The organism is Streptomyces sp. GL_140, assembly GCF_057834465.1.
Genome location: NZ_CM174404.1, coordinates 4,903,114 through 5,014,076, shown reverse-complemented (window position 1 = coordinate 5,014,076; position 110,963 = coordinate 4,903,114). Strand labels below are relative to the sequence as shown.

At 71.0% G+C, this 110,963-nt stretch carries 109 protein-coding genes and 1 pseudogene (2 of these 110 only partly in view); 39 read left to right on the top strand and 71 right to left on the bottom strand.

The window, feature by feature from the left end; genetic code table 11:
* Together AC3IYJ_RS23320 and AC3IYJ_RS23315 are read left to right on the top strand one after the other, a co-directional pair.
* On the top strand, nt 1-79 hold the 3' end of the coding sequence (locus AC3IYJ_RS23320; RefSeq protein ID WP_489396717.1) for a SulP family inorganic anion transporter. The gene continues 1,349 nt to the left of window position 1, outside the view; the window shows 79 of its 1,428 coding nt (coding positions 1,350-1,428); its start codon lies beyond the left edge, outside the window; its stop codon occupies nt 77-79.
* An 18-nt stretch (nt 80-97) separates the two neighbouring features.
* Nucleotides 98-1,348, top strand: coding sequence for an APC family permease (locus AC3IYJ_RS23315; protein ID WP_489396716.1), 1,251 nt, complete (start codon nt 98-100; stop codon nt 1,346-1,348).
* Here the strand turns inward: AC3IYJ_RS23315 and AC3IYJ_RS23310 are convergent.
* From AC3IYJ_RS23310 to AC3IYJ_RS23245, 14 genes are all read right to left on the bottom strand, one after another.
* Nucleotides 1,332-1,865 carry an SMI1/KNR4 family protein gene (locus tag AC3IYJ_RS23310; RefSeq protein WP_489396715.1) on the bottom strand — a complete coding sequence of 178 codons (534 nt, stop codon included), beginning with the start codon at nt 1,863-1,865 and terminating at the stop codon, nt 1,332-1,334. The two genes, AC3IYJ_RS23315 and AC3IYJ_RS23310, sit on opposite strands and share 17 nt — an antisense overlap.
* Before the next feature lie 75 nt (nt 1,866-1,940).
* Entirely contained in the window at nt 1,941-2,930 is a 990-nt protein-coding gene (locus AC3IYJ_RS23305) for a glycosyltransferase family 2 protein (protein WP_489396714.1), read from the bottom strand.
* A 141-nt stretch (nt 2,931-3,071) separates the two neighbouring features.
* Nucleotides 3,072-3,464, bottom strand: a complete 393-nt coding sequence (locus AC3IYJ_RS23300; RefSeq protein WP_489396713.1) for a YccF domain-containing protein — start codon at nt 3,462-3,464, stop codon at nt 3,072-3,074.
* Nucleotides 3,461-4,324, bottom strand: a complete 864-nt coding sequence (gene htpX, locus AC3IYJ_RS23295) for a zinc metalloprotease HtpX (RefSeq protein WP_489396712.1) — start codon at nt 4,322-4,324, stop codon at nt 3,461-3,463. Before htpX ends, AC3IYJ_RS23300 begins: the two co-directional genes overlap by 4 nt.
* Nucleotides 4,325-4,639: 315 nt before the next feature.
* Nucleotides 4,640-6,229, bottom strand: a complete 1,590-nt coding sequence (locus AC3IYJ_RS23290) for an NADH-quinone oxidoreductase subunit N (protein ID WP_489396711.1) — start codon at nt 6,227-6,229, stop codon at nt 4,640-4,642.
* Nucleotides 6,226-7,794: a complex I subunit 4 family protein gene (locus tag AC3IYJ_RS23285; protein ID WP_489402898.1), complete on the bottom strand. Its 1,569-nt coding sequence runs from the start codon at nt 7,792-7,794 to the stop codon at nt 6,226-6,228. Before AC3IYJ_RS23285 ends, AC3IYJ_RS23290 begins: the two co-directional genes overlap by 4 nt.
* A gap of 38 nt (nt 7,795-7,832) precedes the next feature.
* On the bottom strand, nt 7,833-9,872 hold the full coding sequence (locus tag AC3IYJ_RS23280) for an NADH-quinone oxidoreductase subunit 5 family protein (protein ID WP_489396710.1): 2,040 nt from the start codon (nt 9,870-9,872) through the stop codon (nt 7,833-7,835).
* On the bottom strand, nt 9,869-10,222 hold the full coding sequence (gene nuoK, locus AC3IYJ_RS23275; RefSeq protein ID WP_489396709.1) for an NADH-quinone oxidoreductase subunit NuoK: 354 nt from the start codon (nt 10,220-10,222) through the stop codon (nt 9,869-9,871). Before nuoK (AC3IYJ_RS23275) ends, AC3IYJ_RS23280 begins: the two co-directional genes overlap by 4 nt.
* Nucleotides 10,222-10,875, bottom strand: a complete 654-nt coding sequence (locus AC3IYJ_RS23270) for an NADH-quinone oxidoreductase subunit J family protein (protein WP_489396708.1) — start codon at nt 10,873-10,875, stop codon at nt 10,222-10,224. The genes nuoK (AC3IYJ_RS23275) and AC3IYJ_RS23270 overlap by 1 nt, the downstream gene beginning before the upstream one ends.
* Complete coding sequence (locus AC3IYJ_RS23265) at nt 10,872-11,465, bottom strand: NuoI/complex I 23 kDa subunit family protein (RefSeq protein ID WP_489396707.1); 594 nt, start codon at nt 11,463-11,465, stop codon at nt 10,872-10,874. The genes AC3IYJ_RS23270 and AC3IYJ_RS23265 overlap by 4 nt, the downstream gene beginning before the upstream one ends.
* On the bottom strand, nt 11,466-12,434 hold the full coding sequence (locus AC3IYJ_RS23260) for a complex I subunit 1/NuoH family protein (protein WP_489396706.1): 969 nt from the start codon (nt 12,432-12,434) through the stop codon (nt 11,466-11,468).
* Entirely contained in the window at nt 12,431-13,771 is a 1,341-nt protein-coding gene (locus tag AC3IYJ_RS23255) for an NADH-quinone oxidoreductase subunit C (RefSeq protein ID WP_489396705.1), read from the bottom strand. Before AC3IYJ_RS23255 ends, AC3IYJ_RS23260 begins: the two co-directional genes overlap by 4 nt.
* A complete protein-coding gene (locus tag AC3IYJ_RS23250) occupies nt 13,768-14,355 on the bottom strand; it encodes an NADH-quinone oxidoreductase subunit B (RefSeq protein WP_489396704.1) in 588 nt (195 codons plus the stop codon). The genes AC3IYJ_RS23255 and AC3IYJ_RS23250 overlap by 4 nt, the downstream gene beginning before the upstream one ends.
* A 71-nt stretch (nt 14,356-14,426) precedes the next feature.
* On the bottom strand, nt 14,427-14,834 hold the full coding sequence (locus tag AC3IYJ_RS23245) for an NADH-quinone oxidoreductase subunit A (protein ID WP_489396703.1): 408 nt from the start codon (nt 14,832-14,834) through the stop codon (nt 14,427-14,429).
* Nucleotides 14,835-14,990: 156 nt separating this feature from the next.
* Between AC3IYJ_RS23245 and AC3IYJ_RS23240 the strand changes: the two genes are divergently transcribed.
* From AC3IYJ_RS23240 to AC3IYJ_RS23205, 8 genes are all read left to right on the top strand, one after another.
* Entirely contained in the window at nt 14,991-16,169 is a 1,179-nt protein-coding gene (locus AC3IYJ_RS23240; RefSeq protein ID WP_489396702.1) for a sensor histidine kinase, read from the top strand.
* A gap of 313 nt (nt 16,170-16,482) precedes the next feature.
* On the top strand, nt 16,483-17,787 hold the full coding sequence (locus tag AC3IYJ_RS23235) for a sensor histidine kinase (RefSeq protein ID WP_489402897.1): 1,305 nt from the start codon (nt 16,483-16,485) through the stop codon (nt 17,785-17,787).
* 308 nt (nt 17,788-18,095) lie between these two features.
* Nucleotides 18,096-18,755 (top strand): response regulator transcription factor, encoded by a 660-nt coding sequence (locus AC3IYJ_RS23230; protein ID WP_308313410.1) that lies wholly within the window; start codon nt 18,096-18,098, stop codon nt 18,753-18,755.
* Nucleotides 18,756-18,899: 144 nt separating this feature from the next.
* A complete protein-coding gene (locus AC3IYJ_RS23225) occupies nt 18,900-20,945 on the top strand; it encodes a 2-oxoacid:acceptor oxidoreductase subunit alpha (RefSeq protein ID WP_489396701.1) in 2,046 nt (681 codons plus the stop codon).
* Nucleotides 20,938-22,005 carry a 2-oxoacid:ferredoxin oxidoreductase subunit beta gene (locus AC3IYJ_RS23220; RefSeq protein ID WP_489396700.1) on the top strand — a complete coding sequence of 356 codons (1,068 nt, stop codon included), beginning with the start codon at nt 20,938-20,940 and terminating at the stop codon, nt 22,003-22,005. Before AC3IYJ_RS23225 ends, AC3IYJ_RS23220 begins: the two co-directional genes overlap by 8 nt.
* Nucleotides 22,006-22,201: 196 nt before the next feature.
* Nucleotides 22,202-23,062, top strand: a complete 861-nt coding sequence (locus tag AC3IYJ_RS23215) for an SDR family oxidoreductase (protein ID WP_489396699.1) — start codon at nt 22,202-22,204, stop codon at nt 23,060-23,062.
* Nucleotides 23,063-23,218: 156 nt separating this feature from the next.
* Nucleotides 23,219-24,208 (top strand): EamA family transporter RarD, encoded by a 990-nt coding sequence (gene rarD / locus AC3IYJ_RS23210; protein ID WP_489396698.1) that lies wholly within the window; start codon nt 23,219-23,221, stop codon nt 24,206-24,208.
* Nucleotides 24,209-24,247: 39 nt separating this feature from the next.
* Entirely contained in the window at nt 24,248-24,646 is a 399-nt protein-coding gene (locus AC3IYJ_RS23205; protein WP_489396697.1) for a hypothetical protein, read from the top strand.
* 48 nt (nt 24,647-24,694) lie between these two features.
* On the opposite strand, the gene AC3IYJ_RS23200 is transcribed toward AC3IYJ_RS23205, so the two are convergent.
* Nucleotides 24,695-26,275, bottom strand: coding sequence for an IS1182 family transposase (locus AC3IYJ_RS23200; RefSeq protein WP_489396696.1), 1,581 nt, complete (start codon nt 26,273-26,275; stop codon nt 24,695-24,697).
* Nucleotides 26,276-26,395: 120 nt separating this feature from the next.
* Here AC3IYJ_RS23200 and AC3IYJ_RS23195 point away from each other — a divergent pair, with 120 nt between their 5' ends.
* Nucleotides 26,396-26,866, top strand: coding sequence for a hypothetical protein (locus AC3IYJ_RS23195; protein ID WP_489396695.1), 471 nt, complete (start codon nt 26,396-26,398; stop codon nt 26,864-26,866).
* Between the two features lie 40 nt (nt 26,867-26,906).
* On the opposite strand, the gene AC3IYJ_RS23190 is transcribed toward AC3IYJ_RS23195, so the two are convergent.
* Nucleotides 26,907-27,491 (bottom strand): DUF6193 family natural product biosynthesis protein, encoded by a 585-nt coding sequence (locus tag AC3IYJ_RS23190; RefSeq protein WP_489396694.1) that lies wholly within the window; start codon nt 27,489-27,491, stop codon nt 26,907-26,909.
* A 202-nt stretch (nt 27,492-27,693) separates the two neighbouring features.
* Between AC3IYJ_RS23190 and AC3IYJ_RS23185 the strand changes: the two genes are divergently transcribed.
* Nucleotides 27,694-29,034 carry a M28 family metallopeptidase gene (locus tag AC3IYJ_RS23185; protein ID WP_489396693.1) on the top strand — a complete coding sequence of 447 codons (1,341 nt, stop codon included), beginning with the start codon at nt 27,694-27,696 and terminating at the stop codon, nt 29,032-29,034.
* Nucleotides 29,035-29,109: 75 nt separating this feature from the next.
* Here AC3IYJ_RS23185 and AC3IYJ_RS23180 read toward each other — a convergent pair whose 3' ends face one another.
* From AC3IYJ_RS23180 to AC3IYJ_RS23165, 4 genes are all read right to left on the bottom strand, one after another.
* Nucleotides 29,110-29,526: a hypothetical protein gene (locus AC3IYJ_RS23180; RefSeq protein WP_489396692.1), complete on the bottom strand. Its 417-nt coding sequence runs from the start codon at nt 29,524-29,526 to the stop codon at nt 29,110-29,112.
* Complete coding sequence (locus tag AC3IYJ_RS23175) at nt 29,523-29,726, bottom strand: ribbon-helix-helix domain-containing protein (RefSeq protein WP_239516343.1); 204 nt, start codon at nt 29,724-29,726, stop codon at nt 29,523-29,525. Before AC3IYJ_RS23175 ends, AC3IYJ_RS23180 begins: the two co-directional genes overlap by 4 nt.
* A 103-nt stretch (nt 29,727-29,829) precedes the next feature.
* Nucleotides 29,830-31,092, bottom strand: coding sequence for a LolA family protein (locus AC3IYJ_RS23170; protein WP_489396691.1), 1,263 nt, complete (start codon nt 31,090-31,092; stop codon nt 29,830-29,832).
* A gap of 277 nt (nt 31,093-31,369) precedes the next feature.
* Nucleotides 31,370-32,380, bottom strand: a complete 1,011-nt coding sequence (locus AC3IYJ_RS23165; protein WP_489396690.1) for a polyprenyl synthetase family protein — start codon at nt 32,378-32,380, stop codon at nt 31,370-31,372.
* Nucleotides 32,381-32,570: 190 nt separating this feature from the next.
* Here AC3IYJ_RS23165 and AC3IYJ_RS23160 point away from each other — a divergent pair, with 190 nt between their 5' ends.
* Both AC3IYJ_RS23160 and AC3IYJ_RS23155 read left to right on the top strand, forming a co-directional pair.
* Nucleotides 32,571-34,088 (top strand): peptide MFS transporter, encoded by a 1,518-nt coding sequence (locus tag AC3IYJ_RS23160; protein WP_489396689.1) that lies wholly within the window; start codon nt 32,571-32,573, stop codon nt 34,086-34,088.
* Between the two features lie 31 nt (nt 34,089-34,119).
* Nucleotides 34,120-36,123 carry a CocE/NonD family hydrolase gene (locus AC3IYJ_RS23155; RefSeq protein ID WP_489396688.1) on the top strand — a complete coding sequence of 668 codons (2,004 nt, stop codon included), beginning with the start codon at nt 34,120-34,122 and terminating at the stop codon, nt 36,121-36,123.
* A 48-nt stretch (nt 36,124-36,171) separates the two neighbouring features.
* Here AC3IYJ_RS23155 and AC3IYJ_RS23150 read toward each other — a convergent pair whose 3' ends face one another.
* The gene (locus tag AC3IYJ_RS23150) at nt 36,172-36,366 is read right to left on the bottom strand and encodes a DUF397 domain-containing protein (RefSeq protein ID WP_489396687.1); all 195 of its coding nucleotides are present in this window, start codon (nt 36,364-36,366) and stop codon (nt 36,172-36,174) included.
* On the bottom strand, nt 36,363-37,199 hold the full coding sequence (locus AC3IYJ_RS23145) for a helix-turn-helix domain-containing protein (RefSeq protein WP_489396686.1): 837 nt from the start codon (nt 37,197-37,199) through the stop codon (nt 36,363-36,365). The genes AC3IYJ_RS23150 and AC3IYJ_RS23145 overlap by 4 nt, the downstream gene beginning before the upstream one ends.
* Nucleotides 37,200-37,305: 106 nt before the next feature.
* On the opposite strand from AC3IYJ_RS23145, the gene AC3IYJ_RS23140 reads away from it, so the two are divergent.
* Genes AC3IYJ_RS23140 through AC3IYJ_RS23130 form a run of 3 tightly spaced genes read left to right on the top strand, consistent with a single transcriptional unit; the run spans nt 37,306 to nt 38,041 of the window.
* Nucleotides 37,306-37,545, top strand: coding sequence for a hypothetical protein (locus AC3IYJ_RS23140; RefSeq protein WP_489396685.1), 240 nt, complete (start codon nt 37,306-37,308; stop codon nt 37,543-37,545).
* Nucleotides 37,542-37,706 carry a hypothetical protein gene (locus AC3IYJ_RS23135; RefSeq protein ID WP_489396684.1) on the top strand — a complete coding sequence of 55 codons (165 nt, stop codon included), beginning with the start codon at nt 37,542-37,544 and terminating at the stop codon, nt 37,704-37,706. Before AC3IYJ_RS23140 ends, AC3IYJ_RS23135 begins: the two co-directional genes overlap by 4 nt.
* Nucleotides 37,703-38,041 (top strand): hypothetical protein, encoded by a 339-nt coding sequence (locus tag AC3IYJ_RS23130; protein ID WP_489396683.1) that lies wholly within the window; start codon nt 37,703-37,705, stop codon nt 38,039-38,041. Before AC3IYJ_RS23135 ends, AC3IYJ_RS23130 begins: the two co-directional genes overlap by 4 nt.
* Before the next feature lie 8 nt (nt 38,042-38,049).
* On the opposite strand, the gene AC3IYJ_RS23125 is transcribed toward AC3IYJ_RS23130, so the two are convergent.
* Nucleotides 38,050-38,856, bottom strand: a complete 807-nt coding sequence (locus AC3IYJ_RS23125; RefSeq protein WP_489396682.1) for an HAD family hydrolase — start codon at nt 38,854-38,856, stop codon at nt 38,050-38,052.
* Between the two features lie 139 nt (nt 38,857-38,995).
* Here AC3IYJ_RS23125 and fahA point away from each other — a divergent pair, with 139 nt between their 5' ends.
* The 3 genes and pseudogenes from fahA (at nt 38,996) to AC3IYJ_RS23110 (ending at nt 41,464) form a co-directional block, all read left to right on the top strand.
* Entirely contained in the window at nt 38,996-40,219 is a 1,224-nt protein-coding gene (gene fahA / locus AC3IYJ_RS23120) for a fumarylacetoacetase (RefSeq protein WP_489396681.1), read from the top strand.
* Between the two features lie 57 nt (nt 40,220-40,276).
* A pseudogene (locus AC3IYJ_RS23115) lies at nt 40,277-40,603 on the top strand (UTRA domain-containing protein); the annotation flags it as partial.
* 255 nt (nt 40,604-40,858) lie between these two features.
* Entirely contained in the window at nt 40,859-41,464 is a 606-nt protein-coding gene (locus tag AC3IYJ_RS23110) for a hypothetical protein (RefSeq protein WP_489396680.1), read from the top strand.
* A gap of 68 nt (nt 41,465-41,532) precedes the next feature.
* On the opposite strand, the gene nuoN is transcribed toward AC3IYJ_RS23110, so the two are convergent.
* Genes nuoN through AC3IYJ_RS23040 form a run of 14 tightly spaced genes read right to left on the bottom strand, consistent with a single transcriptional unit; the run spans nt 41,533 to nt 57,409 of the window.
* Nucleotides 41,533-43,182 carry an NADH-quinone oxidoreductase subunit NuoN gene (nuoN, locus tag AC3IYJ_RS23105; protein WP_489402896.1) on the bottom strand — a complete coding sequence of 550 codons (1,650 nt, stop codon included), beginning with the start codon at nt 43,180-43,182 and terminating at the stop codon, nt 41,533-41,535.
* Nucleotides 43,183-43,187: 5 nt separating this feature from the next.
* Entirely contained in the window at nt 43,188-44,780 is a 1,593-nt protein-coding gene (locus AC3IYJ_RS23100; RefSeq protein WP_489396679.1) for an NADH-quinone oxidoreductase subunit M, read from the bottom strand.
* A gap of 1 nt (nt 44,781) precedes the next feature.
* Nucleotides 44,782-46,701 (bottom strand): NADH-quinone oxidoreductase subunit L, encoded by a 1,920-nt coding sequence (gene nuoL, locus AC3IYJ_RS23095; RefSeq protein WP_489396678.1) that lies wholly within the window; start codon nt 46,699-46,701, stop codon nt 44,782-44,784.
* Between the two features lie 12 nt (nt 46,702-46,713).
* Complete coding sequence (nuoK, locus tag AC3IYJ_RS23090; RefSeq protein WP_215025182.1) at nt 46,714-47,013, bottom strand: NADH-quinone oxidoreductase subunit NuoK; 300 nt, start codon at nt 47,011-47,013, stop codon at nt 46,714-46,716.
* Nucleotides 47,010-47,822: an NADH-quinone oxidoreductase subunit J gene (locus AC3IYJ_RS23085; protein WP_489396677.1), complete on the bottom strand. Its 813-nt coding sequence runs from the start codon at nt 47,820-47,822 to the stop codon at nt 47,010-47,012. Before AC3IYJ_RS23085 ends, nuoK (AC3IYJ_RS23090) begins: the two co-directional genes overlap by 4 nt.
* Nucleotides 47,819-48,433 (bottom strand): NADH-quinone oxidoreductase subunit NuoI, encoded by a 615-nt coding sequence (gene nuoI, locus AC3IYJ_RS23080; protein WP_489396676.1) that lies wholly within the window; start codon nt 48,431-48,433, stop codon nt 47,819-47,821. The genes AC3IYJ_RS23085 and nuoI overlap by 4 nt, the downstream gene beginning before the upstream one ends.
* The gene (nuoH, locus tag AC3IYJ_RS23075; RefSeq protein ID WP_489396675.1) at nt 48,426-49,796 is read right to left on the bottom strand and encodes an NADH-quinone oxidoreductase subunit NuoH; all 1,371 of its coding nucleotides are present in this window, start codon (nt 49,794-49,796) and stop codon (nt 48,426-48,428) included. The genes nuoI and nuoH overlap by 8 nt, the downstream gene beginning before the upstream one ends.
* Entirely contained in the window at nt 49,793-52,324 is a 2,532-nt protein-coding gene (locus AC3IYJ_RS23070; protein ID WP_489396674.1) for an NADH-quinone oxidoreductase subunit G, read from the bottom strand. Before AC3IYJ_RS23070 ends, nuoH begins: the two co-directional genes overlap by 4 nt.
* Nucleotides 52,321-53,670 carry an NADH-quinone oxidoreductase subunit NuoF gene (gene nuoF, locus AC3IYJ_RS23065; RefSeq protein ID WP_330298006.1) on the bottom strand — a complete coding sequence of 450 codons (1,350 nt, stop codon included), beginning with the start codon at nt 53,668-53,670 and terminating at the stop codon, nt 52,321-52,323. The genes AC3IYJ_RS23070 and nuoF overlap by 4 nt, the downstream gene beginning before the upstream one ends.
* On the bottom strand, nt 53,670-54,419 hold the full coding sequence (nuoE, locus tag AC3IYJ_RS23060; protein WP_489396673.1) for an NADH-quinone oxidoreductase subunit NuoE: 750 nt from the start codon (nt 54,417-54,419) through the stop codon (nt 53,670-53,672). The genes nuoF and nuoE overlap by 1 nt, the downstream gene beginning before the upstream one ends.
* The gene (locus AC3IYJ_RS23055) at nt 54,416-55,738 is read right to left on the bottom strand and encodes an NADH-quinone oxidoreductase subunit D (RefSeq protein WP_489396672.1); all 1,323 of its coding nucleotides are present in this window, start codon (nt 55,736-55,738) and stop codon (nt 54,416-54,418) included. The genes nuoE and AC3IYJ_RS23055 overlap by 4 nt, the downstream gene beginning before the upstream one ends.
* Nucleotides 55,738-56,466, bottom strand: a complete 729-nt coding sequence (locus tag AC3IYJ_RS23050; RefSeq protein ID WP_489402895.1) for an NADH-quinone oxidoreductase subunit C — start codon at nt 56,464-56,466, stop codon at nt 55,738-55,740. The genes AC3IYJ_RS23055 and AC3IYJ_RS23050 overlap by 1 nt, the downstream gene beginning before the upstream one ends.
* A 14-nt stretch (nt 56,467-56,480) precedes the next feature.
* Complete coding sequence (locus AC3IYJ_RS23045) at nt 56,481-57,035, bottom strand: NuoB/complex I 20 kDa subunit family protein (protein WP_329380917.1); 555 nt, start codon at nt 57,033-57,035, stop codon at nt 56,481-56,483.
* Between the two features lie 14 nt (nt 57,036-57,049).
* On the bottom strand, nt 57,050-57,409 hold the full coding sequence (locus tag AC3IYJ_RS23040; RefSeq protein WP_008738438.1) for an NADH-quinone oxidoreductase subunit A: 360 nt from the start codon (nt 57,407-57,409) through the stop codon (nt 57,050-57,052).
* Nucleotides 57,410-58,192: 783 nt separating this feature from the next.
* Here AC3IYJ_RS23040 and AC3IYJ_RS23035 point away from each other — a divergent pair.
* Nucleotides 58,193-59,038: a C40 family peptidase gene (locus AC3IYJ_RS23035; RefSeq protein WP_489396671.1), complete on the top strand. Its 846-nt coding sequence runs from the start codon at nt 58,193-58,195 to the stop codon at nt 59,036-59,038.
* 160 nt (nt 59,039-59,198) lie between these two features.
* Here the strand turns inward: AC3IYJ_RS23035 and AC3IYJ_RS23030 are convergent, their stop codons facing one another.
* Together AC3IYJ_RS23030 and AC3IYJ_RS23025 are read right to left on the bottom strand one after the other, a co-directional pair.
* Nucleotides 59,199-60,191: a hypothetical protein gene (locus AC3IYJ_RS23030; RefSeq protein ID WP_489396670.1), complete on the bottom strand. Its 993-nt coding sequence runs from the start codon at nt 60,189-60,191 to the stop codon at nt 59,199-59,201.
* A 2-nt stretch (nt 60,192-60,193) separates the two neighbouring features.
* On the bottom strand, nt 60,194-60,601 hold the full coding sequence (locus tag AC3IYJ_RS23025; protein ID WP_489396669.1) for a peptidase inhibitor family I36 protein: 408 nt from the start codon (nt 60,599-60,601) through the stop codon (nt 60,194-60,196).
* 263 nt (nt 60,602-60,864) lie between these two features.
* On the opposite strand from AC3IYJ_RS23025, the gene AC3IYJ_RS23020 reads away from it, so the two are divergent.
* Both AC3IYJ_RS23020 and AC3IYJ_RS23015 read left to right on the top strand, forming a co-directional pair.
* Nucleotides 60,865-61,335 (top strand): hypothetical protein, encoded by a 471-nt coding sequence (locus tag AC3IYJ_RS23020; RefSeq protein WP_489396668.1) that lies wholly within the window; start codon nt 60,865-60,867, stop codon nt 61,333-61,335.
* Nucleotides 61,336-61,509: 174 nt separating this feature from the next.
* A complete protein-coding gene (locus AC3IYJ_RS23015; protein WP_489396667.1) occupies nt 61,510-61,848 on the top strand; it encodes a hypothetical protein in 339 nt (112 codons plus the stop codon).
* A 38-nt stretch (nt 61,849-61,886) separates the two neighbouring features.
* On the opposite strand, the gene AC3IYJ_RS23010 is transcribed toward AC3IYJ_RS23015, so the two are convergent.
* Complete coding sequence (locus AC3IYJ_RS23010) at nt 61,887-63,170, bottom strand: geranylgeranyl reductase family protein (RefSeq protein WP_489396666.1); 1,284 nt, start codon at nt 63,168-63,170, stop codon at nt 61,887-61,889.
* 59 nt (nt 63,171-63,229) lie between these two features.
* Here AC3IYJ_RS23010 and AC3IYJ_RS23005 point away from each other — a divergent pair, with 59 nt between their 5' ends.
* The gene (locus AC3IYJ_RS23005) at nt 63,230-63,799 is read left to right on the top strand and encodes a GNAT family N-acetyltransferase (RefSeq protein WP_489396665.1); all 570 of its coding nucleotides are present in this window, start codon (nt 63,230-63,232) and stop codon (nt 63,797-63,799) included.
* A 41-nt stretch (nt 63,800-63,840) separates the two neighbouring features.
* On the opposite strand, the gene AC3IYJ_RS23000 is transcribed toward AC3IYJ_RS23005, so the two are convergent.
* The 7 genes from AC3IYJ_RS23000 to AC3IYJ_RS22970 form a co-directional block, all read right to left on the bottom strand.
* Nucleotides 63,841-64,752: a glutaminase gene (locus AC3IYJ_RS23000; protein WP_489396664.1), complete on the bottom strand. Its 912-nt coding sequence runs from the start codon at nt 64,750-64,752 to the stop codon at nt 63,841-63,843.
* Between the two features lie 6 nt (nt 64,753-64,758).
* Nucleotides 64,759-65,451: a demethylmenaquinone methyltransferase gene (locus AC3IYJ_RS22995; protein WP_489396663.1), complete on the bottom strand. Its 693-nt coding sequence runs from the start codon at nt 65,449-65,451 to the stop codon at nt 64,759-64,761.
* Between the two features lie 117 nt (nt 65,452-65,568).
* Nucleotides 65,569-66,213: an imidazolonepropionase-like domain-containing protein gene (locus AC3IYJ_RS22990; RefSeq protein ID WP_489396662.1), complete on the bottom strand. Its 645-nt coding sequence runs from the start codon at nt 66,211-66,213 to the stop codon at nt 65,569-65,571.
* Nucleotides 66,214-66,220: 7 nt separating this feature from the next.
* On the bottom strand, nt 66,221-67,420 hold the full coding sequence (gene mqnC, locus AC3IYJ_RS22985; RefSeq protein ID WP_489396661.1) for a cyclic dehypoxanthinyl futalosine synthase: 1,200 nt from the start codon (nt 67,418-67,420) through the stop codon (nt 66,221-66,223).
* Nucleotides 67,421-67,528: 108 nt separating this feature from the next.
* Nucleotides 67,529-68,278 carry a prepilin peptidase gene (locus tag AC3IYJ_RS22980; RefSeq protein ID WP_489396660.1) on the bottom strand — a complete coding sequence of 250 codons (750 nt, stop codon included), beginning with the start codon at nt 68,276-68,278 and terminating at the stop codon, nt 67,529-67,531.
* A 139-nt stretch (nt 68,279-68,417) separates the two neighbouring features.
* Nucleotides 68,418-69,035, bottom strand: a complete 618-nt coding sequence (locus AC3IYJ_RS22975; protein ID WP_489396659.1) for an MBL fold metallo-hydrolase — start codon at nt 69,033-69,035, stop codon at nt 68,418-68,420.
* A gap of 170 nt (nt 69,036-69,205) precedes the next feature.
* Entirely contained in the window at nt 69,206-70,069 is an 864-nt protein-coding gene (locus AC3IYJ_RS22970; RefSeq protein WP_489396658.1) for a menaquinone biosynthetic enzyme MqnA/MqnD family protein, read from the bottom strand.
* Nucleotides 70,070-70,306: 237 nt separating this feature from the next.
* Between AC3IYJ_RS22970 and AC3IYJ_RS22965 the strand changes: the two genes are divergently transcribed.
* Entirely contained in the window at nt 70,307-70,510 is a 204-nt protein-coding gene (locus AC3IYJ_RS22965) for a cold-shock protein (protein ID WP_112451444.1), read from the top strand.
* A gap of 257 nt (nt 70,511-70,767) precedes the next feature.
* Here the strand turns inward: AC3IYJ_RS22965 and AC3IYJ_RS22960 are convergent, their stop codons facing one another.
* Nucleotides 70,768-72,456, bottom strand: a complete 1,689-nt coding sequence (locus tag AC3IYJ_RS22960; RefSeq protein WP_489396657.1) for a lytic transglycosylase domain-containing protein — start codon at nt 72,454-72,456, stop codon at nt 70,768-70,770.
* A 298-nt stretch (nt 72,457-72,754) separates the two neighbouring features.
* Here AC3IYJ_RS22960 and AC3IYJ_RS22955 point away from each other — a divergent pair, with 298 nt between their 5' ends.
* A complete protein-coding gene (locus AC3IYJ_RS22955; protein WP_489396656.1) occupies nt 72,755-73,555 on the top strand; it encodes a thioredoxin domain-containing protein in 801 nt (266 codons plus the stop codon).
* On the opposite strand, the gene AC3IYJ_RS22950 is transcribed toward AC3IYJ_RS22955, so the two are convergent.
* From AC3IYJ_RS22950 to AC3IYJ_RS22940, 3 genes are all read right to left on the bottom strand, one after another.
* A complete protein-coding gene (locus AC3IYJ_RS22950) occupies nt 73,548-74,174 on the bottom strand; it encodes a biliverdin-producing heme oxygenase (protein WP_489396655.1) in 627 nt (208 codons plus the stop codon). The genes AC3IYJ_RS22955 and AC3IYJ_RS22950 overlap by 8 nt on opposite strands.
* On the bottom strand, nt 74,171-75,319 hold the full coding sequence (locus tag AC3IYJ_RS22945) for a polyprenyl synthetase family protein (protein ID WP_489396654.1): 1,149 nt from the start codon (nt 75,317-75,319) through the stop codon (nt 74,171-74,173). The genes AC3IYJ_RS22950 and AC3IYJ_RS22945 overlap by 4 nt, the downstream gene beginning before the upstream one ends.
* Before the next feature lie 200 nt (nt 75,320-75,519).
* Nucleotides 75,520-76,311, bottom strand: coding sequence for an MBL fold metallo-hydrolase (locus AC3IYJ_RS22940; protein ID WP_489396653.1), 792 nt, complete (start codon nt 76,309-76,311; stop codon nt 75,520-75,522).
* A gap of 157 nt (nt 76,312-76,468) precedes the next feature.
* Between AC3IYJ_RS22940 and AC3IYJ_RS22935 the strand changes: the two genes are divergently transcribed.
* Complete coding sequence (locus AC3IYJ_RS22935; RefSeq protein WP_489396652.1) at nt 76,469-77,146, top strand: TetR/AcrR family transcriptional regulator; 678 nt, start codon at nt 76,469-76,471, stop codon at nt 77,144-77,146.
* A 34-nt stretch (nt 77,147-77,180) separates the two neighbouring features.
* Here AC3IYJ_RS22935 and AC3IYJ_RS22930 read toward each other — a convergent pair whose 3' ends face one another.
* On the bottom strand, nt 77,181-77,588 hold the full coding sequence (locus tag AC3IYJ_RS22930) for an ATP-binding protein (RefSeq protein ID WP_489402894.1): 408 nt from the start codon (nt 77,586-77,588) through the stop codon (nt 77,181-77,183).
* A 139-nt stretch (nt 77,589-77,727) separates the two neighbouring features.
* On the opposite strand from AC3IYJ_RS22930, the gene AC3IYJ_RS22925 reads away from it, so the two are divergent.
* Together AC3IYJ_RS22925 and AC3IYJ_RS22920 are read left to right on the top strand one after the other, a co-directional pair.
* The gene (locus AC3IYJ_RS22925) at nt 77,728-78,600 is read left to right on the top strand and encodes a helix-turn-helix domain-containing protein (RefSeq protein WP_489396651.1); all 873 of its coding nucleotides are present in this window, start codon (nt 77,728-77,730) and stop codon (nt 78,598-78,600) included.
* Nucleotides 78,597-78,842: a DUF397 domain-containing protein gene (locus tag AC3IYJ_RS22920; RefSeq protein ID WP_489396650.1), complete on the top strand. Its 246-nt coding sequence runs from the start codon at nt 78,597-78,599 to the stop codon at nt 78,840-78,842. The genes AC3IYJ_RS22925 and AC3IYJ_RS22920 overlap by 4 nt, the downstream gene beginning before the upstream one ends.
* A gap of 47 nt (nt 78,843-78,889) precedes the next feature.
* Here AC3IYJ_RS22920 and AC3IYJ_RS22915 read toward each other — a convergent pair whose 3' ends face one another.
* Together AC3IYJ_RS22915 and AC3IYJ_RS22910 are read right to left on the bottom strand one after the other, a co-directional pair.
* Entirely contained in the window at nt 78,890-79,399 is a 510-nt protein-coding gene (locus tag AC3IYJ_RS22915; RefSeq protein ID WP_489396649.1) for a hypothetical protein, read from the bottom strand.
* A 1,423-nt stretch (nt 79,400-80,822) separates the two neighbouring features.
* Nucleotides 80,823-82,643, bottom strand: coding sequence for an AMP-dependent synthetase/ligase (locus AC3IYJ_RS22910; RefSeq protein WP_489396648.1), 1,821 nt, complete (start codon nt 82,641-82,643; stop codon nt 80,823-80,825).
* Nucleotides 82,644-82,761: 118 nt separating this feature from the next.
* Between AC3IYJ_RS22910 and AC3IYJ_RS22905 the strand changes: the two genes are divergently transcribed.
* Nucleotides 82,762-83,790 (top strand): AraC family transcriptional regulator, encoded by a 1,029-nt coding sequence (locus AC3IYJ_RS22905; protein WP_489396647.1) that lies wholly within the window; start codon nt 82,762-82,764, stop codon nt 83,788-83,790.
* Between the two features lie 106 nt (nt 83,791-83,896).
* Complete coding sequence (locus AC3IYJ_RS22900) at nt 83,897-85,087, top strand: lipase family protein (RefSeq protein WP_489396646.1); 1,191 nt, start codon at nt 83,897-83,899, stop codon at nt 85,085-85,087.
* Nucleotides 85,088-85,132: 45 nt separating this feature from the next.
* On the opposite strand, the gene AC3IYJ_RS22895 is transcribed toward AC3IYJ_RS22900, so the two are convergent.
* From AC3IYJ_RS22895 to AC3IYJ_RS22885, 3 genes are all read right to left on the bottom strand, one after another.
* Nucleotides 85,133-86,770, bottom strand: a complete 1,638-nt coding sequence (locus tag AC3IYJ_RS22895) for an alpha/beta hydrolase (RefSeq protein WP_489396645.1) — start codon at nt 86,768-86,770, stop codon at nt 85,133-85,135.
* A 53-nt stretch (nt 86,771-86,823) separates the two neighbouring features.
* Nucleotides 86,824-87,303: an NEW3 domain-containing protein gene (locus AC3IYJ_RS22890; RefSeq protein WP_489396644.1), complete on the bottom strand. Its 480-nt coding sequence runs from the start codon at nt 87,301-87,303 to the stop codon at nt 86,824-86,826.
* A 187-nt stretch (nt 87,304-87,490) separates the two neighbouring features.
* Complete coding sequence (locus AC3IYJ_RS22885) at nt 87,491-89,398, bottom strand: AMP-dependent synthetase/ligase (RefSeq protein WP_489396643.1); 1,908 nt, start codon at nt 89,396-89,398, stop codon at nt 87,491-87,493.
* Between the two features lie 163 nt (nt 89,399-89,561).
* On the opposite strand from AC3IYJ_RS22885, the gene AC3IYJ_RS22880 reads away from it, so the two are divergent.
* Nucleotides 89,562-90,158, top strand: a complete 597-nt coding sequence (locus AC3IYJ_RS22880; RefSeq protein WP_489396642.1) for a DinB family protein — start codon at nt 89,562-89,564, stop codon at nt 90,156-90,158.
* A gap of 31 nt (nt 90,159-90,189) precedes the next feature.
* Here the strand turns inward: AC3IYJ_RS22880 and AC3IYJ_RS22875 are convergent, their stop codons facing one another.
* On the bottom strand, nt 90,190-90,906 hold the full coding sequence (locus AC3IYJ_RS22875; protein WP_489396641.1) for a TetR/AcrR family transcriptional regulator: 717 nt from the start codon (nt 90,904-90,906) through the stop codon (nt 90,190-90,192).
* Between the two features lie 172 nt (nt 90,907-91,078).
* Between AC3IYJ_RS22875 and AC3IYJ_RS22870 the strand changes: the two genes are divergently transcribed.
* Nucleotides 91,079-92,707 carry a CocE/NonD family hydrolase gene (locus AC3IYJ_RS22870; protein ID WP_489402893.1) on the top strand — a complete coding sequence of 543 codons (1,629 nt, stop codon included), beginning with the start codon at nt 91,079-91,081 and terminating at the stop codon, nt 92,705-92,707.
* Nucleotides 92,708-94,006: 1,299 nt separating this feature from the next.
* Here the strand turns inward: AC3IYJ_RS22870 and AC3IYJ_RS22865 are convergent.
* Nucleotides 94,007-94,939 (bottom strand): LysR family transcriptional regulator, encoded by a 933-nt coding sequence (locus AC3IYJ_RS22865; protein WP_489396640.1) that lies wholly within the window; start codon nt 94,937-94,939, stop codon nt 94,007-94,009.
* A gap of 138 nt (nt 94,940-95,077) precedes the next feature.
* Here AC3IYJ_RS22865 and AC3IYJ_RS22860 point away from each other — a divergent pair, with 138 nt between their 5' ends.
* Complete coding sequence (locus AC3IYJ_RS22860; protein ID WP_489396639.1) at nt 95,078-96,346, top strand: MFS transporter; 1,269 nt, start codon at nt 95,078-95,080, stop codon at nt 96,344-96,346.
* A gap of 52 nt (nt 96,347-96,398) precedes the next feature.
* Here AC3IYJ_RS22860 and AC3IYJ_RS22855 read toward each other — a convergent pair whose 3' ends face one another.
* The 5 genes from AC3IYJ_RS22855 to AC3IYJ_RS22835 all read right to left on the bottom strand — a co-directional run bounded on the left by AC3IYJ_RS22855 (nt 96,399) and on the right by AC3IYJ_RS22835 (nt 101,545).
* Nucleotides 96,399-97,043: a DUF6461 domain-containing protein gene (locus tag AC3IYJ_RS22855; RefSeq protein ID WP_489396638.1), complete on the bottom strand. Its 645-nt coding sequence runs from the start codon at nt 97,041-97,043 to the stop codon at nt 96,399-96,401.
* Nucleotides 97,044-97,109: 66 nt separating this feature from the next.
* On the bottom strand, nt 97,110-98,591 hold the full coding sequence (locus tag AC3IYJ_RS22850; RefSeq protein ID WP_489396637.1) for a serine/threonine-protein kinase: 1,482 nt from the start codon (nt 98,589-98,591) through the stop codon (nt 97,110-97,112).
* Nucleotides 98,592-98,775: 184 nt separating this feature from the next.
* Nucleotides 98,776-100,155: a dicarboxylate/amino acid:cation symporter gene (locus AC3IYJ_RS22845; RefSeq protein ID WP_489396636.1), complete on the bottom strand. Its 1,380-nt coding sequence runs from the start codon at nt 100,153-100,155 to the stop codon at nt 98,776-98,778.
* A 433-nt stretch (nt 100,156-100,588) separates the two neighbouring features.
* Nucleotides 100,589-100,936 (bottom strand): DUF4229 domain-containing protein, encoded by a 348-nt coding sequence (locus AC3IYJ_RS22840; RefSeq protein ID WP_489396635.1) that lies wholly within the window; start codon nt 100,934-100,936, stop codon nt 100,589-100,591.
* 84 nt (nt 100,937-101,020) lie between these two features.
* Entirely contained in the window at nt 101,021-101,545 is a 525-nt protein-coding gene (locus AC3IYJ_RS22835; RefSeq protein WP_489396634.1) for a GNAT family N-acetyltransferase, read from the bottom strand.
* A gap of 101 nt (nt 101,546-101,646) precedes the next feature.
* Here AC3IYJ_RS22835 and AC3IYJ_RS22830 point away from each other — a divergent pair, with 101 nt between their 5' ends.
* A complete protein-coding gene (locus AC3IYJ_RS22830; RefSeq protein WP_489396633.1) occupies nt 101,647-102,885 on the top strand; it encodes an IS30 family transposase in 1,239 nt (412 codons plus the stop codon).
* A gap of 99 nt (nt 102,886-102,984) precedes the next feature.
* On the opposite strand, the gene mqnE is transcribed toward AC3IYJ_RS22830, so the two are convergent.
* Both mqnE and AC3IYJ_RS22820 read right to left on the bottom strand, forming a co-directional pair.
* Nucleotides 102,985-104,148, bottom strand: a complete 1,164-nt coding sequence (mqnE, locus tag AC3IYJ_RS22825; RefSeq protein ID WP_384650069.1) for an aminofutalosine synthase MqnE — start codon at nt 104,146-104,148, stop codon at nt 102,985-102,987.
* 58 nt (nt 104,149-104,206) lie between these two features.
* Nucleotides 104,207-104,662 (bottom strand): Lrp/AsnC family transcriptional regulator, encoded by a 456-nt coding sequence (locus tag AC3IYJ_RS22820; RefSeq protein ID WP_330297958.1) that lies wholly within the window; start codon nt 104,660-104,662, stop codon nt 104,207-104,209.
* A gap of 130 nt (nt 104,663-104,792) precedes the next feature.
* Between AC3IYJ_RS22820 and AC3IYJ_RS22815 the strand changes: the two genes are divergently transcribed.
* Nucleotides 104,793-104,927: a hypothetical protein gene (locus AC3IYJ_RS22815; protein WP_266785800.1), complete on the top strand. Its 135-nt coding sequence runs from the start codon at nt 104,793-104,795 to the stop codon at nt 104,925-104,927.
* Here AC3IYJ_RS22815 and AC3IYJ_RS22810 read toward each other — a convergent pair.
* Complete coding sequence (locus AC3IYJ_RS22810) at nt 104,924-105,643, bottom strand: UbiX family flavin prenyltransferase (protein ID WP_489396632.1); 720 nt, start codon at nt 105,641-105,643, stop codon at nt 104,924-104,926. The two genes, AC3IYJ_RS22815 and AC3IYJ_RS22810, sit on opposite strands and share 4 nt — an antisense overlap.
* A 100-nt stretch (nt 105,644-105,743) precedes the next feature.
* On the opposite strand from AC3IYJ_RS22810, the gene AC3IYJ_RS22805 reads away from it, so the two are divergent.
* A complete protein-coding gene (locus AC3IYJ_RS22805; RefSeq protein ID WP_489396631.1) occupies nt 105,744-106,391 on the top strand; it encodes a rhomboid family intramembrane serine protease in 648 nt (215 codons plus the stop codon).
* 9 nt (nt 106,392-106,400) lie between these two features.
* Here AC3IYJ_RS22805 and AC3IYJ_RS22800 read toward each other — a convergent pair whose 3' ends face one another.
* The 4 genes from AC3IYJ_RS22800 to AC3IYJ_RS22785 form a co-directional block, all read right to left on the bottom strand.
* A complete protein-coding gene (locus AC3IYJ_RS22800; RefSeq protein WP_489396630.1) occupies nt 106,401-106,985 on the bottom strand; it encodes a Uma2 family endonuclease in 585 nt (194 codons plus the stop codon).
* Nucleotides 106,986-107,063: 78 nt separating this feature from the next.
* The gene (gene mqnP / locus AC3IYJ_RS22795) at nt 107,064-107,990 is read right to left on the bottom strand and encodes a menaquinone biosynthesis prenyltransferase MqnP (RefSeq protein ID WP_489396629.1); all 927 of its coding nucleotides are present in this window, start codon (nt 107,988-107,990) and stop codon (nt 107,064-107,066) included.
* A complete protein-coding gene (locus AC3IYJ_RS22790) occupies nt 107,987-108,457 on the bottom strand; it encodes a hypothetical protein (RefSeq protein WP_489396628.1) in 471 nt (156 codons plus the stop codon). Before AC3IYJ_RS22790 ends, mqnP begins: the two co-directional genes overlap by 4 nt.
* A complete protein-coding gene (locus AC3IYJ_RS22785; RefSeq protein WP_489396627.1) occupies nt 108,454-109,911 on the bottom strand; it encodes a menaquinone biosynthesis decarboxylase in 1,458 nt (485 codons plus the stop codon). The genes AC3IYJ_RS22790 and AC3IYJ_RS22785 overlap by 4 nt, the downstream gene beginning before the upstream one ends.
* Before the next feature lie 129 nt (nt 109,912-110,040).
* Between AC3IYJ_RS22785 and AC3IYJ_RS22780 the strand changes: the two genes are divergently transcribed.
* Both AC3IYJ_RS22780 and AC3IYJ_RS22775 read left to right on the top strand, forming a co-directional pair.
* Complete coding sequence (locus tag AC3IYJ_RS22780; RefSeq protein WP_489396626.1) at nt 110,041-110,343, top strand: PLD nuclease N-terminal domain-containing protein; 303 nt, start codon at nt 110,041-110,043, stop codon at nt 110,341-110,343.
* An 85-nt stretch (nt 110,344-110,428) separates the two neighbouring features.
* On the top strand, nt 110,429-110,963 hold the 5' portion of the coding sequence (locus AC3IYJ_RS22775; protein WP_489396625.1) for a hypothetical protein. 11 nt of this gene lie beyond the right edge of the window; only the first 535 of its 546 coding nucleotides appear in the window; it begins with the start codon at nt 110,429-110,431; the stop codon falls past the right edge of the window.

The following is a 110,963-nucleotide window of genomic DNA, read 5'->3' as shown; positions in this document are numbered from 1 at the left end:
CGACCACGCCTGCCTCACGGCGCTCGACGGCTGGGAACGGGCCCGCACCCCGCTCCCCGGCCGGGAAGGCGTCATCTAGCCCGGCTACCCTCCGGCCGTGAACACGGAATTGAAGCGCACGCTGGGAGTCTTCGACGCGGTCGTCGTCGGGCTCGGCGCGATGGTCGGGGCGGGGATCTTCGCGGCGCTCGCCCCGGCGGCGCGCGCGGCCGGCGGGGCGCTGCTCGCGGCCCTCGCGCTGGCGGCTCTGGTGGCCTACTGCAACGCGCACTCCTCGGCGCGGCTGGCGGCCCGCTACCCGTCCTCGGGCGGCACCTACGTGTACGGGCGCGAGCGGCTCGGGCCCTTCTGGGGATATCTGGCGGGCTGGGGCTTCGTCGTCGGCAAGACGGCCTCCTGCGCGGCGATGGCCCTCACGGTCGGGGCCTATGTGTGGCCCGGCCAGGAGCGGGCGGTGGCCGTGGCGGCGGTGGTGGCACTGACCGCCGCGGGCTACGGCGGGGTGCAGAAGTCGGCCCGGATCGCCCGGGTGATCGTGGCGGCCGTACTGGCCGTGCTGGCCGGGGTCGTGGCGATCTGCCTGACCTCGGGCGCGGCCGACGCGGCCCGGCTCGGCGGCGGCGACTGGAGCGGCGGGGAGCACGGCGTCCTCGGCCTGCTCCAGGGCGCCGGGCTGCTGTTCTTCGCCTTCGCGGGCTACGCCCGGATCACCACCCTGGGCGAGGAGGTGCGCGATCCGGAGCGCACGATCCCGCGGGCGGTGCCCCTCGCCCTGGGGATCGCCCTGCTCGTGTACGCCGCGGTCACGGTGGCGGCGCTGTCGGTGCTCGGCCCCGACGGACTGGCACGCTCGGCGGCTCCGATGGCCGACGCCGTGCGGGCGGCCGGGTGGCCCGGACTGACTCCCGTCGTCCGGGCGGGTGCGGCCCTGGCGGCGCTGGGCTCGCTGCTGGCCCTCGTGCTCGGGGTGTCGCGGACCGGCCTGGCGATGGCCCGGGACGGCCATCTCCCGCGCGCGCTGGCCGCCGTACATCCCCGGCACCAGGTGCCGCACCACGCCGAGCTGGCGGTGGGCGCGGTGGTGGCGGTGCTCGCGGCCACCACCGATCTGCGGGGCGCGATCGGCTTCTCCTCCTTCGGAGTGCTGGCCTACTATGCGATCGCGAACGCTTCCGCGTGGACTCTCGATTCAGCTGTCAAGGGCCGGGCCGTGGCAGCGGCGGGGCTGTCCGGCTGTGTGGTGCTGGCCTGCGCGTTGCCCGCCGCGTCGGCGCTGACGGGGGCCGCGGTGCTGGCGCTGGGCGCGGTGGCCTACGGGGTGCGGCGGCGACTCACACCCGGGATCTGAACTCGGCCCAGGGGGTCAGTTCCAGGTCCCACTCCTCCCCCGCGCCCGAGTCGTCGCTGAACCAGGCGGTGCCGTCGAGCCAGCCGCGCAGCCAGTCGGCGAGGCCGGCCGCATCGACGAACCAGGTGAGATCGGGCTCCCCCGAGCTCGGGTCGAACAGCAGGACTTGGGCGGAATCGGAGCGGCAGTCCACGCAGGCCTGCATGTGGCAGCCGAAGTCGGCTATCGGCAGCACGCCCTCCGGCCAGCGCCAGGCGGAGGTGCGCATCGAGGCGTACGAGGCGACGCTCTGCTCCAGCGGCAGCAGGCCGGACTCGGGGCCGAACCCGCCGTTCGCGACGCAGGTGTAGAGCGCGGCCAGCAGCGGCGGCAGGGCGAAGCCGAGTATGTCCTCGGCCCGGCGCAGCCCCTCGGCGTCCAGGGGCGCCGGGAGCGGTCCCTCGGGCCCTTGGTACTCCTGCCGGGAGCCGTGCGCACGTCCGGCGACTTGCTTCAGCAACTGCTCGGTCTCGTCCATGCACTCATGGTGACCGGCCCCACTGACAATCGCCCCGACCTGCGGGTTTCACCCGCTCCTACCCGCTCTGGGCGGCTATCTGCCGTTCTCCGGCTCCGCAGGGGTCCCGCTCGCCGAGTCGTACCCGACGAAGAAGGTGGGCCGGCGCTGCACGGCCGTGTAGATGCGGCCGATGTACTCGCCGAGCAGGCCGACGCAGATCAGCTGCACGGCCCCGAGGAAGAGCATCATGATGAACAGCGAGGTCCAGCCGGGAACGGTCTTGCCGCCCAGGTAGATGGCCAGGGTGGCGCCCACCATCAGCAGGCAGCCGAAGAAGCTGGCCACGCCCAGCCAGGTCGCCAGGCGCAGCGGCGCGGCGGAGAAGTTGATGATGCTGTCGAGGCCGAGCCTGATCATCTTGCTCAACGGGTACTTGGTCTCGCCCGCCACCCGCTCCTCGCGCTGGTAGGCGACCTGTCCGCTCGGGAAGCCGAGCCACGGCACCAGCAGGCGGTACACCTGGTGCTGGTCGGGCATGGACTTGACCGCTTCGACCGCGGCGCGGCTCAGCAGCCGGAAGTCGCCCGCCTGGGCGGGGACCTGCTTGCCGACCAGGCGGCGCACCAGCCAGTAGTAGGCGCCGGCCGAGCGCCGTTTGAAGCCGGTGTCGGTGCTCCGGTCGTCGCGGACCCCGTAGACGATGTCGAGGTGGTCCCGGCGGGCCAGGCCGAGCATCTCCGGGATCTTCTCGGGCGGGTCCTGGAGGTCCGCGTCGAGGCTGGCCACGTAGGCCCCGACCGCGCTGTGGAGGCCCGCGGTGAGGGCGGCCTGGTGGCCGGAGTTCCCGCGCAGCCGCACGATGCGCAGCTCGGGCCACTTCACCTGGAACTCCGCCAGGAGCTCGGCAGTGCGGTCCTTGCTGCCGTCGTCGACGGCGACGACCTCGTAGCCGATGTCCATGCCGTCGAGTGCCGGGCGCAGCCTTGCCACCAGGGCGGGCAGCGCGTCCTCCTCGTTGTACATCGGCACGACGACCGAAAGGGTCGTCGTGACCGACGGGTTCGTGGAGGGCTCAGTCGACATCGGTTCTTCCCTGCCCGTTGTTCGTGCCGCGCGTTCGTGTCGCGGGTCCGCAACGCGGAACTTTAATACGAGCGGGGCGAACCGCCCCGAGCGTTCCGCGGCCGACGCGGGGCTTCACCGGTTTCCCGGGCTCCGGCGGGCTCAGCGCGAGGCGAACGGCGCGTCCGTCGGGACGATCTCGCGGCCCAGCGGGAGCAGGGACAGCGGGACCATCTTGAAGTTCGCGATGCCGAACGGGATTCCGATGATCGTGACGCACAGCGCGATGCCGGTGACGATGTGCCCGAGCGCCAGCCACCAGCCGGCCAGGATCAGCCACAGGACGTTTCCGATGCAGGACGCGGTGCCCGAGTCGTGCCGCTCGACGGTCGTGTACCCGAAGGGCCACAGGGCGTAGACCGCGATCCGGAAGGAGGCGATGCCGAAGGGGATGCCGATGATCGTGATGCAGAGGATCACGCCGGCCAGGCAGTAGCCGAGGAACAGCCAGATGCCGCTGAGTACGAGCCAGATGAGGTTGAGGATGGTCTTCACTGACTTCGGCCTGCCATCTGTTCGAGCCGGGCGATGCGCTCGGCCATCGGAGGGTGTGTGGAAAACATTTTGGACAATCCCTCACCTGGGCGGAAGGGGTTGGCGATCATCATGTGGCTCGCCGTCTCCAGCCTCGGCTCCGGCGGCAGCGGGAGCTGCTTGGTGCCCGCGTCCAGCTTGCGCAGGGCGCTGGCGAGGGCGAGGGGGTCGCCGGTGAGCTGGGCTCCGGAGGCGTCCGCCTCGTACTCGCGGGAGCGGCTGATGGCCAGCTGGATCACGGACGCGGCCAGTGGGCCCAGGATCATGATCAGCAGCATGCCGAAGAGCCCGGGGCCCTCGTCGTCGTTGGAGCGGCCGATGGGGATCAGCCAGGCGAAGTTGACCAGGAACATGATCACGGACGCGAGGGCGCCCGCGACGGACGAGATGAGGATGTCCCGGTTGTAGACGTGGCTCAGCTCGTGGCCGATGACCCCGCGCAGTTCGCGTTCGTCAAGGATCCGCAGGATCCCCTCGGTGCAGCAGACCGCGGCGTTGCGCGGGTTGCGGCCGGTGGCGAAGGCGTTGGGCGCCTCGGTCGGCGAGATGTAGAGCCGGGGCATGGGCTGGCGCGCGGACGTCGACAGCTCGCGCACCATGCGGTAGAGCTCGGGTGCCTCGAACTCGCTCACGGGGCGGGCGCGCATCGCGCGTAGAGCCAGCTTGTCGCTGTTCCAGTACGCGTACGCGTTGGTCCCGAGGGCGACGAGGACGGCGACGATCAGGCCGCCCCGCCCGAAGAAGCTTCCGATGACGATGATGAGTGCCGACAGACCGCCGAGGAGTACGGCGGTCTTCAGCCCGTTGTGCCGGCGGTGCACGGTACGCCCTCCAAGTGGTACGGCAGGGGCCCCCGGTCGAGGATCTGTCTGGTCGAGGATCTTTCTGTCTGAGGGCCCACGGTCCAGTGGAACCTCCCTTCCTGGTCAACGCCAGGTGAGGACGGCAGGTTCCCGGACCGCGCCCGGCCCGTGCGCCCCAGGAGCCCCCGGCGCGCACGGTCCCCGAGGCCGCTGCGGACGTTGGGCCGTACGGGTGGCGGCATGTGGGTGACGGCCGCGGCGGACGGGCCGGACCGTGGCGGGGGCGTGGCGGGGGCGGTGGCGGGGGGCAGTGGCGGGGGCGGTGGCCGGGGGCTACAGCGGGAAGAGGCTGCCCGTCGCGAAGCGCAGCACCAGTTGCGGGGCGCCCGAGAGGATCAGGGCGGCCGCGGCGGTGAGCACGATGGCCGCGGTGACCGGCCACGGGGTCCTGGAACCCGTACGGGGCCTCGCGCCCTCTCCGGCGTCCGGGGACTTGGTCTCACCCTCCGGGGTGCGGAAGAGCAGGGCCGTCCAGCGCAGGTAGTAGTACAGCGCGACGACCACGTTGACGGCCATGACCACGGCGAGCCAGCCCAGCCCCGCGTCGACGGCCGACCGGAAGACGGTGACCTTCGCGAACAGCCCGATGATGCCCGGCGGCAGACCGGCGAGGCAGAGCAGGAAGAAGGCCAGCGCGAGGGCGGCGAGCGGGCGCTCGGCGTACAGGCCCCGGTAGTCGGCGAGCCGGTGCAGGGGCTTCGTACGGGCCACCAGGGCGGCCACTGCGAAGGCGCCGAGGTTCACGGCCGCGTACATGAGGGCGTAGGCGACGGTGGAGCCGATCTGGTCGCGCCCGGCGTAGGCGGCGGCCGCGACCGGGACCAGCAGGTAGCCGGCCTGGCCGACCGAGGACCAGGCGAGCAGCCGTACGGCGCCGTTCGGGCGCTCCGCGGACTGGCGCAGCGCGGCGGCGTTGCCCAGCGTCATGGTGAGCGCGGCGAGGACGGCGAGGGCGGGGCCCCAGACGTCGGAGTACGCGGGGAACGCGATCACGGTGACGAGGATGAGGCCGGTGAAGCCGACGGCCTTGCCGATGACCGAGAGGTACCCGGCGACGGGCAGCGGAGCGCCGACGTAGGTGTCCGGGACCCAGAAGTGGAAGGGGACGGCGGCGGTCTTGAAGGCGAAGCCGACGAGGGTGAGCGCGACGCCGGCCATGGCGAGGGTGTCGAGCTGCCCGGGAACGTGTTCGAGCCCGTCGGCGACCTGGTCGAGGTGGAGGGAGCCGGTGGCGGCGTAGACGAAGCTGACGCCCATCAGCGACACGGCGGTGGCGGTGACGGAGGACAGGAAGAACTTGAGGGCGGCCTCGGAGGAGAGCCGGTCGCCGCGGCGCATGCCGACGAGGGCGAAGGCGGGCAGCGAGGCGACTTCGAGGGCGACGATCAGGGTGGCGAGGTCGCGGGAGGCGGGCAGCAGGGCCGCGCCGGCGGCGGAGGAGAGCAGCAGGAACCAGTACTCGCCGGCCGGCATGCGGGCTTCGCGGACGGTGGTCAGCGACAGCAGGGCGGTGACCAGGGCGCCGCCCAGGACGAGGAACTGGACGACCAGCGCGAAGTGGTCGGCGGCGTAGCTGCACGAGGCGGCGTCGGCCGTGCCGGGTCCGGTCAGGCAGAAGGTCGTGCGGTCGCCCGCGCGCAGGGGCAGCAGGGTGGCGGTCGCGGCGGCCAGTCCGGCCACGGAGAGCCAGCCGAGCAGCGGCTTGCGGCGCTCGGGTACGAAGAGGTCGGCGACCAGGACGACCAGGCCGACGGCCGCGGTGACGACCACGGGCGCGATGGCGAGCCAGTCGACGGACTGGACCAGGCCGGGGGCGTCGGCCGCGGCGGTGGCGGCGCTGGTGATGGGGTGAAGGACCGTCATGAGTTCCCTCCCGCGAGGAGCTTCTGGACGGCCGGGTCGGTGAGGCCGAGGAGGACCGCGGGCCAAAGGCCGGCGAGGACGGTGAGGGCGACGAGCGGGGTCCAGGCGGCGAACTCGTAGTGCTGGATGTCGCTGAGGGCCGCCGGGGCGGTGCCTTCGGCGCGGACGGCCTTCGGGTCGCCCATGCACACGCGCCGTACGACGATCAGAAGATAGGCGGCGGTGAGCAGGGTGCCGAACCCGCCGATGGCCATGTACGTGAGGAACGCGGGCCGGGGCAGCCCCTCGGCCGGGTCGAACGCGCCGAACAGGGCCAGCATCTCGCCCCAGAACCCGGCCAGGCCGGGCAGGCCCAGGGAGGCCACGGCGGCGAAGGCGAGGAAGGCGCCGAAGCGGGGGGCGCGGCCGTAGAGGGCAGCGCCGGTGGCTCCGGCGAGGGTGTCGAGGTCGGCGGTGCCGTAGCGGTCCTTCAGGGCGCCGACCAGAAAGAAGAGCAGGCCGGTGATCAGGCCGTGGGCGATGTTCGCGAACAGCGCGCCGTTGACTCCGGTCGGGGTCATGGAGGCGATGCCGAGCAGCACGAAGCCCATGTGGCCGACGGAGGAGTAGGCGATGAGGCGCTTGAGGTCGCCCTTGTTGCCCTTGCGGGCGAGCGCCAGGCAGGCCAGGGACCCGTAGACGATGCCCACGGCGGCGAAGGCGCCCAGGTAGGGGGCGAAGGTGGCCATGCCGTCGGGGGTGACCGGCAGCAGGATCCGGACGAACCCGTACGTGCCCATCTTCAGCAGGACGCCCGCGAGGAGGACGGACCCGACGGTGGGGGCGGCGGTGTGGGCGTCCGGCAGCCAGCTGTGCAGCGGCCACATCGGGGTCTTCACCGCGAGGCCGATCCCGATGGCCAGGACGGCCAGGACCTGGGTGGTGTGGGTAAGTCCGCGGCCGTTGTCAGAGGCCAGTGCCACCATGTCGAAAGTGCCGCTGTTCAGTCCGATCAGCAGCAGACCGAGCAGCATGACGACGGAGCCGAGGAGGGTGTAGAGGATGAACTTCCAGGCCGCGGCCTGACGCTGGGCACCGCCCCAGCGGGCGATGAGGAAGTACATCGGGATGAGGACCATCTCGAAGGCGAGGAAGAACAGCAGCAGGTCGAGGACGGCGAAGGTGGCGAGGGTGCCGGACTCCAGGACCAGGAGCAGGGCGACGAAGCCCTTCGCGGAGGGGCCCGCGGGGAGCTTGAAGTAGCTGTAGAGCGCGCACAGGAAGAACAGCAGTGCGGTCATCAGGAGGAGGGGGAGCGAGATGCCGTCGATGCCGAGGTGGATCCGGACGTTCAGCGCCTGGATCCAGCTGATGTCGGTCGTCGCCTGGAAGCGGGACGGGGCGTCGTGGTCGAAGCCGACGGCCAGGGCGATCGCCGCGGCGAGGATGGCTCCGGTGACGGTCACGGCGTGGCGCAGCACGGCCTGTTCGGGGCTCTTGCCCTTGAGACCGGGCGGTGCGGGCAGCAGGGCGGCGACGGCGCCCACGAGCGGTCCGGCCACGACGAACGCCAGAAGGAACTGCATCACGGACGGGCTGATATCAATCACGGCTGACTCACGGCTCACGATCCGGCGTTGACGTTGGCGAGGACGGCGGTGGCGATCGCCAGGACCACGGCACCGGCGAGCAGGGCGCTCAGGTAGCTCTGCACGTTGCCGGTCTGGGCCCGGCGTACGAGGCCGCCGAGCAGCCGGGGGCCGATGCCCGCGCCGCGGACGTAACTGTCCACCACCTCGCGGTCGAGGAAGCGTACGAGGCTCGCGGCGGCCCGGACGGGGCGCACGAACAGCCGGTCGTAGACGGCGTCGAGGTGGAAGCCGGCGGCGGCGTGCCGGTGCAGCGGACCGAGCAGCGCGCGGCCGGGGTCGGCGGCGGGGACGGTCGCGACGACCGGGTGGTCGTGGGTGACCTGGTCGACCTCGGGGCTCTCGGCGGCCGATTCGGCGGCGGCGACGGACGCGGGCACTCCGGCGGCGACGGCGGCACCGGAGGCTCCGGCCGGGGCACCCGCCGATGCTGCGGACAGGGCAGCCCTGGCCTCGGCCCGCTGCCACAGGGCGTAGGTGAGGACCACGCCCACGGCGGCCGCGCCGGTGCCGAGGACCGAGGTCGTCAGCGACGGGGTGAGCTCACGGCCTTCGAAGAAGTCGGCGAGCGGGCCGGCCAGCAGGCCGAAGCCGACGGACGGGATCGCCAGCAGCCACAGCACGCCGGTCATGGCGACGGGCTCCTTGCCGTGGTCGGGGGCGGCCGCGCCCCGGCCGCGGAAGGCCATCAGCCACAGCCGGGTGGCGTAGGCGGCGGTGAGCAGGGCGGTCAGCACGCCGGAGACGAGGACCACCCAGCCGGCCGCGCTCGGTGCGAGCTCCGAGTGGCCGCCGGCGGTGTGCTCGGCGGCGACGAGGACGGCTTCCTTGGAGAAGAAGCCGGCGAAGGGCGGGATGGCGGCGAGCGCGAGCAGCGCGATCGTCATCGTCCAGAAGGCGTCGGGGATGCGCTTGGCCAGGCCGTCCATACGGGACATGGCGGCGAGGGAGTTCGTACCGGCGGCGTGGATGATCACGCCGGCCCCGAGGAACAGGAGCGCCTTGAAGGCGCCGTGGGACAGGAGGTGGAAGACGGCGGCCGAGCGGTCGCCGACGGCCAGGGCCCCGGTCATGTAGCCGAGCTGGCCGATCGTGGAGTAGGCGAGGACCCGCTTGATGTCGTCCTGCGCCAGGGCGGCGAGGGCCGAGCCGACCATCGTCACGGCCGCCATGACGGCCATGACCACCAGCGCGGCCCGGGAGGCCGCGAAGACGGGGAGGAGACGGGCGATGAAGTAGATGCCGGCCGCGACCATCGTCGCGGCGTGGATCAGTGCGGAGACCGGGGTGGGGCCCGCCATGGCGTCCGGGAGCCAGGTGTGCAGCGGGAACTGCGCGGACTTGCCCGCGACTCCGGCCAGCAGGAGCAGCGCGATCAGCGTCGGGTGGTCGAGCCCGCCCGCGGCGACGGCGCCCAGGATCTTCGTGATCCGGAAGGACCCGGCGTCGGCGGCGAGCGCGAACAGGCCGATGAGGAAGGGGACGTCGCCGAGCTTGGTGACGAGGAAGGCCTTCAGGGAGGCGGAGCGGGCCGCCTCGGTCTCCCAGTAGTGCCCGACCAGGAAGTACGAGCAGATGCCCATGATCTCCCAGCCGACCAGCAGCACCATCAGGTCGCCGGAGTAGACGACGAGCAGCATGGCGGAGGTGAACAGTGAGACCAGAGCGGCGTAGGACGGGTAGCGCGGGTCCTCGCGCAGGTACGCCATCGAGTAGATCTGTACGCAGGTGGCGACGGCCCCGACCAGGACGGCCACCAGCACGGCGAAGCCGTCGAGGTGGAGCGAGAGCTCGATCGGGACCGAGCCCGTCGGGGTCAGCTCGGTCGCCGTGTCGATCGCCCTGCCGCCACCCTGGCGGAAGGCCACGAGGACGGCCAGGACGGCGGCGCCCAGCGTCGGCAGGACGGCGAGCGGCCTGACGAAGCCGGGGGCGGTGCGGCCGAGCAGCAGTCCCGCGAGCGCGCCCAGGAAGGGCAGCAGGGGGACGAGTACGGCAAGGGTCGGCGTGTTCACGCGGCGGCTCCCGTCGCACGGCTGTCGGTGCTGTCCGGCTCGTGGCCCTCGGCGGTGTCGCGCAGCCTGTCGACGTCCGCGGTGCCCCGGTTGCGGTACACCATCAGCACGATCGCGAGGCCGATGCCGATCTCGGCGGCGGCGATGGCGATGGTGAAGAGGGTGAGGGCCTGGCCCGCGTGCAGGGTGTCGCGCAGCCAGACGTCGAAGGCCACCAGGTTGAGGTTGACGGCGTTGAGCATCAGCTCGACGGACATCAGGACCAGGATGGCGTTGCGGCGGGCGAGCACTCCGTACAGGCCCGTGGCGAAGAGGAGGGCCGCCAGTACGGCGGGGTAGGCGAGGTGCATCAGCGCTTCCCCTTCTTGTCCGTCGTGCCGGTGGCGCCCGGCACTTCGCCGATGGCACCGGCGGCGCCGGCGGCGTGGGCCTCGTCGGCCGCGTCGGTCTTGCGGGAGAGCACGATGGCGCCGATCAGGGCTGCGAGGAGGAGGACCGAGAGCGCCTCGAAGGGCAGTACCCAGTGCCGGAAGAGGATCTCGCCGGTCACCTTGGTGGAGCCCTGGGCGGGGCCGTCGAGGTCGATCCAGGTGGTGCGGAAGGCGTCGACGACCACCCAGACGAGTGCGACGGCCGCGGTGGCGGCGACGCCGAGCGCGACCGGGCGGTTGCCGGAGTCGGCGTCCGGCGAGCGGCCGATGGGCGCCTTGGTGAGCATCAGCCCGAAGAGGAGGAGGACGACCACGGAACCGAGGTAGATCAGCACCTGGACCCAGGCGATGAACTCCGCGGTCAGCAGCAGGTACTCGACGGCGACCCCGCCGAGCGCGACGACCAGCCACAGGGCGGCGTGCACGAGCTGCTTGGTGGTGACCGTGACGAGGGCCGCGCCGAGGGTGGCGAGGCCGACGAGGACGAAGGCGATCTCGACGCCGGTCGGGGAGAGGAATCCGCTGCCGGTGCCGGCGCCCTGCGCGGCGGCCGAGAGGTGGGCGGTGATCATCGGGCGGTGCCTCCCGCCGGGTCCTCGGGGGCGGGGGCCGGGGCGGCAGCGGCGGCGGCCGCTGCCGCGGCGACCTCGGCCTTCTCCACGGCCTTGCGGGCGGCGGCGATCTCCTTGGGCTCCTCGGCGGCCGGGTCCAGGGCGGGCGGGGCCGGCACGGTCCACATCCACTCGCGCAGCTTGTCGCGCTCGTGGGTCAGCTCGTGGATGTCCGTCTCCGCGTACTCGAACTCCGGCGACCAGAAGAGCGCGTCGAAGGGGCACACCTCGATGCAGATGCCGCAGTACATGCAGAGGGAGAAGTCGATGGCGAAGCGGTCGAGGACGTTGCGGCTGCGCTCACGCCCGCCGGGGGCGGCGGCCGGGACCGTCTCCTTGTGGGAGTCGATGTAGATGCACCAGTCGGGGCACTCGCGCGCGCAGAGCATGCAGACCGTGCAGTTCTCCTCGAACAGGCCGATGACCCCGCGCGAGCGCGGCGGGAGTTCGGGCTGGACCTCGGGGTACTGGGCGGTGTGCGAACGCTTCGTCATCGTGCGCAGCGTGACGGCCAGGCCCTTGGCGAGGCCTGATCCGGGGATGGGGGGCATTTACTGGATCGCCACCTTCACGATGCCGGTGAGCGCGATCTGGGCGAGCGCGAGCGGGATGAGTACGGTCCAGGCGAGCTTCTGGAGCTGGTCCTCGCGGAGCCGGGGGTAGCTCACGCGGAGCCAGATCACCACGAAGGAGAGCGCGGCGATCTTGAGCAGGGTCCAGACCCAGCCGGAGCCGTCGCCGCCGAAGGGGCCGTGCCAGCCGCCGAGGAAGAGGACGGTGGTCAGGGCGGCGAGGACCACGATGCCGGCGTACTCGGCGAGCAGGAACAGCGCGAAGCGCAGGCCCGTGTACTCGGTGTACGCGCCGAAGATGATCTCGGAGTCGGCGACGGGCATGTCGAAGGGCGGCCGCTGGAGTTCGGCGAGGCCGGCGGTGAAGAAGACGAGCCCGCCGACGACCTGCCAGGGCAGCCACCACCACTCGAAGGCCTCGATGATCCCGGGCAGGGAGACCGTACCGGCGGCCATGGCGACCGAGGCGGCGGCGAGCAGCATGGGGAGCTCGTAGGCGAGCAGCTGCGCGGCGGTGCGAAGGCCTCCGAGGAGGGAGAACTTGTTCGCGGAGGCCCACCCGGCCATGAGCGAGCCGAGCACTCCGACGCCCATGACGGCGAGCGCGAAGAAGAGCCCGGCGTCGATGACCTGGCCGACGGCGCCCTCGCCGGGGCCGATCGGGATGGCGAGGAGGACCAGGAGGTACGGGAGCAGGGCGACGGCGGGGGCGAGCTGGAAGACGCGGCGGTCGGCGTTGGCCGGGACGATGTCTTCCTTCTGTACGAACTTCACCCCGTCGGCGACGAGCTGGGCCCAGCCGTGGAACCCACCGGCGTACATGGGGCCGAGGCGGCCCTGCATGTGGGCCATCACCTTGTGCTCGGTCTGCCCGACGACGAGCGGGAGCACGAGGAACACGGCGAAGACGATGAGCAGCCGAAGGCCGACGTCGAGGACGTCGTTCACGCGGTGCCTCCGGTGGGGTCTGTGGTCGGGTCGCCGTCGGTCTCGGCCGGGCCGATGGGATCGGCCGGGCCGATGGGATCGGCGGTTTCGGTCGGGGTGGCGGGAACTGCCGGAGCGGCCGGGTCGGCGGGCTCGGCCGGAGCAGCCGGAGCGGCGGGGCCAGCCGGAGCGCCAGTGTCGGCCGGTTCAGCCGAAGCAGCCGGTTCGGCCGGAGCGGCGGGAGCGGCCGGGGTCGCCTGGGCGGTCGGCGGGGTGTCGAAGGCGGGCTTCGGGTCGTGCCAGGGCGCGTCCGTGCTCCGAGGACCGGGCCGCACGGGCGGCTCCGGTGCGGAACCGGCCGCGTCGGCGGCGTCGGCCGCCTGGCTCGCCGAGCCGTCGGAGGCGGAGCGGGTACGCCGGGGCGGGCGCGCGGCGGCGGGCGCCGGAGCGGGGGCCTCGACATCGGCCGGGGTCGGGGCCGAGGTCGGAGCGGCAGCGTCCGTAGGAGCCGGAGTTGCCTGGCTGGCCGAGCCCTCGGAGGCCGAGCGGCTGCGCCGAACCGGGCGCGCCGCGTCGGCCGGGCCGGTGGCCGGGGCCGTGGTCGGGTCCGTCGGAGTGGCGGCGGGAGCCGCCTGGCTCGCCGAGCCTTCGCCGACCGAGCGGGTGCGGCGCACCGGGGCGCCCTCGCGCGGGGCGCGGACCGGGCGGTCGCCGGCGGCACCGGCTGCGGCGGCACCGGCCGCGCGCGGAGTGCGGGCGGGGCGGGCGGGGGCCGGCGGAAGCTGGCCCTTCATCGGGCCCCAGTCGTTGGGGTCCGGTACGCCCGGCGGGAGCATCTGGCGGCGCTTGGGAGCATCGGGGTCATGGGCCTCGCCCGGCTCCTTGGCACCCGGCCAGGCCTTGGCCACGCGCGCCGCGAGGACGAAGTCCTTGCGCAGGGGGTGGCCTTCGAAGTTCTCGGGGAGCAGGAGCGGGACCAGGTTCGGGTGGTCGGTGAAGACGATGCCGAACATCTCGAAGGTCTCGCGCTCGTGCCATTCCGTGCCCGCGTAGATCGCGACGGCCGAGGGCAGGGAGGGCGCGGAGTGGGGGACGGTGGTCCGCAGCAGGAGGCGGCGTACGCGGTGGTTCTCCAGGGAGACCACGTGGGCGCAGACCCGGAAGCCCGTGCCCGGCTCGTCGACCGCGCTCAGCCAGTCGAAGTACGTGCAGCCCAGCTTGTCGCGGGCGATCTCCAGCGCGGGGATCCAGCTCGCGGTGGGGACGTCGACCGTGAGGAGGGAGTGGGCGTACGAGCCGACGGCTTCGGCGCCGAAGATCGTTCCCGCCGCGTCCGGGAGGGAGTCGTAGAGGTTCACGCGCCCGCCCCCGGGGTGGGCGGCGGGGTGACCAGGCCGCTGGTGAGCTGTGCGGGCGTCGGCGCGGCGGTGGTCGCGTAGCGCTCCGCCAGCGATTCGCGGGCGATCTTCTCCTGGAGCTTGAGGATGCCCTGGAGCAGCGCCTCGGGGCGGGGCGGGCAGCCGGGGACGTAGACGTCGACGGGGATGATCTGGTCGACGCCCTTGGTCACCGAGTACGAGTCCCAGTACGGTCCGCCGCAGTTGGAGCAGGCGCCGAAGGAGATGACGTACTTCGGCTCGGGCATCTGCTCGTAGAGCCGCTTGACGGCCGGGGCCATCTTGTCCGTCACCGTGCCCGAGACGATCATGAGGTCCGCCTGGCGCGGGCCGGGCGCGAAGGGGATGACGCCGAGCCGGATGAAGTCGTGACGGGCCATCGACGCGGCGATGAACTCGATCGCGCAGCAGGCGAGGCCGAAGTTGAAGACCCACAGGCTGTAGCGGCGGCCCCAGTTGAGGACCACCTTCATGGGCTCGGGCGCGAGGCGGGAGAGGACTCCCAGCTTCTTCGTCTCCGGGAGGGCCGTCGGCATCGGGAGCATCTGCGGCTGCTGCTGTTCCGGTGTCCCAGCCGGTGTCCCAGCCGGTGTCGCGGCCGGTGTCGCGGCCGGTGTCACAGCCATTCGAGGACGCCCTTCTTGTACGCGTAGAGCAGGCCGACGGCCAGGAAGCCGAGGAAGACGAACATCTCCACCAGCGTCGTGGCGCCGTAACCGGCGGCGGCGAAGACCGTCGCCCACGGGAAGAGGAAGATCGAGTCGACGGCGAAGATGACATAGAGGAACGCGTAGACGTAGTAGCGGACCTGGGTGTGCGCCCAGCCCTCGCCCACCGGGTCCACGCCGCATTCGTACGTCAGCAGCTTCTCGCGGGTCGGGACGACGGGGCGCAGGAGGCGGCCGGCGCCGAAGGCCACCGCCACGAACAGCACGCCGAGCGCGGCCAGGAGGCCGACGACCGAATACGTCCGGAAGTAGTCCGCAGCGAGCACGGATACGGTCGATACCGTTGGTTCGGGCACGTCCGTTCCTCGTTCCTCGGCCACTGTCGACGATCAGGTTGATCTGGTACGGACGGGAGTCTAGGGCCTGGGCCCCACAGGGTGGGGTTATCCCCCGTTTACCTTGGCCCGGCTGCCCCATGGCAACGGGCGCTCCCACTTGGCAGTCTGTGGCACATGACCGCCAACGATCACACCCCCGACGGCGACCGGCTCCCTCCCGTGCGCGCGGCCTTCGATGCCGTGACGTGGAAGGAAATCGCCTACTTGCTGACCAATTTCCCCATGGCCCTCATCGGGTTTGTTTACACGGTCGTCATGGTGTCGGTGGCGGGCGGCCTGTCCGTGACCGCGATCGGGCTTCCCCTCTTCGCATGTGGTCTGTTCGTGTCTCGCCAGCTGGGACGGGTGGAACGGATACGGGCCCGCGCGCTCCTGGGCGTACGGGTCGACGAGCCGACGCCGATGCCCGGACCGAGCCGCTCCGGCGGCTTCTTCCCCTGGCTGTGGGCGAGCCTGAAGGACGCGGTGGCGTGGCGGACCGTGCTGTTCGAGCTGGTGCGGCTGCCGTGGGCGGTGCTCACCTTCAGCGTGGCGCTGACCGGGCTGTTCGTGCTGTGGCCGGTGCTGCCGTGGGTGACGCGGGGCCTCGCGAACGTGGACCGGGCGATGGTACGGGGCCTGCTGTCGCCGTCCGACGAACTGGAGCGGCGGATCGCGGAGCTGGAGTCCGACCGGGGGGTCGTGGTGGACACCGCGGCCGCCGACCTGCGGCGCATCGAGCGGGACCTCCACGACGGGGCGCAGGCGCGGCTGGTGGCGCTGGCGATGGGGCTGGGCCTGGCCAAGGAGAAGCTGCTGGAGGACCCCGAGGGGGCGGCGGCGATGGTCGACGAGGCGCACGGCGAGGTGAAGCTGGCGCTCCAGGAGCTCCGCGACCTGGCGCGGGGCATCCACCCGGCGGTGCTCACCGACCGGGGGCTGGACGCGGCGCTGTCCTCGGTGGCCTCGCGGTGCCTGGTTCCCGTGAAGGTGTCGGTGGACCTGCCGGCGCGGCCGGCGGAGGCGATCGAGGGGATCGCGTACTTCGTGGTGTCGGAGCTGCTGCAGAACGTCAGCAAGCACGCGGGTCCGCAGGCGCGGGTGGCGTCGGTGGAGGTGTGGCGGTCGGACCGGCGGCTGCTGATCCGGGTGTCCGACGACGGGCGGGGCGGAGCGTCTGCCCTGGCCGGGTCGGGACTGGCGGGGCTGGCGGAGCGGCTGGGCGCGGTGGACGGGGTGCTGGTGGTGGAGTCCCCGGAGGGGGCGGGGACGGTGGTCTCGGCGGAGCTGCCGTGGCGGGAGCGGGTCGCCTAGCGGCCGGGCCGTCTCCGGCCGGGCCGTCTCCGGCTGCGGCGCCGGTTCGCTTCCGGCTGCGGCGCCGTGGCCGCGCCTCAAACGCCGGCGGGGCTGGATTGAGTGCGGCACCGTGAGCCCCTGCCGGCCCGAGCAGGGCTTGATTGGGCACCGCACCATGCCGCCTGCAGGCTCGGGTGGGGTTGGTGGGGGGCTGTGGGGCGGGTAGGGGGGTTAACCCCCCTACGTGGAGGCCTACCTGCCGGATGGTTCGGGGGTGGGGGAGCGCGGGAGGGTTGGGGGACAACGCGGAATGGAAGGGCGGGTCGGGAACATGGGCGGCAGTGCGCGGAGCGGGAGTGGGATCGGGCGGGTGCTGCGGGCGCCCGTCGAGGGGCGGATGTGGCGGGAGTTCGGGTACCTGTTGGTCGGGCTGCCGCTCAGCACCCTGTACTTCTCGCTCGCGATCACCGGCGTCAGCCTCGGCGCCGGACTGCTCGTCACCTTCCTCGGGGTCCCGGTCCTGGCCGGTGTGCTCGCCATGTGCCGCGGGTTCGGGCGCCTGGAGCGGGCCCGGGTCCGCGGGATGCTGCGCCAGGACATCGCCGAGCCCGCGCCGATCCGGGCGAAGAAGAGCGGGGTGCTGGCCGGCATGGGGGCGCTGCTCAAGAGCGGGAGCGCCTGGCGGCACGTGCTGTACTCCGTGATCCACTTCCCGTGGGCGGTGTTCGGCTTCTGTGTCGCCCTCGTTTTCTGGACCTACGGGTGGGCCATGCTGCTCTATCCGCTGTGGTTCTGGGTGTTCCCCGCCTTCACCGATCAGCCGGGACTGCAGCTGGTCCAGAACGGGGACAGCTACTCCTTCTACCTGGACTCGCCCGTGCTGATCGCGGCGACGTCCCTCGTGGGGCTCGGGTTCACGCTCGCCACCCCCTGGGTGGTCCGCGCCCTGACCACCGTCGACCGCGTGCTCGTCGCCGGGCTGCTCGGACCGTCCCGGCTCGATCATCGCGTCACCGAGCTGGAGTCCGATCGCGGCGTGGTCGTGGACACCGCCGCCGCCGACCTGCGGCGCATCGAGCGGGACCTGCACGACGGGGCGCAGGCCCGGCTGGTGGCGCTGGCCATGGACCTGGGGCTCGCGAAGGAGAAGCTGACCGAGGACCCGCGGGCCGCCGCCCTGATGGTGGACGAGGCCCACGGCGAGGTGAAGGTCGCCCTGCAGGAGCTTCGGGACCTGGCCCGCGGGATCCACCCGGCCGTGCTGACCGACCGGGGGCTGGACGCGGCGCTGTCTTCGGTGGCCTCGCGGTGCGCCGTGCCGGTGCGGGTGGCCGTGGAGCTGCCCTCGCGTCCCGCGGCGGCGATCGAGGGGATCGCGTACTTCACCGTCTCGGAGCTGCTGCAGAACGTCAGCAAGCACGCGCAGGCCCGTACGGCCAGTGTCGACGTGTGGAAGTCGGGCGACCGGCTGCTGATCCAGGTCTCCGACGACGGCCGGGGCGGGGCGGACGCCCTGGCCGGGTCGGGGCTGGCGGGGCTGGGCGAGCGGCTCGACGCCGTGGACGGGGTGCTGGTCGTGGACTCCCCCGAGGGAACGGGCACCACCGTGACGGCCGAGCTGCCCTGGCGCTCCTGAGGACCTGAGCCACAGATGCTTCGAGATCCCGGCCTCCTCCCGAGGAGGCCGGGATCTCCTCGTGGGTCCCGGAACACGCCCGGGCCACCGGCCCCGCACCCCCATTCGGCCCCCTCCGACGGGGGCCAAGGGCCTGACTTTCGGGCCCGCTCCCCGGAGCGCCCCCTTCCACCTCCGAAAACACCGTTCCCACGCCCACGCGTTGATCGCACTCAGGCTTGATCGCGGCACGAGACTGGGATGCTTGGCTGTGTCAGGGGAAAAAGGGCACGAGTGGACGCGGGAGCTTCGAAGTCGTGGAAAACAGGGTGCGGGTGGTCATCGCCGAGGATTCAGTGCTGCTGCGTGAGGGCCTGACGCGGTTGCTGACCGACCGGGGGCATGACGTCGTCGCGGGCGTCGGGGACGCGGAAGCCCTGATCAAGACGGTGGCGGAGCTGGCGGCCGAGAACGCGCTGCCGGACGTGGTGGTGGCGGACGTACGGATGCCGCCGACCCACACCGACGAGGGCGTACGGGCCGCGGTGCGGCTGCGGCGCGACCACCCCGGCATAGGTGTGCTCGTGCTGTCGCAGTACGTGGAGGAGCAGTACGCCACCGAACTGCTGGCCGGTTCCAGCACCGGGGTGGGGTATCTGCTCAAGGACCGGGTGGCGGACGTTCGGGAATTCCTGGACGCCGTGGTGCGCGTGGCCCGGGGCGGTACCGCCCTGGACCCGGAGGTCGTGGCGCAGCTGCTCGGCCGCAGCCGCAAGCAGGACGTGCTGGCGGGGCTGACCCCGCGGGAGCGCGAGGTGCTGGGGCTGATGGCCGAGGGGCGGACGAATTCCGCGGTGGCCAAGCAGCTCGTGGTGAGCGACGGCGCGGTGGAGAAGCACGTCAGCAACATCTTCATGAAGCTCGGCCTGTCACCGAGTGACGGGGATCACCGGCGTGTGCTGGCCGTCCTCACCTATCTAAGGTCTTGATCAACTGACACCCTGTCAGCTAAGGCCGGATTCGGACCGACCGCCGAGAGGGCGGTCCAGATAATGAGCGCCCCTGGGAAGCAATCCCTACCGACGTAGGGTTGCCCTTGGGCAGTGCTCACGCCTCGAAGGAGGTCCAGTTCAGTGACCAGCCAGGTCAGTAGCCCAGCCGAGCATTCCGACGGGGCCGAAAACGCGGTCGTCGGCGAGCAGCGGACGCCCCCGGGCCCGAACAGCGGCGATCCGAGCAGTGGCGATCCGAGCAGTGGCGATCCGAGCAGTGGCGGCCCCGGGGCCACCGAGAGCCCCGCGGCCGCCAAGAGCAGCCCCGGCGGCGGCAAGGAAGTACGCCGTCTCGATCGGGTGATCATCCGCTTCGCGGGTGACTCGGGTGACGGCATGCAGCTCACCGGTGACCGCTTCACCTCGGAGACGGCGTCCTTCGGGAACGACCTCTCGACGCTGCCGAACTTCCCCGCCGAGATCCGGGCGCCCGCCGGCACCCTCCCGGGTGTGTCGAGCTTCCAGCTGCACTTCGCCGATCACGACATCCTGACGCCGGGCGACGCCCCGAACGTCCTGGTGGCGATGAATCCGGCGGCTCTGAAGGCGAACATCGGGGACGTGCCGCGCGGCGCGGAGCTCATCATCAACACCGATGAGTTCACCAAGCGCCCGATGGCCAAGGTCGGCTACGAGACCTCCCCGCTGGAAGACGGGTCCCTGGACGCCTACAACATCCACCCGGTGCCGCTGACCACGCTGACCATCGAGGCGCTGAAGGATTTCGGGCTCCCCCGCAAGGAGGCCGAGCGCAGCAAGAACATGTTCGCGCTGGGCCTGCTGTCCTGGATGTACCACCGGCCCACCGAGGGCACCGAGAGCTTCCTGCGGCAGAAGTTCGCGAAGAAGCCGCAGATCGCCGAGGCGAACGTGGCCGCTTTCCGGGCCGGCTGGAACTTCGGCGAGACCACCGAGGACTTCGCCGTCTCCTACGAGGTGGCCCCGGCCACCCGGGCCTTCCCGACGGGCACCTACCGCAACATCTCCGGGAACCTGGCCCTGTCCTACGGCCTGATCGCGGCCGGGCGCCAGGCCGACCTGCCGCTCTACCTGGGCTCGTACCCGATCACCCCGGCCTCGGACATCCTGCACGAGCTGAGCAAGCACAAGAACTTCGGCGTGCGCACCTTCCAGGCCGAGGACGAGATCGCCGGCATCGGCGCGGCCCTGGGCGCGGCCTTCGGCGGCGCGCTCGCCGTGACCACCACCTCCGGTCCGGGCGTGGCCCTGAAATCCGAGACGATCGGGCTGGCGGTCTCCCTGGAGCTGCCGCTGCTGATCGTGGACATCCAGCGCGGCGGCCCGTCCACTGGTCTGCCGACCAAGACGGAGCAGGCCGACCTGCTCCAGGCCATGTACGGGCGCAACGGCGAGGCCCCGGTCCCGATCGTGGCCCCGCGCACCCCGGCGGACTGCTTCGACGCCGCGCTCGACGCGGCCCGGATCGCGCTGACCTACCGGACGCCGGTGTTCCTGCTCTCCGACGGGTACCTCGCCAACGGCTCCGAGCCGTGGCGGATCCCGGACGTGGCGGACCTGCCGGACCTGACGGTGCAGTTCGCCTCCGGCCCGAACCACGAGCTCGCGGACGGCACCGAGGTGTTCTGGCCGTACAAGCGCGATCCGCACACCCTGGCCCGCCCCTGGGCGGTCCCGGGCACCCCGGGGCTGGAGCACCGGATCGGCGGCATCGAGAAGCAGGACGGCACGGGCAACATCTCGTACGACCCGGCCAACCACGACTTCATGGTGCGCACCCGCCAGGCCAAGATCGACGGCATCGAGGTCCCCGACCTGGAGGTCGACGACCCGGACGGGGCGAATACCCTGGTCATCGGCTGGGGCTCGACGTACGGGCCGATCACGGCCGCCGTACGCCGGCTGCGGCTGGCCGGCGTCCCCATCGCACAGGCCCATCTGCGCCACCTCAACCCCTTCCCGAGGAATCTGGGAGAGGTTCTGGAGCGTTACGACAAGGTAGTGGTGCCGGAGATGAATCTCGGGCAGCTCGCGACCCTCCTGAGGGCGAAGTACCTGGTCGACGCAAGGTCGTACAACCAGGTCAACGGCATGCCGTTCAAGGCCGAGCAGCTCGCCACGCATCTCAAGGAGGCCATCAATGACTGAGGTGACCGACACCCCGAACCTGCTCTCGCTGGTGCCCAAGGCGGCCGCCAAGCAGTCGATGAAGGACTTCAAGTCGGACCAGGAGGTCCGTTGGTGTCCCGGCTGCGGCGACTACGCGGTGCTCGCCGCGGTGCAGGGCTTCATGCCCGAGCTGGGGCTGGCGAAGGAGAACATCGTCTTCGTCTCGGGCATCGGCTGCTCCTCGCGCTTCCCGTACTACATGAACACCTACGGGATGCACTCGATCCACGGCCGCGCCCCGGCCATCGCGACCGGTCTGGCCACCTCGCGCCGCGACCTGTCGGTCTGGGTGGTCACCGGTGACGGGGACGCGCTCTCCATCGGCGGAAACCACCTGATCCACGCCCTTCGGCGGAACGTCAACCTCAAGATCCTGCTGTTCAACAACCGGATCTACGGGCTGACCAAGGGGCAGTACTCCCCCACCTCCGAGGTCGGCAAGATCACCAAGTCCACGCCGATGGGTTCGCTCGACGCGCCCTTCAACCCGGTCTCGCTGGCGATCGGCGCGGAGGCCTCCTTCGTGGCCCGTACGGTCGACTCCGACCGCAAACACCTGACCGAAGTGCTGCGGGCGGCCGCGGACCACCAGGGCACGGCGCTGGTGGAGATCTACCAGAACTGCAACATCTTCAACGACGGCGCCTTCGAGGTCCTCAAGGACCGCGACCAGGCCCAGGAGGCCGTGATCCGGCTGGAGCACGGGCAGCCGATCCGCTTCGGCGTGGACAACGCCAAGGGCGTGGTGCGCAACGTGGCCACGGGTGACCTGGAGGTCGTGACGGTGACCCCGGAGAACGAGGCGCGGATCCTGGTCCACGACTCCTCCTCCGCGTCCCCGACGAACGCGTTCGCGCTGTCCCGCCTGGCCGACCCCGACACGCTGCACCGGACGCCCATCGGGGTGTTCCGCAACGTGGAGCGGCCCGTCTACGACACGCTCATGGCCGAGCAGCTGGAGACGGCCGTGGACCGCAGCGGCAAGGGCGACCTGGGCTCGCTGCTGAGCGGGAACGACACCTGGACCGTCGTCGGCTGAGCCTTCACAGCGGCTCCCGCGCGGACACGACGAAGCCCGGACCCCCTCCTCGGGGGGCCGGGCTTCGTCATGTCCGCGGGTCCATTCCCTTCCGGGACGGGCCCCTCTCGACGCAGGACTTTCTTAAAGTTAGCGCTTACCGTAGGGTGGTGCATATGAGCGGCCGCACCCCGAGGCCCCTACGAAGGAGATCCCCATGAGCATCGTCGTCACCGGAGCCACCGGAGCCCTCGGCCGCCTCGTCGTCGCCGACCTGCTGACCCGCGTGCCCGCCGACCGGGTCGCCGTCGTGGTCCGCGACGCCGCCAAGGCCGCCGACCTCGCCGGGCTCGGTGTCGAGCTGCGCATCGCCGACTACGACGACGCCGCGAGCCTGGCCGGAGCCTTCAGGGCCGGCGACCGGGTCCTGCTGATCTCCGGCAACGAGATCGGCCGCCGCGTGGCGCAGCACACCGCCGTGATCAAGGCCGCGGTCGAGGCCGGGGTGGCGCAGCTCGCCTACACCGGGATCCTGGGCGGACCCGAGGCCGACTTCGAGCTGGCCGCGGAGCACCGGGTCACCGAGCAGGCGATCCTCGACTCCGGGCTCCCGTACACCTTCCTGCGCAACGGCTGGTACCACGAGAACTACACCCGCAGCCTCTCCTCCCACCTGGAGCAGGGCGCCCTGGTGGGCAGCGCGGGCGAGGGCCGCGTCGCCTCCGCGGCCCGCGCCGACTACGCGGCCGCCGCGGCCGTGGTGCTGACCGGCGAGGGCCACCTGAACCGGGCCTACGAGCTCTCCGGGGACGCGGCGTGGACCCTGGCGGAGTACGCCGCCGAGCTGTCGGCGCAGGCGGGGCGCGAGATCGCGTACACCGAGCTGCCGGCCGAGGAGCACCAGAAGGTGCTGATCGGCGCCGGGCTCCCCGAGGGCTTCGCCGCGGTGTTCGTCGACGTGGACGCGGCCATCCGGCGCGGCCGGCTGGGTTCCACCGGCGGCGACCTGGCCCGGCTCATCGGCCGGCCGACGACCCCGCTGACCGAGGCGATCGCGGGGGCGCTGGCCGCCGCGTGACGGCCGGGTGAGGGTCGCGCGACGACAGGGCCCGCGCGGCCGGGGGCCCGGGGCTCCAGGGGCGGGTGTCATGAGCATCTCGCTGAGACGGTGATGACATCTCGCCGCTGCGGCGCTACCTTCATCAGGTTGGCTTGAAGTGGCTCTGGAGGACCCGTGAAGGCAGAGAACGACCAGCGCGCGGGTTTGCTCTACGGATTCGGCGCATACGGAATGTGGGGCATCGTGCCCCTGTTCTGGCCGCTCCTGCAGCCCGCCGGAGCCATCGAGATCCTCGCCCACCGCATGGTGTGGTCCCTGGCCGTGGTCGGGCTGGCCCTGCTCGTCCTGCGGCGCTGGGGGTGGATCGCGGAGCTGCTGCGCCAGCCGCGCAAGCTCGCGCTCCTCACCGCGGCCGCCGCCCTGGTCACCGTGAACTGGGGCGTCTACATCTGGTCGGTCAACAACGGCGCCGTGGTCGAGGCGAGCCTGGGCTACTTCATCAACCCCCTGGTCACCATCGCCCTGGGCGTACTGGTCCTCGGCGAGCGGCTGCGCCGCGCGCAGTGGGCGGCGGTCTCGATCGCCGTCACCGCCGTGCTGGTCCTCGCCGTCGGGTACGGACGGCCGCCCTGGATCTCGCTGATCCTGGCCTCCTCCTTCGCCCTGTACGGGCTGATCAAGAAGAAGCTCGACATGGGCGGCCTGGAGTCACTGACCGCCGAGACCGTGATCATGTTCCTGCCCGCCCTCGGCTACCTGCTGTGGCTCGGCGCGCGGGGCGAATCCACCTTCACCGCCCAGGGCCCGGGGCACGCCGCCCTGCTCGCCTCGGCCGGGCTGGTCACCGCGATACCGCTGGTCTGCTTCGGCGCGGCCGCGATCAGGGTCCCGCTCTCCACCCTGGGGCTGCTCCAGTACATGGCCCCTGTCTTCCAGTTCGGGCTGGGCGTCCTGTACTTCCACGAGGCCATGCCGCCCGCGCGCTGGGCCGGTTTCTCCCTGGTCTGGGCCGCCCTGTCGATCCTCACCTGGGACGCCCTGCGCACCGCCCGCCGCTCCCACACGGCCCGCCTCGAGGCCGCTTCCGCCGCAGCCGCAGCCGCAGCCACCCACGAGCCCGCGCCCCCGTCCCCGACCGCTTCCCCGGCCCGCGAGCCCGCGTAGCCCCCGCGGAGCCTGTCGCCCCCCTGACACCATGTCCTCATGCACATCATCCCCGGCCTCGGCGTCGACCAGGTCAAGGTCGGCGACCACCGTGACGCCGTCGAGGCCCGCATCGGGCCGGCGCTCCACGGTCGGCGCCCCGGCGGCGAGCGTGCCGTGTACGACACCTCGCCGTCTCTCGTCGTCACGTACCAGGAGGACGACACGGTCGAGATCGTGGAGCTCGACCACGCCGGCCCGAGGGGTTTCGCCCCGGTCCGCTACGCCGGGGTCCAGCTGACCTGCCGGTTCCTCGACGAGGTCGTCGCCGACCTGCACGCACTCGGATACCCCAGCACCCCCTCCGGCACCGGCCACGAATTCCTTGCCGGCTTCGCCGTGTGGTCCAAGGGACGCGGAGGAGGGCCGTCCGGAAGCGACGGCCTAGAAGGTTGCTGAAGATCTTGTTGTGGGGCTGTCCGGCCGTGGGCCGGGCGGCCCCTTTCGCTATGTGGTGGCTGGGGCGAGACGCCAGGTGTGGCCGGTCCGGGTGAGTCCGAGGTTGATCAGTCGGCGGAGGTTGAGGACGGCGGCGCGGTGGTGGAGCCAGATGCTGTTGGCGATGACGCCCCGGTGCGGGACTCGTCGGTTGCCTTTGCCGACGAGCCAGGCGATGGCGCGTTCGACCGGTGGCCGCCATCGGCGGTATTCGTTCTGCCAGGCCGGGTCGGTGGCCGCCTGTGCTCGGGCCGCGGCCAGCAGCTCGTGCTGGGGATGGACGTTCACGGTGCGTCCGGTCTTGGAGGCTGTGCAGCGTTCCCGCAGGGGGCAGTCGGTGCAGCCGCGCTTGAACTGGGCGGTGCGGGCGCCGTCCGCTTTGACCCGCCCGAGGTTGGCGGTGTGTCCCGCGGGGCAGGTCGCGGTGCCGGCCGCCTGGTCGATGTGGAAGTCGTCGATGGTGAAGCCGCCGGGGACGGCCCGCCGCATCGGCGGCGGCTTGATCACCAGAGTGTGGCCGGCGGCCTGCAGCTGCTCGCGCAGTTCACCGGTGCCGTAGGCGCAATCGCCGAGCACGGTTAACCCGTCGTTTTCCCCCTCCAGCAGATCGGCGGCGACGGAGGCCTCGTGATTGCCGGGACCATAGCCGCCGGTCAGGGCGACCGCGGTGAACAGCCCGGTCTCCGGCTCGAAGGACACATGCCCTTTGAAGCCGTCCTGGTGGCGGGTGCGGTTCTTGTGGATGTGACGGGCGTCGGGATCGACGGTCGATACGATCCGGTCCGGCGCTGTGCGCTTCGCGATGCGCCAGCGGCCGTCGCGGCCGTCGGAATCCTCGGCAGGCTCGACGTCCTGGCCAGCGACCAGGGCCAGCAGGCCCACCGCGTTCGCTGCCTTCTCGCCCAGTTCCTCCTCGGGCAGGTGCCCGAGGAGGTTGAAGGCGTCGGTCACCAGCGCGTCGACCAGCGCGGCGCGGGCCGCCTCATCGTTCCAGGCGATCTTCGGCTTGCCCGGATCGGTGTAGTCGTGCGCCGAGCACCACGCCGCGGCCGTCTCCTGGCCGCCGGGGACCTCGCGGATCACCCGGCGGATCGCGGAGATGATCTGGGTGACGGTGTCCTGGGTGGCCACCGCGTCATCGAGCACGGTGGAGTCCAGCGCCCGTCGCTGCTTTCCCTTGAGTACGCCGGTCGCGGCCACGACCTCTTTGACCGTGGTGAAGATCCGCATCGGATCGGCCGAAGTACGCAGACGGCGCCGAAAGTACGTCAGCAGCGACGGATCGAAGGCCATGTCATACAGGCCAAGCCCGCAGGCGGCCTTCCACCGCAGGTCACACCGCAGTTCCTGAACGGCCTCAAAGTCCGACAACCCCTGCAGACTCTGCAGCACCACCGTCGCGGCCAGCACCTGCGGCGGCAGACTCGGACGGCCGTTGGACGAGGGATACATGTCGGCGAAGGTCCCCGCCGGGAACAGTGCCTCGCGATGCTCGGCCAAGAATGCGAACACACTCCCCGCCGGGATCAACTCCCGGCAGGTCTCCCACACATCCGGCCCGACCGTCTCCCCGGCCCATTCCCCCTGCATGCCTACAAGACTGGCCCCGACTCGACCGAGCCGGGGCCAGAACCCGAGATTTTCAGCAACCTTCTAGTCGAGTCATTCCGAAGCGCCATGCTCATGCCATGTGTGTCATAGTCGGACATTGTGTGGACAACGCTTGCGCCGCTCATCGGCGTCCTGCTCGGCGGGTTGATGTCGATGCTGGCCCAGCGCTCGGCAGGACGCGCCCTGGAACGCGGCGAGGCGCGCCGCAGTGTTCGTGAACTTGCCGAGGCGCGCCGCAGCGAGCGTCTCACGCACCTCATCGAATTTCTGTCTGCGGTGCAGGAAGCTGAACGAATCGCGGTGGACCGGCATCACCACAACCTGGCTGACGAGCAGTGGCAGGCCCGGGCAAAGCAGGTCCTGGACAAGGTGTGGGTGACGCAGAAGACGATCCACATGCTGTGCACGTCTGAGGTCAGCCAAGCGGCACGTAGCCTCGCCTGGGCAGTACAGGAAGTGATCAGGAAGGGCCCCGAAGACCCGGGAGAGCCACAGGATGAGCAGGTCTGGGCGCACATCCGTCCGAGCCGACAGGCATTCCTTGATCTCGTGCGCGACCAGCTGAGTTGAAACCCCGGGGAGGGTCGTCCAGTGACGGCCCAGCGCCGGCCTAGCGGCGGTCCGGCGGGCCCTTCGGCCCGTCCCACGGCAGGCCCGTCGCCGCGAGCAGGGTGCCGGGGGACAGGTGGGCCCGTACGAGGGCCAGCGCCCCGGCGGCGGTGGACGCCGCCTCGTCCACCGGCGGGTTCCCGCCCAGGACCCGGAACCCGCCGTCGGCCAGCGGCATGACGAACGGGGCCACCTTGCGGTAGATGCGCTCGGTGGTGCTGCTGAAGTGCAGGTTGTAGTGGCTGGTGTGCGGATAGAACCGGCTCAGCACCGGATCCGCGGCGGCCGCCTCCAGTAGGGCGACGGTGCCGGCGCGGCCGACCCCCGGCCCGTAGAAGGCCAGGTAGCCCTCCCAGGTCAGGCGCAGGCTCAGCCAGCGCGCCTCCACCTCGGCGGCGGGGCCCCGGCGCCGGGCCTCCGCCATGTCCGGGAGCTCCGGCCGCGGGGGCCGTGGCCGGGGCCGCGCGGGCGTGCGCACAGGCCCGGGCGGTTCGCCCCCGTCCGGCTCGTCCGGCTCGTCGGGCTCACCCGTCCCGTCCATCTCGTGCATCCCGTCCATCCCGTGCGTCCCGCCCGCCTCTCGCATGCCGCCAGTTTGCCGAATTCCGTCCGAAAGATGATCGGACGCATACGCAAAGTTCAGATTCCGAACAGGGTTGACCGGATTGTGCACTTGACGGGCCGTCACGCTCTCACCGAACATCAGGCAGCACCGACGCACCATGCTCACCTGCCGTTCCCCGCACGTTTCCGCACACATACCCAGTACGGAATCCCGGAGCCCCCACATGAGCCTGTCAGTCCCCCGACGCCTTTCCGTCGTCGCCGCGGTCGCGGTCGCCGGTCTGTTCGCCGCCACCGCCCCCGCCGCGCTCGCCGCGACCACCGGGGCCCATGCCACCGCCACGGCCTCCGCCACCGCCGCGCCGACCCCGCCCGACATACCCGTCGCCAACGTCAAGGCGCACCTGGCGCAGCTCCAGTCCATAGCCACCGCCAACGGCGGCAACCGCGCCCACGGCAAGGCCGGCTACAAGGCCTCGGTGGACTATGTGAAGGCCAAGCTGGACGCGGCCGGTTTCACGACCACCCTGCAGACCTTCACTTCCAGCGGCGCGACCGGCTACAACCTGATCGCCGACTGGCCGGGCGGCGACCCCAACTCGGTCCTGATGTCCGGCTCGCACCTGGACTCGGTGAACGCGGGTCCCGGCATCAACGACAACGGGTCCGGCTCGGCCGCCATCCTGGAGACGGCGCTGGCCGTCTCCCGCGCCCAGCTCCAGCCGACGAAGCACCTGCGCTTCGGCTGGTGGGGCGCGGAGGAGCTGGGCATGATCGGCTCGAAGTACTACGTGAACAACCTGCCGGCCGCCGAGAAGTCGAAGATCTCCGGCTACCTCAACTTCGACATGATCGGCTCGCCGAACCCGGGCTACTTCGTCTACGACGACGACCCGACCATCGAGCAGACCTTCAAGAACTACTACGCGGGCCTCGGCATCCCGACCGAGATCGAGACCGAGGGCGACGGCCGCTCCGACCACGCGCCGTTCAAGAGCGCGGGCATCCCGGTCGGCGGCCTCTTCTCCGGCGCCGACTACACCAAGACGGCCGCCCAGGCGCAGAAGTGGGGCGGCACCTCCGGCCAGGCCTTCGACGCCTGCTACCACGCCTCGTGCGACACGTCGGCGAACATCAACGACACCGCCCTGGACCGCAATTCGGACGCCATCGCCTACGCGGTCTGGAACCTCGGGGCGGCCACCCCGGTCCCGCCCGGCCCGTCCTTCGAGAACACGGCGGACGTCAACATCCCGGACTCCCCCGGAGCCGCGGTGAATTCGCCGATCACGGTCTCGGGGGTCACGGGCAACGCCCCGGCCACCACCAAGGTCGACGTGAACATCGTCCACACCTACCGCGGTGACCTGGTGGTCGACCTGGTCGCCCCGGACGGCACGGTCTACAACCTCCACAACCGCAGTGGCGGCAGCGCCGACAACCTCGTCCAGACGTACACGGTCAACGCGTCGAGCGAGGTGGCCAACGGGGTGTGGAAGCTCCAGGTCAAGGACGCTGCGGCGCAGGACACCGGCTACATCAACAGCTGGAAGATCACCTTCTAGAACCCGCCGCGCGATCCGGTCCTCCAGGGCTCCGGCGTGATCCGACCCGATCACGCCGGGGCCCTTCCGGGCGCCCTACGAGTCCTGCGCGAGGCCCCCTAGCGAGGCCGACAAGGGCTCCTGGATGCGGGCCCGCAGTTCTTCGGCGACCGCCGCGACATCGGCGTGCCCCAGCTTCGCGGCCTCCACCAGATCGCCCAGCTCCTCGGGCGACGGCAGCTGCTTGGCCCCGGCCACGCGCAGGTACGAGCGGGTCGCGGCGGCGGCGTAGAACTCGTTCATCGGGGATTCCAGCGCCGGGCACACCGCGAGGGTGTGCAAAAACGCGGCGGCCCGCCACGCGGTGTCCGGGGCGGGCTGTTCGGGGACCAGGACGAGGTCGTTCTGGTGACGTGCGACGGCGGCGGCCACTCCGGAGGGATCCCACACGGCGGGATCGGACGGGAGGTGGTGGGCCAGAGCCGTCCAGGCCCATTCCATGGTGATCTTCAATGCCCGAACCGCTCCTGGAAGTAGCCCCAGTGGTCGGCGAACTCCTCGATCCCGGACAGGAAGTTCTTCCGGTCCTCGTCGAGCTCGCGTTCCGTGACTTCGGTGATCAGCGCGGTGACCGTCGTGCCCAGGGCCGCCGCGCGCGCCTTCAGGCGTTCGTGGAACTCTTCTTCCAGGCGGATGGTGACGTGTCTCGACATGCGTTTCACGGTACAGCGGGGCCGCTGTACACAGGGCCGGAACGGCAGAAGGGTGGGCAGGGACACAGTCCCCGCCCACCCTTCGGCACTTCGCGCGCTACGCCTACTTGTTGGCGTCGGCCGCCTTCACCAGCGCGTCCTTGGTGACCGCGCCGATGTAGACCTTGCCGTCGTCCGTGATCAGCGCGTTGACCACGCGGGTCTTGAAGACGCGGCCCTCGCCGAACTTCCCGGAGACCTTGTCCCCGAGGGCGTCGAGGAACTGCTTGGCCTCCTTCGGGGCGTCCTTGTCCTTGGCCTTGTTCTCCAGCTCGGTCAGACCCTTGGTCTGGCCGGTGTCGATGCGGGCGATGGAGGTCCAGCCCTCGCCGAGCACCTTCGTCTCGCCCTTGCCTCCCTCGGCTCCGCCCAGCAGGCCGTCGAGGCCGGGGACGGCGCCCAGGGCGCCCAGCCCCTTGTCGTGGCCGTCCTTGCCGTCCTTGCCCTCGCCCTTGGCGTGGTCACCGGCGCCGCCCTCGTTCACCTTGGCGCCCTTGGGCGGGGTGAAGGCGAAGGTGTCGGCGGCGGGCTTGGCGAAGTCCACCTTGGTGAAGCCGGCGTCCAGGATCGGCTTGCCGCCGTCGGTGGAGAGCACCTGCACCCGCAGCGGCACGCCGTTCTTCGCGTCCACCGCGATCTTCACCGAGGAGATGGTGGAGCCGGAGGCCTTCGGCTTCAGGACCAGCTGGTAGGCGTCGCGCCCGGCCACCTGGGCCGTGTCGCCGACCCCGATGTCCGTGGTCGGTCCGGCGGCCTTGAGGACCTCCTGGGCGACCTCCTGCGGGGACGCGGCGAGCCGGTCGCCGGTCTTGCGCTCGGAGCTCTTGTCTCCCTTGCCGCCCTTGCCCGCCTCGGCCGGGGCCTTCTCGTGGAAGGCCTCGTTGGACTTGGAGTCGTATCCCCACACGTCGTCGCCGTTGTGGACGAGCGTGTACTCGTCCTTGCCGTCGACGAAGGTGAGCTTCTGCTGGTCCGGACCGTCGGCGGCCACCCGGAAGGTGTGGGTGCCGTTGGCGAGCTGCGCGATCTTGTCCTGCGGGTCGGCGGAGCCCCCCGTGACGCCCGAGCCGCCGCCGAGGCCGCCGAGCAGCCCGGACGTCAGCGACGGCAGCCCCAGGTCGGTGCTGATCTTGGCGCTGCCGGACAGCTGCTCGACGTCCGAGGCGGCGATCTTCTCGATGAGCTGCTGGGCAGTCACCTTCGGAAGGTCGGGGCCACCGGAGTTCGCGAAGGCCGGAACCATCGCGATCGTGCCGGCGACCACTCCGAACACCGCGACCGGTACGGCGTACCGAGCGGCCTTGCGGGTCTTTGCGTTCGTTGCCATGTCTGTCTGCCCTACCTCTGTGTGTACGGCGGCGACCTATCCGTCTTGCATGCAGTCGACATGCACGACCACTTCCACCCCGTGCCGCCACTCTCACCCGATCTGGTGGGGATGTGCCTCTATCTGACCAAAGCGGGGGGCTCAATGCGTCAGCCCCGGGAGCCAACTGCGCGTACGCCCCAGGGATGACAGAGCGAGGGCCCGGCGTCCCCTACCCGTAGGGGACGCCGGGCCCTCGCCCAGGTCCTTCGGCCGAATCCGACGCGGCCGTCGCGCGTCAGCCCGCGCGGTGCACCACGGCGTCGCACAGCTCCACCAGGGCCGACTTCGCGAAGCACTCGGGCAGCGGGGCCAGCATGGCCCGCGCCTCCTCCGCGTACTGGACGGTGTCCCTGCGGGCCTGCTCCAGGGCCGGGTGGACCCGCAGCCGCGCCAGCGCCTCGGCGTGCAGGGTGTCGTCCGTGAGATCGCCGTCCAGGAGCTTTACGAGGTCCAGGTCGTCCGGGTTGCCGTCGCGGGCGGCCATCTCGCGCAGCCGCAGCACGGGCAGCGTCGGGATGCCCTCGCGCAGGTCGGTGCCCGGGGTCTTGCCGGACTCGTGCGAGTCGGAGGCGATGTCGAGGACGTCGTCGGCCAGCTGGAAGGCGAGGCCGAGGCGCTCCCCGTACTGGGTGAGGATGTCGACGACCATCTCGTCGGCGCCGGACATCAGCGCGCCGAAGCGGCAGGAGACGGCGACCAGCGAGCTGGTCTTGCCGGCCATGACGTCCAGGTAGTGGTCGACGGGGTCGCGGCCGTCGCGCGGACCGGCCGTCTCCAGGATCTGGCCCGTCACCAGCCGCTCGAAGGCCTCGGCCTGGATCCGTACGGCCTCGGGCCCGAGGTCCGCCAGGATGTGCGAGGCGCGGGCGAAGAGGAAATCACCCGTCAGGACGGCCACGGAGTTGCCCCAGCGGGCGTTGGCGCTGTCCACGCCGCGGCGCACGTCCGCCTCGTCCATGACGTCGTCGTGGTAGAGCGTCGCGAGGTGGGTGAGCTCCACGACGACGGCGGAGGGCACGATTCCGGGCGAGTAGGGATCGCCGAATCGGGAGGCGAGCATCACCAGGAGCGGCCTGAACCGCTTGCCTCCGGCGCGCACGAGGTGCTGTGCGGCCTCGGTAATGAAGGGGACTTCGCTCTTGGTGGCTTCCAGCAGACCCGCCTCGACGGCGGCCAGTCCGGCCTGGACATCGGTCTCAAGAGCCTGGTCCCGCACGCTCAGTCCGAACGGCCCGACGACGGTCACGAGGGGTACTCCTGTCTGCTGACGATCACGTTGACGATCACATGGATTGTCGATGTGTCGCTGCCATCACTCAAGCCAGCGTATCCGGTCTGTTTTCGATCACCCAGGGCGCCTGCCCGGCCACCGCACGCGCACCGCCCGATCCACCCCGGTATGTTCTTGAGAAGCCGAAACAACCGGAGAATGCGTTTTGTCCAGAACTGCGACCGAAATAGACGAGCTTCCGGACCCGGAGGCCGACCAGCCGCCGCCCGGCGACGACCACGCCTTCCTCGGACACCCCCGGGGCCTCGCCACGCTCTCCGGACTGGAGGTCTGGGAGCGCTTCTCGTTCCTGGGCATGCAGGCCATCCTCGTCCTCTACTTCGCGGACACGGTGGCCAACGGCGGCCTGGGGATGAACCCCGCCACCGCGGCCTCCGTCTCGGCGGCCTACGGGACCATGGTCTACCTCGTCTCCGTCGCCGGTGGATGGCTCGCCGACCGGATCCTCGGTTCCTACCGCGCCGTGCTGTGGGGCGGCATCCTGATCGCCTGCGGCCACTACGCCATGGCCGTGCCGACCGCCGCCATGACCTGGGTGGGCCTCGGCCTGATCAGCGCCGGCACGGGCCTGCTCAAGCCGAACGTGGCCAGCATGGTCGGCAAGCTCTACGCGACGGACGACCAGCGGCGCGACGCCGGCTTCGCTCTCTATTACATGGGCATCAACATCGGCGCCTTCGCCGGCCCGCTGATCACCGCCTGGCTCGGCGACCACAAGGGCTGGCACTGGGGCTTCTCCGCCGCCGCCATCGGCATGACCGCGGGCCTGATCCAGTACGTCGCCGGCCGCCGCCACCTGGCCGGGCGCAAGCACTCCGCGGAGTTCGCGCTGGCCCCCGACGCGATGCGATCGGCCGTGTGGAAGATCGTCGGCGGGATCCTGGCATTCGCCGTGCTCGCCACTCTTCTGGCGGTACTCGGCTGGTTGACGATGGGCCGTTTCGTCGACCTGCTGACCCTGATCTCGGTGATCGCGCCGATCGTCTACTTCGCGGTGATGTTCCGCAGCGACCGGGTGACGTCCGAGGAGCGGGGGCGACTGCGCCCGTACGTGGTGCTCTTCCTGGCCTCGGTCGCCTTCAACTTCATCCTCTTCCAGGCGTACTCGACGATGATGCTGCTCGCCTCGACGAACGCCCGCACCGAGATCCTCGGGTTCACCTTCCCGGCGGGCTGGTACGCCTCCGCGCTCGGCGCGTTCGAAGTGCTCCTCGCCCCCGTGGTGGCCGCGCTGTGGGTCAGGATGGGCCCCCGCCAGCCGCACTCCTCCAACAAGATCGCCATCGGCGTGATCCTGGGCGGCCTCTCCTTCCTGCTGATGGTCATCCCGACCTCGGGGCACGGCGGGGACGCGTACAAGATGGCCGCCTGGTGGATCATCGGCTCCTACCTGCTGCTCGGACTCGGCGACGTCCTGCTGGAGACCTCGGGCATGTCGGCCACCACCAAGCTCGCCCCGAAGGCCTTCGCCAGCCAGACGATGGCGCTGTGGTTCCTCTCGCTGGCCCTGGCCAACGGCATCCAGGCGCAGGTGGTCAAGGTCTACGGGCACGTCTCCAACCCCGTCTACTTCGGCGTCAACGGCGCCATCGCCGTGGCCGTGGGCCTGGCCGTGATCGCCGCCGCGCCCTGGCTCAAGCGCACGATGCACCCCGTCCACTGACCGTCCCGAGGCGATTGGCGAGACATCCCCGATGATCATCCGTACCGATTTCCCCTACGGGACCACCCACGAGGACGTCCGGATCCCCATGCGGGACGGCACCGAGCTGTACGCCCGCATCTGGCGCCCGGTGACCGACGAGCCAGTACCGGCCCTGCTGGAGTACCTCCCGTACCGCCTCACCGACTGGACGGCCCCGCGCGACTGGCAGCGCCACCCCTGGTACGCGGGCCACGGCTACGCCTCCGTACGGGTCGACGTGCGCGGCCACGGGTGCAGCGGCGGCGACCCGGGCGACGAGTACGACGCCCGGGAGCTCGCCGACGGGGTCACAGTGGTGGAGTGGCTCGCCGCACAACCCTGGTGCACGGGCTCGGTGGGGATGTTCGGGATCTCCTGGGGCGGCTTCAACAGCCTCCAGATCGCAGCGCTGGCCCCCCAGGCGCTCAAGGCGGTGGTCACCGTCTGCTCCACGGACGACCGCTTCGACAACGACGTGCACTACATGGGCGGCTCGCTGCTCGCCGTGGACATGCACGCCTGGGCGGCGACCATGCTCGCCTTCACGGCCCGCCCGCCGGACCCGCTCTACGCGGGCGAAGGCTGGCGCAACCAGTGGCTCTCGCGCCTCGGCGCGGTCGAACCCCTCCTCCACACCTGGCTCTCCCACCAGACCCGCGACGAGTACTGGCGCCACGGCTCGGTGTGCGAGGACTACGGCGCGATCGGCGCGGCCGTCCTCGCGGTGGGCGGCTGGCACGACCCCTACCGCGACACCGTGCTGCGCCTGGTCTCCGCCCTGCCCGCCGACCGGGTGCGCGGCCTGATCGGCCCCTGGTCGCACCAGTACCCGGACCGGGGGCTGCCGCCGGGACCCGCCATCGGCTTCCTCCAGGAGACCCTGCGCTGGTGGGACCACTGGCTCAAGGACAAAAACACCGGCGTCATGGCCGAACCCCTGCTCCGCTCCTGGATCTCCGAATCGCACCCGCCCGCCACCACCTACGAGACCCTGCCCGGCCGGTGGGTCGGCGACCCGTCCTGGCCCTCGCCGAACGTGGACCCGGTGACCTACGCCTTCCAGGGCTCCCCGGTGATCGTGGCCTCCCCGCAGCACACTGGCATGGACGCCGGCCGCTTCTTCCCCTTCGGCAACGACGCCGACCTGCCGCCGGACCAGCGGGAGGAGGACGCGAAGTCGGCCTGCTTCGAATTCCCGGTCGCCGGCTCCGGCCCGGTGGAGATCCTGGGCCGCCCGGTGGTGCGGCTGCGGCTGCGCATGGACGTGCCGTACGGGCAGGTCGTCGCCCGCCTCTGCGACGTGGCTCCGGACGGCTCCTCGACGCTGGTCACCCGGGGCGTGCTCAACCTGTCCGCGCGCCAGGGCCGGGAGAAGGCGGCCCCCTGGCCGGTGGGCTCGTACGAGGACGTCCACTTCGAACTGAACGGCATCGGCCACTCCTTCCCGCCGGGACACCGCATCCGCCTGGCCCTGTCCTCCGCCTACTGGCCGTGGATCTGGCCCCGGGCCGGCTCCGAACACGGCTGGATCCTGGACCCGGCGGGCAGCGCGGTGGAACTCCCGGTCCGCGACCCCTCGTCGGACGGCGAACCGATCCTCTTCGAGGCCCCGGAGCAGTCGCCGCCGCTGGGGGTCTCCTACCCCGAGACCCTGGACGGGCAGAGGCCGGAACGGCTCGTCGTACGGGACGTCGCGCGGGGCCTGTGGCGCCTGGAGGTCGACCCCCGGTACGGCGGCACGCGGGTGTATCCGGACGGGCTGGAGTTCAGCGAGGACGCGCGGGAGGTCTACGAGATCCAGGACGGCGATCCGCTGTCGGCGCGCACCCACTCGGACTGGACCGTGCGGCTGCACCGGCCGGAGCTGGGCTGGGACGTCTCGGTGATCACGCGCTCGGAAATCGCGTGCGACGAGGGCGGCTTCACGACCACCAACGAGGTCGTCTGCCGGGAGGGCGACGAGGTCCTCTTCCACCGCACGTGGGAACGGCGCATCCCCCGCGCGGCGGTCTGACGACCTCCGGCCGGGCCCCGGGTACGACGCCGGGGCCCCGGCAGGCGGTCAGAGTGCCTTGATGCCGTCCACGAAAGCCGCGAACGCGGTGGCCGGAACCTCCAGGACCGGGCTCTGGGAGAGCTTCGAGTCCCGGACGGGTACGACACCGCGCGAAGCGACGAGGTTGGTGGCCACCTCGACGCACGCGCCGCCGTTGTCGCTGTAGGAGGAGGTGAACCAGCGGGGGGATTCGGTCGTCACGAGGTGCCCTTTCGCAGCTGATCGATCATGGCCACGGATGCCGCCTGGGTGCATGCCTCGGCCTGAAGTTGATGGTAGGCCGTCAGCAGAGGCACCACCGTGTTGTTGTCCCGCTCCAGATGGCCCCGTTGGGCCGATTCCGCGTAGGACATGATCGACCGGTCCGGCAGCGTCAGGATGTAGAGGGGCAGGTTGAACGGCCGCCGCTCGCCCATGTCGAACGGTGCGATCTGAAGGACGGTGTTCGGCTGTTCCGCGAACTCCAGCAACCGTGTGAACTGCTCCCGCATGACCTCGGGTCCGCCCAGCGGCCGCCGGATGCAGCTCTCGTCCAGCACCGCGAGGACCAGCGGCGGCGGGGTCCGCAGCAGCACCTCCTGCCGGTCCGCGACGATCGCGATGCGTTCGGCCGCCTGGTCCGGGGTGCTGGCCCCGCGCTTGACGGCGCTCTCGGCGAGCACCGTGGCGTACTGCGGCGTCTGGAGCAGTCCCGGTATGACGCCGACCTCGTAGAGCCGGATCTCCACAGCCCTGCTCTCGTACCCGAGGAACTCGGGGAAGCCCTCCAGCAGGACCCCGTGGCGGATCTCGCGCCACTGGCGTTCGAACGTGTCCTCCGTTCCCGCCGTGCCGAAGACGGAATCCGCACTGCGCGAGAAACGCAGAGTCGAAATCTTGCGCCCGGTTTCCACCGCCGAGATGTGCGTACTCGAGTAGCCCATCCGTTCGCCCAGCTCTTCCTGCTTCCACCCCCGCTCCTCTCGTGAGCTGCGCAGACGCGCTCCGAACGCCGCTTCGGGGCCCGCCTCGGGGTTCAACTCCTTGCGATTCACCGACTCGTGACCAACTTTCCGTTCCGTACTGGCAAGTTGAACTGTCCCCACGGCCGGGCCACGCTGAACCCACCGAGTAGTGCATCCACTACGGAGAGGCACGGCCATGCGTGGAATGCCCATTCCCCCTCCCCCCGCCCCCGGAACCCTCGTGGTGGACACCAGCCGCGACGACCGCGTCGGGGAGTTCCGGGGCCTCGTCGGCCCGTACTGGGCCCTGCGGCCCGTGCGCGGCGGGCCGGAGTGGGAGGCGGAGCCGCGCGACGTGCGGCCCGCCGACCCGATGGAGCGGCTCCGCGCGGAGACCGCCCGGCGCAACGCCCGGAGCGCGGAGGGGCTGCTGTGAGGGACACCACGGCGGCCGAACTGCGCCGCATCGAGTCGGACCCCGCCTACCGGGCGCGGTTCCGGAGCCTGCTGGACGCGGCCCTGGCCCGCCGGGCCGCCGAGCGGGTCGCCGCGTACGAGGCGTTCGCGCGGGCCGTCGGCCGGGGCGGGACCGGGTGAGCGGCCGGGCCGCGGCGTGCGGAGCGGTCGGCGCCCTGTCCTCCGTGCACCTGGACGGACTCGCCCGGCTGTGCCCCGGCTCGCTGCGGGAGGTGGTCGGGGCGGGCACCGAGCTGCGCTGCGCCCTCGGCCGGCACACCGGCCCCCACATGGACGCCCTGCACGAGGGCCCGCCCGGAGCCGCCCTGTGGGCCCGCTGGGGCGGACCCGGCGCGGACGCGGTGCTCGCGCTCCCGGACTGCCCGGTGGTCGACGGGCCCGGCGGCGGGGGCTGCGGCCAGTACCTGGCCCACCCCGGCGGCCACGCCTGGGAGGTCGCGGACCCGGCTCCCTGAGGCGGCGGTCAGCCGAAGAGGCGTTCCAGGACCACCGCGATGCCGTCGTCCTCGTTCGAGAGGGTGACCTCGTCGGCCACGGCCAGGAGTTCACGGTGGGCGCCGGCCATGGCGACCCCGTAGGCCGACCACTCGAACATCGGGACGTCGTTCGGCATGTCGCCGAAGGCGATCGTCCCGGACCCCGCCACGCCCAGGAGTTCCGCCGCCACCGCGAGGCCGCCCGCCTTGTCGATGCCCGGCGGCTGGAGCTCGACCGTGTGCTCCCCGGCCATGGTGACGTTGACGAGGTCCCCGACGACGCCCCGGGCCACGGCCGTCAGTTCGTCGTCGGACAGGTGGGAGTGCTGGAGCAGCACCTTGTTGATCGGGGAGGACCAGAGGTCGGCCCGCCGGGCCACCCGGATCGTCGGCAGGTGCGGGTGCCACATCTTGTAGCCCGGACCCATCAGCATCTCGGCGCCGAGGCCCTCCTGGTTGACGGCCGCGAAGACCTCGCCGACCTCCGCCTCGATCTTCCCGAGGGCGACCTCGGCCAGTTCCCGGTCCATGGCCACGGAGTGCAGCAGCCGTCCGGCCCCCGCGTCGTAGACCTGTGCGCCCTGTCCGCACACCGCGAGCCCCGTGTAGCCGAGGCCGTCCAGGACATGGCGGACCTGCGGTACTGGTCGGCCCGTCACGATGATGTGCCGGGCCCCCGCCGCGCGGGCGGTGGCGAGTGCGGCGCGGGAGCGGGTCGAGACGGTGTCCCCGGCACACAGCAGGGTCCCGTCCAGATCGGTGGCCACGAGTGCATAGGGGAGGGCGGAAGTCACGCGTACAAGGATACGGACCTCGAGGGACAAGTCTTACAAATTGCGCGAATCCGCCCTCCCACCAGCCCCACCATCCCCTTAACCTGTCAAGCAGCTCCCGGGACACCCCCGGACCGCGCCGAAAGCGAGGCAGAACCCCATGCCGCAGCAGAGCCCCCTCGATGTTCCCGAGGGCGACCCGTTCGGGCCGCACAACCTCCCCTACGGCGTGTTCTCCACCGCCGGGGAGAAGCGGCGCCGGATCGGTGTCCGCATCGGCGGGCACGTGCTCGACGCCGGGGCGGCCGCGGCCGCGCTCGGATCCCCGTACGCCGCGCTGCTCGGGCAGCCCTCGCTCAACCCGCTGCTCGCGGCCGGCCGCACCGCCTGGCGCGACGTGCGCCGCGCGCTGACCGCCTGGGTCACCGACCCCGGCCACCGGCCCTCCGTGGAGCCGCACCTGCTGCCGCTCGACGAAGTCACCCTCCACCTGCCGTACGAGGTCGCCGACTACGTCGACTTCTACGCGAGCGAGCACCACGCGACGAACGTCGGGAAGATCTTCCGCCCGGATGGGGACGCACTGACCCCCAACTGGAAGCACCTGCCCATCGGTTACCACGGCCGGTCGGGCACGATCGTCGTGTCCGGGACGGACGTCGTACGCCCCTCCGGCCAGCGCAAGGCGCCCGCCGACCCGGCGCCCGTCTTCGGTCCCTCCGTGAAGCTCGACATCGAGGCCGAGGTCGGCTTCGTCGTGGGCACCCCCTCCAAGATGGGCAGCCCGGTGGCCCTGGGCGAGTTCGAGGACCACGTCTTCGGACTGTTCCTGCTCAACGACTGGTCCGCGCGCGACATCCAGGCCTGGGAGTACGTGCCGCTCGGCCCCTTCCTCGGCAAGTCCTTCGCCACCTCCGTCTCCGCCTGGGTCACCCCGCTGGAGGCCCTGGACGCGGCCCGGGTCGCCCCGCCCGCCCGCGACTTCCCGCTCCTGCCCTACCTCGACGACTCCGGCGCCGACCGCCCCGGCGGCTTCGACCTGCACATCACCGTCTCCATCAACGGGCAGGAGGTGGCCCGGCCGCCGTTCGCGTCGATGTACTGGACCGCCGCCCAGCAGCTGGCCCACATGACCGTCAACGGCGCCTCCGTGCGCACCGGCGACGTGTACGGATCGGGCACCGTCAGCGGCCCGGACACCGACCAGCGCGGCTCGCTGCTGGAGCTCACCTGGAACGGCCGCGACGCCATCGAACTCGCCGACGGCAAGCGCACCTTCCTCGAGGACGGGGACACCGTCACACTCACCGCCTGGGCCCCGGGCGCCGACGGCGCCCGCGTCGGCCTCGGCGAGGTCACCGGCCGCATCGTGGGCACCCGCTAGTCCACAGGCTGGGACGGCCCGCTTCGGCGGGGTGGCGGATCTTTCCCCCACCCCGCCGTCCGCCAGGCCCTCGACCTGCTGCGCGGCGAACAGCTCGTCGAACGCCGGCCGGGCGTCGGAACCGTGATCGTCTGCGCCAAGTACCCGCACGGCCTCGACCGGCTCCAGGGACTGAACGGGCTGCCGCTCTCGCTGGACCTCACGTACGTCCCCCTGGACATCGGCGCGGACCTGATCGGCTGCGACCTGGAGAACACCGACGTCTTCCGGCCGCTGGAGACCCTGACCGGGCAGCCGCTGGGCCACGCCGAGATCACCCTGGAGGCGGTCAACGCCGACGCGCACTCCGCTGCCGTCCTGCAGGCCCCGCGCGGGGCGGCCGTCCGCAAGGCGGCGGTGCTCGCGCTGCTCCGCCACCGGGACGCGCGGGAGGCCCGTACGGCCCTGGCCGGGGCGACCTCCGACCCGGACGCGGAGGTGCGCGCGTACGCCGGACGGGCGATGTCCCCGCGGGGCTGACTCCCGCGGGCCGCTCCCCCATTGGGCGCGGCCCGCGTGCGGGCGGCGGCGCGGGCCGAGAGGCTGGTCGGACGGAACCCGGGAGGCCCGTAGCCCCGTACCCCCACCGCGAGGAGTGCCATGACCGCCCGTCACCTGAAGACCGTACTGACCTGCGCGGCCGCCGTGTCCCTCGCACTGGCGGCCGTCCCCTCGGCACAGGCCGTGGACGGTCCGGCGCCCGATCCGCGCAACGCGCAGGCGATGCGCGACATGGCCACGGCGGTGGCAGTGACCGCCAAGTACGTGGACGAGCGGGAGGCGATCAAGGACGGGTACGTCCCGCACGGCATGGAGTGCATGACCAACCCCTTCGGGGTGGGTTCCATGGGCTACCACTACGTGAAGGATTCCAACTGGGGTCTGCTGGACCCCGCGAAGCCGACGGCACTCCTCTACAGCACCGCCAAGGACCACAAGGGCCGCCGCAAGCTCCAGACGGTGGAGTGGATGTCCGCCGACCGGGACCAGGACCTGAAGACCACGGACGACCGCCCGAGCATGTTCGGCCTCCCCTTCGACGGCCCGATGCCGGGACACTGGACGGGCATGCCCAAGCACTACGACCTCCACATGTGGGCCTACGAGGACAACCCGGCCGGCCGCTTCCACAACTGGAACCCGAACCCGGCCCTGGCCTGCCCGAAGTCCTCCGTCGCCCCCACCCACCCGGCGCACTCGCACTGAGTCCCCACGCGACAGGGCCCGGCCCCCTGTGGAGGGGAGCCGGGCCCTGCGCCGTGCGCACCTGCCGGTCAGCGGACGAACGTGCTCGCCTGCCCCGCCAGGTCCAGGAAGTACTGCGGTGCCACACCCAGGACCAGCGTCACCGCGACGCCCACCGCGATCGTCGTCATCGTCAGCGGCGAGGGCACGGCCACCGTGGGGCCGTCCGCCTTCGGCTCGCTGAAGAACATCAGGACGATGACCCGGATGTAGAAGAACGCGGCGATCGCGGACGAGATGACACCCACCACGACCAGCGCTCCCGCGCCGCCCTCCGCCGCCGCCTTGAACACGGCGAACTTGCCGGCGAAGCCGGAGGTCAGCGGGATGCCGGCGAAGGCCAGCAGGAACACCGCGAAGACCGCCGCCGTCAGCGGCGAACGGCGGCCGAGCCCCGCCCACTTGGACAGGTGCGTGGCCTCGCCGCCCGCGTCGCGGACCAGGGTGACCACGGCGAAGGCGCCGATCGTCACGAAGGAGTACGCGGCCAGGTAGAAGAGGACGGACTTGACGCCCTCCGCCGAGGTCGCGATCACACCGGCCAGGATGAAGCCCGCGTGCGCGATCGAGGAGTAGGCGAGGAGCCGCTTGACGTCGGTCTGGGTCACGGCGATGACCGCGCCCGCCAGCATCGTGACGATCGCGACGCCCCACATCACCGGCCGCCAGTCCCAGCGCAGGCCCGGCAGGACCACGTACAGCAGACGCAGCAGGGCGCCGAAGGCGGCGACCTTGGTCGCGGCCGCCATGAAGCCGGTGACGGGGGTCGGAGCGCCCTGGTAGACGTCCGGGGTCCACATGTGGAAGGGGACCGCGCCGACCTTGAAGAGCAGGCCCATCAGGATCAGCGCGCCGCCGATCAGCAGCAGTGCGTCGTTGCCCATCGTCCCGGCGAGGGCCGGGTCCACATTGGCCACGGTGCCGTCGACCACGTCGGCGATCGCCGCGTAGGAGACGGAGCCCGCGTACCCGTAGACGAGCGCGATGCCGAAGAGGAGGAAGGCCGAGGAGAACGCCCCGAGCAGGAAGTACTTGACCGCGGCCTCCTGCGACATCAGCCGCTGGCGGCGGGCGACGGCGCAGAGCAGGTACAGCGGGAGGGAGAAGACCTCCAGGGCCACGAACAGCGTCAGCAGGTCGTTGGCCGCCGGGAAGATCAGCATTCCGGAGATCGCGAACAGGGCGAGCGGGAAGACCTCGGTGGTGGTGAAGCCCGCCTTGACGGCTTCCTTCTCGCTCTCGCTGCCCGGTACCGACGCGGCCTGGGCGGCGAAGGAGTCGACCCGGTTGCCGTGGGCGGCCGGGTCCAGGCGCCGCTCGGCGAAGGTGAAGACCGCGACGATCGAGGCCAGGACGATGGTGCCCTGGAGGAAGAGCGCCGGACCGTCGACGGCCACGGCGCCCATGGCCGCGATGTGCGCCTTGGAGCTGCCGTACCCGCCCGCGGCGAGCCCGACGATCGCGGCGAAGGCGGAAGCCAGCGCGGCGACGGCGAGGAACACCTGGACGTAGTAGCGGGACTTGCGCGGTACGAAGGCCTCGACGAGGACTCCGACGATCGCCGCGCCCAGCACGATGAGCGTGGGCGAGAGCTGGGCGTACTCGATGTGCGGGGCCGGGATCTTGTCGATCGGCGCCGCGGCGGCCAGTGCCGTCAGCGAGCCGTGGGCAGCAGTCATGGTGCTCACTTCGCCGCCTCCCCATTCTTGGCCTCGACCGCGACCTGCGGCTTCGGGTCCGTTTGCTTCACGTCCGACATGGTGTGCTTCACCGCCGGGTTGACGATGTCGGTCAGCGGCTTCGGGTAGACGCCCAGTCCGATCAGCAGCGCGATCAGCGGGGCGACCACCAGCACCTCCCGCAGGCGCAGGTCCGGCATGGTGCGGACCTCCTCCTTCAGCGGGCCGGTCATGGTCCGCTGGTAGAGCACCAGCGTGTAGAGCGCGGCGAGCACGATGCCGACGGTGGCGATGATGCCGACGACCGGGTACCGGGCGAACGTGCCGACCAGGACCAGGAACTCGCTGACGAACGGGGCGAGCCCCGGCAGCGAGAGGGTGGCGAGCCCGCCGATCAGGAAGGTGCCGGCCAGGACCGGGGCCACCTTCTGCACTCCGCCGAAGTCGGCGATGAGCCGGGAGCCGCGCCGCGAGATCAGGAAGCCGGCGACCAGCATCAGCGCCGCCGTCGAGAGCCCGTGGTTGACCATGTACAGGGTCGCGCCCGACTGGCCCTGGGAGGTCATCGCGAAGATGCCCAGGATGATGAACCCGAAGTGCGAGATCGAGGCGTAGGCGACCAGCCGCTTGATGTCCCGCTGCCCGACCGCGACCAGCGCGCCGTAGACGATGCTGATCAGGGCCAGTACGAGGATCACCGGCGTGGCCCACTTGCTGGCCTCGGGGAAGAGCCCGAGGCAGAAGCGCAGCATCGCGAAGGTGCCGACCTTGTCGACGACGGCGGTGATCAGGACGGCGACCGGGGCGGTGGCCTCGCCCATCGCGTTCGGCAGCCAGGTGTGCAGCGGCCACAGCGGGGCCTTCACCGCGAAGGCGAAGAAGAAGCCGAGGAACAGGAGCCGCTCGGTGTTGGTAGCCATGTCGAGCGTGCCCGCGGCGCGGGCGGCGGTGATCTCCTGGAGCGAGAAGTTCCCGGCGACCACGTACAGCCCGATGACGGCGGCCAGCATGATGAGCCCGCCGACCAGGTTGTAGAGGAGGAACTTGACCGCCGCGTACGAGCGCTGCGCGGCCGCGTTCTCGTCGGACCCGGAGTGCGCCCGGTCGCCGAAGCCGCCGATGAGGAAGTACATCGGGATGAGCATGGCTTCGAAAAAGATGTAGAAGAGGAAAACGTCGGTGGCCTCGAAGGAGATCACCACCATCGCCTCGACCAGCAGGATCAGGGCGAAGAAGCCCTGCGTCGGCCGCCAGCGGGAGGAGTGGGTCTCCAGCGGGTCGGCGTCGTGCCAGCCGGCCCCGATGACGAAGGGGATCAGCAGCGCGGTGAGCGCGATGAGCGCCACCCCGATGCCGTCGACGCCCAGTTCGTAGCGGACCCCGAAGTCGGGGATCCAGGAGTGCGATTCGGTGAGCTGGTAGCGCTCGCCGCCGGGGTCGAAGCGGACCGCGACGAGCACGGCCAGGGCCAGGGTCGCCAGGGAGAAGAACAGGGCGAGCCATTTGGCGGCGGTCCGGCGGGCGGCCGGGACGGCCGCCGTCAGGATCGCGCCGACCGCGGGTACCGCGGCCGTCACCGTCAGAAGCGGGAAACTCATCTCACACCGCCCTCATCAGCAGGGTCGCGGCGATCAGGACCGCCGTGCCCCCGAACATCGAGACCGCGTAGCTGCGGGCGTAGCCGTTCTGCAGCTTGCGCAGCCGGCCCGACAGCCCGCCGACACCGGCGGCCGTCCCGTTGACCACTCCGTCGACCAGGCTGTGGTCGACGTAGACGAGGGAGCGGGTCAGGTGCTCCCCGCCGCGCACCAGGACCACGTGGTTGAAGTCGTCCTGGTACAGGTCCCGGCGGGCCGCCCGGGTGAGGAGCGAGCCGCGCGGGGCGACCACGGGGACGGGCTTCTTGCCGTACATCGCCCAGGCGATGCCGACGCCGATCACGAGGACCACCATCGTGGACAGGGTCACCGTCAGGGCGCTGACCGGGGGGTTGCCGTGCTCGTGTCCGGTGACGGGCTCCAGCCACTTCAGGAACCGGTCGCCGATGCCGAAGATCCCGCCCGCGAAGACCGACCCGAAGGCGAGCACGATCATCGGGATGGTCATGGTCTTCGGGGACTCGTGCGGGTGCGGGGCGTGGCCGGACCCCGCGGCGGAGCCGCTATCGGACTCTGTGGGCTGCCAGCGCTTCTCGCCGAAGAAGGTGAGGAGCATGACCCGGGTCATGTAGAACGCGGTGATCGCGGCGCCCAGCAGGGCCACGCCTCCCAGGATCCAGCCCTCGGTGCCGCCCTTCGCGAAGGCCGCCTCGATGATCTTGTCCTTGGAGAAGAACCCCGACAGGCCCGGGAAGCCGATGATGGCGAGGTAGCCGAGGCCGAAGGTGACGAAGGTGACCGGCATGTACTTGCGCAGGCCGCCGTACTTGCGCATGTCCACCTCGTCGTTCATCCCGTGCATGACGGAACCCGCGCCGAGGAAGAGGCCGGCCTTGAAGAAGCCGTGCGTCACCAGGTGCATGATCGCGAAGACGTAGCCGATGGGGCCCAGGCCCGCGGCCAGGATCATGTAGCCGATCTGCGACATCGTCGAGCCGGCCAGGGCCTTCTTGATGTCGTCCTTCGCGCAACCGACGATCGCACCGAAGAGCAGGGTGACGGCTCCGACGATGGTGACCACCAGCTGGGCGTCGGGCGCCGCGTTGAAGATGGCGCCCGAGCGGACGATCAGGTAGACGCCCGCGGTGACCATGGTCGCGGCGTGGATGAGGGCCGAGACCGGGGTCGGGCCCTCCATCGCGTCGCCGAGCCAGGACTGCAGCGGCACCTGGGCCGACTTGCCGCAGGCGGCCAGCAGCAGCATCAGGCCGATCGCCGTCAGCTTGCCCTCGGAAGCCTCGCCGACCGCGCCGAAGACCGGCCCGAAGGCGAAGGTCCCGAACGTGGTGAACATCAGCATGATCGCGATCGAGAGGCCGATGTCGCCCACGCGGTTGACGAGAAAGGCCTTCTTCGCCGCGGTGGCCGCGCTGTGCTTGTGCTGCCAGAAGCCGATCAGGAGGTACGAGGCGAGGCCCACGCCCTCCCAGCCGAAGTACAGCAGCAGGTAGTTGTCGGCGAGGACCAGCAGGAGCATGGCCGCGACGAACAGGTTGAGGTAGCCGAAGAAACGGCGGCGGCGCTCGTCGTGCTCCATGTAGCCGATGGAGTAGACGTGGATGAGCGTGCCCACGCCGGAGATCAGCAGGACGAAGGTCATCGACAACTGGTCGAGCTGGAAGGCCATGTCGGCGTGGAAGCCCTCGACCGGGACCCAGGTGAACAGCCGCTGGTGCAGGGCACGGTCCTCGGCCCCCCGCCCGAGCATGTCGGCGAAGAGGACCGCGCCGATCCCGAAGGACACGGCGGCGAGCAGGGTGCCGATCCAGTGCCCCACCTTGTCGAGGCGCCGGCCGCCGCAGAGCAGCACCGCCGCCCCGAGCAGGGGCGCCGCGATCAGCAGCACAATCAGATTCTCCACTGTGAACGCCCCTTACAGCTTCATCAGGCTGGCGTCGTCGACCGAGGCCGAGTGGCGGGTACGGAACAGCGACACGATGATCGCCAGACCCACCACGACCTCGGCGGCGGCGACGACCATCGTGAAGAACGCGATGATCTGGCCGTCGAGGTTGCCGTGCATCCGGGAGAAGGTGACGAAGGCGAGGTTGCAGGCGTTGAGCATCAGCTCGACGCACATGAACACCACGATCGCGTTCTTCCTGATCAGGACCCCGGAGGCCCCGATGGTGAACAGCAGCGCGGACAGGTACAGGTAGTTGACCGGATTCACTTCGAGGCCTCCTCACGGCCGAGCCGCTCGGACGACCGCTGCTCGAGCGCCTTCAGGTCGTCCAGCGCCTGGCTGGAGACGTCCCTGATCTGGCCGCGGCCGCGCAGCGTCTGGTTGACGGTGAGCTCGGACGGGGTGCCGTCCGGCAGCAGGCCCGCGACGTCCACGGCGTTGTGCCGGGCGTAGACGCCGGGTGCGGGCAGCGGCGGGAGCTGCACGCCCTCGCGTACGCGGCGCTCGGCGAGCTCGCGCTGGGTGGCGGGCCGCTCGGTGCGCTCGCGGTGGGTGAGCACCATCGCGCCGACGGCCGCCGTGATGAGGAGGGCGCCGGTGATCTCGAAGGCGAACACGTACTTGGTGAAGATGAGCGTGGCCAGGCCCTCGACGTGGCCGCCGGAGTTGATCCGGCCGAGCCCGTTGAAGTGGGTGAGGCGGGCGTTGGCGATGCCGGCGATCAGCAGGATGCCGAAGCCGAGTCCGCACAGGGCGGCCAGCCAGCGCTGCCCCTTGATGGTCTCGGTCAGCGAGTCCGCCGCGGTGACGCCGACGAGCATGACGACGAAGAGGAAGAGCATCATGATCGCGCCGGTGTAGACGACGACCTGGACGATGCCGAGGAAGTACGCGCCGTTGGCGAGGTAGAAGACCGCCAGGATGATCATCGTCCCGGCCAGGCTCAGAGCGCTGTGCACGGCCTTCTTCATCAGGATCGTGGACAGCGCACCGATGACGGCGACCGTGGCGAGGACCCAGAACTGCACGGCCTCACCGGTGGAGGTGACGGTGGCGGCTGCGGCGACGGCGCTCACGCCCCCACCTCCTCGGAGGCGACCCCGGAAGCGTCCTCGGAGGCGACCTCGCCCTTGGACACGGCGACCTGGCGGACCGTGCCGGGAGCAGCCCCGGTCACCAGCCCGCGGTAGTAGTCGGTGTCCTCGGTGCCGGGGAAGATCGAGTGCGGAGCCTCGACCATGCCCTCGGTCAGCCCGGCGAGCAGCTGCTCCTTGGTGTAGATGAGCGATTCGCGGCTGGAGTCGGCCAGTTCGAACTCGTTCGTCATGGTCAGGGCCCGGGTCGGGCACGCCTCGACGCACAGCCCGCACAGGATGCAGCGGGCGTAGTTGATCTGGTAGACCCTGCCGTACCGCTCACCCGGGGAGTAGCGCTCCTCCTCGGTGTTGTCCGCGCCCTCGACGTAGATCGCGTCGGCGGGACAGGCCCAGGCGCACAGTTCGCACCCGATGCACTTCTCCAGACCGTCCGGGTGGCGGTTGAGCTGGTGCCGCCCGTGGAAGCGCGGAGCCGTGGTCTTCTGCTGCTCCGGGTACTGCTCGGTGAGTCGCTTCTTGAACATGGCCTTGAAGGTCACGCCGAAGCCGGCAACCGGGTTCTGCCACTTCTCGTTCTCAGCGTCAGACATTCTCAGCACCCTCCTCTCGGTCACTGTCAGTATTCGCCGCGCCACTGACAATGAGCTCCCGCTCACTGCGAGGCCGCCTGCGCGGTACGGGTGCCAGGTGCTGGCCGGGCTTGGGCGGTACGGGGAATCCGCCCGCCAGCGGATCGAAGGGCTCGGCGGCGGCCGCCTGTTCGGCGTCCTCGACGGCCGCCTTCTCCTTCTTGTCGCGGAAGACGTCCACGACGAAGGAGAGGAGCAGGAGCGCGACGACCGCGCCGCCGACGTAGAGCACGATCGACTGGAACTCGTAGTTCTCGTTGCGCAGCGCCCGGACGGTGGCGACCAGCATCAGCCAGACCACGGAGACCGGGATCAGCACCTTCCAGCCGAGCTTCATCAGCTGGTCGTAGCGCACGCGCGGGAGCGTGCCGCGCAGCCAGATGAAGAAGAACAGCAGCAGCTGGACCTTGATGACGAACCAGAGCATGGGCCACCAGCCGTGGTTGGCGCCCTCCCAGTACGTGGAGATCGGCGCCGGCGCCCGCCAGCCGCCCAGGAAGAGGGTGACCGAGACCGCGGAGACGGTGACCATGTTGACGTACTCGGCCAGCATGAACAGCGCGAACTTGATGGAGGAGTACTCGGTGTTGAAGCCGCCGACCAGGTCGCCCTCGGACTCCGGCATGTCGAAGGGGGCGCGGTTCGTCTCGCCGACCATCGTGATGACGTAGATGATGAAGGACACCGGCAGGAGCACGATGAACCAGCGGTCGCCCTGCGCCTCCACGATCTTCGAGGTCGACATCGACCCGGAGTAGAGGAAGACCGAGGCGAAGGCCGCGCCCATCGCGATCTCGTAGGAGATCATCTGCGCGCAGGAGCGCAGGCCGCCCAGGAGCGGGTACGTGGAGCCCGAGGACCAGCCGGCCAGCACGATGCCGTAGATGCCGACCGAGGCCACCGCGAGGATGTAGAGCATCGCGATCGGCAGGTCGGTCAGCTGCATCGTCGTGCGCTGGCCGAAGATGGAGACCTCGTTGCCCGAGGGGCCGAAGGGGATCACCGCGATGGCCATGAAGGCCGGGATCGCCGCGATGATCGGGGCAAGGACGTAGACGACCTTGTCGGCCCGCTTGACGATGAGGTCTTCCTTCAGCATCAGCTTCACGCCGTCGGCGAGCGACTGGAGCATGCCCCAGGGGCCGTGCCGGTTGGGGCCGATGCGCAGCTGCATCCAGGCGACGACCTTGCGCTCCCACACGATGGAGAAGAGCACGGTCACCATCAGGAAGGCGAAGCAGAACACCGCCTTGACGACGACGAGCCACCAGACGTCCTTGCCGAACAAGGAGAGGTCTTCGGCAGCGATCTGAACGGTGTTCACGCGCCCACCTCCGCAGTGGCGTCGCTGCTGTCGGCCGGGACAGCCGGACCGATGCGTACGAGGGTTCCCGGGCGGGCGCCGGTATCGGCGAGGACCCCGGAGCCGGTGGAGTTCAGCGGGAGCCAGACCACCCGGTCGGGCATCTCGGTGATCCGCAGCGGCAGTTCCACGGAGCCGGCCGGGCCGGTCACCGCGAGGACGTCGCCGTTCTTCACGCCCGTCTCGGCGGCCGTGGCGGCCGACAGCCGGGCACTGGCCTCGTGCCGGGTGCCGGCCAGGGCCTCGTCGCCGTCCTGGAGACGGCCCTGGTCGAGCAGGAGCCGGTGGCCCGCGAGGATGGCCTCGCCCGCGCCCGGCCGAGGCAGCGGCACGGTGTCCGCGGACTGCTCGGCGGCGCGGGTCCCGGCCCACTGGCCGAGCCCGTCGAGCTCGCGGCGCACGGCGTGCACGTCGCCCAGGGCGATGGGCCGCTCCGCCGTGTCGGCCAGCATGTGCAGCACGCGGGAGTCCGCGGGGGCGAGCCGACGCGTCATCTGCTCGGGCTTCAGCGCGGCCTCGAACGGCCGGACCCTGCCCTCCCAGTTGATGAACGCACCCGACTTCTCGGCGGCGGCCGCGACCGGGAAGACCACGTCCGCGTGGTCGGTGACCTCGCTGGGCCGCAGTTCCAGACTGACCACGAAGGCCTCCTGGAGCGCGAGCCGGGCCCGGTCCGGGTCCGGCAGGTCGTCGAGCTCCACGCCCGCGACCAGCAGGGCGGACAGCTCGCCGGTGGCGGCGGCCTCGACGATCTGGCCGGTGTCCCGGCCGTACCGGTGCGGCAGCTCGTCCAGGCCCCAGGCGGCGGCGACCTCGTCGCGGGCCCGCGGGTCGGTGGCCGGGCGGCCCCCCGGGAGCAGGGACGGCAGCGCGCCCGCCTCGACGGCGGCCCGCTCTCCGGCCCGGCGCGGGATCCACACCAGTCGCGCGCCGGTCGCGGCGGCGGCCCGTACGGCGGCGGTCAGCGCGCCGGGGATCCCGGCCAGGCGCTCTCCGACGACGATGACCGCGCCGGGCAGGCGCAGCGCTTCGGCGGCGGCGTGACCGCCCTCTTCCAGGCCGGCCCGGGAGGCGAGCGCGTCGAGCCATTCGGGCTCGGTGCCGGGGGCGGCGGCCAGCAGGGTGCCGCCCGCCTTCTCCAGCCCGCGGGTGGCGAAGGTGGCGACGGCGAAGGTCCGCTGCTTGTGCTTGCGGTGGCCCTTGCGCAGCCGCAGGAAGACGCCGGGGGCCTCTTCCTCGGCCTCGATGCCGACGAGGAGCACGGCCGGGGCCGCCTCCAGGGAGGCATTTGTGACGCCGCGCCCGTCGAGGTCCTTGCCGATGCCGGCGACCGAGGCGGCCAGGAACTCGGCCTCCTCAGCGCTGTGCACCCGGGCCCGGAAGTCGATGTCGTTGGTGTCGAGCACGACCCGCGCGTACTTGGCGTACGCGTACGCGTCCTCGACGGTCAGCCGGCCGCCGGTCAGGACGCCCGCCCGGCCGCGCGCGGCGGCCAGCCCGTTGGCCGCGGCCTCCAGCGCCTCGGGCCAGCTCGCCGGGGCCAGGACCCCGTCGGTGCCGCGCACCAGCGGGGTGGTGAGCCGGTCGGGGCGCTGCGCGTAGCGGAACCCGAAGCGGCCCTTGTCGCAGATCCACTCCTCGTTGACCTCGGGGTCCTCGGCGGCCATCCGGCGCAGCACCTTGCCGCGGCGGTGGTCGGTCCGGGTCGCGCAGCCGCCCGCGCAGTGCTCGCACACGCTCGGGGAGGAGACGAGGTCGAACGGGCGGGAGCGGAACCGGTAGGCCGCCGAGGTGAGGGCGCCGACCGGGCAGATCTGGATGGTGTTGCCGGAGAAGTACGACTCGAAGGGGTCGCCCTCGCCGGTGCCGACCTGCTGGAGCGCGCCGCGTTCCAGCAGCTCGATCATCGGGTCGCCGGCGATCTCGTTGGAGAAGCGGGTGCAGCGCGCGCACAGCACGCAGCGCTCCCGGTCGAGCAGCACCTGGGTGGAGATCGGTACGGGCTTCTCGTAGGTGCGCTTCTTGCCCTCGAACCGCGATTCGGCGTTGCCGTGCGACATCGCCTGGTTCTGGAGCGGGCACTCGCCGCCCTTGTCGCAGACCGGGCAGTCCAGCGGGTGGTTGATGAGCAGCAGCTCCATCACCCCGCGCTGGGCCTTGTCGGCGACCTCCGAGGTGAGCTGCGTCTTGACGACCATGCCGTCGGTGCAGGTGATGGTGCAGGAGGCCATCGGCTTGCGCTGGCCCTCCACCTCGACGATGCACTGGCGACAGGCGCCGGCCGGGGAGAGCAGGGGGTGGTCGCAGAACCGGGGGATCTCGATGCCGAGCTGCTCGGCGGCCCGGATGACCAAGGTCCCCTTGGGCACGGACAGTTCGATGCCGTCGATGGTCAGGGAGATGTGGTCCACCGGCGGGACCGCCGCCTCTCCGCCGCCGGAGGTGCCGTAGCCCGCGGCGGAGCCGCTCGACGGTTGCAGTACGGTCATGCGGTCACCTCCGTGTCGGCCCAGAGGGTCGACTTCTTGGGGTCGAAGGGGCAGCCCTTGCCCGTGATGTGCTGCTCGTACTCCTCGCGGAAGTACTTGAGCGAGGAGAAGATGGGGCTGGCGGCTCCGTCACCGAGCGCGCAGAACGACTTGCCGTTGATGTTGTCGGCGATGTCGTTCAGCTTGTCGAGGTCGGACATGACGCCCTTGCCGGCCTCGATGTCGCGCAGCAGCTGGACGAGCCAGTAGGTGCCTTCGCGGCACGGAGTGCACTTGCCGCAGGACTCGTGGGCGTAGAACTCGGTCCAGCGGGTCACCGCCCGCACCACGCAGGTCGTCTCGTCGAAGCACTGCAGGGCCTTGGTGCCGAGCATGGATCCGGCCGCGCCGACGCCCTCGTAGTCCAGCGGCACGTCGAGGTGCTCGGCCGTGAACATGGGGGTGGAGGAGCCGCCCGGGGTCCAGAACTTCAGCCGGTGCCCGGGGCGGATCCCGCCGCTCATGTCGAGCAGCTGGCGCAGGGTGATGCCGAGCGGGGCCTCGTACTGGCCGGGGCCCACGACGTGGCCCGAGAGCGAATACAGCGTGAAACCGGGGGACTTCTCGGTCCCCATCGCCTTGAACCAGTCCTTGCCCTTGTTCAGGATCGCGGGAACCGAGGCGATGGATTCGACGTTGTTGACGACAGTGGGGCACGCGTAGAGCCCCTCGACGGCAGGGAAGGGAGGACGCAGCCGGGGCTGACCGCGCCGGCCTTCGAGGGAGTCCAGGAGGGCCGTTTCCTCGCCGCAGATGTACGCGCCCGCTCCCGCGTGCACGGTGATGTCGAGCTTCAGCCCGCTCCCGAGGACGTCCTCCCCGAGGTAGCCGGCCTCGTACGCCTCGCGCACCGCCTCGTGCAGGCGCCGCAGTACCGGCACGGCCTCGCCGCGCAGGTAGATGAAGGCGTGCTCCGACCGGATCGCGTAGCAGGCAATGATCATTCCCTCGATGAGGGAGTGCGGGTTGGCGAAGAGAAGGGGGATGTCCTTGCAGGTTCCCGGCTCCGACTCGTCCGCGTTCACGACGAGGTAGTGCGGCTTTCCGTCGCCCTGCGGGATGAACTGCCACTTCATTCCGGTGGGGAAGCCCGCGCCGCCGCGCCCGCGCAGACCGGAGTCCTTCACATACGCGATGAGGTCGTCCGGGGTCATCGCGAGCGCCTTGCGCAGGCCCTCGTAGCCCTCGTGGCGCCGGTAGGTCTCCAGCGTCCAGGACTGCGGTTCGTCCCAGAACGCCGACAGCACGGGTGCCAGCAGCTTCTCCGGGCTGGTGCCGTTCTCATGCATTTCAGCAGTCACCGTCATCACTCCCCCTCCTCGGCCGCGGCCTCGGCACGCGGGTGCACGACCTTGCCGAGCTGCGGGGACTCGCCGCGCGCGATGCGCAGGCCGATCAGCGACGCGTGTCCGGCGCCGCCGCTCGCCTCGACCGCGCCGGGGCGCTCGTCGGGGAAGCCGGCCAGGATCCGCGCGGTCTCCTTGTACGTGCACAGCGGCGCGCCCCGGGTCGGCGCGACGGGGCGGCCGGCCAGCAGGTCGTCCACCATGGCCTTGGCGGACTCGGGCGTCTGGTTGTCGAAGAACTCCCAGTTGACCATCACCACGGGGGCGTAGTCGCAGGCCGCGTTGCACTCGATGTGTTCGAGGGTGACCTTGCCGTCGGGGGTGGTCTCGTTGTTGCCGACCCCGAGGTGCTCCTTGAGCTCGTCGAAGATGGCATCGCCGCCCATGACCGCGCACAGGGTGTTCGTACAGACGCCGACCTGGTAGTCGCCCGAGGGCTTGCGCCGGTACATCGTGTAGAAGGTGGCGACCGCCGTGACCTCCGCGGTCGTCAGGCCCAGCACCTCGGCGCAGAACCGGATGCCGGTGCGCGAGACGTGACCCTCCTCGGACTGCGTCAGGTGCAGCAGCGGCAGCAGCGCGGAACGGCTGTCGGGGTAGCGGGCGATGACTTCCTTCGCGTCCGCTTCGAGCCGGGCGCGCACCTCGGCCGGGTAGTCGGGGGCCGGCAGCTGGGGCATGCCCAGGCTGGTCGACTGGCTGGCGCTCATCGGTCGACGCCTCCCATCACGGGGTCGATGGAGGCGACGGCGACGATGACGTCGGCGACCTGGCCGCCCTCGCACATCGCCGCCATGGCCTGAAGGTTGGTGAAGGACGGGTCGCGGAAGTGGACCCGGAAGGGGCGGGTGCCGCCGTCGGAGACGACGTGGACGCCGAGTTCGCCCTTGGGGGACTCGACGGCCGCGTAGGCCTGTCCGGCCGGGACCCGGAAGCCCTCGGTCACCAGCTTGAAGTGGTGGATGAGGGACTCCATGGAGGTGCCCATGATCTGCTTGATGTGGTCGAGCGAGTTGCCGAGGCCGTCCGGGCCCATCGCGAGCTGCGCGGGCCAGGCGATCTTCTTGTCGGCGACCATCACCGGGCCCGGCTCCAGCCGGTCCAGGCACTGCTCGACGATCCGCAGGGACTGGCGCATCTCCTCCAGGCGGACCAGGAAGCGTCCGTAGGAGTCGCAGGACTCGGTGGTCGGCACGTCGAACTCGTAGTTCTCGTAACCGCAGTACGGGTCCGACTTGCGCAGGTCGTGCGGCAGTCCGGCGGAGCGCAGGATCGGGCCGGTGGCGCCCAGCGCCATGCAGCCGGTGAGGTCGAGGTAGCCGACGTCCTGCATGCGGGCCTTGAAGATGGGGTTGCCGGTGGCGAGCTTGTCGTACTCCGGCAGGTTCTTCTTCATGGTCTTCACGAACTCGCGGAGCTGGTCGACCGCGCCCGGGGGCAGGTCCTGCGCGAGGCCGCCGGGGCGGATGAACGCGTGGTTCATGCGCAGTCCGGTGATCAGCTCGAACACGTCGAGGATCAGCTCGCGGTCGCGGAACCCGTAGATCATGATCGTGGTCGCGCCCAGCTCCATGCCGCCGGTGGCGATGCACACCAGGTGGGAGGAGATCCGGTTGAGCTCCATCAGCAGGACGCGGATGGCGGTGGCGCGGTCCGGGATCTGATCGGTGATGCCGAGCAGCTTCTCGACGCCCAGGCAGTACGCCGTCTCGTTGAAGAAGGGCGTCAGGTAGTCCATGCGCGTGACGAAGGTGGTGCCCTGCGTCCAGTTCCGGTACTCGATGTTCTTCTCGATGCCGGTGTGGAGGTAACCGATGCCGCAGCGGGCCTCGGTGACCGTCTCGCCGTCGATCTCCAGGATCAGCCGGAGCACTCCGTGCGTGGACGGGTGCTGGGGACCCATGTTGACGACGATCCGCTCGTCGTCCGCGCGGGCCGCGGACTGGACGACCTCGTCCCAGTCGCCGCCCGTGACGGTGTAGACGAGGCCTTCGGTGGTCTCCCGGGAGGAAGCTTCGTTCGTGTTCATCAGCTGTACGACCTCCGCTGGTCGGGAGCCGGGATCTGGGCGCCCTTGTACTCGACGGCGATGCCGCCGAGCGGGTAGTCCTTGCGCTGCGGGAAGCCCTGCCAGTCGTCCGGCATCATGATCCGGGTGAGGGCCGGGTGCCCGTCGAAGATCAGGCCGAAGAAGTCGTACGTCTCGCGCTCGTGCCAGTCGTTGGTCGGGTAGACCGGGACGATCGACGGGAGGTGCGGGTCGCTGTCCGGGACGGACACCTCCAGCCGCACGATCCGGCCGTGGGTGAGCGAGCGCAGGTGGTAGACGGCGTGCAGCTCGCGCCCCTTGTCCCCGGGGAAGTGCACCCCGCTGACACCGGTGCAGAGCTCGAAGCGCAGGGCCGCGTCGTCGCGCAGGGTCTTCGCCACCCGCGGCAGGTGCTCGCGGGCGATGTGGAGGGTCAGCTCCCCGCGGTCCACGACGACCTTCTCGATCGCGTTCTCGGGGAGCAGGTCCTGCTCCTCCAGCGCCCCTTCGAGCTCGTCGACGACCTCGTCGAAGTACGAACCGTACGGGCGCGCGCTCGCGCCGGGCATGGCCACGGTGCGCACTAGGCCGCCGTAGCCGCTGGTGTCGCCGCCGTTGGCGGCGCCGAACATGCCCTTGCGGACACCGATCACCTCGGGGCCCGTCGCACCCCTGGGGGCCGGGACGTTGCCGCCGGCGTCGTCACCGGATTGGGGGCCGTTCTCCACGGCCGGGTCGTCGCTCACCGCAGGAGCCCCTTCATCTCGATCATGGGGAGCGCCTTGAGGGCCGCCTCCTCCGCCTCGCGGGCGGCCTCTTCCCGGTTCACGCCGAGCTTGGACCCCTGGATCTTCTGGTGGAGCTTGAGGATCGCGTCCATCAGCATCTCGGGGCGGGGCGGGCAGCCGGGCAGATAGATGTCCACGGGGACGATGTGGTCGACGCCCTGGACGATCGCGTAGTTATTGAACATTCCGCCCGAAGAGGCGCAAACACCCATAGAGATGACCCACTTGGGAGCGGGCATCTGGTCGTACACCTGCCGCAGTACCGGCGCCATCTTCTGGCTGACGCGGCCCGCCACGATCATCAGGTCGGCCTGGCGCGGGGATCCGCGGAAGACCTCCATGCCGAAGCGGGCCAGGTCGTACCGGCCCGCTCCGGTGGTCATCATCTCGATGGCGCAGCAGGCCAGGCCGAAGGTCGCGGGGAAGACGGATGACTTGCGCACCCAGCCCGCGGCCTGTTCGACGGTGGTCAGCAGAAAGCCGCTCGGCAGCTTCTCTTCCAGTCCCATGGAAATTCAGCCCCTCAGTCCCATTCCAGGCCGCCGCGGCGCCACACGTAGGCGTAGGCGACGAAGACGGTGAGCACGAAGAGGAGCATCTCGACGAGCCCGAAGATCCCCAGCGAGTCGAAGGTGACCGCCCAGGGGTAGAGGAAGACAACCTCGATGTCGAAGACGATGAAGAGCATCGCCGTCAGGTAGTACTTGATGGGGAAGCGGCCGCCGCCGGCCGGCACGGGAGTGGGCTCGATGCCGCACTCATATGCTTCAAGTTTTGCCCGGTTGTACCGTTTTGGACCGATCAGCGTGGCCATGACCACGGAGAAGATCGCAAACCCTGCGCCGAGGGCGCCGAGCACGAGGATGGGCGCGTACGCATTCACGCTCCTCGCTCCTTCCAGTCGTCCTTGACCGTTGGACCGCTGCGCCGGCACTTGCATGTGAGGCAGTTCACAAGCCGGGCTGGTGCGCATCTTATGCCTGCTCGTCTGTGATCTGCGACACGGGTTACAACAACGAGTTTGTGATCTCCACCACCTGACGAACGATCATGAAGTCCGATGAGTGGTGATCTTCATACGCGAAGCATCCACATGATCACCAAAGGTGACATCCGCCCCTGTAGTTGCAGGTGGAAGCCCTGCCGCACTATCAAATCGTGGCTACTGCACGCAAATTGGCAGCATGGTGCGCGTGATGATAAAGGGATCGCCGTCCCCCGGTCGGGGGAGCTCACGCGTACGGGGGTGGACGCGTGCGCGCGTTCACGAAGTGGGGATGCGGAGTCGGGGGCCATGGGTGGACCGGGGGCGCCTCGGGGGTGGATCCGGAGCCCGAATGCGGCGGTGGGTTCACGGTGGGTTCACGGTGGGGTCACAGGAGGGCCACGGTGTCCGCACAGCGTGACGCCACTGTGACCTGCGCCACTCCGGATTCGCGGCAGCGAAAGAGGGCTTGGCCATCTGTCCGGAGGGATGGTAGGCCGGGGATCAATTCGGACTTATTGCGGAAACCCCATGATCACAGGCTTGCGACGGGGTGTCCGAATCGCCCGTTACGGCGTCAATAAGACGGCCGACGCGCCCGGTTCGTGCCATTCGCGCACAACTGTGGCGCAGACCACGTTTCTTGAAGGGAACCGCAACGCCCTGATAGCGGTTGTACTCATGTCCCTCACCGCTCACATACCCAGCCACCGGAAGCCCCGCCGCAGCGCCTCGAAGCTCGCGGTCCGCGCCGGAGTTGCCGGTGGCGTCCTCAGCACCCTGGCCATGGCCGGCACGGCGAGCGCCACGCCCTCCGAGCCCGCACCCGAGAGCACCCTCGAGATGCCGGTCCTGAACATGGACCTGGCCGCCGAGGTGTCCTCCTCCGTCACCAAGGCCGCGGAGAACACCCGCGCCGCCGCGGTCGACGGCGAGCTCAACGCCCTGGAGCAGAGCGCCCGCACCGGCGCCGCCGCAGAGGCCAAGAAGGCCAAGGAAGACGCGCAGCAGAAGGCCGACGACGAGCAGAAGGCGAAGGAGGACGCGGACCGCAAGGCTGAGTCCGAGCGCGCCAGCCGCAGCACGTCCCGCACCTCGCTGTCGACCAAGTCCGGCTCTTCCTCGGAGGGCTCCTCCTCCTCGGAGGGCTCCGGCGTCACCGCTCCGGCCACCGGCTCCGCCGCCGCCATCGTGAACTTCGCCCGCGCGCAGGTCGGCAAGGCGTACGTCATGGGCGGCACCGGCCCGTCCTCGTTCGACTGCTCCGGCCTCGTCCAGGCCGCGTACCGCCAGGCCGGCATCAGCCTGCCGCGCATGTCGCAGGCGCAGTCCTCGGCCGGCACCTCGGTGTCCCTGAGCGCCCTTCAGCCCGGAGACATCCTGTACTGGGGTTCCAAGGGCAGCGCGTACCACGTCGCCATCTACGTCGGCGGCGGCAACTTCGTCGGCGCGCAGAACTCCAACACCGGCATCGTCGAGCGCTCCCTGAGCTACGACAAGCCGACGGGCGCCGTCCGCGTCCTCTGACACGTCGTTCGCCCGTGCGTCCCTCGACGCGCGCAAGGCCGGTACTCCCCCGCTCGGGGGCGGAGTGCCGGCCTTTCGGCGTCCCGGGGCCTCCTGGAGCCCCTGAGGGGCCCCTGAGTGCCGTGTGGCGCCACAAGGGCCCGCCCGGTCCGAGGTGGGGTCAGAGCATCGAGGCCGCGAGCTTCAGGCGCGCGTCGCGCTGCTTCTTGTACAGGGCGAGGGTCTCGGCGTGCTCCTCGACCAGTTGCCGCTGGTACGCCGCCTCGGCCGCCGCCCAGATCCCCACGAGGTTCACCTCGCGCTTGCAGGCCACGTCCTCGGTGGCGACCACGACCGCCTTGGGGCCGGCCTTGTCGTTCTGCAGGCCCAGCTTCTCGATCACTTCGTACGGGGTGCCGACTCCCGCGTAGCCGGCCTTGCCCATGCAGTCGGACCAGCTCTTCAGAACGGCGACCACCCGGGAGTCCTCCTGTGCGCGACTGTGCGCCTGGGCGGCCAGGCCGAAGGTGAAGAGCAGGTCGACGGCGCCCTTCGTGGGCGCGTACAGCTTGCGGTACCCCTCCCGCAGGCAGCCCCCGGCCGGCACCTTCTGCCCGCCGACCTCGACTCCGCTGTCCGCCGCGTCCGCCTCCTCCTGGCTCGAAGGATCCGGTCCGGCCGGGACCTTCTCCCCCGGCCGGGTGCCGAACAGCACGGCGGACGCGCTCTCGCTGAGCTGCGGCGGGGCCGGCTTCGCGGGGCGCGGGACCCCGGATTCGGTGTCGTAGCCGTGGGCCGCCGCGTGTTCGGGGTCCGCCTCGCCGAACAGGTTCCGGTGCCGGTCCCCGTCCGCTCCGCCGCCCGCCGGGGCCCGCTTCTGCGGAGCCTCGTAGGTGAACCCGTACCTGGCCATGCACCGCTCGGTCAGCCGGGCCTGTACGGAGTCCATCCGCCGGACCTCGGCGTCGGAGTCCGTGTAGGCGTCCATGGGGAGGGAGATGGAGGAGGTGGCGGGGTTCGTCACGACGGGGCCGAGGGCGGGTTCGGCTCCGCCCTTCCCCTTGCTCGCGCCGCCCCCGCCGCTCCCGCCGCCGTCGGAGCAGCCCGCCAGCAGGACGACGGCCGCCGCGAGCAGGGCGGTCGCGCGGGCCCGGCGGTGTGGGTGGGGAGACATCGCTAGTACCAGTAGATGGAGCTGATGCTGTCCCTGAAATTGGTCGTCGCATTGCCGGTGTAGCCGACCGGGATCGAGCCCTGGATGCCCTTGTAGTTGCTGTCCGTGTAGACGCGCCAGCCATTGCTGTCGAGGTTCTTGTAGGCCCGGGTGTTGTCGTTCACGTTCTGGGTGCGGCCGTCGCAGCCCGAGGGGCCGTTGAAGTTGTTGTCCGTGAGGGTCGGATCGTCGTTGTTGGCGTCGAAGACGCAGCCGCTCGGGCCGTACTGGTAGTACAGGCCGAACTCGAACTGCTCCAGGTTGCCGTCGTGCACCCACGCCGAAGCGGGGAAGGCCGACGCGGCCAGCAGGGCCGCCGCGACGGCGACGGGGGCGGCCACGAGACGTAATCCACGCAGGTTCTTGTTCATTCGCACATTCCCCACTGTAGAAACGACCGGCATTGGGATTCCCCAACTGCCTTGGATCCAGCGGCATTTAAGCTGAGTCGCAGAGTGCGGACAAGGCGCATTCCCGCCCTACGTTCAGCCAAGTAGGCGTTTTGAGACCCGAGTTGAGAGTCAAGGTGACACTGCCTAGGATCGCGACGCTTCGCACGCCATCTCGTACCGGCAACGCCCTCATCCATCCGATATCGAGGGAAGCACCCTCTATGCGCAAGCATGTGCCTTTAGTGCTCATCGCCATTTCGCTCGCGCTCAGCGCCTGCTCCGGCAGCGGTCAGCCTTCGGCGAGCGACAGCCCCCCGCCCTCCCGGGAGGAGGTCGCCTACTACGACTGCCTCGCGGACCACGGGGTGAAGCTCACCCGCACCGACTACGGCGCGCCCCGCGTGGACAAGGACGACGAGTCCGCGAAGGCGAACATGCCCGCGGCCCAGGAGGCGTGCGCGGACCAGGCCCCGCCGCGGCCCTCCCCCCGGCCGGCCGACCCGAGCGTGCTGGCCGCCGCCCGCGCGGAGTCCCAGTGCCTGCGCGAGCAGGGCGTCTCCTGGTACCCGGACCCCGATCCGGTGACCGGGAACATCGACGACCGGGCCGTGACCCCGGAGCAGGCGGCCGAACTCCGGACCGAGCACACCGCCGCCCTCAGCAAGTGCAGGACCGACCGGGGCTCGAAGGGCAACGGCGTCCTCGGCGGGTGAGCGACCTGCGGGAACTCGGGCCCGACACCGGCGTCGGCAGCTTCGTGGCGGTGCTCGGCCGCCCCGCTCGCGGGGCTGCGTCCCGCCTGGCGGGCAGCTCGTATCGAACCGGGCGAAGCCCTGCGAAGATAGCTGGGGCGCGTACGCCCGAGTCACCCCAGGAGGTGGTGATCCGTGACCACCAGGCCATCCGACGAAGCCCCCGGACACGGTGCCGGTGCCCGTCCGACCACCGACCCCACAGCCGTCCCGGCCGCCGCCGGGTTCTGCCTCCTGTCGCTGGGGGGCTGGCTGCTGAACACCGCCCGCCCGTGGCAGAAGCCCAATTCCACGATGACGCTCGCCCTCGACTGGACCGCATCGGGCACGCTGCTGATCTGCGGTCTGGTGCTGCTGGCCCGCTGCATCCGGACCGTTCACCGATCGGACGAAGCTTCGTACGGAAGAGGCCTCGGCACCCCCCACGACCAGACGGGCCGCGCCGGGGACAACCCCCCGCCACAGCCCGCCTGACCGATCCGTACCGTCCGCCCGAGCGGCCCCGCGCCGCCTCAGGCCTTCGGGGCGACCTTCGAGAGGCCGTTGATGACGCGGTCCATCGCGTCGCCGCCCGTCGGGTCGGTCAGGTTGGCCAGCATCTTCAGGGTGAACTTCATCAGCACCGGGTGGGACAGGCCGCGCTGGGTGGCGACCTTCATGACCTTGGGGTTGCCGATGAGCTTCACGAACGCGCGGCCCAGCGTGTAGTAGCCGCCGTAGGTCTCCTTGAGGACCTTCGGGTAGCTGTGCAGGGTCAGTTCGCGCAGGGCCGGAGTGGCGCGCGAGTGCGCCTGGACGATGACGTCGGCGGCGATCTGGCCCGATTCCATCGCGTAGGCGATGCCCTCGCCGTTGAACGGATTGACGAGGCCGCCCGCGTCGCCGACCAGCAGCAGGCCCTTGGTGTAGTGCGGCTGCCGGTTGAAGGCCATCGGCAGCGCGGCGCCGCGGATGGGCTGCGTCATGTTCTCGGGGGTGTAGCCCCAGTCCTCCGGCATGGACGCGCACCAGGCCTTGAGGACCTCGCGCCAGTCCAGCTCCCGGAAGGCGGAGGAGGAGTTGAGGATGCCCAGGCCCACGTTGGAGGTGCCGTCGCCCATGCCGAAGATCCAGCCGTAGCCGGGGAGCAGCCGGTCCTCGGCGCCGCGCCTGTCCCACAGCTCCAGCCAGGACTCCAGGTAGTCGTCGTCGTGGCGGGGCGAGGTGAAGTACGTACGGACGGCCACGCCCATCGGGCGGTCCTCGCGGCGGTGCAGGCCCATCGCCAGGGAGAGCCGGGAGGAGTTGCCGTCGGCCGCGACCACCAGCGGGGCGGTGAAGGTGACCGGGGTCTTCTCCTCGCCCAGCTTCGCCTGCACGCCGGTGATGTGGCCGGTGCGGGGGTCGCGGACGGGCTCGCCGACGTTGCAGCGCTCGTAGAGGCGGGCGCCGGCCTTCTGGGCCTGGCGGGCCAGGGTCTCGTCGAAGTCGTCGCGCTTGCGGACGAGTCCGTAGTCGGGGTACGAGGCGAGTTCCGGCCAGTCCAGCTGGAGGCGCTGGCCGCCGCCGATGATCCGCAGGCCCTTGTTGCGGAGCCAGCCGGCCTCTTCGGAGATGTCGATCCCCATGGAGACGAGCTGCTTCGTGGCGCGCGGGGTCAGCCCGTCGCCGCAGACCTTCTCCCGCGGGAACGCCGTCTTCTCCAGGAGCAGGACATCGAGTCCGGCCTTGGCCAGGTAGTACGCGGTGGTCGAGCCGGCGGGCCCGGCCCCGACGACGATCACGTCCGCGGAGTGCTCGGAGAGGGGCTCGGTCACAGCGGGGTCTCCCGAAGGCTCGATAAGGGGTGCCCAACGGCACAAGACATGTGCAGTCTATGCAGCGAGAGAGATCGCGATCCGAAGGGCTGCCCACTGTGACCACCTCGCCGACCCGGCCGCTCCCCGTCGTCCAGCTCCGTGTACCGACGGACGAGGACGCGCACGCCTGGCACCGGGTCTTCAACGACCCCGACGTCATGGAATTCCTCGGCGGGCCCGCCGAGCCGTCCTTCTACGAGGAGATCACCGCGCGGCAGCGGCTGCACGACGCGCGGCTCGGGTTCTGCCTGTGGACGCTGACGGACGGGGACGGGGAGGTCATCGGCTTCACCGGTGCGCAGCCTTGGCCGGCGGAGAAGGCGTGGGGGCCGGTGGGGGAGATCGAGATCGGGTGGCGGCTCGGCCGGTCGGCCTGGGGGCGGGGCTACGCGTATGCCGCTGCGCTGGCGACGCTTGAGCGGGTGCGGGAGGCGGGCGTGCCCGAGGTGGTGGCGATGATCGACGACGCCAACGTCCGGTCGATCGCGGTTGCGGAGCGGCTGGGCATGCGCCTGGCGGAGCGGTTCCTGCTGCCGGGCGGCGCCCGCTACGGCCGTCGCTACGAGCTGACGCTCGGGGCGGCGTAGGCATCCGCTGCGCGGGGCCGTCCCCGACCCGGACACCGGCGTCAGAAGACGGACAGCCCCGTCAGCGTCGTGAAACGATCCAGCGCGGCCACCGCGGCGACCGAGTTGCCCTGGGCGTCGAGCCCCGGGCTCCACGCGGCCAGCGTGCACGCGCCGGGGACCACCGCCACGATGCCGCCGCCCACGCCGCTCTTGCCCGGCAGGCCGACGCGGTAGGCGAACTCGCCCGCCGCGTCGTACGTCCCGCACGTCAGCATGACCGCGTTGATCTGCTTCGCCTCGCTGCGCGTGAGGAGCCGGGAGCCGTCCGCGCGCAGCCCGTGGCGGGCCAGGAACCGGCCCGCGCGGGCGAGGTCGGCGCAGCTCATCTCGATCGAGCACTGCCAGAAGTAGTGGTCGAGCAGCATCGGCACCGGGTTGTCCATGTTCCCGTACGAGGCCATGAAGTGGGCCAGGGCCGCGTTGCGGTCGCCGTGCTCGTGTTCGGAGGCTGCGACTTCCGCGTCGAAGGCGACGTCCGGGTTCTGGCTCTCCTCCCGGAGGAACCGCAGCAGTTCGCTGCTCGCGTCGCCCGTCAGCGTCTGGAGCCGGTCGGTGACGACCAGCGCGCCCGCGTTGATGAACGGGTTGCGCGGGATGCCGTTCTCGTACTCCAGCTGCACGAGGGAGTTGAAGGGGTTGCCGGAGGGTTCCCGGCCCACCCGCTCCCACAGGCTGTCGCCGCCCTCGGCGAGTGCGAGGGCCAGCGCGAAGACCTTGGTGATGGACTGCGCGGAGAAGGGGGTACGCCAGTCCCCCACTCCGAAGACGTTGCCGTCGAGATCGGCGATGGCCATCCCGAACTGCCGGGGGTCCACGGACGCCAGCGCCGGGATGTACTCGGCGGTGGTGCCGCTGCCGATCAGTGGGGCGATGTCGGTCGCGACCTGCTCCAGCAACGCTTGGTAATCCACCGGGAACTACCCCTTGAAGCCGCGGTGCAGGGCCACGATGCCGCCGCTCAGGTTGCGCCAGGCCACCTTGGACCAGCCGGCCTTCTGCAGCAGCCCGGCCAGTTCCGGCTGGTCGGGCCAGGTGCGGATGGAGTCGGCGAGGTACACGTACGCGTCGGGGTTGGAGGAGACCGCCCGTGCCACCGGCGGCATCGCGCGCATCAGGTACTCGGTGTACACGGTGCGGAAGGGCGCCCAGGTGGGCTGCGAGAACTCGCAGATCACGACCTGGCCGCCGGGCTTGGTGACCCGGTACAGCTCGCGCAGGGCGGCGTCGGTGTCCTGGACGTTGCGCAGGCCGAAGGAGATGGTGACGGTGTCGAAGACCCCGTCCTGGAACGGCAGCTTCGTCGCGTCGCCCGCGGTGAGCGGGAGCCAGGGGTTGCGCTTCTTGCCCTCGCGGAGCATGCCGAGGGAGAAGTCGCAGGGGACCACGTAGGCGCCGGTCGCGGCGAAGGGCAGCGAGGACGTCGCGGTGCCGGCGGCCAGGTCGAGGACCTTCTGCCCGGGGCGCGCGCCGACCGCCTTGGCGACCTCCTTGCGCCACAGGCGGGCCTGCCCGAGGGAGAGGACGTCGTTGGTGAGGTCGTAGTTCGCCGCCACGCCGTCGAACATGGAGGCCACTTCGTGCGGCTGCTTGTCCAGGGAAGCACTGGTCACTGGCGTTGGCCCCTCGGGTCGGCGCGGGCGGTTGCCCTCGGCGGATACCCGGTCATTCTCGCAGGCCGCCCCCGGCTCCCGCTCGGCGGCAGGGCCCTGACGCCGGGGCCGCAAATGCTAGCGACGGCGGTGGAGCAGCCGGCCGCCGATGACCGTGGCCACGCAGGTGGTCGGGCCCTGCTCCAGCAGTTCCGCCGGGCCGGCCACGGCGAAGACCGCGAACCGGGCCGGGGCCCCCGGCTCCAGGACCCCGTGGAAGGCCTCCTCGGGGGCGTCCCGTCCGGCGAGGGGGTTCAGGGAGGCCCGGCCCTCGTAGGGGGCGGGCGGGAGGACGGCGAGTCCGGAGCGGACCACCGCCGTCCGCACGGCCGGGATCGCGAAGCGGCCGGTCACGGCCACCACCCCGCGCGCGAGGAGTTTCTGGGTGCCGCGCCGGGCACTGTTGCCCCAGCGCGGTTCGGTCATCTTCAGGGCGTCCAGCGCCTCGGGGCCGCTGATCGGTTCGCTGCCGAGCTCGGTGATCTCGTACGGGTCGTCCGGGTAGTACGTCCGCTCCAGCAGCTCGTCGCCGCCGCGCACCAGCAGCCCCGGGGTCAGCACCCCGGGCCAGCTGCGGACGCGGGCGTGCGGGTGGGCCGCGGCGAGGTCCCCGTACGGGCCCACGGCGGCGAGCCGGTCCCCTTCGATCAGGACCGCGCCGCCGGGCAGGGCGGTGACGCCCTGCCCGGGGACGAGGAGTTCGGCGGTGTGGATCGTGAGCACGGGCGCGTCAGTTCGTGGAGATGAGCTTCAGCTCGGGGTGGGCCGTGCCGCCCTCGATGGCGGTGGAGGAGATGTGCGAGACGACGCGGTCGTCGACCGGGTCGTTCGCCGGGTCCTCGTGCACCAGGAGGTGCTCGTAGGTCGTCGCGCGCTGCGCCGGGACGCGGCCCGACTTGCGGATCAGGTCGATGATCTCCATGCGGTTGGAGCGGTGCTTGGCACCGGCCGAGGAGACGACGTTCTCCTCCAGCATGATCGAGCCGAGGTCGTCGGCGCCGTAGTGCAGGGAGAGCTGGCCCGCCTCCTTGCCGACGGTGAGCCAGGAGCCCTGGATGTGGGCGATGTTGTCGAGGAAGAGCCGCGCGACGGCGATCATGCGCAGGTACTCGAACACGGTCGCCTGGGTGCGGCCCTTGAGCTTGTTGTTCTCGGGCTGGTAGGTGTACGGGATGAAGGCGCGGAAGCCGCCCGTACGGTCCTGCGTGTCCCGGATCATCGCGATGTGCTCGATGCGCTCGGCGTTGGTCTCGCCGGTGCCCATCAACATGGTGGAGGTGGACTCCACGCCCAGCTTGTGGGCGATCTCCATGATCTCCAGCCAGCGCTCGCCGGACTCCTTGAGCGGGGCGATCGCCTTGCGCGGCCGCTCCGGCAGCAGTTCGGCGCCGGCGCCCGCGAAGGAGTCGAGACCGGCCGCGTGGATGCGCGCGATGGCCTCTTCGGCGCTCACGCCGGAGATGCGGGCCATGTGCTCGACCTCGGACGCGCCGAGGGAGTGGATGACCAGCTGCGGGTAGGCCTTCTTGATGGCGGAGAAGTGGTGCTCGTAGTACTCGACGCCGTAGTCCGGGTGGTGGCCGCCCTGGAACATGATCTGCGTGCCGCCCAGCTCGACGGTCTCCGCGCAGCGGCGCAGGATGTCCTCGAGGTCGCGGGACCAGCCCTTTTCGGTGTCCTTGGGGGCCGCGTAGAAGGCGCAGAACTTGCACGCCGTCACACACACGTTGGTGTAGTTGATGTTCCGCTCGATGATGTACGTCGCGATGTGCTCGGTACCCGCGTAGCGCAGGCGGCGCGCGGCGTCGGCGGCCTTGCCGAGCGCGTGCAGCGGGGCGTGGCGGTAGAGGTCGAGCGCCTCTTCCTTGGTGATCCGGCCCCCTGCGGCGGCGCGGTCGAGGACAGACTGGAGATCGGCCTGGTCGGTCACCGGGGCGTCACCTTTCGGCTGGCTTGCTCAGGGGCGGTGTCAAGGGTCCGGACCGATCCAGCCTACGCCAGCGGCCGCACCCTCCTTTCAGAGGCCCGGCCCCGCCCTTCAGAGGCCCAGCCCCGCACCGAGGCCCAGGCCCGCGTACATCACCCCGGCGAGGGCCCCGCCCGCCATGAAGGGGCCGAAGGGGATCGGGCTGGTGCGGTCCGCGCGGCGCAGGGCGATCAGGGCGAGGCCGTGGACGGCCCCGGCGAGGAACGCGGCGAAGGTGCCCGCGAAGAGCACGGGCCACCCGTACCAGCCGAGGATCTGACCGACGGCCAGCGCGAGCTTCACGTCGCCGAACCCCATGCCCCGGGGGTTGATCAGGAAGAGCAGGAAGTAGCAGCCGCCGAGGACGAGCCCGCCGAGGAGCGCGCGCGGCCAGGAGCCGCCGGCCCCGGGGAACAGGGCGGCCACCCCGAGGGCGGCGGCCGTCAGGGCGGCGAGCGGGAAGGTCAGCACGTCGGGGAGCCGGTGCACGGCCCGGTCGACGAGGCACAGCAGCACGGTGAGCGGCGCGAGCAGCAGCCAGACGACCAGCTCGGGCCGCGCCCCGACCCCGGCGCCGAGGGCCAGGCAGACGAGGGTGGTGGCGAGCACGGGCACACCGGTGGCCCCGTAGGCCCCGCACGAGGTGCAGAGGGGACGGCCCAGCCAGCCGCGGACCGGACCCGTCAGGGGGTGGCCGCAGGGACAGGCCGAGCGCCAGGGGGTGCCCGCTTCCACGGAGAGCCGGTAGGCGGCCCGGGGCAGGAGCAGCCCCGCCGCCGCGCCCCAGAGGAGTACCCCGGCCACGAACACGGCGATGCCCACGTCAGTCCCCCGCCCACACCCCCGCACCCCGCCCCCGCGCCGGAGGCGATCGCACGGTAGCAGCGCCGTACGGCCCCCTCAAGGAGTCCTCAAGGCCGCCCCGGGCGTGCGGCACGGACCCGGCTGGATCCGACAGGCCCTAGGCCGGCTGGAAGCCGGCGAGCATCTGTTCCAGGGCCTGCTGGTCCGGACCCACGAAGGGGTCGAGCCCCGGGGCAAGGCCCACCGTGTCGAGCATCCGGGCGATGAGCCCGATCCCGGTGGCCGGCGGCAGGTGGGTGGAGAGCACGATCTCGGGATCCATCTCCTTGACCGGCGCCACGGTGGCGAGGAACTTGTCCCGGTCGGCGACGCACGCCCAGGGGCTGTCCACGGAGGCCCAGAGCAGCTGGCCGGCCCGCAGCTCCTCGGGTCCGACCGCCCCGGCGTCCCCGCCGGCCGCGAAGTCCGCGTCCGGCAGGGGCGAGCCGAAGCAGTCGGAGCTGAAGCAGGCCCGGGTGCGGTCGTCGTAGAAGCCCACGGTCGCCGGGTTGTCGAAGAGGGGCGGCCGGAAGGCGGTGAGGGTGCGGTCGCCGACGTCCAGGGTCTGGCCGGGGTTGAGCAGGAAGTCCCGGTCGGGCAGGCTGAGACCGGTGTCGACGACTACGGGCTCCTGGGCGTGCAGGACGAAGGCGTTGACCGGTATGAACCCGATGCCGGGCACTTCGAGGGCGTCCCCGAGGACGGTGATGTCCTTGCCGACTCTGCGTGTGGTCATGGCGGAGCTCCGATGGCCCCCCTGTGTGGCCCCCGGATCCCTTCTCCATCGTGTCCCCGGCCGGTCCGGTCCGCATGCCCGTAAGCCGGGATGTGAAATGGGAACGCCTTACCGGTAAACAGCCGATATTCGCCTTTCCGCTATCCGGAAAGGCGCGGCCATAAGCCGCGCTAATACCCCGCGGCGGCAGTCGCCAGGAGCTCGACCGTCACATCCGGCGCATACCCCGTCGTGAGTCCCGTCCGCCGCGCGAATTCACGTACTCCGGCCAGTTGCTCCGAGCCGAAGCGGAAGTCGAGGGTGGTGAAGTACCGCTCCAGCAGTTCCGCGTCGAAGGCCTCCCAGCGGGCCGCCTGCTCGGCGACCTTGGCGACCTCCTCCAGGGAGACGTCACGGGAGGCGAGGAAGGCCTCGTGGACCTGTCGGACCACCATGGGCTCGCGCTCCAGGTAGTCCTTTCGGGCGGCCCAGACGGCGAAGACGAACGGCAGTCCGGTCCACTCCTTCCACATCTGCCCGAGGTCGTGCACGGCGAGCCCGAGCCGGGGCGCGTCGTGCAGCGAGGCGCGCAGCGCGGCGTCGCCGATCAGCACCGCCGCGTCGGCCTCCTGCATCATCAGCCCCAGGTCGGGGGGGCAGGTGTAGTAGTCGGGACGCACCCCGTACTGCTCGGCGAGCAGCAGCTGGGCCAGGCGTACGGAGGTGCGCGAGGTCGATCCGAGGGCGACGCGGGCGCCGTCCAGCTGGTCCAGGGGAACCTGGGAGACGATCACGCAGGACATGACGGGACCGTCGCAGCCGACCGCGAGGTCGGGGAAGGCGACGAGCTGGTCCGCGTTGCGGAGGAACTCCACGAGGGTGATCGGGCCGATGTCGAGGCCGCCCTCCACGAGGCTCGCGCTGAGCTTCTCCGGGGTGTCCTTGGTCAGCTCCAGGTCCAGCAGCGTGCCGGTTCTGGCCAGCCCCCAGTAGAGAGGCAGGCAGTTCAGGAACTGAATGTGGCCGACACGGGGCCGGCTGCGATAGACGTCCACATCGCGAGACTAGCCCCCATGTCTCCGTCAGCCGTGTGGCGGGTCTCAAACGTCCGAGTGACGTGATCTTTCCCTCTGGTCTCGGCCCCGAGGTGCGTGCTAGGCTCGACGCAAGTTGCAGTTTGGTTTCCCTTGCAGTACGAGGCCTGCGGAGAATGTGACCCGCAGGCTTTTGTAGTTTTCAGACTTCTTAGCAGGTTCTGGAGCAGGGCGACCCTTTGGCCCATAGGAGGGCTCATGGCTACCGGAACCGTCAAGTGGTTCAACGCTGAAAAGGGCTTCGGCTTCATCGCCCAGGACGGCGGCGGCCCGGATGTCTTCGTCCACTACTCCGCGATCAACGCCGCCGGCTTCCGCTCCCTTGAGGAGAACCAGCTGGTGAACTTCGACGTCACCCAGGGTCCGAAGGGCCCGCAGGCGGAGAACGTCACCCCGGCCTAGTCGCCTGGGCCAACCAATCGCGGTTGGATATGCAGTACCCAAGGAGCCCTGTCCTCTCTGCGCGAGCAGAGTCGACGGGGCTCCTGCCTTTGCCCTGGCCGGGTCGTCGGACGGGGCCTACGGCAGCGCCCCCCGGCACCGTTGGACGGTGCCGGGGGGCGCTTTGCCGTAGGCGGGGCCGGTGCCCGGGGCCTGCGGCCCCAGGACCCCGGAGGCCCGGTGCCCGGAGCCCCGAGGCCCGAGGCCGGAGCTCGGGTTTACTGCTTCGCGGCCGGCTTGGCCTCCGTGACGGTGATCTCCAGGAGGACGAACACCTTGTCCGAGACGCGGACGCGGAGGGTGTACTTGCCCGGGGTCACGCCCGTCGTGGAGATCTCCGGGAGGGCGATCCTGCCGTCCTCGGCCGTCGGCGGCAGTTCCAGCTCGGTGAGCTTCTTGCCGTCCTTGTCCAGGAAGTACGGGGTCGCCCCCGCCGTCGCCGGGTCCGCGGGGACCCACTTCCCGTCCTTGTCCAGCGTCCCGAACCCGGCCGTGGCCTTCGCCCCGGGGACCGGCTTGGCCTTCGCCGTCGCCAGGAACTCGACGCCCTTGATCCCGGTCCCGGTCACCGCGGTGACCGGCTTGTCCGCGTCGGCCCCGCTGCGGACCAGCAGGTCCGCCTCCGGGAGCGGTACCGGCTTCGCCGGGGTGACCGTGCCCGCGAACTTCACAGTGACCTCGCGCGAAGCGTCGTAGCCGGTGGCGCGCAGGACGAACGTCCCCGCCTTCGCGCCCGCCAGCAGCCTCGGGACCGTCACCAGGCCGTTCGCGTCGGTGTGGAGCACCGCGAAGGTCTTGCCGTCGGCCGCGAACACCGTCCGGCCGGTGGTGTCCTCGTCGACCGACAGCACGACGATCTGGTCGGTCGCCGCCTTGCCGTCGCTGAGCACCGCCTTGACCTGGGGGCTCTGCCCGAACACGGTCCCGGCCTCGGCCGTGAGCTCCGTGGAGCCGACCGCGACCAGCTTGTCCAGGTGCGGAGCCGGGGTCGGCGTCGGCGTGGGCGTCGGGGTGGGAGTGGGCGTCGGGGTGGGCGTCGGCTTCGGGGCCGGCGGGGTCGGCGGCTTGGGCGCGGGCGGGGCCGGCGGCGTCGGCAGCACCGGCGGGTTCTGGGTCGGGTAGTTGCCTGCGGGCGGGTTCGGAACCCCGGCCGCGCCGTCCCCGGCCTGGTACTGCCGCATGTACCCGAGCACCGTGTTCACGTACTCGCGCGAGTTGTTGTAGCTCAGGACGGCCTTGTCGAGCTGCGCCGCGTCGGAGAGGTTCCGCCCTCCCGCGCACAGGTAGAGGCCCGCGCCGAGCGCCGCGTCGTAGATGTTGTTCGGGTCGCGCTTGCCGTCGCCGTTGCCGTCGGCGCCCCACGTGGCCCAGGTGGAGGGGATGAACTGCAGCGGGCCGACGGCGCGGTCGTACACGGCGTCCGCGTCCCACTCGCCCTTGTCGGTGTCCTTGATCTCGGCGAAGCCGTTGCCGTCCAGGCGCGGTCCGCGGATCGGCTTCTCGGTGTAGCCGTCCATCTTGAGCCCGTACCCGGAGGCGTGCACGGACTCGACGCGGCCGATGCCGGCGAGCAGTTCCCAGGGCAGCTTGCAGCCGGGGAGCGCGGCGGCCACCGATACCTGGGCCCGCTTGTACGCGTCGAGGGCGGTCGCGGGTATCCCGCTGGCCCCCGCTCCGGGGCTGGCCGCGCCGGGCGGCAGCGGCGGGTCGGCGACCAGGTCCGGCAGCTCCAGCCGGGCGTCACCGCGGTCGGTGGCCTGGGGGCTGTCGGGGGTCGGTTCGGCTTCCCCCGCGCCCGCGATCGGTGTGTTGGTCACCACCGCGGCGGTGGTCAGGCTGGCCGCGAGGGCGGCCGTGCACATGACTTTGCGCGAGGTGTTGACGAGGTGACGGTGAAGTGGCTTCACAGTGCGGTAATCCCCCCAGGGCGACCGGTCCGGGGCCGCCGCAAAACGTATACGCGTCGAGCTGATCACCTGGCGGAGCGTCCAGCCGCGCGTACTGCATGTACGACCAGTTGGGCCGTGAATGTTAACTGTCTATCAGGTCTCAGTGCCCGACTCGCCGTCTCCCCGGGAGATGTGGCACACCATTCGTCTCGTCTTCACCGGTGACTTGTCCGGTAATGAACTAAGGCCTTAAGTCCCTGACCCATTCGCCCCAAAGGCCCATACTTGACCGCTCTGCGGTCTTTATTCTGATGTGATGGCAACCAGCAAGAAGGACCAGCGGCGCGAGGCCCGTGAGCGGATGCGCGAAGAGCGCGAGGCGCAGGCCCGGCGTACGAAGCTGCGCGGGCGGATCCTCATCGGCGGCTCGCTGGTGGCCGTACTGGCCCTCGCGGTCGGCATCGGCGTCTACGCCGCGAACTCCTCGGGCTCCGACGACGAGGCCGTCGGCAAGCCGTTCGTCCAGCCGGCCAACACCACCGGCAAGGACGGCATCGTCGTCCCGTACGGCAAGGCCGACGCCAAGAACGTCCTGTCGGTCTGGCTCGACCCCCGCTGCCCGTACTGCGCGGGCGTCGAGATCGGCCTCGGCAAGACCATCAAGGAGCAGGCGGACGCGGGCACCTACCGCGTCGAGTACCACTTCGCCACGTTCCTGGACAAGGCGCTGGGCGGCGGCAAGGGCTCCAAGCGCGCGGTCAACGCCCTGGGCGCGGCGGTGAACGAGAGCCCGGAGAAGTTCATGGAGTACCTCCAGGTGCTCTACAAGAACCACCCGGAGAAGGAGACCGACGACAAGTTCGGCTCGACGGCCACCCTGCTGGAACTGGCGGACCAGGTCCCGGGGCTGCGTACGCCCGGGTTCAACAAGGCCGTCAAGGAACTCACGTACATGCCGTGGGTCGAGAAGGTCGGCCAGGCCTTCTACGACCAGGACAAGGGGGGCACCCCGGACGTGTCCATCAACGACAAGAAGCTCACCGTGAACAGCGGCAACGGGATCGACTCGATCACCCCCGAGGAATTCACGAAGCTGATCACCGAGAACCTCAAGTAGCCGGACCGGCCGAAAGCCCCGCGGACAGGGCCCGGGAGATCGCGGTGGTGTGCCGGTAGGCCTCCCGGGCGGCGGCGACGACCGGCTCCTGGGCCTCGGGGCCGGCGAGGGCCGCGTTCATGCGCTCGGTGAGGCGTGCCCAGCGCTCCCGGTCGCCGCTGCCGTAGTAGGCCACCCCGTCCCCGGAGTCCAGCCGGTAGGCCTTGGCCACGTGGGGGCGCAGGACCGTGCCGCCGAGGGTGGAGCCCTCCATGACGTACAGGAACCCGAGGAGCGCCCGGGGATCCGCGGCGGCCGCGTCACGGACCGCCCGGGCGAAGTCCTTGCCCGCTTCGGCCGCCAGGGCGCTGCCCGTGTCGCCGAAGTGGTTCAGGTCGCGGTCGACGAGGTGGAGTTTGCGCAGCTCGTCGGACCACACCGAGCCGACGGACGGGTCGGTGGTGCGCGACAGTTCGTCCTCGAGCGCCTCCAGCACCCCGCGGTAGGCGGCGAGTTGTCCGACGTACCGGTCGAGGGGGAGCGTCCCGTCGGTCATCGCGGTGGCGAACCGGGCGTCCTCCAGCCCGTCGTGCGCTCCGCGCGTACCCGCCCGCAGGCGCTCCATCACGGTGGGGCTCATGCGCCGCCCCGCTTGCGTATCTCCTGGAACAGCCGGTCGATGACGTGGCCCTTGCGCTCGATCGTCACGTCGAAGTACGCGGCGCTGCGCTCGGAGCGGCACACCCCGTGCACGGCCTCCTTCGCCTCCCGCTTCAGCTCGACCGCTTCGGCGGCGAGCGCGAGGAGCGTCTCCTCCAGCTTCGGGTGGCCGAGGACGAACGGCTTGAGCCGGGCACCGTCCAGGCCGATCCGCTCGGAGTCGACGAGCTCCAGGGAGACCCGGTTGCCGAGTCCGTTGAAGTCCTCGTGGGTCTTGCCCCGGCCGAATTCCGGCACGAAGTCGGTGAGGTCGTTGAACAGCTGGCTCGCCAGGCCGAGTTTGCGCATGGCCTCGTCCAGCGTGCGCCGCTCGTCCTCCACGACGCCCAGGGCCGCCACCGCCGCGTCGAGCGGCATCCAGAACAGCGTCCCCGTCTTGAGCGCGGCCGTCGACTCCCAGAACTCCACCCGCGCTTCGCGGGACGCGGCAGCCAGCTCGGCGCGGGTCTGCGGGGACCGCGCGGATATGTCCACGGCCTGCCCCGTCAGGCCCTGGCCGACCGCCCGCAGCAGGCTCCGCACCACGGCGGGATCGGCCGCGTGCGCGAGCGCGGCCGTGATCAGCCAGGAGCCGGCGTTGAGCGCGAGCGGTATCCCGTGGGTGGTGTGGAGCGCGGGCTCGCCGTAGCGGACGGCGCTGCCGTCCTGGATGTCGTCGAGCGCGACGGCCGCCTTCAGCAGGATCCGCACCGCCACCGCCGCCCGGCGGATCGACGCCAGCTCCGCCGAGGAGGACTCGCCGCCCGACTCGTCGGGGAATCCCCGGTAGTTGCGGTAGGCCCAGTGGACCATCGACGGCCGCAGCGGCGCCCTGCCTCCGCCGCCCGGCGCTCCGGCGACGGGCGCTCCGGCGACGGGCGCTCCGGCGACGGGCGGCAGGGCCTCCTGTCCGACCTTGGACCCGACGGCGTCCGAGACCGGCCCGTACAGGGAGCGCCGCAGCGCGGCCTCGTACACCGAGGCCCCCTGCGTGGCGGCCAGTGAACGGAGGAACTCGGCCAGATCGTCTTCGAGCAACGCGGCATCCCCCCGCACCACCGCCTCGACCTCTGACGCATCCACCATCCCGGTCACCCCCCGCTTCCGAACACCACACGCATCGAACAAACGCCTCAACAGCCGTGAAGAGGGCAGCGTGATCGTAAACGCCGGGCGCCACAAGCCCGTGTCCGGATGTCGGGCAGTAACAGCACGGTTTCGGACACTTGCGCCGAAACTCGCCGCCCTTGACCTCGGGCTCCTCCCCCGGGCCCCTTCCTCAGGCCCTATCCCAGGTCCTGTCCCAGGTCCTTCGTCTCCCCCGCCGGCTTCAGGTCGACGAGCTTGCCCGCGACGCCCAGCGCCTCGAACGCCTTCGTCAGCGACTCGATGTCCTCGGAGTAGATGTTCCAGCTGTCGGTGTGCAGCGGGACCACCTTGCGCGGGTCGAGGTCCTTCGCGACCCGGGCCGCGTCCTCGGAGGTGAGGGTCAGCGGGGCGTTGTCGAGGATCGCGGGGGTGCGGGCGGCTCCGGCGAAGAGGACGGCCGTGTCGACGGGTCCGATCTCCGCCTTGATGCGGTCGCCGACCTCCTTGGCGACCCGGACCGAGGCGTTGTCGCCGGAGACGTAGGTCGTGGGGACGCCCGTACCGCTGATCACGAAGCCCGTGACCTCCCCGTCCTCGCCGCGGTCCACTCCGTCGGGCCCGTGCAGGGCGGGCACGGCGGTGATCTTGATGGTGCCGCCGGGGGCCTTCGTCTCCCAGGAGGCCCAGCTCTCCAGGCCGGTGACGTGCGCGCCGAGGCGCCTGCGCGCTCCGGGAGTGGAGAGCACGAGGGGCACCTCTCCGAGCAGCTCGCGGCCGGCGTCGTCGAGGTTGTCGTCGTGCTGGTCGTGGGAGAGCAGTACGAGGTCGATCGCGCCGATCCCCTCGGTGCCGAACGCGGGGGCCAGGGTCTTCTCCAGCCCGCTCGGGTACTTCTTCGGCCGGTCGAAGGCCGGGTCGATCAGGATGCGCAGACCGGCGATCTCCAGGATCGCGGTCGGCCCGCCGATGTGGGTGACGGTGAAGCTCATGGGGATGACCAGCTCTCTCTCGCTGTGAACGCACGAACGACCGGAACGTTTTCAACGCTAACACATCACGTAATCGATGATTACAAAATCCTGCATTGGCAGCCCACGGACCCCGCTCCACCCAGGTCGGAACTGTTAGCGCTGCTACCATGAGGCCATGTCGACGGCACGAGAACGCATCCTGGAAGCCACCGCGGAACTGCTCGCGACCAAGGACGCCCTGGCGATCTCGACGCGGGTCATCTGCGAACGCGCCAAGGTCGGCATGCCGGAGATCTACCGCCAGTTCGGCGACAAGGAAGGGCTGCTCACCGCGGCCGCGGACCTCGGCTTCGAGCGCTTCCTCGCCAACAAGAGGCGCAGCCCCCTCACCGAGGACCCGGTCGCGGACCTGCGCACGGCCTGGGACAGCCACGTCGCCTTCGCGCTCCGCAACCCCCACCTCTACCGGCTGATGTTCACGCCCACGGGAGAGGTCAAACCGCAGGGGATCAAGGAAGCGCAGGCCCTGCTCCTGTCGGCCGTGGAGCGCTGCCGCGACGCCGGGCGACTGCGCACCACCCCCGAACTGGCCGGCCAGTCGATCCTCTCCGCCAACGTCGGCGTCTGCGTGATGGCCCTGTCCTTCCCCGACCCCTTCGGCAGCCTCGACATCTCGCAGTCGGTCCGCGACGCGGTGATCGGCAAGGTCACCGGCGACGAACGGGAGGACTCCCGCATCGGAACCGCCACCGTCCTGGCCCAGGCCCTGGTCGGCACCCTCACCGGAACGGCCCCGGCCGACGGGGCCGCCGTGGACGAGCTGGCCCGCGCACTGCGGCCGAAGACCCCGTAGGACCGCGGCCCGCCTCCGGAGCCGGCGCCCGGCTTCAGACGCAGGCCCACACCGTCTTCCCCGGCCCGCCCGCCCCGCGCGGCCCGACCCCCCACTCCCGCGCCACGGCCTGTACGAGCACCAGCCCGCGCCCGTGCTCCGCCGACCAGGGGTCCACGGCGGCCACCGCCCCGGGCGGCTCCCGGTCACCCCGCGCGTCGCTCACCTCGACCCGGACCCGCAGGCCGTCGTAGCCGAGCCGGACCTCGAAGTCCCGTCCGGGCACCCGCCCGTGCAGCACGGCGTTCGCGGCCAGCTCCCCCACCACCAGCTCCACGTCCTCGGCCAGCGCGCAGCCGTACGGAATCCCCCAGGCGGCGAGCTGCGCCCCGGCGAGGCGGCGGGCGAGCCGGGCCCCGCGCGGGGTGGCGGAGAGGAGCTGGCGGAACTCCACCGGTGCCATGTCACTCAATTCGGTCGTCACCTCACCGAGCGTGGCCGGTCCGCCGTACGCTTTCCAGGAACGGCGGCGCTACGGGGAAACCTCGTAGGACCGGCGGCGGTTGCGTGTACGGCCTGTACGGGTGAGGGCGGTCCATCGTATGAACGACCTGTCGGAGCGCGAGGAGGAGCCGGAGCGGCCCGTAGAGGTCGACGGCACCGCGTACCTCTTCAAGGCGCTCGGCAAAATCATCAAGGTGCTGCGGGAGCGGGCTGGCCTGCAACAGAAGGAACTCGCCGCGCTCGTGCACGTGGGAGAGGACCTGGTGTCCTCCATCGAGCGGGGCGTACGGACACCACAGCCGGACTTCCTGGAGAACGTGGACCGGGCGCTGGGCGCGGGGGGCGTGCTGATCGCGGCGGTCCCGGACGTGAAGGAAGCGCTGAAGCGGGCGCGGACTCGGCATCCGGATTGGTTCCGGGACTACGCGAAGGCGGAGGCCGCGTCCAACGCCGTTCACGACTACAGCTATCAGGGCGTGATGGGGCTCCTGCAGACGGAGGGTCACGCGCGGGCCATCTTCGAGAAGCGTCGCCCGCTCTTCGATGAGGCGGCGATCGAGAAGCGAGTGGCCGACCGACTTGACCGGCAGCAGATCTTCGAACGATGGCCGTCCCCCACCTTCAGCTTCGTCCTCGACGAGAGCCTGTTGATGCGCCCTGTGGGTGGCCCTGCCGTTCACAGAGGCCAACTCCGCAGGTTCCTGGAGATCGGGCGGCTGCGAACGGTGGAGCTCCAGATCATGCCGTTCAGCCGAGGCGAACACGCCGCGATGGAAGGTTCGTTCAGCCTTCTCCATCCCAAGGGGCGCCAACAGATCGCCTACACCGAGACCTACAACCATCCCAACCTGATCACCGATCCCGAACGGGTCCGGATCTACGCCGAGCGCTATGGGATCATCCGGGCACAGGCGCTCACGCCGGACGAGTCCCTGACCCTGATCGAGAAGATGCTGGGAGAAGAGCGATGAACACCACGGACCTGGCCTGGTTCAAGAGCAGCTACAGCGGCGGCGAAGGCGGCCAGTGCCTCGAAGTCGCCTTCGACTGGCGCAAGTCGAGCTACAGCGATGGCGAGGGCGGCAACTGCGTAGAGGTCGCCGACTGCGCCACGGCCATCCACATCCGCGACTCCAAGGTCCCCGCCGGCCCCCAGCTGGCCGTGGCCCCCTCCGCCTGGGCCGAGTTCCTCGGCGGGGTCGCGCGGGCCTGAGCCGATGACGGGAGCGGGGCCGCAGCCCGACGGCTGCGGCCCCGTTCTCACACGCGGCCCGCGATGGCGCGGGCCAGCGGGATCAGGGAGTCGCGCATCTGGTCCGGCGTCTGGGTGAAGGTCTCCATCTCGACGCCGATGATGGCGACGGCGAACTCGACGGAGCCCTTGCGCACGTACAGGGTGCCGTCCTCCTTGCCCGCCTCGAAGTACGCCGCGTCGCCGACGCCTTCCACCTTCTGGGACTGCGGACGGTCCGCCGTGTCCACCGGCAGGCTCGTGAACTGCACGACGACGTAGCGGTCGCGTGCGACGTTCCAGGTGTCGCACTGCCGGATGACGTCGCCCATGCCGTTCGGCGCGCTCTCCCCGGCCGGGCCGCCGAGCGCCGCCGCCACCTCTTCCGTGGTGGCCACCTTGCACGCGTCCGGCGTCTTCTTCGCGGCCGGCTTGTCGGGCGTTCCGGCGTCCGACCCGCCTCCGCCGCCCCCGCACCCGGACAGCGCCACCACGGCGAGCAGGGCACCCATCAAGGCGCCGCGTATCAGTCGAGTCATCGAGATCCCCCCTTGGATCGCGCCATGCTGACAGGGCGTCACACAACCAGGAAGGGACACGTCGATCTTCTGCACTAAAGGGCATCCGGCGCCAGAATCCTGGGCTGCGTTCGCGGGCGGGGTCACGGGAACGGCCTGAGCTGCGGCCGGTCCGGTGCTTCGACAGTCCCTGTGGGCGTCCCTCCAGTCCAGCGTCCTTCCGGACCGGACCGGTCCGTCAAGGGCGCTCCTGCGTCGCGTCGCTGCGCGATGGCCTGCGGCCACCCTTGACCGACCGTCCCGTCCCGGAATGCCACAAGACTTCCGGGATCCCCCCGGGGGATGGCCGGGGGGTCATATGTGGAGGGGCGGCCGTGGTCAGGGAGGTGCGGGGGCGGTCCCGCCGGTCAGCCGACGCCCGGGGGGTCGGAAGCGGCCCGCTGGGCGGGTTTGGGGGGACGGGAAGTTCGGGACATCCACCCGACACCAATCGAGGACCCTTCCCGAGGCCATTGCCCGCCAACCCGCCCGCGAGGACGACCAGATGACCCTCGGCGGCCCTGAGGCGCATCAGATCGCTACACACTGCCACTCGGCTTAGCGACTGACCGCCGTCTGGGGTCTTTCGTGCGTGGAGGCCGCCCACGGCCGTCCGTTGCGCGCCCCGGGACGCGCCTGCGGATCATCCACGTCCACCCCACCCCACGAGGGGGCATTTGTCCCTATTTAGTGGCCTCGCGAGAGACAAACGATCAGCTCTCGGAGCGTGAGGACGAGATCAGCACCCTGAGGCGCCATCACACCCGCAGTCGCCCTCCCCGGGACGCGGACAGTGACCGTCTGCGGCCTGCACCCCCACCACAGACGGCCTGATCGTCGCCATGCGACATCAGCCGCCCCCATAGCCCTTGGCGGCCTATGTCCAGCCCCAGACGGCGGCCAGTCGCTAAGCCGAGTGGCAGTACGTAGCGATCTGACGCGCCTCGAAGCGCGGGAGGGGCTGGTCGTCGTCCTTACGTGTGGGTTGGCGGGCGACGGGCTCGGGAAGGGTCCTCGATCGGTGTCGGGTGGGTGTCCTGAACTCCCCGGCGCCCCCAACCCTGTCCAGGCGGCCTCTCCTGACCGTCCGGACGTCGGCTGACCGGCGGGACCGGGCCCGGGGGCTGCGAACATGCCCGCCCCTCCGTATGTGACCCCCAGGCCATCCCCCGGGGGGATCCCGGGAGTCTTGTGTTTTTCCGTGGTGGGCCGGCCCGTCAAGGGTGGCCGCAGGCCATCGCGTAGCGACGCGACGAAGGAGCGCCCTTGACGGGCCGGCCCACCACGGAAGGACGCTCGACTGCCGGGACGCCCACCGGCACCCGTCAACGCCACCGGCCGGTCCGCAGCTCAGGCCCCGAAACCCCGCCCGTGCGCCCCTCCGCCCCTCGGGCCGGAGCCCCGCTCAGCCGTACAGCTCCTCGATCTCCCGCGCGTACCGCTCCGCCACCGCGCGGCGGCGGAGTTTGAGGGTCGGGGTGAGGGTGCCCGCGTCCACCGTGAACTCCTCGGCCAGGATGCGGAAGGCGCGGACCCGGGCCGGGCGGGAGACCGTGGCGTTGGCCGACTCGACCGCTTCCTCCACGAGGGCCCGTACCGCCGGGTGCGCGGCCGGGGAGGTCTGCGACAGGTCCACCGACTCCCGCGCCGCCCAGGCGGCGATCTCCTCCGCGTCCAGGGTGATCAGGGCCACCGGGTGCGGGCGGCGGTCGCCGATCATGACCGCGCGGGAGACGTAGCGGGAGCCCTGGATGGCGAACTCCAGCTCGGTGGGGGTGATGTTCTTGCCCGCCGAGGTGATGATCAGTTCCTTCTTTCGGCCCGTGATGGAGAGGTAGCCGTCGGCGTCGAGCTCGCCCAGGTCACCGGTGTGGAGCCAGCCGTCCCCGTCCAGCGCCTCCGCCGTCGCGGCGGGGTTGGCGTGGTATCCCGGGAAGATCATCGGGCCCCGCGCCAGGACCTCGCCGTCCCGCGCGATGCGGACCTCGCACCCGGCGATCGGCCGGCCCACCGAGCCGTGGCGGATCCCGGCCGGGTGGTTGAGGCTGATGACTCCGCCCGACTCGGTCATCCCGTAGCCCTCGAACACCGCGATCCCGCAGGCCCGTAGGAAGTCCAAGGTGGCCGGGGCGATCGGGGCCCCGCCCGTCAGCGCCCACTTCAGGCGGCCCCCGAAGGCACCTCTGACCAGGGAGTACAGGGATTTCTCGGCCGCCTCGTAGGCGTCGCGGGACTCCTCGGGCAGGCGGCCCTCCGCCGCCAGCAGCCCCAGCCGGACCGCCCCGGCGAAGCGGTCCGCGCCGCCCTCCTGGGCCTCGGCGAGGGAGAGGACCACCGAGTGGAGCTTCTCGAACAGGCGCGGGACGGAGGGGAGGTGGGTGGGGCGGGCCTCGGCGAGTTCGCCTATGACGTCTTCGATCCGGCCGCCGAAGTAGCAGAGCTCGCCGCCTTCCAGGAGGGTGGTGAACTGGATCAGCTGGGCGAGCAGGTGGGCCAGGGGGAGGTAGAGGTACGTGGAGTCCCCCGGACCGCCCTGGACCAGCGGGAGCGTGGCGTCCTGGATCGCGCCCAGGTTGCCGTGCGTGAGGCGGCAGCCCTTCGGGAGGCCGGTGGTGCCCGAGGTGTAGACGATCGAGGCGTCGGAGCCGGGCTCCACCGAGGCCGCGCGGGCCAGGAGTTCGGCCTCCGGAGCGGCTCCGGGGAGGGAGCGCAGGCCGTCCATGGCCACCACCGCGCGCAGCCCCGGCAGCCGGTCGCGCAGCGCCTCCACCCGCGCCGCCTGCGCCGCGTCGTCGCAGACGGCCACCACCGCCTCCGAGTCCGACAGCACCCAGGCGAGCTCCTCCTCCCCCGCCGTCGGGTACACCGGCACCAGGACGGCCCCCGCCGCCAGGACCCCGAAGTGGGTGTACGTCCACTCCGGGCGGGTCTCCGCGAGCACCGCGACCCGCTCCCCCGCGGCCACCCCCAGGCCGAGCAGGGCGCGCCCGGACTCCCTTACACGGGCGCGCAGTTCCCCGTAGGAGACCGTGGACCAGTCGTCCGGGCCCTCCGGGCCGCCGCCCTTGTGGCGCAGGGCGGTCTCGGCCGCGTACCGCTCGCCGGTCCACTCCGTGAACACCGCCAGCGTCCGCGGCCGCACGGCTCCGCCCGCCGCGCCACCCGACGTGCCGCCCACCGTGTCGCCCGCCTTGCCGCCCACCATGTCGCCCACCGCGTCGCTCATCGGGCCCGCCTCCCCCTCGGTCGTACCGATGACGCTAGGCACCGGGAGGGCGCGAGCGGCATGACCGGAAGCGTCACCCCCGCTGACCCCAGCGCTCAATGCGGCTACCGTCACCCCCATGGGGAGGCGGACGATCACCGTGCACCACGTGCGTGCCGTGCTCGCGGGCGCGCGCCGCAGCGGCATCGACACCGTGCCGCTGCTGCAGGAGGCGCAGATCCCGCCGCTGCTGCTCGGCGACGACCGGGCGCGCGTGACGCCCGCGCAGTTCGCACGGCTGTTCCGGGCGCTGTACCGGACCACGCAGGACGAGTTCCTGGGCCTGTCGGCCGTGCCCAGCCGCCCCGGGACCTTCGCGATGATGTGTTACGCCGCGCTGGGCTGCCGCGACCTGGGCGCGGCGGTGGAGCGGTCGGCCGCGTTCTACGGGCTGTTCCCCGGCGGGCCCGAGCTGGCGCTCGAAGTCGAGGGCGCTCAGGCCCGGTTCACCGTCCGCAACGATTTCGTGCGCGACGAGGAGCGGTTCCTGACCGAGTGCGTGCTGGCCATCTGGCACCGGCTGAGCAGCTGGCTGGTCGGGCACCGGATCCCGCTCCTGTGCGCCTCCTTCGCGTATCCGGCGCCGCCGCACGAGGCGGAGTACGAGATCCTCTTCGGCTGCCCGGTCCGCTTCGGCGAGCCGCGCGCGGGCGCGGGCGCGGCCGTCGCCTTCGACGCGCACTGGCTGACCGCGCCGCTGGTCCGCGAGGAGCCCGCGCTCGACGCGATGCTGCGGCGGGCCCCCTTCGACCTGCTGTCGCGGCCGGAGTACGGGACCACGGTCGCGGAACAGGTCCGCCGGACCCTGACGCAGCGGCTGCGGAACTCGCCGCGGCTCCCGGAGCTCGGGGAGGTGGCGGGGCGCCTGGCGGTGTCCCCGGCCACGCTGCGGCGCAGGCTCCGGGAGGAGGGGACCTCCTTCCAGGAGCTGAAGGACCACGTCCGGCGGGACGCGGCGATCGCGGGGCTGGCGGAGAGCGGCGAGCCCATCGCGGAGCTCGCGGCGCGGCTGGGCTTCTCGGAGGACACCGCCTTCCACCGGGCCTTCCGCCGCTGGACGGGCACGACCCCGGGCGCCTACCGGATCGCTTCGGGGGGGGGTGAATGAGGCCCCGGGTCAGGAAAGGTGAGCTGTGCGGTCAGCGACGTTCTGACAGGTCGGTCACTACGGTCTCCTCACCTGCCCCCACCGGACCCCTTGGGAGAGCCGCCCCATGCGTATCCGAAACTCCGCGCCCATCGCCCGCACCGCACTGGCCGCCGTGGCCGCCCTGGCCCTCTCGGCCGCCCTGCCCGCCACCGCACGAGCCGACACCGACGCCGACTCCGGGGCCGGCGGGGCCACGGCCCGCCCCGGCGACATCGTGAGCACCGCGCCGTCCGCGTTCCACCCGCTTCCCGGCCAGCCCACCAACACCAAGGCCTGGAAGATCCTCTACAACTCGACGACCGCCGACGGCGCCCCGAACGTGGTCTCCGGCACCGTCATCGTCCCGCAGGACGGCCGCACCGGCCCGCGCCCCCTCATCACCTACGCCGTCGGCACCGTCGGCCTCGGCGATTCCTGCGCGCCGAGCAACAACCTCCCCTACGGCACCGCCATGGAGGCCAACCTCATCCAGCAGCTCACCCTGCGCGGCTGGGCCGTGGTCGTCACCGACTACGAGGGCCTGGGCACCCCCGGCCTGCACACCTACACCGTCGGCCCGTCCGCCGGCCACGCCGTCCTCGACGCCGCCCGCGCGGCCACCCGCCTCCCCGAGGCCGGGCTCGCAGCCAACACCCCCGTCGGGATCATGGGTTACTCCCAGGGCGGCCAGGCCAGCAGCTGGGCCGCCGAGCTGCAGGGCTCGTACGCACCGGAGTTGCAGGTCAAGGGCACGGCGACGGGCGGTGTCCCGGCCGACCTGCTCAAGGTTGCCGACTTCAACAACGGCTCCTACGGCTCCGGGCTCATCTTCATGGCCGCCGCCGGCCAGGACGCCGCCTTCCCGGAGCTGGGCCTCGACTCCTACCTCAACCCGGCCGGAAAGGCCCTGGTCAACGGCATGAAGGACGGCTGCGTCGCGATCGACTCCATCGCCGGCTCCTTCAAGCGGATCTCGGACCTGACCTACCGCAACCCGCTCGCGCAGCCGGACTGGCAGGCCCGCCTGAACCAGAGCAAGCTCGGGCGGACCGCTCCGGCCGCGCCCGTGTACCAGTACCACGCGCTCGGCGACGAGCTCATCCCGTACGCCGTCGGGCGCCAGCTGCGCTCCGACTGGTGCGCGAAGGGCGCGAACGTCGAATTCGACACCGTCTGGGTCGGCGAGCACGTCAGCGGCGTGATCACCCACTCCCTGGAGGCCGGGAACTGGCTCGCGGACCGGTTCGCGGGACGCTCGACGCACCCCAACTGCTGACCGACCGCTGACCGACCGCCGACCGACCGCACCGGGTCGCGGCCCTCACTCCCCGGCGGGGCAGGACCGCGTCCCGGACGGCAGCCGGCCGTCGACGAGGAAGCCGTCCACGTAGCCGCGTACGCAGGCCGAGGCCACGTACCCGGTGTGCCCGTCGCCCTTGTAGTCCAGGATCACGGCGTTGCCGAGCCGCTTCGCCGTCTCCTCCGTCCACTCGTACGGGGTCGCCGGGTCGCCGCGGGTGCCGACCAGCAGCATCCGCGGGACCCCCGCCGGGCGGTCGATCTTCCGGATGAAGTCGGTTCCCGCCGGGCGCCCGTAGCAGGACAGGACCGTCATCAGCTGGCGCGGTCCGAAGATCGGAGAGGCGGCCTCGAAGACCGGCTGGAGCGCCTCGATCTCCCGCTCGACCGTCGCCGGGGAGGCCTTGACGTCACCGCGGTCCGGGTCGTCGGCGCAGCTCACGGCGACGAGCGCGGCCTCGGCGTTGTCGGCGGGGACCTTGTCGGCCTGGTCGTCGCCGCCGGTGTCCGGCGGCGGCGGTTCGGTCGGACCGCCGAGCTGCATCAGGCCCACCGGGTCGCGCTCGCGCTCGACGAGCTTGAGGGCGTCCGCGAGGGCCGGCCACAGCTTCTGCGAGTACAGGGCGGTGCCGATCGCCTCGGTCACGTCCTGCCCGGTGAAGCGCATGCCTCCCTCGCCGACGAGCGGCTCGGCGTCGAGCCGGGTGACGAGGGCCTCGACCTTCTCCTTGGCGGTACGGGTGTTCGTGCCGTAGACGCAACCCTTGCGGCGCGCGCACCAGGCGAGGAAGTTCTCCAGGGCCCGCTGCTGGCCGACCGTCGAGCGCAGGGCCTGCTCGGTGAGCGGCTCGCTCAGGGTGTCGACCCCGTCGAGGACCATCCGGCCGGTGTGCCGCGGGAACAGGGCGGCGTAGACCGCGCCGAGGCGCGTCCCGTAGGAGAAGCCGAGGAAGTCGAGCTTCTCCTCGCCGAGGGCCTGGCGGATCACGTCCATGTCCCGGGCCACGCTGACGGTACCGATGTACGGGAGCACGGGCCCGGAGGCCTTCGCGCAGCGCTGGGCCGCGGCGCGCAGCGCGGCGAGCTCGGCGGCGGCGCTGTCGGACGGGGCCGCGGTTGCGGACGGGGCCGCGGTAGCGGAAGGGCCCCGCGTCGGCGCATGGCCGGAGCCGAGCGCGAGCCCGGGGCCGTCGCAGCTGACGGGTTCGCTGAGGCCGACTCCGCGCGGGTCGAAGACGACGAGGTCGTAGCGCTTGTTGAGCTCCGCGAAGGCTTTGGAGTCGGCGGCGAGGGTGGAGACGGCGGGGGCGCCGGGTCCGCCGAAGTTCAGGACCAGCGAGCCGAGCGGCTTGCGGCCGGAGCCGGTTTCGGTGGCGGGCAGCTTCCCCAGGGCCAGCTTGACGCTGCCCTTGCCCGGGTCGTCGTAGTCCAGGGGCACGCGCAGGGTCGCGCAGCGCATCTCGGCGGGGGCGGACTTCCCGGAGCAGTCGCCCCACCGCAGCCGGGGCACACCGGCACGCCCACCGCCACTCGCACTCGGACTCGGGCTGGGACTCGGGCTGGGCCCTGCCGCGAGGCTGCCGCCGAGCAGCAGGGTGGTGGCGCAGACGCCGGCGGCCATCCCCCGGCGGGGTCGGCCACGGGAACGGGAACGGTGCACTGCACCCTCCTCGGGCGACCCCCCGAAACCAGTCAGCTCACCATAAACGGGTCCTAGCCGCCGCGCTGCTCAACCTCGACGATCTCCACCTCGGGCTCCTCGGGCGCCGACCGGCCCGGCATCGAGACGGTCACCTCGGTGGGCAGGGAGTCGCCCGGCTGCAGCCTGACGGTGTCGGAGCTGAAGGTGCTGGTGGCCACGTACCCGTTCGGCCCCTTGACGCGAAGGGTGACGTCGTAGAAGGACGCGCCGCCGCTGTTCACGATGACCATCGGGACCCGGAGCTTGTTCCCGTCCCGGACGGCGGCGTACGCGGCGACGTCCCCCTTCCGGGCCACGACCGGGCCCCAGCCCTCGGTGCCGGGCGGCGGCGCCGTGCTGCTCGGGCCCTCCGTCCGGTGCACGACGGGCGGCGGGCTCTGCGAGGGCGCCGGCTCCTCCGCCTTCGGCGCGGGCCCGCTGTCGCATCCGGCCAGCACGACGGCCAGCGCGACAGCACCGGCCAGCGCGGCGCCCACCCTCAAGACCTTCACCACGGCTCCCCCCGGAGCTCGGGCCCACCCCTGACGACGAACGGGCCGAACGCCGATGATCATACGAGCCCGAGGCCTATTCCAGCCCCGCCGGCGTTTGAGGCGCGGGGTCCGGGGCGGAGCCCCAGGGGCCCGGGCGGAGCCCGGAGCCCGACGGGTCAGGGCGGAGCCCTGGGAACGGGACTCGCTACGGCCGCCGGTACAGGGCCTCGATCTCCCGCTCGTAATCCCGGGCGACAGCCCCCCGCTTCAGCTTCAGCGAAGGCGTCAAGTGCCCCCGCTCCTCCGTGAACTCACCCGCCAGCACCGTGAACCGCCGGATCGACTCCGCCCGCGACACCAGCTGGTTCGCCTCGTCCACCGCCCGCTGCACGTCGGCCCGCAGTTCCTCGTCCCCGACGAGCTGCGCGATCGGCACGCCCTGCTTCTTGTGCATCTGCCGCCAGTGCTGGAGGCCTTCCGGTTCCAGGGTGATCAGCGCGGTCACGTAGGGCCGGTTGTCGCCGACCACCATGCACTGGCCGACCAGCGGGTGGGCCCGTAGCCAGTCCTCCAGCGGGGCGGGGGCCACGTTCTTGCCGCCGCTCGTGATGATCAGGTCCTTCTTGCGGCCGGTGATGGTGAGGTACCCGTCCGCGTCGAGCTCGCCGATGTCCCCGGTGGCCAGCCACTGCTCGCCGCCCACCGGAGGCCCGTTCCAGTACCCCGCGAACACGTGCGGCCCGCACAGCAGTACCTCGCCGTCGTCCGCGATCCGCACCGCCGTGCCCGGCAGCGGCCAGCCCACCGTCCCCAGCCGGGGCCGCAGCGGCGGGGTGATCGTGGCGGCCGCGGTCGTCTCCGTGAGCCCGTAGCCCTCGAAGACCTCGATGCCCGCGCCCGTGTAGAAGGCGGCCAGGCGCCGCCCCAGCGGGGAGCCGCCGCTCAGGATGTACCGGACGCGCCCGCCGAGCGCCGCCCGGATCCGGCGGTACACGAGCGGTTCGTACACCGCCCGCGCCACCCGCAGCCCGATCCCCGGCCGCTTGCCCTCGACCACCTCGCCGAAGCTGCGCGCGATCCGGGCGGCCCGGTCGAAGGACGAGGCCCGGCCCATCCGCTCGGCGGTCGCCCGCGCGGTGTTGTAGACCTTCTCCAGGACGTACGGGATCGCCAGCAGGAAGGTCGGCCGGAAACCGGCCAGGTCCGCCAGCAGCTCCTCGCTGCTGATGCTCGGCGCGTGACCGAGCTTCACCCTTGCCCGCATGCACCCGACGGCCACCATCCGCCCGAAGACGTGCGACAGCGGCAGGAAGAGCAGCGTGGAGGCCGGGTCCTTGCTGACGGAGTTGAAGACGGGGTGCAGCAGCGCCACCGAATTGTCCACTTCGGCAAAGAAGTTGGCGTGCGTCAGCACGCACCCCTTGGGCTGCCCGGTGGTACCGGAGGTGTAGATCAGGGTCGCGACGGACTCCGGCGCGCACCCGGCCCGCCGGTCCCGTACGACCTCGTCGGGCACGTGCTCCCCGGCCTTGACCAGCCGGGCCACCGCGCCCGTGTCGAACTCCCAGAGGTGGCGCAGCCAGGGCAGGTTGGCCCGCTCGGCGCTGATGATCCGCGCCTGCGCGGTGTCCTCGACGGCGCAGGCCACCGCCCCGGAGTCCTGGATGATCCAGCGCGCCTGGATCACGGAGGAGGTCGGGTAGATCGGTACGGTGACCAGCCCGGCCGCCCAGCCCGCGAAGTCCAGCAGCGTCCACTCGTAGGTGGTCCTCGCCATGATGGCCAGCCGGTCCCCGGGCCGCAGCCCCTCGGCGATCAGCCCCTTCGCGACGGCGAGCACCTCGGCGGCGAACTCGGCCGCCGACACGTCCCGCCAGCTCCCGTCCCGCTCCTTTCGGGCGAGCACGGCCTCGCGCGGAGCTTCGGCGGCGTTCTGGAACGGGATGTCCCCGAGGGAGCCCAGCTGCGGGGCGGCCACGAGCGGGGGCACCCACACCTCGCGCACCCGCCCGTCGATCACCGTCTTCCGGGGCTCGACGGGCTCGACGGGCTTGGCGGGCTTGACGGGCTTGACGGACTTGGCGGCTTTGACCAGGCTCGATTCGGCTGTCACGGCGTGCCCTCCTCGGTCGGACGGAGCGTTACCGCCGGTAATCTACTTAGCGGTAACCACGCCTGAACACCCCTGTGCCCCCTTTTTCACCGATGCTCCACGCCGTCACCCCGTGTCGGCGGATATCCGCGGAGAAGGATCGCCGGGTCGGCAGACTGGGCGGATGACCGCATCGGACCCCAAGGCCGACCTGCACTTCTACTTGCAGTCCGCCCGCGACGCCCTGCTCTGGAAGCTCGAAGGACTCTCGGAGTACGACGCCCGCCGCCCCCACACGCCGACCGGAACCAACCTCCTGGGCATGGTCAAACACGCCGCCGGCGTGGAGCTGGGCTACCTCGGCGACACCTTCGGCAGGCCGTTCGACGAGAAGCCGGCCTGGCACAAGGCGGGCACCGAGCCCAACTCGGACATGTGGGCCACCGCCCACGAGTCGCACGAGCACATCGTGGACCTCTACCGCCGGGCGTGGGCGCACTCGGACGCGACGATCGCGGCGCTGCCACTGGACACGGTCGGCACCGTGCCGTGGTGGCCCAGCCGCGACAACCAGGTGACGCTGCACCACGCCGTGGTCCGGGTGATCGCCGACACCCACCGGCACGCCGGCCACGCCGACATCATCCGCGAACTCATCGACGGAGCCGTGGGAATGGCCAAGGGCAACACCAGCATGCCGCCGGGCCACCCGTCCTGGTGGGAGGACTACCGCGACCGCCTGGAGCGGGTGGCCCGCGAAGCCGACGGGGACGTCCGGTAGGCCGACGGAACGCCCCGTAGAGCGACGGCGGTCAGTCGGTGTCGAGGCCGTCGATCAGCCGGTTGAGGAACCGGGTGAAAGTGGCCTCGGGGGTGACGGGACGCCCCGGGGCGGAAATGGCTTCGGCCAGTTCCGGGTGGTGGCCGTCCGTGGCGACGGCGACGAGGTAGCGGACTTCGGCCGCCGCCCGGTCCGGGGACTGCGAGGCTTCGGCCTGCGCGATCTCGTGGCCGACGTGCCCGGCCACGAATCCCGTGAGCTGGGCGAAGATCTCCATCTTCGCCATGCCGTCCAGCCCGGCGGGCCGCATGGCGACGAGCGCGTACTCCAGGAAGGCCAGGGTGTTGGGCCCGGGGACGCGCCGGGTGGCCAGCGCGGCGGGCAGCCAGCGGTGCCGCAGCATGTGGGCGCGCTGGAGGCGGGCGATGGCCTTCAGATCGGCGCGCCAGTCGCCGGTGAGCTCGCCCGTGGTCGGCAGTTCGCCGCTGACGTGGTCGACCATCAGGTGCAGCAGCGTCTCCTTGTCGGGGGCGTAGCTGTAGAGCGACATGACGCCGGCTCCGGCCCGCTCGGCGACCTTCCGCATGGTGACCGCTTCGATCCCCTCGGCGTCCGCCAGGGCGACGGCCGCCTCGGTGATCGCCTCCCGGCTGTAGGTGGGCTTGCGGCCCCTGCGCGGCCGGCCGGAGGCCAGCCAGAGCTGCTGGGGGTCGACGCCCGGGGCGCCGGCCCCTCCGTCACGCGGCATGCTCCACGCTCCTTTCTTGATCGACAGCCCTTGTGGGCCTCAGTCGAGTATTCTATTCTCGTACAAGGTACGGGAATCAAGGAGGGGAACGATGACGTCACGCACGCAGGGTTCTGTGCTGAGTCCGACCTGGACGGCGCCTTCCGGAAAGCCGCCCCTTTCCTCACGGATGATGCGGGCGACCTGGCGCCGCCTCCCGGCCAAGCTGCACGACGTCGGCTGGGAGCCCGGACTGACGGTGCCCGCCGCCGACGGCAGCCCGCTGATCACGGACCACTACTTCCCGCGCGCCGAAGGCGACTTCCCCACCCTCCTGGTCCGCTCGCCCTACGGCAGGGGCCTGCCGTGGTCCCCCATGTACGGCCTGCTCTTCGCCGAACAGGGCTTCCACGTGGTCGTGCAGAGCTGCCGCGGCACCGGCGGCTCGGGAGGCACCTTCGACCTCTGGCGCAACGAGGCCGCCGACGGCCGGGCCACGGTGTCCTGGCTGCGCGAACAGCCCTGGTTCAACGGCACGCTGGGTACGGTCGGACCCAGCTACCTCGGCTACGTCCAGTGGGCCCTCGCCGCGGACCCGCCGCCGGAGCTCAAGGCGATGGTGGTGCAGGTGGGCCTGCACGATCCCCACGCCCTGTTCCACGCGAACGGCGCCCTCAACCTGGAGACCGCCCTCGCCGTCGGCGCGGGCATGACCTACCAGCACCAGGGCATGGCACCGTTCGTGAAGGCGACCCTGCGCCTGCAGCGACGCCTGGGCGAAGCCACCACCGCGCAGCCGCTGCGCGGGGCGCACACCTCGGCCCTCGGGGGCGAAGTGCCCTGGCTCGACGACGTGATGACCCACGCCGACGCCGGGGACCCGTACTGGCAGGGCGCGTCCCTGGGTGAGGTGGCGGAGCGGCACAGCGTGCCCACGAGCCTGATCACCGGATGGCACGACGCCCTGGCCGACCAGACCTTCGAGCAGTACGAGCGGCTGCGCCGGGCCGGATGCGAGACCTCCCTGCTCGTCGGCCCCTGGACCCACACCTCCGCCCTGCAGCAGGGCTGGCCCGAGGTGTTCGCCGAGAGCCTCGCCTGGCTGCGCGCCCACCTGTGCGCCGACCCCTCCGGCCTGCGCCCCACCAAGGTGCGCGTACACGTCGGCGGCGAAGACACCTGGCGAGACCTCGCCGAATGGCCGTCGGCCACGGCCGTCAGCCCGTGGTTCCCCACCGCGCAGGGACACCTCACGGAGCAGCCCCCCACGGACTCGGCACCCCTCACCTCATTCCACTACGACCCGAACGACCCCACCCCGTCCCTCGGCGGCCCGCTGCTCTCCCGTACCGCCGGCCCTCGCGACAACAGCACCCTGGAGGCCCGGGACGACGTACTGACCTTCACCGGACCCCCGCTGACCGAGCCCCTGGACGCCCTCGGGCCGATCTCGGCACGGTTGAGCATCTCGACGGACACCGGCTACACGGACGTCTTCACCCGCCTGTGCGACGTGGACGCACAGGGCCGCTCCGTCAACATCTGCGACGGCCTGGGCCAACTGCGCACGGAGGGACAGGAGTCGTCGCAGGTCACGGTGGAGATGAGCGCGACCGCCCACAGGTTCGAGGCCGGCCACCGCCTGCGCTGGCAGATCAGCGGAGGCGCCCATCCGCGCTACGCCCGCAACCCCGGCAACGGCCAGTCGCCGGTGGACGCCACCACCTTCACACCGATCCGCATCACGCTGCACGCGGACTCGGCGCTGCTGCTCGCGACGCCCGCGGACGCTTCCGGAGTCAGCGCCCCGGAGAACGCCTGACCGGCCGCCCCGACGGGCGGGCAGTCGCGGCAGCGACCCGGGGCCGGGGCGCGGAAGGCGCGATCGCAGCCGTCGCAGTTCTGGAGCGGGTCAGGCCGCCTGACGGGCCGTACGGGCGCGGCCGCCGGGAGGCTGGGCGGAATCAAGGCCTTGAGCCGGTGGGCGATGAGCCGCGCCGGATGGCGCAGGTCGGCGGGCAGGTCCGAAGTCAGCACGTGCCGCACGGCTTCGGGCTCCGCCCCACGCTCCAGCCACCGCACCACCTCGGGCGCCAGCTGCCGCACGTCCCGGTCCGCGAGCAGCAACCGCGGATCCTCGCACCGCAGCCGTGCCAGCAACACGACGGCCTCCGGCAGCCGTACGGACCCGGGCGCGGGCACGGAATCGGACGACTCCGGGGCCGGGGCGGGCTCGGGCTCGGGCGCGGGCTCGGGCGCGGGCTCGGGCTCGGGCTCGGGCTCAGGCGCGGGCTCGGGCTCGGGAACGGGCGCAGGCGCGGGCTCGGGAACGGGCTCGGGAGCCACCTCCGACATTGGCTCCGGCGCTGGCTCCAGCACTGGCTCCGGCACTGCCTCCAGCAGCGGCCCCGGTCCGGACTCCGGACCCCGCAGTGCCAGTCGCGCCGAAGGGCGGTTGTAGGACACCGTCCGGGTGACCACCTGCCCGCTCGCCAGCCGGACCCGGCTCCGCTCCAGGTATCCGTGCGTCTCCAACTCCCGCAGGGCTCCGGAGATCCGCACCTCCCCCTCCCGGAACCGCTCCGTCAGCCGCTTGATGCCGATCCGCGCACCGGCGGGCAGCGACTGGATGTAGGTGGCGAGGCCGATCGCGACCAGCGAGAGCGAGCGGTGCTGCGCGAGGTGGTTGCCGATCACGGTGTAGTGGTCGGCGTGCCGGACGTTGACGTGGGCGACACCGGATCGGGCGGTCCCGGCGTGAACACCGGACGATGCGCGCGAGGGCGCGCTAAGGTGCTTAAGAGCCATGGGGAAGTGGTGACTTCCTGTGTGGTGAGGCCCTCGATCGGGATTGCAGTCCCGGCGGGGGCCGTCTCATGTCTGAGGTTGCGTGGGGCGAGCATATGCCCGGCAACCACCCAGAAATCCATCCCAGTTGGCACAGTTCACCCTTGCGAGTGACGGGGAGCCGGAGGGGTGGGTTTGGTTGGATTTTCCTCAACGGATTTCAAGTAGTTGACATCCGCCCACACCGCGTCCCGGCTCCCCACGACCCGGTATCGCACCCCCCTCACCCCGGCTTCGACGCACCTCATCAGCCCGATGGTTGACGCGACGCCGCCTACCGCGGTGTCCATGCGGGGGTCCAGGTCCCGCTGTCGGGGCGGTCGGGCTGCGTGGAGTCGAGGTGGCTGCGGAGCGTGGTGAGCGCGGGGTGCGGGTTGTCGCGGCGCCAGATCAGTGAGTGCGGGTAGACGGGCGTCGGGTCGGTCACCGGGATGCGGCGCAGGCCGTGACCCGTGGGCCAGACGAGGCGGGTGTGCTCACCCATGAAGGTGGCCAGGGCCGGGGTGTCGGCGATGGTGTCGAGGAGCGCGTCGGAGCCGAAGTTGGGGCCGGTCGCCTCGATGGTGAGGTCGAACTCGGCGACCAGATCGTCGTAGTAGGCGGCCCACTCGGTACCGGGGACGATGCCGGGCATCCAGATCCGGTGCCCGGCGAGCTGCGCGAGGGACACCGACCGGGCGCCCGCCAGCGCATGGTCGGGGCCGGTGAGCAGCTGGAGCGGCTCGTCGAGCACCCGGACGGACTCGATGTCCTCGGCAAGGGGCCGGCCGGGCACGGCGACGGCGCGGAAGGACGCGTCGATCGCACCGGAGCGGACGGCGGAGACGGCCGTCTCGATGTCGAACAGCATCAGCACGTCGAGGTCGATCTCGGGGTGCGCGCGGTGGAAGCCGCGCATCAGGCCCGACGTCGCACCGCGCGAGTTGATCACGTCGACGCGCAGCGGACGGCTCCCGGCGCGCACGGACGCGACCGCGCGCTCGGCGACGCGCAGCAGCTCCCGCGCGTGGGGCAGGAACGCCTGCCCGTCGATCGTGAGCTCGGCGCCGCGCGCGGTGCGGTTGAACAGCCGCGCGCCGAGATTGCGCTCCAGCGCGGCGATGCGTTTGGAGACGGCCTGCTGGGTGACCGCCAGCTCGGCGGCGGCTTCCTGGAACTGCCCCGCGTCGGCGGCGGCGACGAAGGTCCGGACGGTGTCGAGGTCCATGCCGCCCCACCTTAGGCCACAACGTTTGGTTGTGGCCTGCTGGCGATTTGGTTGTTTGACCTGCCCTTGTGCCGCGGGCTTTGCTCCTACTGGTCAACGTCTGATTGTTCAGGTGGGACATTGAGGGGTGCGCTGAACATGGTGGGCAGGGTGGGCAGGAGACGGCTGGGCAGGCAGTTCGGGTGGCTGTGGGCGGCGTACGGGGCCAGCACGTTCGGCACGTGGCTCGCGTTCGACTCGTTCGCTCTGATCGCGATCCTCGTGCTGCACGCCGGGCCGACCGAGGTGTCGGTCCTGGCAGCCGCGGGGCCGGCGGTGGGGGCCGCGGTCGCGGTGCCGCTCGGGCCGTGGGTGGAGTTTCGCCGCAAGCGGCCGGTGATGGTCGCGATGGACCTGACCCGGTTCGTGGCGCTGATGAGCGTCCCCGCCGCGTACGCACTGGGTCTGCTCGGCTTCGTCCAGCTCTTGATCGTGTCCGTCGCCGTCGGTGCGGCCGACATCGCCTTCAGCGCGGCCGGCGGCGCGTATCTGAAAGCGCTCGTGCGGCCGGAGGACCTGCTCGTCGCGAACGGGCGGTTCGAGTCCACGGCCTGGACCGCCACCGTGCTCGGACCGCCGGTCGGCACGGCCGCGATCGGGCTGTTCGGCCCGGCGATGACCGTGGCGGCCAATGCGGTCAGCCATCTGCTCTCAGCCACGGGAATCCGTGCGATCGGCGGCAGCGAGCCGCACCCTGTGCGCACCGGCGGGCACGGGGCGCGGCTGCGGCCCGCCGACCTGCTGGAAGGGTGGCGGTACATCCTGACCCACCCGGCCCTGCGCCCCCTGTTCTTCAACACGGTCCTGGTCAACGGCCTGATCCTGGCAACCTCGCCGCTGCTCGCCGTCCTCATGCTCGGCGACCTGGGGTTCGCCCCCTGGCAGTACGGCCTCGCGTTCGGCCTGCCCTGCGTCGGCGGAATCATCGGCTCACGGCTGGCCCGCCGACTCGTCGCACGGTTCGGACGGCACAGGGTCCTGCTCACCGCCGGAACACTGCGCGCGTGCTGGTCCCTCGGGCTGGCCTTCGTCCAGCCCGGCGTGGCCGGGCTGGTGCTCGTCATCGTGGTCGAGTTCGGACTGATCACCTGCATGGGTGTGTTCAACCCGGTGTTCGCCACCTACCGGCTCGAGCAGGTCCCGACGGACCGGATCGCCCGCACCCTGTCGGCGTGGTCGGTCACCAGCAAGCTCACCATCGCGGTCCTCACCGCGGTGTGGGGTCTGCTGGCGGGCATCACGGGCCCCCGCACCGCGATCGCCATCGCCGGTCTTCTCATCCTGATCACCCCCTTCCTGATCGGCAGATCGAAGCGAAGGAGGAGCTTCCGGGGCATCGTTCCTGGACTCCGCGCATGGACACAGTGACGTGCACGCAATGCTCCGCCACCCAGCCCAGCGGCTGACCCGACCCGACGCGTCAGGGGCGGCGGTCCTCCCAGACCTCTCCGGTGACGTACTCGGCCTCGCGCAGCAGTGTCTCGGTCACCCGGACGCCCGTCAGCCGCTCGGCGAGCGCGAAGACCGCCGCCTTCTCGTCGACGTCGGGAGCCGTGTCGCCCGCCGGGGCGAGACCGAGCTCGCCCATCACCGCGTTCAGCTCGTCGGGGGTGCTGCCGATGCGGGCCGCCGGGTCCTCGAAGGCGGTCCGCAACTCGCCGTTCTCGTACCAGTGGAAGAAGTGCATGGGCTTCCCACCGTTGCTCGTGTGCGACACCGCGCGCGTCCCGGCGGACAGGGCCCGCATGAACCGCGGCCGCGTCCCCACGTCGCCGCCGAACTCCAGCACCAGCGCCCAGTCCCCGCCCTCGCCCGGCACGGTGAACGCACCCGCGAGGAAGGACTCGGGCGAGTACTCGTGCGCGCCCAGGACCTCCGTGTGCTCGTCGATCAGCTCGTGGAGTCCGTCGCACACCTCGCGCGGCTCGGCCCCCACCACGGCGAGCACCTGCTGGGGCGAGAGCCCGCGCACCAGCGTCAGGGTGTACCCGACTTCCAGCGCGTAGCCGAACAACGAGGTCGAGGAACGAATCCAGCCGTAGTCGGCCGCTGTGGCTGAGGTCATGCGGTACATCCTGCCCGAGACCGGCGGTCGCGTACGTCCGCGTCCGGATGCTCTGAACCCGCGGCGTCACGCGCGGCGCGGAGGCATCAGCCATCCCGCGACACACCCGAACAGGAGCCAGCACCCGGCGCCGACGGCCAGCGCACCCGGCACCGCGATCTGCGTACGGGCCATCAGCAGCCCGGCGGCAAGCACTCCGGTGACCATTCCCACGTCGGCGGCCAGCAGGGCTACCACGGACGCCTTGGCCCGCGAGAGGGACATGAGCAGCCTGCCCATACCGATGGCGGCGAACCCGAGCGCCGGAACGATCCCGACGCCGGCCAAGCACGCCTTCCACCACGGGACGTGAGGAGCACGGAGCAGGTAGACCAGCACCACCACGCCCGCCGTCGGGCAGAGCAGCGCACCGAGCGGCGACACCCGGTCCTTCACCATCGTGGTGAGCCCGCTGATCCACACCGCGATCCCGACGGCCAGCCCCACCACGACGGGCCAGACGCCGCCCATGGCCCCGAATCCGACGAGCTGACCCGACACGCTCGCGACGGACAGGAAGAAGCCCATCCCGGCCGCCCTCAGCGGCACCCCGTTCGCCACCGGGGCCCGCGGGGACGGCGCCGCCCTGGGCGACCCGGGTCCGGGGCCGGGTACCGGATCCGGGCCCCGTACCTGTGCTGGAACGGGCGCCGCCACCGCCACCGGCACCGGCTCACGGACCCGCGCGGGCGCTTCGGCGGGCGCCACCACCGCACGCAGCAGCTCTGCCGTGTCGGCGGCGCTCGGCGGCCGGTCGGCGACGTCCTTGCTCAGCAGCCGCAGGACCAACCGGTCCAGTGCGGCGGGCACGTCGGGGCGGCGGGTCCGCACCGGTACGGGGGCCTGGTGCGCGTGCTGGGCGAGGATCTCCCAGCCCGTGCCGGAGAACGGCGGGGCTCCGGTCAGCAGTTCGTACAGCACGCACCCCAGCCCGTACAGGTCGCTGCGTGCGTCGAGTTCCTCGCCGCGGGCCTGCTCGGGCGACATGTAGGCGGGGGTGCCGGTCACCGAGCCGGTGGTCGTCAGGCCCTGGAAGCCGCTCTGCCGGGCGATCCCGAAATCGCAGATCTTGATCCGGCCCGCCTCGGTGAGCAGGATGTTCGCGGGTTTGATGTCGCGGTGGACGATGCCCGCGCCGTGGGCGGCCCGGAGCCCTTCGCAGATCTGCGCGCCCCAGCGCACCGCGTCCTCGACCGCCGCCCGGCCTCTCTTCTCCCCGAGCGGGCGACCGTTGACGAGTTCCATCACCAGGTAGACGACGGTCCGGCCGTCGAGGGAGGTCTCGCCGACGTCGTGCACGGACACCACGTGCGGGTCCGAGAGGGCCGCTGCCGCCCGCGCCTCCGCGCGCAGCCGCAGCGCGAGCTTGTCGTCCCCGGGCCGGGAGATGAGCTTGACGGCCACGTCCCGCTCCAGGGCCAGGTCGCGGCCGCGCCACACCTCGCCCATCCCGCCGGTCCCGATCAGCCCGGCCAACTCGTACCGGTCGGCTAACGTCGCGCCGTTCACCCGCGTACCCCCCAACTCACCCGATCCGCCGTGCAAGTGCAACGCGATGCGTTGTGACGCGACGCGACGCGATGCGAAGCACTGTAGGACCCAGCACACGAACGCCGCAGCCCCCGCCCGGACGGGGGCGGGGGCCGCGGCGAGCGGAAAGCGGTGTCCGGGGCGGGACCCCCGGGCAGGAACCTCAGGCGGAGACGAGGACCTTCTCCGAGCCGGCTGAACCGGCTTCGGCTTCGGCGGCCGGCGCGGCCGGGGCCAGGTCGTCCAGCGGGGAGGAGGAGGCGGTCGCGTAGGCCACCTTGTCCAGGATCCCCTCGCGGGCCGCGACGATGACCGGGACCAGCGCCTGGCCGGCCACGTTGGTGGCGGTGCGCATCATGTCCAGGATCGGGTCGATCGCCATCAGCAGGCCCACGCCCTCCAGCGGGAGGCCCAACGTGGAGAGGGTCAGGGTCAGCATGACCGTGGCGCCCGTCAGACCCGCCGTGGCGGCGGAGCCGACGACCGAGACGAAGGCGATCAGCAGGTAGTCGCCGATGCTCAGCTGCACGTCGAAGATCTGCGCGATGAAGATCGCGGCGAGCGCGGGGTAGATCGCGGCGCAGCCGTCCATCTTGGTGGTGGCGCCGAACGGGACGGCGAAGGAGGCGTACTCCTTCGGGACGCCGAGGCGCTCGGTGACCTTCTGGGTGACCGGCATGGTGCCGACCGAGGAGCGCGAGACGAAGGCCAGCTGGATGGCCGGCCAGGCGCCCTTGAAGAACTGGAGCGGGCTGACCTTGGCGACGGTGGCGAGCAGCAGCGGGTAGACGCCGAACATGACCAGGGCGCAGCCGATGTACACGTCGGCCGTGAAGGTCGCGTACTTGCCGAGCAGGTCCCAGCCGTAGGTGGCGATCGCGGTGCCGATGAGGCCGACGGTGCCGATCGGGGCGAGGCGGATGACCCACCACAGGGCCTTCTGGAGCAGCTCCAGGACGGATTCGGCGACGTTCAGCACCGGCTGGGCCTTGCTGCCGAGCTGGAGGGCGGCGATACCGGCGACGGCGGCGAGGAAGACGATCTGCAGGACGTTCAGCTCGGTGAACGGCGTGATGATGTCCTTCGGCACGATGCCGGTCAGGAAGTCCAGCCAGGACCCGTGGCGCTTCGGCAGCTTGCCGTCCTGCGGGGTGAGGCCGGTGCCGGAGCCCGGGTTGGTGAGCAGGCCGATGCCGAGGCCGATGGCGACCGCGATCAGCGACGTGATCATGAACCAGAGCAGCGTGCGCGAGGCGAGCCGCGCGGCGTTGTTCACCTTCCGCAGGTTGGTGATCGACACCAGGATCGCGAAGAAGACGAGCGGGGCGACGGCCAGCTTCAGCAGCTGGACGAAGATGTCGCCTATCTGCTCCAGTGTGGTGCCGAGCCAGCTGACGTCCTGGCTGCGGGAGACCCAGCCGAGCAGGACACCGAGCACGAGGCCGGTGACGATCTGGGCCCAGAAGGGGAACTTGAACGAGGGCTTCTTGGCGGCTGCCTCGGCCGGGGCCTCGGCGGCAGGGGTCTGCGGTGACGCGGACACGGACACTCTCCGGGTGGTTCGCGGTGTGTGCGGTGGGGGTGGTGATGCGGTGCGGCAGCACCCGGAAAAGCGAAGAGCCGGGCGGGCGGACCGCTGCTGTGCCAGGGCTGGTCGCGGGACTCAGCGACAGCAGCAACAGGCCGCGGACGCGCGGCGGCAGAGGTCGACGTGCAGGCGCGCCACGAGCGGAACGCTCGTGGTCATCTGGTGCGCAGCTGCGGTCAACATGTTGAACACGCTAACACTTCTTCTTTGGGAATCTAAAAGTGTCCCTTTGGGATCGCCCACCCGAAAACCCGCCTGAAGCCGCCCGAAGAACCCCCAAGAGCCCCGAAGCCCCCTGAAGAACCCCGAAAACGCCGAAAGCCCCGGCTCAACGGGCGACGAACCCGGAGCCGAGGCAACTCGGTGTGTGATGAAGCTAACTGCGGTCCTACTGGCTCAGGCGCGCGGCGTCGTCGGCCACGTCCTCCTGGCTGCGGTTCGCGGCGAGCTTGTCCTTCGCGCCCGCGACGCGGCCGGAGATCGCGACGGACATCTCGTCGCGCTGCTTGCGCAGCAGGACGAAGGAGAGCGGGGCGGAGATCACGAGGGCGAGCAGCACGACCCAGGCGGGGTTGGCGTCGCCGAGACCGGAGGGCACCCAGCCCAGCCGGACCATGCCCGCGACGAAGACGAGGGACCCGACGAAGATCACCAGGCGCATCGCGGTGTACCGGATCGTCGCGTTGGGCTTGAGGGACACGGTGACCCCTACTCTCTCTTCGTCCGTTCGCCGCATTTACGTCGGCTCGTTCCCGTCCAGTGAAGCACGCCCGGCCCCCGCTCCGGCCCGCCGGGGTGGCCCGGTCGGCAGCCCCGCAGGTCAGTACAGGGACAGCATGAGGGTGATGTCGTCGCGGTCGTCGCTGGGGGCCACACGGATGGCGCCGGGGACGCGGCCGACCTCCTTGTAGCCGCACGCCGCGTAGAAGCGCTCCAGGCCCATGCCGCCCCGGCAGCCGAGGCGGAGCGCCTCGATGCCCCCGATCGCGCGGGCGGCGTCCGCGACGGCGGCCATCAACTCACGCCCGACGCCGTGGCCCTGGAGGGCGGGGTCGACCATCACCGTGTAGACCCAGGCCCAGTGCTTCTGGAGCCGGTGCTGGTGGGGGGCGATGACGGCGGCGGCGCGGACCCGGCCGTCGGCGTCGCGCCCGACGAGCAGGCGACTGCGGCCCTCGGCGGCGCCGGCGAGGTGCTTGTCCAGCTCGGGGCGGATGTCCTCGATGGTGACGGGCGGTACGAAGCCGACCGCGCCGCCGGCGTTGGACACGTCGGTCCAGAGCTCGGCGAACCCTTCGACCAGGGCGGGGTCGACGACCGGATCGAAGACGAAGGTAAGGGCCATAGGGCAAGACTAGCCATTACTCAACCTGGCATGCAAAGAGCCCCGGCCCCCCGAGACTTCCGTTCTAGTGGTCGTTGCAACACCCCAGCTCAGGGGATGCGATGGACCACCAGATCCGGGAAGACCGGAAGCCGCAGGGGCGGAAGAAGCTGGCCGCTGAGCGGTCGGCATACTTCCAGCTCGTGCAGCAGGGCTACAGCAACATCGAGGCATGCCGGCTCGTCGGGATCAACGCGAGGACCGGCAGGGTGTGGCGCAACGGCCGCCACGCTCACAAGGGCCTGTCGAAGGCGATTCCCCCGGCCCATCGGGAGTCGCCATCGGCAGGCCCAAGCCGCTGTCTGCGGGAGTCCGAGCGCATCCAAATCGCCGACCGGTTGCGTGAAAGGGCATCGATCCGCACCATCGCGGCCGAGCTGGGCCGCAGCCCCTCGACGGTGAGCCGGGAGATACGCCGCAACGGCATGCCCGTGCGCGGGAACGCGTCCCGCTGGTCCTATCGCCCGCACGCCGCACAATCCAGGGCCGACGCCCGGCGGCCCCGCCCGAAGCCGGGAAAGATCGTTCGTAACCCCGAGCTGCGGAACTTCATCCAGCAGCATCTCGAACGACGCTGGAGCCCGGAGCAGATCTGCCGTTCTCTGCGGGCCCGCTTCCCCAACCGGCCGGAGATGCACGTGGTCCACGAGACGATCTACCAGGCCCTCTACGTTCAGGGCCGCGGAGAACTCCGCCGCGAGCTGACCCGGGCCCTGCGGACCGGACGCGCCATGCGACGGCCACACCGCCAGTCCTCCAAGCGCCAGCCACGCATGTCGAAAGGCATGGTGATGATCAGCGAGCGGCCGGCCGAGGCCGCCGACCGCGCGATTCCTGGGCACTGGGAGGGCGACCTCATTGTCGGTAAGACCAACAAGTCCGCGATCGGAACACTGGTGGAGCGCTCAAGCCGCTTCGTCACTCTCCTCCACCTGCCTGACGGCCGGCACCCCACCCTCGTCCGCGATGCGCTCATCCAGACCGTCTCCGCTCTCCCCGCCCACCTGCGGCGCTCACTCACCTGGGACCAGGGCTCCGAGATGCACCTCCACCAGGAGTTCAGCACCGCCACAGACATGCCCGTCTACTTCTGCGACCCCGGCAGCCCCTGGCAACGCGGCTCCAACGAGAACACGAACGGCCTGCTGCGGCAGTACTTCCCCAAGGGCACGGATCTCTCCGTCCATACCCGCGAACACCTCGACGCCGTCGCCGCCGAACTCAACAGCCGCCCACGCAAAACGCTCGACTGGGAAACCCCAGCCGAGCGTCTCGCTAAGCTCCTGGCGACAGCCAGTTGATCACTGTGTTGCTACGACCCCTGGAATGCGCCGAGAGGGGGAACCGGGGCCTCGTCAGCCGGCATCAGGCCCGATCGGACCTGATCCGATCGGAACCGATCAGACCCGCATCGCCTGCGGCGTCTCGCGCAGGCCCGCGTCCGGACCCGGGTACTCGCGGATGATCTCGTAGCGCGTGTTGCGCTCGACCGGGCGGAAGCCCGCGTCGCGGATCAGCTCCAGCAGGTCCTCGCGGCCCAGCTTGTTCGGGGTGCCGTAGTTGTCGGCGTCGTGCGTGATCTTGTACTCGACGACCGAGCCGTCCATGTCGTCCGCGCCGTGCTGGAGCGCCAGCTGGGCGGTCTGCACGCCGTGCATCACCCAGAAGACCTTGACGTGCGGGACGTTGTCGAAGAGGAGGCGGGAGACCGCGAAGGTCTTCAGCGCCTCGGCGCCCGTCGCCATCGTCGTACGCGCCTGGAGCTTGTTGCGTACCTTGCCGTCCTTCATGTCCACGAAGTCGTGCTGGTAGCGCAGCGGGATGAAGACCTGGAAGCCGCCGGTCTCGTCCTGCAGTTCGCGCAGCCGCAGTACGTGGTCCACGCGGTGGCGCGGCTCCTCGATGTGCCCGTAGAGCATGGTCGAGGGGGTCTTGAGACCCTTCGAGTGCGCGAGGCGGTGGATGCGCGACCAGTCTTCCCAGTGGGTGCGGTGGTCGACGATGTGCTGGCGGACCTCCCAGTCGAAGATCTCCGCGCCGCCGCCGGTGAGCGATTCCAGGCCGGCCTCGATCAGCTCGTCCAGGATGTCGGAGGCCGACATGCCGGAGATCGTCTCGAAGTGATGGATCTCGGTCGCCGTGAACGCCTTCAGCGAGACGTTCGGCAGCGCTTCCTTCAGCGCGGAGAGCGAGCGCGGGTAGTACCGCCACGGCAGGCTGGGGTGCAGGCCGTTGACGATGTGCAGCTCGGTGAGGTTCTCGTTCTCCATGGTCTTGGCCAGGCGAACGGCTTCCTCGATGCGCATCGTGTACGCGTCCTTCTCGCCCGGCTTGCGCTGGAACGAGCAGTAGGCGCACGAAGCGGTGCACACGTTCGTCATGTTGAGGTGACGGTTGACATTGAAGTGGACGACGTCGCCGTTCTTGCGCGTGCGCACCTCGTGGGCGAGGCCGCCGAGCCAGGCCAAGTCGTCCGACTCGTAGAGGGCGATGCCGTCCTCACGGGTCAGCCGCTCGCCGGAGCGAACCTTCTCCTCCAGCTCACGCTTGAGCCCAGCGTCCATGCCGGTCCTCTCCTCTGTCCTTCGTGTCCTCGTGCCCTCGACCGCCCCCACCGTACTCTCAGCCCTCCTCGGGCAGCCCCCCGACCCGGTTCTCCCACTTGGTGGAGAGCACGATCGTGGTGCGCGTGCGCGAGACGCCCTTGGTGCTGGAGAGCTTGCGGATGATCTTCTCCAGGCCGTCCACGTCACCCGCCCGGACCTTGAGCATGTACGAGTCGTCGCCGGCGATGAACCAGCAGTCCTCGATCTCCGTGAGGTCGCGCAGCCGGCGGGCCACGTCCTCGTGGTCCGCGGCGTCGGAGAGCGAGATGCCGATGAGCGCCGTGACGCCGAGGCCGAGCGAGGCCGCGTCCACGGTCGCCCGGTAACCGGTGATGACCCCGGCGGTTTCCAGCCGGTTGATCCGGTCGGTGACGCTGGGGCCGGAGAGGCCCACGAGCCGGCCCAGCTCCGCGTACGAGGCACGTCCGTTCTCACGAAGTGCCTGGATGAGCTGCCTGTCCACCGCGTCCATATACCTGGAGCCTTCCATTATTCGGCGATCCCACCAGTTTACGTATAGAATCAAAGGCGCACAGGGTCGACACCCTGTGAATCTTTCAACAGATCAACGATGATCTGACAATTTTCAGGAGTGGTTCACCGTGTACACGATCGAGATGGCCTACGCGCACATGCGACAGCTCCAGGAGCTGGCCAACCGATCCCGCACCGACCAGCCCGCCGCCGCGCACCGCGTCGACAAGACCCGCAAGCCGGGGCGCTCCAAGAAGCGCTAAGCACCGCTTGCCCCCTGAGGAGGACGGGAGCCACCACCGAGCTCTCCCTTCCGAGCTACGGCTCCGCCGAGCTCTCCCTTCCACCGGCGGTACAGCCCGTGCGGCACCCCTGCCGCGTCGAGCACCCGCCCCGCGACGAAATCCACCAGATCCTGGATGTGCGTCGCACCCGCGTAGAACGCCGGAGAGGCGGGCAGCACCACTGCGCCCGCCTCGTCCAGCGTCACCAGATGTTTCAGCGTCTGTCCGCTCAGCGGGGTCTCCCGCACCGCGACCACCAGCCGGCGCCGTTCCTTGAGCGTCACGCTCGCCACCCGCTGGAGCAGGTCCTTCGACAGCCCGAGCGCCACGCCCGCCACACAGGCCGTGGACGCGGGCACGATCAGCATCCCCTTGACGGGGTACGAGCCGCTGCTCGGTCCGGCAGCCAGGTCGCCGGCGACCCAGTGGCGCACGCCGTCCAGTTCCGGCCTCCCGAACGTGGCGGGCTTCCCGTCCGCCCCGCGTTGCAGCCATTCGGCCAGGTCGTCCCGCCAGTGGGCGTCGCGGAAGGCGATCCCCGTCTCGTCCAGCAGCGTCAGGCGCGAAGCCCTGCTCACCACCAGGTCCACGCTCTCGCCCGCCGCCAGCAGCCCGCGGATCACAGCCGCCGCGTACGGCGTCCCGGACGCCCCGGAAACCCCGACGACCCACGGGGTGCGCTTGCCCTCAGTCATACCTGCGAGACTATCCGGCCACCGCGAATGGGCACTGGCTTAGGTGCCCGGACGTTCAAGGGGTGGACACATGCGGGTGAGAGCAGGGGGCGGGGGCGCCATGAGCGACTGGCAGGGGACGCGCGGTACGGGCGCGGGCGGTACGGGCGCGGGCGGCCGGACCGCGGGCCACTGGTCCCGCACCGACCGTGCCAAGGCCGCCGGGCAGCTGATGCTGGGCTGGGTCGCGCTGCTGTGGCTGATCGAGCTCGTCGACTACGCCACCGGCCACGCGCTCGACGCCTACGGGATCACCCCGCGCGAAGCGGACGGCCTGACCGGGATCCCGCTGGCCCCGTTCCTGCACTTCGGCTTCGACCACGTCGCCTCCAACAGCGTCCCGCTGCTGGTCCTCGGCTTCGTCACCGCCCTCAGCGGGATACGCCGCTTCCTGGCCGTCTGCGTCGCGATCGTCATCGCCGACGGGCTGGCGGTCTGGCTGATATCCCCGGCCCACACCATCACCGCGGGCGCCTCGGGCCTGATCTTCGGCCTCTTCAGCTACCTGCTGATACGCGGCTTCGTGGAGCGCAGCCCGCTCGGCGTCGTGGTGGCCGTGGTGATCGCCGCGGTCTGGGGCACCACGTTCCTGGCCGGAGCCCTCCCGACGGACTCGATGGTCAGCTGGCAGGCCCACCTCTTCGGCCTGCTGGCGGGCGCGGGCACAGCCATGCTGTCCCGCCCCCGCCGGGCCGTGACGACGCTCTAGTGCTGTGACCTAGGCGGCGCTGGCGGGGTCGACGGGGAGAGAGGCCGTGTCCACGGAAACCTTCCCAATGCCGGTCTCCACGGTGACCGTCTCCCCGTAGGGGATCACGTCGCGGCCCCGGTAGCCGTCGGGACCGGGGTTCCACAGCGTCGTGCACTGCGCCTTGTACGGGTCGAAGATCAGGTAGTGCGGGATCCCGCGCCGGGCATAGGCCCGGTCCTTGACCTCGTAGTCGTTGCGCACGCTACTCGGGGAGACCACCTCGATGGCGAGCTCGATCAGATCGGGCGGGTAGGCGCTGAGGTTCCTGTCGGCCTCCGCCGCGGGGATCACCGCGAGGTCCGGGCAGAACTCGTTGTCGCCGTTGAACGGAACCGCGACGTCGCTGATGAATCCCCACTCCGCCGACATCTGGGCTTCGAGCGTGTTCCACAGCAACCGGATGGTCCTGGCGTGGTGCGGCTTCAGCGGACTCATCATGATGTTGCCCTCGACAATCTCCATCCGGTAACCAGGGAACATGTCCTCGAACCGGCTGAGCTGTGAGTGCAGGCGATCGCTCTCCGAGACGGTCACGTCGGCCTCCCTGTCCATGCACTCGATGGTATGCCGCACGCTAGCCACCGGGGCAGGTCGCGAACCGCCGATTCCGGCGGGGCACACACGATCGAGTTACAGGGACAGCCCGCGGGCCACCAGGTCCGCCAGGGCGCAGACGAAGAGCGCCATGCCGATGAAACCATTCACCGTGAAGAACGCCCTGTTCAGACGGGACAGGTCGTGCGGCTTGACGATGGTGTGCTCGTAGAGGAACGCCCCGACGACGATCACCAGGCCGAACCAGAACCGCAGCCCGGCGTCGGTCGCGACGGCGTACCAGGCCAGCAGGGCCGTGGTGACGACGTGCGCGCCGCGGGCGCCCCACAGGGCGGCCGGGATGCCGAAGCGGGCCGGGACGGACTTGACGCCCTCCGCCCGGTCGGCGGCCACGTCCTGGCAGGCGAAGATCAGGTCGAAGCCGCCGATCCACACGCCGACCGCGAGGCCCAGGATGACCGCGTCCCACGACCACTCGCCGGTGATCGCCAGCCAGGCCCCGATCGGCCCCATCGCCTGGGCGAGGCCCAGGATGGCGTGCGGGAAGTTCGTGAACCGCTTCCCGTACGGGTACACCACCATCGGCACCACCGCGATCGGCGCCAGCATCAGGCAGAGCGGGTTCAGCAGCGCCGCCGCCCCGAGGAAGACCACGAGGGCGATCCCCGCACCGGTCCACGCCGAGCGCACCGAGACCGCGCCCGTCACCAGTTCCCGCCCGGCGGTGCGCGGGTTGCGCGCGTCGATCTCCCGGTCGATGATCCGGTTGGCGGCCATCGCGAAGGTCCGCAGCCCCACCATGCACACGGTGACGAGCAGCAGCTTCCCCCAGTGCATCCGCCCGTCGAGCTGGAACATGGCGGTGAGCGCGGCGATGTAGGCGAAGGGCAGCGCGAAGACCGAGTGCTCGATCATCACGAGCCGCAGGAAGGCCTTGACCCTGCCGGTCGGCTGCGGCGCCGGGCCGGACGAGCCGATCAGTTCGTCGGCGGTCGTCATCATGCGAGGGCTCTCCGGAACTCTTCGAGGTCGGCCAGCAGGTCCGCCGCCGGGAGTGCCCCGAGCTCCAGGGTCTGGGGGGCGTCGTCTTCGTGGCCCTCGGGCGGGATGACGTGGGCGGTGACCACCCAGTCCGCGCCGACGGGGCTGGCTTCGAGACGCAGGAAGTTGCCGGCCTCGGCGGTGAAGGGCTCGGCCGCCGCCAGGGAGCGCTGGAGCTGCTCCGCGAAGTCGTCCGCCTCGATGTCCCGCGCGCCGGGCAGTTCGAAGCCGCCGCCCTGGCCGTCCACGTCGAACATCAGGGCCCAGGTGTCGCCGGACCCGGCGAACTCCTCGGGGCTCACGCCCGCCTGCTCGGCGGCGATCAGCACGCCGGGCTGCGTCGGGTCGATCTCCGGGCGCACCAGGGCCACGTAGGTCGTGGAGGTGCCGATGAAGAACTCCGGGCCGTCCACTGCGATCGGGCTCACAGTCCGTACTCCTTCCAGCGCCGGTCCACCAGCGCGGCCGTGGCCGGGTCGGACTCGACCATGTCAGGCCAGCCGCCGTCCCGGGTGTAACCCTCCGTCGGCAGCTTCTTCGTGGCGTCGATGCCCGCCTTGCCGCCCCAGAACTGCTGGTACGAGGCGTGGTCCAGGTGGTCAACCGGGCCCTCCACGACGGTGAGGTCGCGGGAGTAGTCCGTATTGCCCAGCGCCCGCCAGGAGACCTCGTGGAGGTCGTGGACGTCGCAGTCCTTGTCCACCACGATGATCAGCTTGGTCAGCGACATCATGTGTGCGCCCCAGATCGCGTGCATGACCTTCTGCGCGTGCTTCGGGTACTTCTTGTCGATCGAGACGATCGCGCAGTTGTGGAAGCCGCCCGACTCGGGGAGGTGGTAGTCCACGATGTCCGGGACGATGATCTTGAGCAGGGGGAGGAAGAAGCGTTCCGTCGCACGGCCCAGCGGGCCGTCCTCCGTCGGCGGCCGGCCGACGACGATCGACTGGATCAGCGGACGCTTCCGCATCGTCACGCAGTCGATCTTCAGCGCGGGGAACGGCTCCTGCGGGGTGTAGAAGCCGGTGTGGTCGCCGAAGGGGCCTTCAGGGAGCGTCTCCCCCGGCTCCAGCCAGCCCTCGATGACCACCTCGGCATTGGCCGGGACCTGGAGCGGGACCGTCTTGCAGTCCACCATCTCGATCCGCTTGCCCGCCACGAACCCGGCGAAGAGGTACTCGTCGATGTCGCCCGGCAGCGGCGCGGTCGACGCGTACGTCACGGCCGGCGGGCAGCCGAAGGCGATCGCGACCGGCAGCCGCTCACCCCGGGCCGCGGCGACCGCGTAGTGGTTGCGGCTGTCCTTGTGGATCTGCCAGTGCATGCCGATGGTGCGCTTGTCGTGGCGCTGGAGGCGGTACAGGCCGAGGTTGCGCACGCCCGTCTCCGGGTGCTTGGTGTGCGTCAGACCCAGGTTGAAGAAGGACCCGCCGTCCTTGGGCCAGGTGAAGAGGGCCGGCAGCTGGTCCAGGTCCACGTCGTCCCCGGTGAGGACGACCTCCTGGACGGGCGCGGACTCGCCCTTCACCTTCTTCGGCGGCACGTGCACCATCGAGCCGAGCTTGCCGAAGGCCTCGCGGACACCGATGAAACCCTGCGGCAGCTCCGGCTTGAGCAGGCCGCCGATCTTCTCGCTGATCTCGGCGTACGACTTGAGCCCCAGCGCCTTCAGTAGGCGCCGGTCGGTCCCGAAGACGTTCATGGCCAGCGGCATCGCCGAGCCCTTGACGTTCTCGAAGAGCAGCGCGGGTCCACCCGCCTTGTTCACTCTGTCGACGATCTCCCCGACCTCTAGGTACGGGTCCACTTCGGCCCTGATGCGCTTGAGGTCGCCCTCCCGCTCAAGGGCCCGGAGCAGCGAGCGGAGATCGTCGTAAGCCATGCCGGCAATTGTGACATCCCCGCTCAGAGCCCGGAGCCGGGCGGGCCCTCTACCCTGGAAGGGTCACCGCGGCCATCCTTCGGTCCGCGCCGCTCTTCTGGGGGTCGGTCCCACATCGTGCTGCGCTACTTGCCGTTCTTGCTGATCATCGGGCTCACCATCTATGCCTTCATCGACTGCCTGAACACGCCGGAGGAAGAGGTCAAGCACCTCCCGAAGGTGGTCTGGGTCCTGATCATCCTGCTCTTCTCGATCGTCGGGCCGGTGGTGTGGCTCTTCGCGGGCAAGAAGCGGACGGCCGGCGTGGGCGGCGGCGGTGGCGGCCGGGGGCGCCGGACGCAGTGGGTGGCGCCGGACGACAACCCCGAGTTCCTGAAGTCCCTGCGCGAGGACCAGGACGGCAAGGACGCCAAGGAGAAGGACAAGGACTGAGTCCTGCCCGCCCCCACCCCACCCCCGCCACCAGTGTGACCGGGGACACAATTGAACGCGTTCAAGGCTCTGACAGAATGGCCTCATGGGGGAAGCGCTTTCTCGGCAGGGCGACGGACCGCGGATTCTCGACACGGTCCTGCGCAACCTGCTCGCCTACGCGGTGCTCGTCGCCGCCCTGCTCACCGTCACCGGCTACGCCCCGCTGGACGCCGACCCCGTCCCCGCCGTCTTCGACGCCAAGACCACCGAGGTCATCGGCACCTGGCGCTGCGTCGAAGGCACCGAAGTCGTCTTCCGCTCCGACGGGACGGCCACCGTCACCCTGCTCGACGGCCAGGAACGCGACTACGACAGCGGCTGGCGCCTCTCCGGCCCCGCCACCTGGAAGCTGACCGGCGCCCAGCCCGCCGGCCGCAACCTCGGCCAGCACGTCCGCCTGGACCTCCCCGCCCGCACCGGCTCGGCGGCGCGGTCCGAGCTGCGGCACGAGACGGACCTGCCGGCCCCGCCCGAGGCCTACCGCTGGACCTTCGAGCTGCGGCGCGACGAGCGCCAGAGCCTGGAGCTCTACTTCTTCTACTGGGCCCCCGGCGCACGCGGCGCCTACGTACTGGAGC

Coding starts and splice junctions, on each gene's coding strand:
- AC3IYJ_RS23310 (WP_489396715.1), bottom strand. CDS start 1,865: ATGGACGAGACCGAGCAGTTGCTGAAGCAAGTCGCCGGACGTGCGCAC.
- AC3IYJ_RS23305 (WP_489396714.1), bottom strand. CDS start 2,930: ATGTCGACTGAGCCCTCCACGAACCCGTCGGTCACGACGACCCTTTCG.
- AC3IYJ_RS23290 (WP_489396711.1), bottom strand. CDS start 6,229: ATGACGGTCCTTCACCCCATCACCAGCGCCGCCACCGCCGCGGCCGAC.
- AC3IYJ_RS23285 (WP_489402898.1), bottom strand. CDS start 7,794: ATGCAGTTCCTTCTGGCGTTCGTCGTGGCCGGACCGCTCGTGGGCGCC.
- nuoK (WP_489396709.1), bottom strand. CDS start 10,222: ATGCACCTCGCCTACCCCGCCGTACTGGCGGCCCTCCTCTTCGCCACG.
- AC3IYJ_RS23270 (WP_489396708.1), bottom strand. CDS start 10,875: ATGATCACCGCCCACCTCTCGGCCGCCGCGCAGGGCGCCGGCACCGGC.
- AC3IYJ_RS23265 (WP_489396707.1), bottom strand. CDS start 11,465: ATGCCCCCCATCCCCGGATCAGGCCTCGCCAAGGGCCTGGCCGTCACG.
- AC3IYJ_RS23250 (WP_489396704.1), bottom strand. CDS start 14,355: ATGCTCCCGATGCCGACGGCCCTCCCGGAGACGAAGAAGCTGGGAGTC.
- AC3IYJ_RS23240 (WP_489396702.1), top strand. CDS start 14,991: ATGACCGCCAACGATCACACCCCCGACGGCGACCGGCTCCCTCCCGTG.
- AC3IYJ_RS23235 (WP_489402897.1), top strand. CDS start 16,483: ATGGGCGGCAGTGCGCGGAGCGGGAGTGGGATCGGGCGGGTGCTGCGG.
- AC3IYJ_RS23220 (WP_489396700.1), top strand. CDS start 20,938: ATGACTGAGGTGACCGACACCCCGAACCTGCTCTCGCTGGTGCCCAAG.
- AC3IYJ_RS23215 (WP_489396699.1), top strand. CDS start 22,202: ATGAGCATCGTCGTCACCGGAGCCACCGGAGCCCTCGGCCGCCTCGTC.
- AC3IYJ_RS23205 (WP_489396697.1), top strand. CDS start 24,248: ATGCACATCATCCCCGGCCTCGGCGTCGACCAGGTCAAGGTCGGCGAC.
- AC3IYJ_RS23200 (WP_489396696.1), bottom strand. CDS start 26,275: ATGCAGGGGGAATGGGCCGGGGAGACGGTCGGGCCGGATGTGTGGGAG.
- AC3IYJ_RS23190 (WP_489396694.1), bottom strand. CDS start 27,491: ATGCGAGAGGCGGGCGGGACGCACGGGATGGACGGGATGCACGAGATG.
- AC3IYJ_RS23185 (WP_489396693.1), top strand. CDS start 27,694: ATGAGCCTGTCAGTCCCCCGACGCCTTTCCGTCGTCGCCGCGGTCGCG.
- AC3IYJ_RS23175 (WP_239516343.1), bottom strand. CDS start 29,726: ATGTCGAGACACGTCACCATCCGCCTGGAAGAAGAGTTCCACGAACGC.
- AC3IYJ_RS23170 (WP_489396691.1), bottom strand. CDS start 31,092: ATGGCAACGAACGCAAAGACCCGCAAGGCCGCTCGGTACGCCGTACCG.
- AC3IYJ_RS23155 (WP_489396688.1), top strand. CDS start 34,120: ATGATCATCCGTACCGATTTCCCCTACGGGACCACCCACGAGGACGTC.
- AC3IYJ_RS23140 (WP_489396685.1), top strand. CDS start 37,306: ATGCGTGGAATGCCCATTCCCCCTCCCCCCGCCCCCGGAACCCTCGTG.
- fahA (WP_489396681.1), top strand. CDS start 38,996: ATGCCGCAGCAGAGCCCCCTCGATGTTCCCGAGGGCGACCCGTTCGGG.
- AC3IYJ_RS23110 (WP_489396680.1), top strand. CDS start 40,859: ATGACCGCCCGTCACCTGAAGACCGTACTGACCTGCGCGGCCGCCGTG.
- nuoN (WP_489402896.1), bottom strand. CDS start 43,182: ATGACTGCTGCCCACGGCTCGCTGACGGCACTGGCCGCCGCGGCGCCG.
- AC3IYJ_RS23100 (WP_489396679.1), bottom strand. CDS start 44,780: ATGAGTTTCCCGCTTCTGACGGTGACGGCCGCGGTACCCGCGGTCGGC.
- nuoI (WP_489396676.1), bottom strand. CDS start 48,433: ATGTCTGACGCTGAGAACGAGAAGTGGCAGAACCCGGTTGCCGGCTTC.
- AC3IYJ_RS23070 (WP_489396674.1), bottom strand. CDS start 52,324: ATGACCGTACTGCAACCGTCGAGCGGCTCCGCCGCGGGCTACGGCACC.
- nuoF (WP_330298006.1), bottom strand. CDS start 53,670: ATGACGGTGACTGCTGAAATGCATGAGAACGGCACCAGCCCGGAGAAG.
- nuoE (WP_489396673.1), bottom strand. CDS start 54,419: ATGAGCGCCAGCCAGTCGACCAGCCTGGGCATGCCCCAGCTGCCGGCC.
- AC3IYJ_RS23055 (WP_489396672.1), bottom strand. CDS start 55,738: ATGAACACGAACGAAGCTTCCTCCCGGGAGACCACCGAAGGCCTCGTC.
- AC3IYJ_RS23045 (WP_329380917.1), bottom strand. CDS start 57,035: ATGGGACTGGAAGAGAAGCTGCCGAGCGGCTTTCTGCTGACCACCGTC.
- AC3IYJ_RS23035 (WP_489396671.1), top strand. CDS start 58,193: ATGTCCCTCACCGCTCACATACCCAGCCACCGGAAGCCCCGCCGCAGC.
- AC3IYJ_RS23030 (WP_489396670.1), bottom strand. CDS start 60,191: ATGTCTCCCCACCCACACCGCCGGGCCCGCGCGACCGCCCTGCTCGCG.
- AC3IYJ_RS23025 (WP_489396669.1), bottom strand. CDS start 60,601: ATGAACAAGAACCTGCGTGGATTACGTCTCGTGGCCGCCCCCGTCGCC.
- AC3IYJ_RS23005 (WP_489396665.1), top strand. CDS start 63,230: ATGCAGCGAGAGAGATCGCGATCCGAAGGGCTGCCCACTGTGACCACC.
- AC3IYJ_RS22975 (WP_489396659.1), bottom strand. CDS start 69,035: ATGACCACACGCAGAGTCGGCAAGGACATCACCGTCCTCGGGGACGCC.
- AC3IYJ_RS22965 (WP_112451444.1), top strand. CDS start 70,307: ATGGCTACCGGAACCGTCAAGTGGTTCAACGCTGAAAAGGGCTTCGGC.
- AC3IYJ_RS22955 (WP_489396656.1), top strand. CDS start 72,755: ATGGCAACCAGCAAGAAGGACCAGCGGCGCGAGGCCCGTGAGCGGATG.
- AC3IYJ_RS22950 (WP_489396655.1), bottom strand. CDS start 74,174: ATGAGCCCCACCGTGATGGAGCGCCTGCGGGCGGGTACGCGCGGAGCG.
- AC3IYJ_RS22945 (WP_489396654.1), bottom strand. CDS start 75,319: ATGGTGGATGCGTCAGAGGTCGAGGCGGTGGTGCGGGGGGATGCCGCG.
- AC3IYJ_RS22940 (WP_489396653.1), bottom strand. CDS start 76,311: ATGAGCTTCACCGTCACCCACATCGGCGGGCCGACCGCGATCCTGGAG.
- AC3IYJ_RS22935 (WP_489396652.1), top strand. CDS start 76,469: ATGTCGACGGCACGAGAACGCATCCTGGAAGCCACCGCGGAACTGCTC.
- AC3IYJ_RS22930 (WP_489402894.1), bottom strand. CDS start 77,588: ATGGCACCGGTGGAGTTCCGCCAGCTCCTCTCCGCCACCCCGCGCGGG.
- AC3IYJ_RS22925 (WP_489396651.1), top strand. CDS start 77,728: ATGAACGACCTGTCGGAGCGCGAGGAGGAGCCGGAGCGGCCCGTAGAG.
- AC3IYJ_RS22920 (WP_489396650.1), top strand. CDS start 78,597: ATGAACACCACGGACCTGGCCTGGTTCAAGAGCAGCTACAGCGGCGGC.
- AC3IYJ_RS22915 (WP_489396649.1), bottom strand. CDS start 79,399: ATGACTCGACTGATACGCGGCGCCTTGATGGGTGCCCTGCTCGCCGTG.
- AC3IYJ_RS22910 (WP_489396648.1), bottom strand. CDS start 82,643: ATGAGCGACGCGGTGGGCGACATGGTGGGCGGCAAGGCGGGCGACACG.
- AC3IYJ_RS22905 (WP_489396647.1), top strand. CDS start 82,762: ATGGGGAGGCGGACGATCACCGTGCACCACGTGCGTGCCGTGCTCGCG.
- AC3IYJ_RS22900 (WP_489396646.1), top strand. CDS start 83,897: ATGCGTATCCGAAACTCCGCGCCCATCGCCCGCACCGCACTGGCCGCC.
- AC3IYJ_RS22880 (WP_489396642.1), top strand. CDS start 89,562: ATGACCGCATCGGACCCCAAGGCCGACCTGCACTTCTACTTGCAGTCC.
- AC3IYJ_RS22875 (WP_489396641.1), bottom strand. CDS start 90,906: ATGCCGCGTGACGGAGGGGCCGGCGCCCCGGGCGTCGACCCCCAGCAG.
- AC3IYJ_RS22870 (WP_489402893.1), top strand. CDS start 91,079: ATGCGGGCGACCTGGCGCCGCCTCCCGGCCAAGCTGCACGACGTCGGC.
- AC3IYJ_RS22865 (WP_489396640.1), bottom strand. CDS start 94,939: ATGGACCTCGACACCGTCCGGACCTTCGTCGCCGCCGCCGACGCGGGG.
- AC3IYJ_RS22860 (WP_489396639.1), top strand. CDS start 95,078: ATGGTGGGCAGGGTGGGCAGGAGACGGCTGGGCAGGCAGTTCGGGTGG.
- AC3IYJ_RS22855 (WP_489396638.1), bottom strand. CDS start 97,043: ATGACCTCAGCCACAGCGGCCGACTACGGCTGGATTCGTTCCTCGACC.
- AC3IYJ_RS22840 (WP_489396635.1), bottom strand. CDS start 100,936: ATGCGGCGAACGGACGAAGAGAGAGTAGGGGTCACCGTGTCCCTCAAG.
- AC3IYJ_RS22835 (WP_489396634.1), bottom strand. CDS start 101,545: ATGGCCCTTACCTTCGTCTTCGATCCGGTCGTCGACCCCGCCCTGGTC.
- AC3IYJ_RS22830 (WP_489396633.1), top strand. CDS start 101,647: ATGGACCACCAGATCCGGGAAGACCGGAAGCCGCAGGGGCGGAAGAAG.
- mqnE (WP_384650069.1), bottom strand. CDS start 104,148: ATGGACGCTGGGCTCAAGCGTGAGCTGGAGGAGAAGGTTCGCTCCGGC.
- AC3IYJ_RS22820 (WP_330297958.1), bottom strand. CDS start 104,662: ATGGACGCGGTGGACAGGCAGCTCATCCAGGCACTTCGTGAGAACGGA.
- AC3IYJ_RS22810 (WP_489396632.1), bottom strand. CDS start 105,643: ATGACTGAGGGCAAGCGCACCCCGTGGGTCGTCGGGGTTTCCGGGGCG.
- AC3IYJ_RS22805 (WP_489396631.1), top strand. CDS start 105,744: ATGAGCGACTGGCAGGGGACGCGCGGTACGGGCGCGGGCGGTACGGGC.
- AC3IYJ_RS22800 (WP_489396630.1), bottom strand. CDS start 106,985: ATGGACAGGGAGGCCGACGTGACCGTCTCGGAGAGCGATCGCCTGCAC.
- mqnP (WP_489396629.1), bottom strand. CDS start 107,990: ATGATGACGACCGCCGACGAACTGATCGGCTCGTCCGGCCCGGCGCCG.
- AC3IYJ_RS22785 (WP_489396627.1), bottom strand. CDS start 109,911: ATGGCTTACGACGATCTCCGCTCGCTGCTCCGGGCCCTTGAGCGGGAG.